Annotated in this window: 113 protein-coding genes and 1 tRNA gene (2 of these 114 cut by a window edge); 45 read left to right on the top strand and 69 right to left on the bottom strand. The window is 63.7% G+C overall.

What is annotated here, in order from left to right; genetic code table 11:
• The 7 genes from AAA969_RS13370 to AAA969_RS13400 form a co-directional block, all read right to left on the bottom strand.
• Positions 1-417: the 5' end (the start) of an ATP-binding protein gene (locus tag AAA969_RS13370; protein ID WP_338246550.1), read on the bottom strand. Its footprint begins 459 nt before the window's first position; only the first 417 of its 876 coding nucleotides appear in the window; the start codon lies at positions 415-417; its stop codon lies off the left edge, out of view.
• Positions 410-1603 carry a fused response regulator/phosphatase gene (locus tag AAA969_RS13375; protein WP_338246551.1) on the bottom strand — a complete coding sequence of 398 codons (1194 nt, stop codon included), beginning with the start codon at positions 1601-1603 and terminating at the stop codon, positions 410-412. Before AAA969_RS13375 ends, AAA969_RS13370 begins: the two co-directional genes overlap by 8 nt.
• A 5-nt stretch (positions 1604-1608) precedes the next feature.
• Positions 1609-1911, bottom strand: a complete 303-nt coding sequence (locus AAA969_RS13380; protein WP_338246552.1) for an STAS domain-containing protein — start codon at positions 1909-1911, stop codon at positions 1609-1611.
• Positions 1912-1971: 60 nt separating this feature from the next.
• Complete coding sequence (locus AAA969_RS13385; RefSeq protein WP_338246553.1) at positions 1972-2301, bottom strand: Hpt domain-containing protein; 330 nt, start codon at positions 2299-2301, stop codon at positions 1972-1974.
• A gap of 91 nt (positions 2302-2392) precedes the next feature.
• Positions 2393-3436: a LacI family DNA-binding transcriptional regulator gene (locus tag AAA969_RS13390; RefSeq protein ID WP_338246554.1), complete on the bottom strand. Its 1044-nt coding sequence runs from the start codon at positions 3434-3436 to the stop codon at positions 2393-2395.
• A gap of 121 nt (positions 3437-3557) precedes the next feature.
• The gene (locus AAA969_RS13395) at positions 3558-4235 is read right to left on the bottom strand and encodes a ChrR family anti-sigma-E factor (protein WP_338246555.1); all 678 of its coding nucleotides are present in this window, start codon (positions 4233-4235) and stop codon (positions 3558-3560) included.
• A complete protein-coding gene (locus AAA969_RS13400; protein WP_338246556.1) occupies positions 4232-4921 on the bottom strand; it encodes a sigma-70 family RNA polymerase sigma factor in 690 nt (229 codons plus the stop codon). The genes AAA969_RS13395 and AAA969_RS13400 overlap by 4 nt, the downstream gene beginning before the upstream one ends.
• Positions 4922-5050: 129 nt before the next feature.
• Here AAA969_RS13400 and AAA969_RS13405 point away from each other — a divergent pair, with 129 nt between their 5' ends.
• The 4 genes from AAA969_RS13405 (at position 5051) to AAA969_RS13420 (ending at position 10709) form a co-directional block, all read left to right on the top strand.
• Entirely contained in the window at positions 5051-6403 is a 1353-nt protein-coding gene (locus tag AAA969_RS13405) for an NAD(P)/FAD-dependent oxidoreductase (RefSeq protein ID WP_338246557.1), read from the top strand.
• Positions 6400-7176 carry a DUF1365 domain-containing protein gene (locus AAA969_RS13410; protein ID WP_338246558.1) on the top strand — a complete coding sequence of 259 codons (777 nt, stop codon included), beginning with the start codon at positions 6400-6402 and terminating at the stop codon, positions 7174-7176. The genes AAA969_RS13405 and AAA969_RS13410 overlap by 4 nt, the downstream gene beginning before the upstream one ends.
• Entirely contained in the window at positions 7176-8417 is a 1242-nt protein-coding gene (locus AAA969_RS13415; RefSeq protein ID WP_338246559.1) for an SAM-dependent methyltransferase, read from the top strand. The genes AAA969_RS13410 and AAA969_RS13415 overlap by 1 nt, the downstream gene beginning before the upstream one ends.
• Positions 8418-8567: 150 nt before the next feature.
• On the top strand, positions 8568-10709 hold the full coding sequence (locus AAA969_RS13420; RefSeq protein ID WP_338246560.1) for a putative bifunctional diguanylate cyclase/phosphodiesterase: 2142 nt from the start codon (positions 8568-8570) through the stop codon (positions 10707-10709).
• A gap of 33 nt (positions 10710-10742) precedes the next feature.
• Here the strand turns inward: AAA969_RS13420 and AAA969_RS13425 are convergent, their stop codons facing one another.
• Positions 10743-12266, bottom strand: coding sequence for an MFS transporter (locus AAA969_RS13425; RefSeq protein ID WP_338246561.1), 1524 nt, complete (start codon positions 12264-12266; stop codon positions 10743-10745).
• A 254-nt stretch (positions 12267-12520) separates the two neighbouring features.
• Between AAA969_RS13425 and AAA969_RS13430 the strand changes: the two genes are divergently transcribed.
• Positions 12521-13306: an enoyl-CoA hydratase/isomerase family protein gene (locus tag AAA969_RS13430; RefSeq protein WP_338246562.1), complete on the top strand. Its 786-nt coding sequence runs from the start codon at positions 12521-12523 to the stop codon at positions 13304-13306.
• 7 nt (positions 13307-13313) lie between these two features.
• On the opposite strand, the gene AAA969_RS13435 is transcribed toward AAA969_RS13430, so the two are convergent.
• The 3 genes from AAA969_RS13435 to AAA969_RS13445 all read right to left on the bottom strand — a co-directional run bounded on the left by AAA969_RS13435 (position 13314) and on the right by AAA969_RS13445 (position 18631).
• Entirely contained in the window at positions 13314-16436 is a 3123-nt protein-coding gene (locus AAA969_RS13435) for an efflux RND transporter permease subunit (protein ID WP_338246563.1), read from the bottom strand.
• Positions 16433-17560, bottom strand: coding sequence for an efflux RND transporter periplasmic adaptor subunit (locus AAA969_RS13440; RefSeq protein ID WP_338246564.1), 1128 nt, complete (start codon positions 17558-17560; stop codon positions 16433-16435). Before AAA969_RS13440 ends, AAA969_RS13435 begins: the two co-directional genes overlap by 4 nt.
• A gap of 168 nt (positions 17561-17728) precedes the next feature.
• Entirely contained in the window at positions 17729-18631 is a 903-nt protein-coding gene (locus AAA969_RS13445; protein WP_338246565.1) for an alpha/beta fold hydrolase, read from the bottom strand.
• 318 nt (positions 18632-18949) lie between these two features.
• Here AAA969_RS13445 and AAA969_RS13450 point away from each other — a divergent pair, with 318 nt between their 5' ends.
• Positions 18950-19804 carry an aldo/keto reductase gene (locus tag AAA969_RS13450; protein ID WP_338246566.1) on the top strand — a complete coding sequence of 285 codons (855 nt, stop codon included), beginning with the start codon at positions 18950-18952 and terminating at the stop codon, positions 19802-19804.
• Between the two features lie 17 nt (positions 19805-19821).
• On the opposite strand, the gene AAA969_RS13455 is transcribed toward AAA969_RS13450, so the two are convergent.
• From AAA969_RS13455 to AAA969_RS13475, 5 genes are all read right to left on the bottom strand, one after another.
• Positions 19822-20949, bottom strand: coding sequence for a THUMP domain-containing class I SAM-dependent RNA methyltransferase (locus AAA969_RS13455; RefSeq protein WP_338246567.1), 1128 nt, complete (start codon positions 20947-20949; stop codon positions 19822-19824).
• 48 nt (positions 20950-20997) lie between these two features.
• Complete coding sequence (modC, locus tag AAA969_RS13460) at positions 20998-22083, bottom strand: molybdenum ABC transporter ATP-binding protein (RefSeq protein ID WP_338246568.1); 1086 nt, start codon at positions 22081-22083, stop codon at positions 20998-21000.
• Complete coding sequence (modB, locus tag AAA969_RS13465; protein WP_338246569.1) at positions 22080-22772, bottom strand: molybdate ABC transporter permease subunit; 693 nt, start codon at positions 22770-22772, stop codon at positions 22080-22082. The genes modC and modB overlap by 4 nt, the downstream gene beginning before the upstream one ends.
• 12 nt (positions 22773-22784) lie before the next feature.
• A complete protein-coding gene (gene modA / locus AAA969_RS13470) occupies positions 22785-23522 on the bottom strand; it encodes a molybdate ABC transporter substrate-binding protein (protein ID WP_425325008.1) in 738 nt (245 codons plus the stop codon).
• A gap of 101 nt (positions 23523-23623) precedes the next feature.
• Positions 23624-24307 carry an SDR family NAD(P)-dependent oxidoreductase gene (locus AAA969_RS13475; RefSeq protein WP_338246573.1) on the bottom strand — a complete coding sequence of 228 codons (684 nt, stop codon included), beginning with the start codon at positions 24305-24307 and terminating at the stop codon, positions 23624-23626.
• A gap of 213 nt (positions 24308-24520) precedes the next feature.
• Between AAA969_RS13475 and AAA969_RS13480 the strand changes: the two genes are divergently transcribed.
• Positions 24521-25498: an oxidoreductase gene (locus AAA969_RS13480; RefSeq protein WP_338246577.1), complete on the top strand. Its 978-nt coding sequence runs from the start codon at positions 24521-24523 to the stop codon at positions 25496-25498.
• A gap of 32 nt (positions 25499-25530) precedes the next feature.
• Here AAA969_RS13480 and AAA969_RS13485 read toward each other — a convergent pair whose 3' ends face one another.
• The 4 genes from AAA969_RS13485 to AAA969_RS13500 all read right to left on the bottom strand — a co-directional run bounded on the left by AAA969_RS13485 (position 25531) and on the right by AAA969_RS13500 (position 29485).
• The gene (locus AAA969_RS13485) at positions 25531-26502 is read right to left on the bottom strand and encodes a formylglycine-generating enzyme family protein (protein WP_338246579.1); all 972 of its coding nucleotides are present in this window, start codon (positions 26500-26502) and stop codon (positions 25531-25533) included.
• A complete protein-coding gene (locus AAA969_RS13490; RefSeq protein WP_338246581.1) occupies positions 26484-27575 on the bottom strand; it encodes an MBL fold metallo-hydrolase in 1092 nt (363 codons plus the stop codon). Before AAA969_RS13490 ends, AAA969_RS13485 begins: the two co-directional genes overlap by 19 nt.
• A gap of 94 nt (positions 27576-27669) precedes the next feature.
• Entirely contained in the window at positions 27670-29316 is a 1647-nt protein-coding gene (locus AAA969_RS13495) for a sulfatase-like hydrolase/transferase (RefSeq protein ID WP_338246583.1), read from the bottom strand.
• Positions 29317-29320: 4 nt separating this feature from the next.
• A complete protein-coding gene (locus tag AAA969_RS13500) occupies positions 29321-29485 on the bottom strand; it encodes a hypothetical protein (protein ID WP_338246585.1) in 165 nt (54 codons plus the stop codon).
• Positions 29486-29604: 119 nt separating this feature from the next.
• On the opposite strand from AAA969_RS13500, the gene AAA969_RS13505 reads away from it, so the two are divergent.
• Both AAA969_RS13505 and AAA969_RS13510 read left to right on the top strand, forming a co-directional pair.
• Positions 29605-29994, top strand: a complete 390-nt coding sequence (locus AAA969_RS13505; RefSeq protein ID WP_338246586.1) for a hypothetical protein — start codon at positions 29605-29607, stop codon at positions 29992-29994.
• A gap of 1 nt (position 29995) precedes the next feature.
• A complete protein-coding gene (locus AAA969_RS13510; RefSeq protein ID WP_338246589.1) occupies positions 29996-30637 on the top strand; it encodes a TetR/AcrR family transcriptional regulator in 642 nt (213 codons plus the stop codon).
• Between the two features lie 118 nt (positions 30638-30755).
• Here AAA969_RS13510 and AAA969_RS13515 read toward each other — a convergent pair whose 3' ends face one another.
• Positions 30756-30896 carry a hypothetical protein gene (locus AAA969_RS13515; RefSeq protein ID WP_338246591.1) on the bottom strand — a complete coding sequence of 47 codons (141 nt, stop codon included), beginning with the start codon at positions 30894-30896 and terminating at the stop codon, positions 30756-30758.
• Between the two features lie 116 nt (positions 30897-31012).
• Positions 31013-31102, bottom strand: a tRNA-Ser gene (locus AAA969_RS13520).
• A 168-nt stretch (positions 31103-31270) separates the two neighbouring features.
• Here AAA969_RS13520 and AAA969_RS13525 point away from each other — a divergent pair.
• The 4 genes from AAA969_RS13525 to AAA969_RS13540 all read left to right on the top strand — a co-directional run bounded on the left by AAA969_RS13525 (position 31271) and on the right by AAA969_RS13540 (position 33371).
• The gene (locus tag AAA969_RS13525; RefSeq protein ID WP_338246592.1) at positions 31271-31582 is read left to right on the top strand and encodes a hypothetical protein; all 312 of its coding nucleotides are present in this window, start codon (positions 31271-31273) and stop codon (positions 31580-31582) included.
• A gap of 205 nt (positions 31583-31787) precedes the next feature.
• Entirely contained in the window at positions 31788-32444 is a 657-nt protein-coding gene (locus AAA969_RS13530) for a 50S ribosomal protein L21 (protein WP_338246593.1), read from the top strand.
• Positions 32445-32459: 15 nt separating this feature from the next.
• Positions 32460-32729 (top strand): 50S ribosomal protein L27, encoded by a 270-nt coding sequence (gene rpmA / locus AAA969_RS13535; protein ID WP_338246595.1) that lies wholly within the window; start codon positions 32460-32462, stop codon positions 32727-32729.
• Positions 32730-32849: 120 nt separating this feature from the next.
• Positions 32850-33371, top strand: coding sequence for a GNAT family N-acetyltransferase (locus AAA969_RS13540; protein WP_338246597.1), 522 nt, complete (start codon positions 32850-32852; stop codon positions 33369-33371).
• 18 nt (positions 33372-33389) lie between these two features.
• Here AAA969_RS13540 and AAA969_RS13545 read toward each other — a convergent pair whose 3' ends face one another.
• Positions 33390-34424 (bottom strand): EF-hand domain-containing protein, encoded by a 1035-nt coding sequence (locus AAA969_RS13545; RefSeq protein ID WP_338246599.1) that lies wholly within the window; start codon positions 34422-34424, stop codon positions 33390-33392.
• 190 nt (positions 34425-34614) lie between these two features.
• On the opposite strand from AAA969_RS13545, the gene obgE reads away from it, so the two are divergent.
• The 11 genes from obgE to AAA969_RS13600 all read left to right on the top strand — a co-directional run bounded on the left by obgE (position 34615) and on the right by AAA969_RS13600 (position 45033).
• Positions 34615-35679: a GTPase ObgE gene (gene obgE, locus AAA969_RS13550; protein ID WP_338246600.1), complete on the top strand. Its 1065-nt coding sequence runs from the start codon at positions 34615-34617 to the stop codon at positions 35677-35679.
• Positions 35676-36803 (top strand): glutamate 5-kinase, encoded by a 1128-nt coding sequence (proB, locus tag AAA969_RS13555; protein ID WP_338246602.1) that lies wholly within the window; start codon positions 35676-35678, stop codon positions 36801-36803. The genes obgE and proB overlap by 4 nt, the downstream gene beginning before the upstream one ends.
• Entirely contained in the window at positions 36800-37402 is a 603-nt protein-coding gene (locus AAA969_RS13560; protein WP_338246604.1) for a nicotinate-nucleotide adenylyltransferase, read from the top strand. The genes proB and AAA969_RS13560 overlap by 4 nt, the downstream gene beginning before the upstream one ends.
• Positions 37403-37432: 30 nt before the next feature.
• The gene (gene egtD, locus AAA969_RS13565; RefSeq protein WP_338246606.1) at positions 37433-38437 is read left to right on the top strand and encodes an L-histidine N(alpha)-methyltransferase; all 1005 of its coding nucleotides are present in this window, start codon (positions 37433-37435) and stop codon (positions 38435-38437) included.
• 21 nt (positions 38438-38458) lie between these two features.
• Positions 38459-38890 carry a ribosome silencing factor gene (rsfS, locus tag AAA969_RS13570; RefSeq protein WP_425325057.1) on the top strand — a complete coding sequence of 144 codons (432 nt, stop codon included), beginning with the start codon at positions 38459-38461 and terminating at the stop codon, positions 38888-38890.
• Positions 38891-39361, top strand: coding sequence for a 23S rRNA (pseudouridine(1915)-N(3))-methyltransferase RlmH (gene rlmH / locus AAA969_RS13575; protein ID WP_338246609.1), 471 nt, complete (start codon positions 38891-38893; stop codon positions 39359-39361).
• A 31-nt stretch (positions 39362-39392) separates the two neighbouring features.
• A complete protein-coding gene (locus tag AAA969_RS13580) occupies positions 39393-40613 on the top strand; it encodes a murein hydrolase activator EnvC family protein (RefSeq protein ID WP_338246611.1) in 1221 nt (406 codons plus the stop codon).
• 30 nt (positions 40614-40643) lie between these two features.
• Positions 40644-41957, top strand: a complete 1314-nt coding sequence (locus tag AAA969_RS13585) for a S41 family peptidase (RefSeq protein WP_338246613.1) — start codon at positions 40644-40646, stop codon at positions 41955-41957.
• Positions 41958-42108: 151 nt separating this feature from the next.
• A complete protein-coding gene (locus tag AAA969_RS13590; protein ID WP_338246615.1) occupies positions 42109-43461 on the top strand; it encodes a divergent polysaccharide deacetylase family protein in 1353 nt (450 codons plus the stop codon).
• Positions 43461-43988 carry an RNA pyrophosphohydrolase gene (locus tag AAA969_RS13595; RefSeq protein ID WP_338246618.1) on the top strand — a complete coding sequence of 176 codons (528 nt, stop codon included), beginning with the start codon at positions 43461-43463 and terminating at the stop codon, positions 43986-43988. Before AAA969_RS13590 ends, AAA969_RS13595 begins: the two co-directional genes overlap by 1 nt.
• A 55-nt stretch (positions 43989-44043) precedes the next feature.
• Positions 44044-45033, top strand: coding sequence for an AraC family transcriptional regulator (locus tag AAA969_RS13600; protein ID WP_338246620.1), 990 nt, complete (start codon positions 44044-44046; stop codon positions 45031-45033).
• Here the strand turns inward: AAA969_RS13600 and AAA969_RS13605 are convergent.
• The 9 genes from AAA969_RS13605 to AAA969_RS13645 form a co-directional block, all read right to left on the bottom strand.
• Positions 45023-46525: an amidohydrolase family protein gene (locus tag AAA969_RS13605; protein ID WP_338246623.1), complete on the bottom strand. Its 1503-nt coding sequence runs from the start codon at positions 46523-46525 to the stop codon at positions 45023-45025. The genes AAA969_RS13600 and AAA969_RS13605 overlap by 11 nt on opposite strands.
• A gap of 139 nt (positions 46526-46664) precedes the next feature.
• A complete protein-coding gene (locus AAA969_RS13610) occupies positions 46665-47066 on the bottom strand; it encodes a F0F1 ATP synthase subunit epsilon (RefSeq protein WP_338246625.1) in 402 nt (133 codons plus the stop codon).
• A gap of 101 nt (positions 47067-47167) precedes the next feature.
• Entirely contained in the window at positions 47168-47947 is a 780-nt protein-coding gene (locus tag AAA969_RS13615; protein ID WP_338246627.1) for a hypothetical protein, read from the bottom strand.
• 107 nt (positions 47948-48054) lie between these two features.
• A complete protein-coding gene (atpD, locus tag AAA969_RS13620) occupies positions 48055-49494 on the bottom strand; it encodes a F0F1 ATP synthase subunit beta (protein ID WP_338246628.1) in 1440 nt (479 codons plus the stop codon).
• Positions 49495-49511: 17 nt separating this feature from the next.
• Positions 49512-50399: a F0F1 ATP synthase subunit gamma gene (locus AAA969_RS13625; protein WP_338246630.1), complete on the bottom strand. Its 888-nt coding sequence runs from the start codon at positions 50397-50399 to the stop codon at positions 49512-49514.
• Positions 50400-50432: 33 nt separating this feature from the next.
• Positions 50433-51965 (bottom strand): F0F1 ATP synthase subunit alpha, encoded by a 1533-nt coding sequence (gene atpA / locus AAA969_RS13630; protein WP_338246633.1) that lies wholly within the window; start codon positions 51963-51965, stop codon positions 50433-50435.
• A gap of 4 nt (positions 51966-51969) precedes the next feature.
• A complete protein-coding gene (locus AAA969_RS13635; RefSeq protein ID WP_338246634.1) occupies positions 51970-52509 on the bottom strand; it encodes a F0F1 ATP synthase subunit delta in 540 nt (179 codons plus the stop codon).
• Positions 52510-52786: 277 nt separating this feature from the next.
• Positions 52787-53581: a TerC family protein gene (locus AAA969_RS13640; protein WP_338246637.1), complete on the bottom strand. Its 795-nt coding sequence runs from the start codon at positions 53579-53581 to the stop codon at positions 52787-52789.
• 24 nt (positions 53582-53605) lie between these two features.
• A complete protein-coding gene (locus AAA969_RS13645; protein ID WP_338246639.1) occupies positions 53606-55771 on the bottom strand; it encodes a primosomal protein N' in 2166 nt (721 codons plus the stop codon).
• A gap of 138 nt (positions 55772-55909) precedes the next feature.
• Between AAA969_RS13645 and AAA969_RS13650 the strand changes: the two genes are divergently transcribed.
• The 4 genes from AAA969_RS13650 (at position 55910) to AAA969_RS13665 (ending at position 58556) form a co-directional block, all read left to right on the top strand.
• Positions 55910-56596 (top strand): DUF484 family protein, encoded by a 687-nt coding sequence (locus AAA969_RS13650; RefSeq protein ID WP_338246641.1) that lies wholly within the window; start codon positions 55910-55912, stop codon positions 56594-56596.
• Positions 56578-57513, top strand: coding sequence for a tyrosine recombinase XerC (locus tag AAA969_RS13655; protein WP_338246643.1), 936 nt, complete (start codon positions 56578-56580; stop codon positions 57511-57513). The genes AAA969_RS13650 and AAA969_RS13655 overlap by 19 nt, the downstream gene beginning before the upstream one ends.
• Positions 57514-57644: 131 nt before the next feature.
• A complete protein-coding gene (locus AAA969_RS13660; RefSeq protein WP_338246645.1) occupies positions 57645-58259 on the top strand; it encodes a hypothetical protein in 615 nt (204 codons plus the stop codon).
• Positions 58260-58556: a winged helix-turn-helix domain-containing protein gene (locus AAA969_RS13665; RefSeq protein ID WP_338246647.1), complete on the top strand. Its 297-nt coding sequence runs from the start codon at positions 58260-58262 to the stop codon at positions 58554-58556. It abuts the gene before it with no gap.
• Between the two features lie 11 nt (positions 58557-58567).
• On the opposite strand, the gene AAA969_RS13670 is transcribed toward AAA969_RS13665, so the two are convergent.
• The 14 genes from AAA969_RS13670 to AAA969_RS13735 all read right to left on the bottom strand — a co-directional run bounded on the left by AAA969_RS13670 (position 58568) and on the right by AAA969_RS13735 (position 74687).
• On the bottom strand, positions 58568-59116 hold the full coding sequence (locus tag AAA969_RS13670; protein ID WP_338246649.1) for a GNAT family N-acetyltransferase: 549 nt from the start codon (positions 59114-59116) through the stop codon (positions 58568-58570).
• A gap of 181 nt (positions 59117-59297) precedes the next feature.
• A complete protein-coding gene (gene lpdA, locus AAA969_RS13675; RefSeq protein ID WP_338246651.1) occupies positions 59298-60701 on the bottom strand; it encodes a dihydrolipoyl dehydrogenase in 1404 nt (467 codons plus the stop codon).
• 99 nt (positions 60702-60800) lie between these two features.
• Positions 60801-61259, bottom strand: a complete 459-nt coding sequence (locus AAA969_RS13680; RefSeq protein WP_338246653.1) for a hypothetical protein — start codon at positions 61257-61259, stop codon at positions 60801-60803.
• Positions 61260-61334: 75 nt separating this feature from the next.
• Positions 61335-61703, bottom strand: a complete 369-nt coding sequence (locus AAA969_RS13685) for a hypothetical protein (protein ID WP_338246655.1) — start codon at positions 61701-61703, stop codon at positions 61335-61337.
• A gap of 89 nt (positions 61704-61792) precedes the next feature.
• Positions 61793-63358, bottom strand: a complete 1566-nt coding sequence (odhB, locus tag AAA969_RS13690; RefSeq protein ID WP_338246657.1) for a 2-oxoglutarate dehydrogenase complex dihydrolipoyllysine-residue succinyltransferase — start codon at positions 63356-63358, stop codon at positions 61793-61795.
• Positions 63359-63393: 35 nt separating this feature from the next.
• Positions 63394-66378, bottom strand: a complete 2985-nt coding sequence (locus AAA969_RS13695; RefSeq protein WP_338246659.1) for a 2-oxoglutarate dehydrogenase E1 component — start codon at positions 66376-66378, stop codon at positions 63394-63396.
• Between the two features lie 250 nt (positions 66379-66628).
• Positions 66629-67537: a succinate--CoA ligase subunit alpha gene (gene sucD / locus AAA969_RS13700; RefSeq protein ID WP_338246661.1), complete on the bottom strand. Its 909-nt coding sequence runs from the start codon at positions 67535-67537 to the stop codon at positions 66629-66631.
• Positions 67537-68736, bottom strand: coding sequence for an ADP-forming succinate--CoA ligase subunit beta (gene sucC / locus AAA969_RS13705; RefSeq protein WP_338246663.1), 1200 nt, complete (start codon positions 68734-68736; stop codon positions 67537-67539). The genes sucD and sucC overlap by 1 nt, the downstream gene beginning before the upstream one ends.
• Positions 68737-68837: 101 nt before the next feature.
• On the bottom strand, positions 68838-70259 hold the full coding sequence (locus tag AAA969_RS13710; RefSeq protein WP_338246665.1) for a hypothetical protein: 1422 nt from the start codon (positions 70257-70259) through the stop codon (positions 68838-68840).
• Between the two features lie 35 nt (positions 70260-70294).
• Positions 70295-71094 (bottom strand): IS5 family transposase gene (locus AAA969_RS13715; protein WP_425325058.1). Its coding sequence is split into 2 segments (ribosomal slippage): positions 70295-70765 and positions 70768-71094, totalling 798 coding nucleotides; the frame shifts between segments, so codons are not numbered across the junction.
• 72 nt (positions 71095-71166) lie between these two features.
• Entirely contained in the window at positions 71167-71595 is a 429-nt protein-coding gene (locus AAA969_RS13720; protein WP_338246667.1) for a TQO small subunit DoxD, read from the bottom strand.
• 180 nt (positions 71596-71775) lie between these two features.
• Complete coding sequence (locus AAA969_RS13725; protein WP_338246669.1) at positions 71776-72630, bottom strand: DUF1036 domain-containing protein; 855 nt, start codon at positions 72628-72630, stop codon at positions 71776-71778.
• 100 nt (positions 72631-72730) lie between these two features.
• Positions 72731-74245, bottom strand: a complete 1515-nt coding sequence (locus AAA969_RS13730; RefSeq protein ID WP_338246671.1) for a carotenoid oxygenase family protein — start codon at positions 74243-74245, stop codon at positions 72731-72733.
• 10 nt (positions 74246-74255) lie between these two features.
• A complete protein-coding gene (locus tag AAA969_RS13735) occupies positions 74256-74687 on the bottom strand; it encodes a DUF2141 domain-containing protein (protein WP_338246673.1) in 432 nt (143 codons plus the stop codon).
• A 157-nt stretch (positions 74688-74844) separates the two neighbouring features.
• Here AAA969_RS13735 and AAA969_RS13740 point away from each other — a divergent pair, with 157 nt between their 5' ends.
• Positions 74845-75585: a LytTR family DNA-binding domain-containing protein gene (locus tag AAA969_RS13740; protein WP_338246675.1), complete on the top strand. Its 741-nt coding sequence runs from the start codon at positions 74845-74847 to the stop codon at positions 75583-75585.
• On the opposite strand, the gene AAA969_RS13745 is transcribed toward AAA969_RS13740, so the two are convergent.
• Entirely contained in the window at positions 75582-76124 is a 543-nt protein-coding gene (locus AAA969_RS13745) for a GNAT family N-acetyltransferase (RefSeq protein WP_338246677.1), read from the bottom strand. The genes AAA969_RS13740 and AAA969_RS13745 overlap by 4 nt on opposite strands.
• Positions 76125-76323: 199 nt before the next feature.
• On the opposite strand from AAA969_RS13745, the gene AAA969_RS13750 reads away from it, so the two are divergent.
• Positions 76324-76839 (top strand): TspO/MBR family protein, encoded by a 516-nt coding sequence (locus AAA969_RS13750; protein ID WP_338246678.1) that lies wholly within the window; start codon positions 76324-76326, stop codon positions 76837-76839.
• 59 nt (positions 76840-76898) lie between these two features.
• On the opposite strand, the gene mdh is transcribed toward AAA969_RS13750, so the two are convergent.
• From mdh to AAA969_RS13780, 6 genes are all read right to left on the bottom strand, one after another.
• The gene (gene mdh / locus AAA969_RS13755; RefSeq protein ID WP_338246680.1) at positions 76899-77861 is read right to left on the bottom strand and encodes a malate dehydrogenase; all 963 of its coding nucleotides are present in this window, start codon (positions 77859-77861) and stop codon (positions 76899-76901) included.
• Between the two features lie 85 nt (positions 77862-77946).
• The gene (locus AAA969_RS13760) at positions 77947-78159 is read right to left on the bottom strand and encodes a helix-turn-helix transcriptional regulator (RefSeq protein WP_338246682.1); all 213 of its coding nucleotides are present in this window, start codon (positions 78157-78159) and stop codon (positions 77947-77949) included.
• Entirely contained in the window at positions 78156-78629 is a 474-nt protein-coding gene (locus tag AAA969_RS13765) for a hypothetical protein (protein WP_338246684.1), read from the bottom strand. Before AAA969_RS13765 ends, AAA969_RS13760 begins: the two co-directional genes overlap by 4 nt.
• Before the next feature lie 128 nt (positions 78630-78757).
• Positions 78758-79897: a cell division protein ZapE gene (gene zapE / locus AAA969_RS13770; RefSeq protein WP_338246686.1), complete on the bottom strand. Its 1140-nt coding sequence runs from the start codon at positions 79895-79897 to the stop codon at positions 78758-78760.
• Positions 79898-80018: 121 nt separating this feature from the next.
• Entirely contained in the window at positions 80019-80447 is a 429-nt protein-coding gene (locus tag AAA969_RS13775) for an acyl-CoA thioesterase (RefSeq protein WP_338246688.1), read from the bottom strand.
• Positions 80444-81586, bottom strand: coding sequence for an iron-containing alcohol dehydrogenase (locus tag AAA969_RS13780; RefSeq protein ID WP_338246690.1), 1143 nt, complete (start codon positions 81584-81586; stop codon positions 80444-80446). Before AAA969_RS13780 ends, AAA969_RS13775 begins: the two co-directional genes overlap by 4 nt.
• Before the next feature lie 263 nt (positions 81587-81849).
• On the opposite strand from AAA969_RS13780, the gene AAA969_RS13785 reads away from it, so the two are divergent.
• On the top strand, positions 81850-82227 hold the full coding sequence (locus AAA969_RS13785; protein WP_047160357.1) for a hypothetical protein: 378 nt from the start codon (positions 81850-81852) through the stop codon (positions 82225-82227).
• Positions 82228-82339: 112 nt separating this feature from the next.
• On the opposite strand, the gene AAA969_RS13790 is transcribed toward AAA969_RS13785, so the two are convergent.
• Entirely contained in the window at positions 82340-83839 is a 1500-nt protein-coding gene (locus AAA969_RS13790) for a CoA-acylating methylmalonate-semialdehyde dehydrogenase (protein WP_338246696.1), read from the bottom strand.
• A 268-nt stretch (positions 83840-84107) separates the two neighbouring features.
• Here AAA969_RS13790 and AAA969_RS13795 point away from each other — a divergent pair, with 268 nt between their 5' ends.
• Together AAA969_RS13795 and AAA969_RS13800 are read left to right on the top strand one after the other, a co-directional pair.
• Entirely contained in the window at positions 84108-87410 is a 3303-nt protein-coding gene (locus AAA969_RS13795; protein ID WP_338246698.1) for an autotransporter domain-containing protein, read from the top strand.
• A 149-nt stretch (positions 87411-87559) separates the two neighbouring features.
• Positions 87560-88261 (top strand): hypothetical protein, encoded by a 702-nt coding sequence (locus AAA969_RS13800; protein WP_338246700.1) that lies wholly within the window; start codon positions 87560-87562, stop codon positions 88259-88261.
• Between the two features lie 3 nt (positions 88262-88264).
• On the opposite strand, the gene AAA969_RS13805 is transcribed toward AAA969_RS13800, so the two are convergent.
• Together AAA969_RS13805 and AAA969_RS13810 are read right to left on the bottom strand one after the other, a co-directional pair.
• Positions 88265-88597, bottom strand: coding sequence for an ArsR/SmtB family transcription factor (locus tag AAA969_RS13805; protein ID WP_338246702.1), 333 nt, complete (start codon positions 88595-88597; stop codon positions 88265-88267).
• A gap of 93 nt (positions 88598-88690) precedes the next feature.
• On the bottom strand, positions 88691-89341 hold the full coding sequence (locus tag AAA969_RS13810) for a hypothetical protein (protein WP_338246704.1): 651 nt from the start codon (positions 89339-89341) through the stop codon (positions 88691-88693).
• A 145-nt stretch (positions 89342-89486) separates the two neighbouring features.
• On the opposite strand from AAA969_RS13810, the gene AAA969_RS13815 reads away from it, so the two are divergent.
• The gene (locus tag AAA969_RS13815; protein WP_338246707.1) at positions 89487-90332 is read left to right on the top strand and encodes a 1-acyl-sn-glycerol-3-phosphate acyltransferase; all 846 of its coding nucleotides are present in this window, start codon (positions 89487-89489) and stop codon (positions 90330-90332) included.
• Here the strand turns inward: AAA969_RS13815 and AAA969_RS13820 are convergent.
• Complete coding sequence (locus tag AAA969_RS13820; protein WP_338246708.1) at positions 90329-91444, bottom strand: FG-GAP repeat domain-containing protein; 1116 nt, start codon at positions 91442-91444, stop codon at positions 90329-90331. The genes AAA969_RS13815 and AAA969_RS13820 overlap by 4 nt on opposite strands.
• 286 nt (positions 91445-91730) lie before the next feature.
• Between AAA969_RS13820 and AAA969_RS13825 the strand changes: the two genes are divergently transcribed.
• A complete protein-coding gene (locus tag AAA969_RS13825) occupies positions 91731-92801 on the top strand; it encodes a serine hydrolase domain-containing protein (protein WP_338246710.1) in 1071 nt (356 codons plus the stop codon).
• A gap of 56 nt (positions 92802-92857) precedes the next feature.
• Here the strand turns inward: AAA969_RS13825 and AAA969_RS13830 are convergent, their stop codons facing one another.
• Genes AAA969_RS13830 through sdhC form a run of 4 tightly spaced genes read right to left on the bottom strand, consistent with a single transcriptional unit; the run spans position 92858 to position 96213 of the window.
• Complete coding sequence (locus tag AAA969_RS13830) at positions 92858-93637, bottom strand: succinate dehydrogenase iron-sulfur subunit (protein ID WP_338246712.1); 780 nt, start codon at positions 93635-93637, stop codon at positions 92858-92860.
• Positions 93638-93647: 10 nt separating this feature from the next.
• A complete protein-coding gene (sdhA, locus tag AAA969_RS13835) occupies positions 93648-95435 on the bottom strand; it encodes a succinate dehydrogenase flavoprotein subunit (RefSeq protein ID WP_338246716.1) in 1788 nt (595 codons plus the stop codon).
• Between the two features lie 12 nt (positions 95436-95447).
• Positions 95448-95819, bottom strand: a complete 372-nt coding sequence (gene sdhD / locus AAA969_RS13840; RefSeq protein WP_338246717.1) for a succinate dehydrogenase, hydrophobic membrane anchor protein — start codon at positions 95817-95819, stop codon at positions 95448-95450.
• 1 nt (position 95820) lies between these two features.
• Positions 95821-96213 carry a succinate dehydrogenase, cytochrome b556 subunit gene (gene sdhC / locus AAA969_RS13845; RefSeq protein WP_338246719.1) on the bottom strand — a complete coding sequence of 131 codons (393 nt, stop codon included), beginning with the start codon at positions 96211-96213 and terminating at the stop codon, positions 95821-95823.
• 222 nt (positions 96214-96435) lie between these two features.
• On the opposite strand from sdhC, the gene AAA969_RS13850 reads away from it, so the two are divergent.
• The 8 genes from AAA969_RS13850 (at position 96436) to AAA969_RS13885 (ending at position 104370) form a co-directional block, all read left to right on the top strand.
• Positions 96436-97305, top strand: coding sequence for an SDR family oxidoreductase (locus AAA969_RS13850; protein WP_338246721.1), 870 nt, complete (start codon positions 96436-96438; stop codon positions 97303-97305).
• 91 nt (positions 97306-97396) lie between these two features.
• A complete protein-coding gene (locus tag AAA969_RS13855) occupies positions 97397-99238 on the top strand; it encodes a DUF885 domain-containing protein (RefSeq protein WP_338246723.1) in 1842 nt (613 codons plus the stop codon).
• A complete protein-coding gene (locus AAA969_RS13860; RefSeq protein WP_338246726.1) occupies positions 99235-99846 on the top strand; it encodes a hypothetical protein in 612 nt (203 codons plus the stop codon). Before AAA969_RS13855 ends, AAA969_RS13860 begins: the two co-directional genes overlap by 4 nt.
• A gap of 52 nt (positions 99847-99898) precedes the next feature.
• Positions 99899-101233 (top strand): tRNA (N(6)-L-threonylcarbamoyladenosine(37)-C(2))-methylthiotransferase MtaB, encoded by a 1335-nt coding sequence (gene mtaB / locus AAA969_RS13865; protein WP_338246728.1) that lies wholly within the window; start codon positions 99899-99901, stop codon positions 101231-101233.
• Positions 101230-102159: a signal recognition particle-docking protein FtsY gene (ftsY, locus tag AAA969_RS13870; protein WP_338246730.1), complete on the top strand. Its 930-nt coding sequence runs from the start codon at positions 101230-101232 to the stop codon at positions 102157-102159. The genes mtaB and ftsY overlap by 4 nt, the downstream gene beginning before the upstream one ends.
• Before the next feature lie 3 nt (positions 102160-102162).
• Positions 102163-103011 carry an EamA family transporter gene (locus tag AAA969_RS13875; protein WP_338246732.1) on the top strand — a complete coding sequence of 283 codons (849 nt, stop codon included), beginning with the start codon at positions 102163-102165 and terminating at the stop codon, positions 103009-103011.
• A 20-nt stretch (positions 103012-103031) separates the two neighbouring features.
• Positions 103032-103679: an inner membrane-spanning protein YciB gene (locus AAA969_RS13880; RefSeq protein WP_338246734.1), complete on the top strand. Its 648-nt coding sequence runs from the start codon at positions 103032-103034 to the stop codon at positions 103677-103679.
• A gap of 85 nt (positions 103680-103764) precedes the next feature.
• Entirely contained in the window at positions 103765-104370 is a 606-nt protein-coding gene (locus AAA969_RS13885) for a MarR family winged helix-turn-helix transcriptional regulator (RefSeq protein WP_338246736.1), read from the top strand.
• Here AAA969_RS13885 and AAA969_RS13890 read toward each other — a convergent pair.
• The 6 genes from AAA969_RS13890 to ccmA form a co-directional block, all read right to left on the bottom strand.
• Positions 104367-104873 (bottom strand): thiol:disulfide interchange protein, encoded by a 507-nt coding sequence (locus AAA969_RS13890; protein WP_338246738.1) that lies wholly within the window; start codon positions 104871-104873, stop codon positions 104367-104369. The genes AAA969_RS13885 and AAA969_RS13890 overlap by 4 nt on opposite strands.
• On the bottom strand, positions 104873-105028 hold the full coding sequence (ccmD, locus tag AAA969_RS13895) for a heme exporter protein CcmD (protein ID WP_338246741.1): 156 nt from the start codon (positions 105026-105028) through the stop codon (positions 104873-104875). The genes AAA969_RS13890 and ccmD overlap by 1 nt, the downstream gene beginning before the upstream one ends.
• Positions 105025-105774, bottom strand: coding sequence for a heme ABC transporter permease CcmC (gene ccmC / locus AAA969_RS13900; protein WP_338246743.1), 750 nt, complete (start codon positions 105772-105774; stop codon positions 105025-105027). Before ccmC ends, ccmD begins: the two co-directional genes overlap by 4 nt.
• Positions 105775-105829: 55 nt before the next feature.
• The gene (locus tag AAA969_RS13905) at positions 105830-106519 is read right to left on the bottom strand and encodes a cupin domain-containing protein (protein WP_338246745.1); all 690 of its coding nucleotides are present in this window, start codon (positions 106517-106519) and stop codon (positions 105830-105832) included.
• A 74-nt stretch (positions 106520-106593) separates the two neighbouring features.
• Complete coding sequence (locus AAA969_RS13910) at positions 106594-107262, bottom strand: heme exporter protein CcmB (protein ID WP_338246747.1); 669 nt, start codon at positions 107260-107262, stop codon at positions 106594-106596.
• Positions 107259-107912: a heme ABC exporter ATP-binding protein CcmA gene (gene ccmA, locus AAA969_RS13915; protein WP_338246749.1), complete on the bottom strand. Its 654-nt coding sequence runs from the start codon at positions 107910-107912 to the stop codon at positions 107259-107261. Before ccmA ends, AAA969_RS13910 begins: the two co-directional genes overlap by 4 nt.
• A gap of 161 nt (positions 107913-108073) precedes the next feature.
• On the opposite strand from ccmA, the gene acnA reads away from it, so the two are divergent.
• Both acnA and AAA969_RS13925 read left to right on the top strand, forming a co-directional pair.
• Positions 108074-110749 carry an aconitate hydratase AcnA gene (gene acnA, locus AAA969_RS13920; RefSeq protein WP_338246751.1) on the top strand — a complete coding sequence of 892 codons (2676 nt, stop codon included), beginning with the start codon at positions 108074-108076 and terminating at the stop codon, positions 110747-110749.
• 77 nt (positions 110750-110826) lie between these two features.
• Positions 110827-111573 carry a DUF1223 domain-containing protein gene (locus tag AAA969_RS13925; protein ID WP_338246752.1) on the top strand — a complete coding sequence of 249 codons (747 nt, stop codon included), beginning with the start codon at positions 110827-110829 and terminating at the stop codon, positions 111571-111573.
• Here AAA969_RS13925 and AAA969_RS13930 read toward each other — a convergent pair.
• Together AAA969_RS13930 and AAA969_RS13935 are read right to left on the bottom strand one after the other, a co-directional pair.
• A complete protein-coding gene (locus tag AAA969_RS13930) occupies positions 111570-112121 on the bottom strand; it encodes an ActR/PrrA/RegA family redox response regulator transcription factor (RefSeq protein WP_338246754.1) in 552 nt (183 codons plus the stop codon). The two genes, AAA969_RS13925 and AAA969_RS13930, sit on opposite strands and share 4 nt — an antisense overlap.
• Before the next feature lie 37 nt (positions 112122-112158).
• On the bottom strand, positions 112159-113423 hold the 3' portion of the coding sequence (locus AAA969_RS13935) for an ActS/PrrB/RegB family redox-sensitive histidine kinase (RefSeq protein ID WP_338246756.1). The gene runs 58 nt beyond the window's last position; the window shows 1265 of its 1323 coding nt (coding positions 59-1323); its start codon lies beyond the right edge, outside the window — the gene reads right to left on this strand; its stop codon occupies positions 112159-112161.

The raw sequence follows: 113423 nt of genomic DNA on the forward strand, positions 1-113423 counted from the left end.
GAACTGGCCGGTCATGATGGTGCCGATCGCCGACTTCCGGCGTGCGACCTCGGCCTTCAGCGTCATGACCTGGTCGTGAAACTCCTTGGCCGCCCGGAGAACGGATCTGACCGACCCGATATCGACATCTGCCGGCAGGACAAAATCAGCCCGCGAGTCGGTCGAGGTGTCAGCGGTAAAATGAATGACCTGCAGGGCGCCGGCATTGTGGGCTGTGGCGCGGACCAGGTGGTCGCGATGTTCATCGTCGACAATGACCAGCCCGAGCGTGGTCTCGTCCGGAAGCGTTGCAGAGGTAACGATGGCGTCCTGAAATGTCTCGGCCAGATAGGCGTGAACAGCCTCGGCCAATGGACCTTTGGCGAGACGGATCCATATCCCGTCCTTGACCACTTTCTGCGGACGCTCGCTAGCCATCTCCGGGCACCTCCAGAAGCATCAGGGTGAGATCATCGCGGCGCTGCGCCGCCTCATCCTCAAACACTCGGTCGACGAGGGCTTGATGGAAAGCGGCCCCGGACACCGATTGCAGGACGGAGCGGGCCAGTTCCGCGAGATCGGACTGCTGCAGGGACTGGGCGGGATCGTCGAAGTTCTCATAGAGCGCGTCGCTGTACAGCAGGATGCGGTCACCCGGAACAATCCCTTTCTGATAGGTCTCGTATTGGATGCCGGCGACGCAGCCGAGCAGCAACCCGCCACCATCGAGGGCGCGCCAGCCACCGTCCGCTTCCAGGACGATCGGAGGCGGCGAGCCTGCGGCGGCGTATTCGACGCGACCATTGGCAATATCGACCACGGCGTAGAAGGCCGTCGCGAAATGCTCGACCGGCAGCATCTGGTAAAGATGGTCATTGAGGGCCGCCAGCCAACGGCCGGGAGCGGATCGATGCTGATCAAGCGTTTCGGCAAGCAGGTGCAGCCGGAAGGCATTGATCGCTGCGGCGACCCCGTGGCCGGACAGATCAACCATGAAGAGGCCGAAGCGGCTCGCATCGATCTCGAAGACCTGCCACAGGTCGCCCCCCAGCTGGTTCGATGCCTGATAGAAGGTTGTCAGGCTCGCGCCCCGCGGCTCGGCAATCTCCGCGACCGCTTCGGGCGATTTGAGAAGCGACATCTGCATCGCCTCGGCGGCCCGCAACTCCTCTTCCATCCGCCGTTGATAGAGTTGCAAACGGTCGATCATGCGCCGTCGTTCGAGGTGCAGGCGCACCCGCGAGACAATCTCGTGCGCATGGATGGGCTTCGAGACGATGTCGGATGCGCCGGCATCGAAGGCCGTGGCCCGCTCATCGGCATCCTCGAGACCGGACTGGATCAGGATCGGGACATCGAGACCCAGCCGGCCGCGGACCTGCCGGCAGACCTCGAACCCGTCCATGCGCGGCATCATGATATCGAGCACGATCATGTCAACCGGGGTCGCCTCGATGAGGGCGATCGCCTCGACCCCGTCAGCGGCAAAGATGATGTTGTGAAAGCCTGCGGCCTTGAGAATGCCGCCGATCAACAGGCGCAGCGCCGCAACGTCATCAACGACCAGGATCGTCGCCGGGTCGATCGCCACGACTTGTCGTGCTTGCGCCGCGAGATCAGTCATCGCGATCAATCAATCTGGATGAGCTGGTCGATCCGTGCCAGCTCCACCACTTTGGCGACATGCCCCTTGAGCCCGGACAAGCGGAGCGTCTTGCCCGCCTTGCCAGCCTTGTCATTGGCGAGCAGGAGCATGCCGATCCCGGCCGAGTCGATCATCTTGGCACCCGTCAGTGACAGCTCGACGGTGTCGGGCGTGCAGGCCACGATCTCGGCGATGACCTGTCGAAAGGCGTCATAGTCGTCGAAAGTGAGCACCCCCCCGATCGTGACCACATAACGGTCGCCCCGCGTCTCGCTGCTGTATTCCATAGGGGTCCTCCTGTCGGATCCTGTCAGCGCCGTTTCAGGCTGCGACCATGCGGTCGCGCCTCATGAAGCGGCCACCAAGTGCGCAATCGACTCGTCGAGGATGATATCGAGATCACGGCCCGGATCTGTCGGGTCTTTTTCAAGCGCTGACGCGATCATGCTGAGCCGGACCAGGCCGATATTGCCGGCCGCGCCCTTGAGGCCATGGGCTGCCGCCCGCGCCTCGTCCGTATCGGACCGGGCGTAAGCAGCCTTGTAGGCCACGACGAGGTTTTTCAGATCATCGACGAATTGTCCGCGCATGCCATCGAACGCATCGACGCCGACCGCGTTCACCAGGGTGCGCACCATGGGCAGGTCGATCGCCGGATGGTCTTGCCAGCTATTCAATTTACATCTCCCCGGTCGCCGACCGTGGTTCAAGACCCGTCCGGACAGCTTTGCTTCAACGCGACTATTTGCGTCTGGCCACTAATTTTCCCTAAACCGCTGGCGCGGCGGATGAGTCCCGGATGATGATCTCGGATCGGATTTCGTGACGGGCCCCGGCCTCGGTATCGCCATCAAGATGGCTGGCCAGCAGGTCGATCGCGGCACTCGACATGTCAGAGATCGGCTGCCTGACGGTGGTCAGTTGCGGCCAGATCGCCGTCGCGGTCTGGGTATCATCAAAGCCGACAACCGTCAGATCACGCGGGACATCGAGCGCATGCTTGTGGGCCAGCGCGATCACCGCCACCGCCATGTCGTCATTGGAAGCAAAGATCGCCGTCGGTCGCGTCGGCAGCGAGAGCAGCGTCTCTGCCGCGTCGAGACCGGACCGGTAGGTAAAGGCACCGGGCACAATGAGGGCCGGATCGGCCGTCAGGCCGTGCGCTTGAAGGCCCTCGAGGAAACCCGCTTGCCGCTCGCGGCTCGCCCCGTGCGCTTCGGGACCGAGAATAAAGCCGATACGGGTATGCCCGAGAGCGATGAGATATTCGGTCATGCGGCGCGCCGCGGCGCGGTCATCGGTCAGGATGCAAGGCGCACGATCCGGATCTGTGTCAGGCGAAATCCGCACATAGGGAATACCTGCCGCCGTGACTGCATCCAGGACCTCGGGAAGGTCGCAGACCGGTGGCGGCATGATGATTCCGTCAAAATTCGAGGTCTGCAGCATCGCGGCGATCTGGCTGGCCCAGTCCTCGCCAGCGGCCCCACAGCTTTCCAGCACCAGATGGTAGCCCGAGGCACGGCACCGGTTCAGCGCCCCGATCAGGAGCTCGCTGATATAGCCGGCGCTCGGATTATCATAGAGCAGCCCGATGAAATAGGCATTCGCCCGGGCCAGGTTTCGGGCCGAGAGATTGGGGCGGTAATTGAGGTCCCGAATGGCGGCCTGTACCCGCTCGCGCGTGGCCGGACGCACATTCGGCTCGGCGTTCAGAACCCGCGAGACCGTCATCGCGGACACGCCAGCTGCGCTGGCAACATCCTTGATCGTTGCACCGGACTGTTTGTTCGCCCGTGTCTTCACACTCATGCTGACGGTCACCCCGGCACCTGCGCAAACCCCGTGATCCGTGATGGTAGCGCAAACGCACTTCGCCCGCACCCGCCTTCGTCATTCAGCGCGTTTCGCGGATGCCCGGGTCAGGACGAGATCAAAGACCGGTGAAGACCTGAAAGGCCCGCAGCAGTGGGTCGTCGAAGCGAAGCTTGCCCTGGGTCAGTGCGAGGCAGACGCAGACGCCATTCTCGCCGATCCGGATATCATGCTCGATATCGGGATGCGCTTCCTCGACATCGCCGCGGCGATATTCCTGGTCGCCATCCCAGAAGCTGCCCTTGAGCACCAAGGTCAGCTCGGATCCCTTGTGACCATGATGCGGAATGGAAACACCCGGCTCGGCCTTGAGCAACCAAAGGCGGGTATCATCCTCGCCACGCCACAGGATCGCCTTGCGCAGTCCCGGGCCGAGAAACTCCCACTTCACCTTGACGCCGGTGCGCATCAGATAGCTCGCGAGGGCTGGTGGCAGGTCGACGCCATCCAGCGCACGGGGCAGCGCCGCCACATCATCGCGGGTTTCGACATCGGCATCGACATCCGTGTCGGCCAGGGCCAGAAGCTCGTCAGCGCTGAACGGCAGCGGCTCACCAACCGGCAGCTGATCCAGCAAGGCACCGCCAATCGTGTCGAGGCGGGCAATCCGGTCCTCGGCTTCCGTGTTCAGTTCAATATGTGAACGTACCAGCACACGCTCAGCCTCGCTCACCAGCGAACCGGCGGCGTAATCCAGATACCAAGCGTCGTCGAGTACGTGACCGCGTTGGGTCATGCCATGTCTCCAAGGGTAGTTTTCAGCTTGCCCATGGCGAGCCGTATGCGTGATTTGACAGTACCGAGCGGCAATTCAAGTCGCTCGGCGATTTCGCTGTGGGAGAGGCCTTCTGTGAAAGCCATATCCACCACCTGACGCTGGTCAGGTGAAAGGGTTTGCAGCGCCAGCCCGACCGTGTCGGCGGCCTCGGCCTGCTCGAACAGATCGTCCGCAGCCGGCGTCGGCACGGGCTGCAGGGACGGATCTGTCTCGTCCATCCGGCTGGCCCGCTGGACCTTGCGGAAATGGTCGATGTGCTGATTGCGCGCAATGGTGTAGATCCATGTCGACGCGCCGGCCTTCGCGGGATCGTAGCCACTTGCCCGACGCCAGATCGCCAGCATGACGTCCTGGGTGAGATCATCGGCCAGCGCCGGTGTGAGCCGGCGGTTCAACAGGAAGGCCCGGATCCGCGGCGCAAAATGGTCGAACAGCACGCGGAACGCCGCGCGGTCACGCGACTGCCCCACCTGCACGAGCAGATCAGACAATTTCCGGCTTTCGACCGAAGCGATCGGCCGGTCAGTCAGATCCGTCATGCGCCCCTTCCCCGGGTGGTTTGCCCGGGCCTGAGCCGGACGAATGGATATCTGGGCTGCAGCGTACATGCTTTGCCATACGAAGACAGGTGGCCAGCGGATCACTTCGCTGTCGAGACCGGCAAACAGGCACCTCTGACTTTATGTACTGCGCGCGTACGTCTGTGATCCGTCGGTGTCTGCGATGCGTACCTGTGTTCACGAGACGCCGGAATTTCAGACGCGAGACCCTGCATGTCCAATGAGACCCATCGCCGCATCGCCATCATCGGTTCCGGCATAGCCGGCCTGAGCGCCGCGTGGCGCCTGTCGCAGAACCATGAAGTGACACTCTTCGAGGCCGCTGACCGTCTCGGTGGTCACGCCAACACGGCCCGGATCACCCTCGAGGGAACGGAATTCGGCGTCGACACGGGTTTCATCGTCTATAACCCGAAAAACTATCCGAACTTCATTGAAATGCTGGACCAGCTAGGCGTCGAGACCGCGGAGAGCGACATGTCGTTCGCGGCCTCCATCGGCAATGGCGGATTCGAATACTCCTCCAACCCGTCCGGCCTGTTCGCACAGCGCCGCAACCTGCTACGCCCGCGCATGTGGCGCATGATCGCCGACATCCTGCGCCTCAACCGCCATGCCCGCGAACCCGACAGCGCCGAGACCACCCTGACGCTCGACGAGTTCCTTCAGCAGAAAGGCTATTCGCGGGCCTTCCGCGAGGACCACATCCTGCCGATGTGCGCAGCCATCTGGTCGTCCCCGGTTGACCAGATGCGCGGCTTCCCGGCCGGTGCCTTTTTCCGCTTCTTCCTCAATCACGGCCTTTTGCAACTCACCGACCGGCCGCTCTGGCGGACCATTGCCGGAGGCAGCCAGTCCTATGTCCGTGCCCTGGCCGACGCGATCAAGGGCACGATCGCGCTGAACGCGCCGGTCCGCGCCATCACCCGAACCGCCGATGGCGTGTCGCTGACACTTGGCGATGGCAGCACGGCGGTTTTCGACGACGTCGTGATGGCCTGTCATTCCGACCAGGCCCTGGCCATGGTCGCCGACGCCGATGCCGAGGAGACGGCGCTGCTATCCGCCATCCGCTACCGGCCCAATACGGCTGTCCTTCATACGGATACCCGGCTTATGCCGCGGCGGCGCTCGGCCTGGGCGAGCTGGAACTATCTCGAGCGTCGTCGTGGCGACACCAATGAGATCAGCCTGACCTACTGGATGAATCGCCTGCAGCCGCTGCCGGTCGAGACCCCGGTCCTGGTCACCCTCAATCCCCAGACCGAAATCGATCCGGAGCGTATCCTGCGTACCGACCAGTATGACCATCCAGTCTTCGACCGGGCCGCGATCGACGCCCAGTCCGCGATCGGTGCCATTCAGGGTCGTGGCGGTTTGTGGTATTGTGGCGCTTGGCTCGGATCAGGCTTCCACGAAGACGGTTTGCAGTCCGGCCTGCTGGTCGCTGAAGCGCTTGGCGCCCCGGCGCGAGGCTGGTCACACGCGGAGATGAATGCCCGCATCGCCTGGCCCGAGCACAAGGGCGCTGGCGCAACGGAACAGGTCGCAGTCGCCGCAGAATGAAACCTTGCCCCGCCTCCCTCCTTGTCGGCCAGGTCGGACACACCCGACGCACGCCCCGGCATCACAGCCTGCGCTATCGAATGGCCTCCGTGCTGCTCGATATCGACGGGCCGGAGGCACCGCCATCACGCGGCTGGGTGTTCGGCTTCAATCGACCGGCCCTGGTAAGCCTGCAAACCCGGGACTACGGGCCGGGCGACAGACCGTTGCGCGAGTGGGTCGAGACGCGCCTCAGGGAGGCCGGCCTGAACGAGCCGGTCGGACGCATCCAGCTCCTGGCGGCACCACGCATTCTCGGCCTGGCCTTCAATCCCGTCTCGGTGTTTTTCGCCCATGCGCCGAGCGGCAAGTTGATCGGCCTCATCTTCGAGGTCAGCAATTTTCACAATGGCCGCTGTGCCTATGCCTTCCCGGTTGGCGCGCAGGGCGACGCAGATGAAGCCGTGCGCTTCCAGACGTCCAAGCGGTTCTTTGTTTCACCCTTCAACCCGGTGGACGGCGAGTACCAGTTCCGTCTGGGCCGGGACCAGGACAGTTATCGACTGGGCATCCAGTTCATCCGCGAGGGCGAGGTCGTCCTGAGTGCCGTTCACACGGCCCGGATGGAGCCGCTCGAGCCCGCCGCCCTGCGGCACGCGGCCGGACTTGTCGCGACCAATACGGCTCGCATTTTTTTTGGTATCCTGTGGGAAGCGCTCAGATTGCGCCTGAAAGGGCTGACGATGTTTGCGCCTCGTCGCGGGACCATTGACACCATGCCGGGGAGGCATTGATGGACGCGTACAGTAACAAGAGTGAGGCCCGAGCGGGTCAACCGTCATACCTGCAGGCCTTTGCGGCGAAGCAGATCACGAACGCGTTGTCCGGCCTGACATCCTTCCGTCTGCGCGTGGAGTTGCCGGGTGGCTATCGCTTCATGGTCGGGCCGGAGCAGGCCGAGACTGCCGCCGACTGGACAATCCATCGCTGGAATGCCTTGCTGCGGATCGCGGCGAGTGGCGTTCTCGGCTTCTCGGAAGGCTTCGTGAATGACGAGTGGCGGACCACCAATCTGCCCGCGCTGCTGACCGCGCTCGCCCAGGAACTCGACAAGGTTTCAGCAGCGCGCGGCAATCGCGGCCCGAGCCGGTTGCTCGCCCGGGTGCAGCACTGGATGAACGCCAATACGCGTCGGGGTAGTCGCCGCAATATTTCCTTCCACTATGATCTTGGTAACGCCTTCTATCAGCAGTGGCTGGATGAAAGCATGACCTACTCCTCGGCGATCTATGAAGCCGATGATGAGAGCCTTGCCGACGCCCAGGCCCGCAAATATCGCCGGATCTGTGAGAGCCTGCAGCTCAAGCCCGGCGACCGGATTCTCGAAATCGGGTGCGGCTGGGGCGGATTTGCCGAGGTCGCCATCCGCGACTTCGGGTGCCACGTCACGGGGCTCACCCTGTCGAAGGAGCAACTCGATTTCGCACAGGCCCGGCTCGAGGCCGCGGGGCTGTCGGACCAGGCTGATCTGCGGCTTCAGGACTACCGGGATGTCGACGAGCACTTCGATGCGATCGCCTCGATCGAGATGTTTGAAGCCGTCGGGGAAGCCCACTGGCCGGTCTATTTCCGCCAGCTTCAGGCCTGTCTCAAGCCGGGAGGCCGCGCCGCGCTGCAGGTCATCACCATCCGCGAGAGCGATTTCGAGGACTACAAGTCATCGGTCGACTTCATCCAGAAATACGTCTTCCCCGGCGGCATGCTGCCACCCGTTCCGCACCTTGAAGCCCTGGCCGTCGAGGCCGGCCTGGCTCCGATCGACAGCAAGATGTTCGCCGACGGCTATGCCCGAACCCTGTCCGCCTGGCATCGGGCCTATCGCGCGAGCTGGCCGGATATCGAGGCGATGGGCTTCGACGACCGCTTTGACCGGATCTGGCAATTCTACCTCGCCTATTGCGAGGCCGGATTCCGGACCGGTCGCATCGATGTCGGGCAATTTGTCTATGCCAAGCCGGAGCATGACGCCGTCTAGAGGCGTCAGAGAAACCGGGATCATGCATGAAATATGATCAATTGCTCGCTCATTAGCTGCAATTTTGCTCAAATTCCGCGACCCGGCTGACGATAGTTTTACCTGTTCCCGCCATCATCCTCCATCCAACACGACCGACAGGTGGACTGGATGGTACGGACACTCGACAGCACTTTGGGGCGCTACATCAATGTGGCGACGCTGGTGAGTCTGATTGCCTCCGTCCTGACGATCTATTTCTTCGTCGGTGCCCTGAACCGCAATGCGGCGCAGAATGACCGCCAGCTGCTGACCGCAGGCATCGAGGCGGCCTCCCGCCAGAACGAGGCGTGGGTCGCTGACTATGGCTGGTGGGGCGAGCTGCGCGACTTCTGGGACGGCGAACGCAAGGACATACTGACCAACAGTCTGGCCTCGGCCTTCTCCGATCACAGCGCCTTTGACTTTGTGGCGATCGTCGGTACCGACGACTTGCGGAGCATGGCCTGGCATCGCGAATCCGGTGAACGGGTCCGGACCGATCTTCTGACCCACGAAGCCGTCAGCGGCCTGCGCACCGACCTTGAGCACGGCTATGACGAGAACCGCTTCATCGCCACCCATTTTCTGAAAGTCGACGGGCAGGCCTACCTCGCCTCGGTGTCGGTCATTGGCGAATTCGATGACCGCACGGCCCTGACAGACCCGGCCCGCGACCCGATCATGATTATCGGCACTGCAATCGACGAGACCTTCCTGGCGGAGCTGGAAGACGTCTTTCTGGTCTCACAGGTCAGCCTCCATGACGCCGCCATGCCCCGAAACGCCAATGGCCTCGAGGTTCGGGATGATAACGGCCATTTGATCGGATGGCTGGATTGGCAAGCCTCCCGCCCCGGGCTGGACACCTTGCGTCTCGCCTTCGTGCCGCTGCTCGCCTACATCCTCGCCTTCTTTGCCGGCGCGCAGCTGATCGCCTTCAAGGCCCGGGCGCTGGCGCGCCATGCCTCCAGCAATGAGAAGCGCGCCATCATCGCGGCCGGTACAGACAATCTGAGCGGACTGCCGAACCGGCTCGGCTTCACCAGTTTCATCGAGAGCGAGGCTGCGACGCGGGCCGCCCAGCGCGGCGATGCCGCGGTAATCTATATTGATCTGAACGGCTTCAAGGCCGTCAATGACAAGGCCGGGCACCGGGCCGGCGATGATGTCATTCGCCGTGTGGCGCACCGCTTCCGCGGAGCCGTGGCTGACGACATTCACATTGCGCGGATCGGGGGCGATGAATTTGCCTGCGCCCTGATTGGTGAAGACAAGGCCGGCGCGGCCCTGGAGATCGCCAGCAGCCTGGGCGACAGTCTCGCCACCCCGTTCGAGATCGACGGTCGGCAGTTCGAGATTGGCGCGGCCATCGGGATTGCCCACTGCGAAGGCGGAGACCCCAAGCCGTTCAGCCAACTCATCCATGACGCCGACCTGGCCATGTATCGCGCGAAATCCGACCAGCTCGACAAGCCGCTGGTCTTCAACGCCAGCCTTGGCCTCGAGGCCGATGCACGGCGGGCCCTTGAAGCGGACATCGAAGCCGGGCTGGATCGCAACGAATTCTTCGTCGTCTATCAACCGATCGCACGCGCCTGCGATGGCAGCACAGCGTCGGTCGAGGCCCTGCTCCGCTGGGAGCATCCGACCCGTGGCGCGGTGCCGCCCGATGTTTTCATCCCGGTGGCCGAGGATTCCAAGCTGATCCGCCGGCTCGGGGATTTCGTCGTCCGCGCGGTCTGCGAGGAGATCGGCCCCGGCGCCCCCTACACCGTCTCGATCAACCTCTCCCCGGCGCAGCTCAATGACAGCCGTCTCTGCGAACGCTACCTGCGTGAACTGCAGGCCCACGGCATGACGTCGGCCAGTGTCGAGTTCGAGCTGACGGAGACGGTTCTGGTTGAGGATTTTGATCAGGCACAGGCGCGGCTCATGGAGCTCCATGACGCCGGTTTCCGGGTCAATCTGGACGACTTCGGCACCGGCTTTGCCTCAATGGGCTATCTCCACATGTTGCCCTTCTCGAAGATCAAGATCGACAAGTCCTTCGTCCAGACCATCGGCCGCGGCGAAGGTCCCAACAAGATGCTGCAGGCCCTCGCTCTGCTCGGCGACGCCCTGTCGCTCGACATGGTCGCCGAAGGGGTCGAGACCGAGGGGCAGGCCGCCATGCTGCGCCTGCTCGGCTTCGAATACCTGCAAGGCTGGCATTTCGGCCATCCACTGCGCGCAGAGCAGCTGAGAACCCGCAAGTCGAGCGCCGCAGCCTGATGGCTGTCGCGGGAGCCCGGTCATCCGGCCCCGTCAGCTGATCGCGTTCTCGGCGGCCGTTGCCCGCGCACGCCGCTGATTGCGCTTGGTCAGGCTGGCGTGCAGACGCGCATGCCGGAAGGGTGTCAGCGGATAACTCCAGATCAGCGGCACCGACAGGGCGTAGAGCGCGATCGGGCCGACGCAATAAACCAGCCGGAGCGACAACACCCCGATATCGGTCGAGGCATCGACACCACCCGAAGCATGATAGCCAAGCAGACCCACGATATTCAGTGCGAGACCGGTAAAGATCGCGGCGGCCAGCTTCTCCGACAGGCCCAGTACGGCAAAATAGGTTCCGGCCCGGCGTCCGCCCGAGCGCGCGCTGTCGATGTCGACGACGTCAGCCAGCATGGCCAATGGCAGGAATTGCAGGCCACCAAAGGCGAAGCCCTTGAGCAGGAAGAGGCAGAAGAAAGCGAAATAATCGCCGCGACCGAGGAGCAGGTTGCAGGCGCTGACAACGCTGACAAATCCCAGCGTCACCATGAAGGCGCGGTGCTTGCCGATCTTCCTGCCCAGCCAGAGCCAGAACGGGATCGCCGCGATCCCCGAGATGAAATACAGGAAATAGGCCGCGCCGATGGTCGGAATGCCGATGATGTCGCGGATGAAGAAGAGCGACACCGCATTGCGCAGGCTCTCGCCGGCGATCACCAGGAAAGCGATGATCAGCACCCGGCGCATCGGACCATTGCGCCAGAGATGGCGGAAACCCTCGATCATCGGAACGCGCTCACGCAGGGCGGGCGGCGGTTCCTTGACGGTGGTCAGGATCAAGAGTGTGAGGATCGGGACCGCAACGATCATCGCATAGGCCAGCCCCATCAGGACGGGGCCGGTCAGGGCGGCCCGGCTGGTCGGCGTCCGGGTCATCAGCTCACCGGTGAAGGCCCCGGTCACGTCACGCCAGATCGCCGCGAAGATCTCGGTCACGGCCCCGCCATCGGCGAAGATCTCGATGATCATGGGGACGGCAGCGGCCAGCAGCAGGCCCGTCAGATAGTAGAATTCCCGCGCCGCCGTGACCTGGCTGCGGACATGGTAATTGCCGGACAGTTCCGCCCCCCAGGCCCGGAAGGGGATCTGGATCATGGTGGCGCTGGCAAAGAACAGGGTCAGCCAGACCAGGAAATAGACGAGGCCGGCCCCCTCCGGCGGGACAAAGAGAAACCAGGTCGAGACCATCAGCGCCGGTGCGCCGAGGGCGATGTAGGGCTTGCGGCGACCGAAGCGTGTCCGGCCGCGGTCAGAGATTTCACCCATCAACGGATCGGTGAACACATCGGTGAAGCGGGCAATCATGATGATCAGGCCGATCACCGACAGGGAGATGCCGAGATGACCGGCATAGTGGGCCGGCAGCCAGATCGCGAGCGGATAGCTGTAGATCGCCAGCGGCAACGCCAAAGACCCATGCAGGAAAATCGTAGAGCGCTTGACCTCGGGCACACCGTTTTCGTCGGTCGCAACAGATGGCGTCGCGGCCGGTTCGGCCGTCGCGTCTGCGCTCATAATTTTCCTCCCAGTACCCTCGGTCGTATTTGTTTTATTGATCAATCAACCGATTTTCCAAATTTGAGTATGCTGAGCCGTCGCTGTCAAATGAATCAGGAAAAAATCCACAGCCTGCGCTTCCGGCACTCATGGGAGGAGCAGCCTGCGCCGACGATTTCCCGCCAAGCGACAGACCGGACAGCTTTGATCCTTGCCGTTTCGGGCCGGGCTGGCGCAGATAGGCACACGCCCTTCGCTGCCCGGACGATGCCGTGACCGACGCCCCGATCTATCTCGACCGCCACGACCACTACGCCGACCTTGTCCTGAACCGGCCCGAGCGCCGCAATGCGCTCAATGCGGCCATGTGGACCGCACTTCCCAAGCTGCTGGATGAGGCGGCGGCCGACCCGGCGATCAAGCTTTTGCTCGTGCGGGGGACGGGCGGTGCCTTCACCGCGGGTGCCGATATCAGCGAATTCGAGACGATCTACGCCACACCCGACAGCGCTCGCGCCAATACGCGCGCCATCGCCGAAGGGCTGGACGCCCTGGCCCATTTCCCCAAGCCGACATTGGCCGTGATCCGGGGTGCCTGTGTCGGCGGCGGCTGCGGGCTCGCCCTGTCCTGCGATCTGCGCTTTGCCGCATCTGATGGACGTTTCGGCATCACCCCGGCCAAGCTGGGGCTCGGCTATACACTCAATGACACCAAGCGCCTGATTGACGCGGTCGGGGTCTCGGTGGCCAAGGACCTGCTGTACTCGGCCCGTCTTGTGGACGCTGCGGAAGCGCTGGATATCGGCCTGATCAATCGCTGCTTCGAGCCGGACGCGCTGGAAGCGGAAGTGCGGGCCTATGTCGATCTGATGCTGTCACGCTCGACCGGGTCGGCACGGATCACCAAGCGCGTAATCCATCTCATCCGGTCCGGCGTCGACCAGGACACCGACGAAACCCGCCAGCTCTTCCTGGATGCGTTCAGCAGTGAGGACTTCCAGGAAGGCTATCGGGCCTTCCTGGAAAAGCGGGCACCGGACTTCACCGGCACGTCCTAGCCAGCGCCTATTCGGCGGGCACTTCGATCATGTCGTCACCAGCTTCGCGGGCTTCCTGTTCAAGCTTGCGGGACACCCAGTTGGGCGTCTTGGTGAACCGCCCCAGCACGCCATAGGCAACCGGGATGACGAAGAGGGTGAAGAGGGTCGCGACCGTCACGCCGGCAAAGATCACAACACCGATGGTGATCCGGCTTTCCGAACCCGGTCCGGACCCGATCACCAGCGGGAAGGCCCCGATCGCGGTCGAGATACCGGTCATCAGGATGGGACGGAAACGGGTTTCCGCGGCATCAAGCGTCGCCGTGCGCAGATCACGACCGGTCTCACGCAGCTGGTTGGCGAACTCGACAATGAGGATGCCGTTCTTGGCGGCCAGGCCAATCAGAATGACCAGACCGATCTGCGAGTAGATATTCAGGCTGGAGCCAACCAGTTCGAGTCCGAACAGGCCACCGGCGACAGCCAGCGGCACGGTCAGCATGATCACCAGCGGCTGGATCAGGCTCTCGAACTGGGCCGCGAGCACCAGGAAGACGATCAACAGGGCCATGCCGAAGGCAAACAGGATGGCCGAGTTGGCATCAAGGAATTCCTTCGCGCCACCCAGATAGGTCGTGCTCATTTCCGGCGGCAGATCGCTCTGGGCCCAGGCATCGAGCCAGCCGACCGCCTCACCCAGCGTGTAGCCTTCGGCCAGGGTGGCTGAAATGGTGATGGCGCGCTGGCGATCCACGCGGTTGCGCGACGAGGCCTCACCGACCTCACGCAAGGAAACAAGGTTGGAGAGCGGGATCAGCTGACCGCCACGACCCGACACATACAGCGTTTCCAGATCCTGGGCGCTTGAGCGTTCCTCGCGCCGGTTCTCCATGATGACGTTATAGGCCTCGCCGCGGTCAATGAACTGACCGACCCGGCGCGAGCCGAGATGGGTTTGCAGGGTCTGGCCAATGTCGGAGACGGAAACACCGAGATCGGCGGCCCGCTCACGATCGATATCGACGATGAGGCGCGGACTGGTCGGCTCGTAATTCTTGCGTGCCCGCAGCAGGCCCGGATTACCGGCCCGTATGGCCGACATCAGACGCTCCGCCTGAAGGTCCAGACCGGCATAATCCGGTCCCTGGAGCACAAACTGGACATCATCGCCACCGCCACCGCCGCCAAGCGAGGAGCGCATGGAGGCGAAAGCCTGGACACCGGTCAACCCGCCAAGCCGGCCGTTGAGCTCACGCATGATCTCGCTGCCCGGACGCCGCTCGTCCCAATCGGTCATCGTGCCGATCACAAAACCCGAATTGAAGCCGCTGCCGCCCCAGCCCGGCGAGATCACCAGAACCCGGCGCAGTTCGCCCGCATTCACATAATCCATGGCGATGGCTTCAACCTGGTCGGCCTGCTCGGACATGTAATCGAAGCTGGCGCCCTCCGGTCCGGCAAAACGCCCGAAGAAGGAGCCGCGGTCTTCCGGCGGGGTCAGCTCGGCCGGGAGACGGTCGAGCAGAAAGGCAGAGCCGCCCATCGCCACCGCGACCAGCGGGATCATGAGGAGCGGCATTTTCAGCGCGACCTCGAGGCTGCTCCGATAGGCAGACCGGGCCGACATCACAAGAGTATTGACCCATTTTGCCAGCCCCTTGGCCTCACCGCTCGGACGCAGGAGTTTGGACGCCATCATGGGCGACAAGGTCAGAGCCACGAAGCTGGACAGGATCACGGCGCCCGCGATGGTCAGGGCCAGTTCGGTGAAGATACGCCCTATGAAGCCGGGCAGGAAGATCAGCGGCACGAAGACAGCGACCAGAACGGCCGTGGTCGCAATAACGGCGAAGAAGACCTGGCGGCCGCCGCGCAGCGACGCCAGGGCCGGCGGCTCCCCCATGTCGACGCGGCGCTGGATATTCTCGAGAACCACAATCGAATCGTCGACCACCAGGCCAATGGCCAGGACGAGCGCCAGCAGGGTCAGGATATTGATCGAGAACCCGGCAATCGCGAGGATGGCGAAGACGCCGATCAAACAAACCGGTACCACGGCCGCCGGGATGACCGCAGCGCGAAGGCTGCCCAGGAAAAGATAGATCACCATAACGACCAGGGTCGCAGCGATTACCAGGGTCCGCCAGACTTCCTTGATCGACTCTTCGATGAAGACGGTATCGTCAGACGCGGAGATCAGCTCCATGCCTTCGGGCAGATTCAGCCGAACGCGCTCGGCCTCGACCTCGATTGCATCGGCAACCTCCACGGAATTCGCCTGGCTTTGACGAACGAAGCCCAGACCAATCATGTTCTGGCCATTGCCCCTGAACAGGGTCCGCGGTTCCTCGGCTGCCAGTTCGACATCGGCGACTTCGGCGAGGCGGACAACATGACCCTCACCCGTTCGGGAAATCGGCAAGCGGGCGAAGGCCTCTGGATCGGCGAACAGGCGCTCGACCCGGACCACGATCTGGGTATCCGGCGTTTCAACCGAGCCGCCGGGCACTTCGACATTCTGGGTCCGCAGGGCGCCGTCAATGTCGGCAACGGTGACACCGCGTGCGGCCATGGCCTGGGGATCCAGCCAGATCCGCATGGAATAACGACGCTGGCCGCCGATGCGCACGCGGGCAACGCCATCAATCACCGAAAACCGGTCGAGAAGCGTGCGCTCGGCATAGTCGGTGAGCTCTTCCGACGTCATCCGGTCGGATAGGAGATTGTACCAGACAAACGGGCGTGCATCGCTGTCCTGCTTGCTCACCTCGACCTGCTCCACGTCCTGCGGCAGGCGATCGATAATCCGCGAGACACTATCGCGGACATCGTTGGCGGCGGCCTCGATATTGCGATCAAGGGCAAAGGTGATCGTGACCCGCGAGGAACTGTCTCGCGAGGACGAAGTGATGGTCTCGACCCCGTCGATACCGGACAGCTGATCCTCGATGATCTGCGTCACGCGGTTCTCGACGACCTCGGCATTGGCGCCGGGATAGTCCGCCGAGACCGAGACCACGGGGCGATCGACATCCGGCAATTCGCGCAGCGGAAGGCCGCGCAGACCCAGTACGCCAAAAACGACGATCAGGGCCGAGAAGACGAAAGCCAGTACCGGTCGACGAACAGCAATATCCGAGAGGGTCATTGGGCCGCACCATTGCCGACAGCGGCTGACCCCGCCATCACACCACTGGCGTTGAGGCGAACCTCGCGGGCAATCTCGATCGCCGCGCCATCGCGGATCCGGTGCACGCCTTCAGAGACGATGCGGTCGCCGGCCTGCAGACCGTCGAGCACTTCCACCATCGTGCCGGCACGACGACCGAGCTGGATCGGGGTTTGCCGGGCGAACACACCGTCTGCGGTTTCCTCGACGACATAAACGAAGGTCTGGTCAAGATAGCGGGTCAGGGCGGCGCCAGGCACGGCCGGGCGGCTGCGCACATCCCGGCGCACTTCGACCGTCATCAACTGACCCGGCAGAAGGCGTCCATCCTCGTTCTCGATCTGGGCGCGGACGATGACGCTTCGGGTCACCGGGTCAACCCGGCTGTCGATCTGTGCGATCGAACCTTCGAAGACTTCATCGGGATAGGCAGACGAATGTGCCGTTATCGCCATGCCCGCCTCCAGCACCGACAGGAAACGTTCCGGGACGGTGAAGTCGAGCTTGATCAGGCTGGTATCATCGAGACGGGCTATCGCGTCGCCGGGACGCACAAGACCCCCCAGGCTCACTTCGCGCAGCCCGACAATTCCGGCGAAGGGCGCGCGGACAATCCGGTCTGCCAGCTGGGCCTCGATCGAGGCTACGCGGGCCCGGGCGCGCTGGACGGCGGCCGTTGCCTCATCGAGACGCGACTGGGGCACCACACCGCGGGTGATCAGGTCGCTGGTCCGGTCAAACTCGCGCTGCGCCTCGCCCAGGGTGGAGCGGGCTTCGGTCAGACCGGCAGCCTCTTCGGTATCGGTCAGCTCGACCAGGATCGCGCCGGCGGCAACCCGCTGCCCGGACTCGAAATTGATCCGCGAGATCGTATCCGTGACGCGGGCCGTGATCGTCACGGTTTCATTGGCCCGCGCCGTACCGAGAGCCTCGACCACATCGGCGAACTCGATATTCGGGACGCTGGCGACCGCGACCGGCATGACGCGCTCCCCGCGCGCGAATTCGGCGTTATCGCCGGGCAGAAAAGCCCGAACAGCCACGATGGCGGTCATCGCCACGAAGGCGATAAGAACGATGATCAAAAAGCTGGCACGACGCATGGCAATCTCCTGACCGCATAAATGGCCTGCGCCCGCACAAAGGCAAGTATTGATATACGTTGCGTTCAGTTCCCGCCGCCCATTGCCGAAAACCGGTCGCGGATAGCCACCACATTCAGGCGCACAACGCCCGGGCCGGGTTCTTGGCGATCCGAAACACGTCGCGTGTCAGACCTCTGCGGCGGCCCGCTCAACGGCGCGGCGGATACCCGCCGCAATGCGGTCGTAGAGACCGGGCGGGATGTCGTGACCCATGCCGTCAATAATTTCCAACCCGGCACCGGGAATGGCACGCGCGGTATCCTCGCCACCCTCGACCGGAACCAGCGGATCATCGCGACCGTGAATGACTTCGACCGGTCGACGGATTGTCGCCAGCTTCTCGCGCCGGTCGCCGGCACACAGAATGGCGGCATACTGACGGGCAAACCCGAGCGGCGTGTAGGCACGCTGGGCATCCGCCGCCGCTTTCTTGCGGACAAGGTCGGGGTCAACCGGATAACCGGGACTCCCGATCACCTGGCTGGACTGGACCGCCCGATCGAGGAAGCCCTCGAGGTCTGTTGCCGGATCGGGTGCAGGCGTCATCAGGACTTTCTGGGCAGCATCGGTGGCCCGGGGTAGCGCCCGATTGCCCGTGGTCGACATGATGGAGGTGAAGGACAGCACCCGGTCCGGATAATCCGCCGTCACCAGCTGGCCGATCATGCCCCCCATCGAGACGCCGACAAGGTGCGCGCGCTCTATGGCCAGCGCATCGAGCAGGCCGACGGCATCGGCCGCCATGTCGTCGAGCGTGTAGGCCAGCTGTGGGGTCTTGCCGGCGCCCAGATCGGCGAGAAGCGCGCCGAAGTTCGGCGCACCGGCATGGTCGAAGCGCGACGACAGGCCGACATCGCGATTGTCGAACCGGATGACCCGGTGCCCGGCCTCGGACAGCAGATCAAGAAAGGGCGCCGGCCAGCGGGTCATTTGCGAGCCAAGGCCCATTATCAGAAGTATCGGCACGCCCGAACCGGGACCTTGCTCGTCATACTCCAGCGTGATGCCGTTGGCTTCGATCTGCGCCATGTCTGCGCCCCTTTGAAACGGAGGATCCCCTTATTGGTTGAGTATGCACAGTCACCCCGTCAGGAAAACCTCTTTTACGACGTGGGGCAGGACAGACTTGCCGCGTCGCCCGCCTGCTACCGCCTGGTCGATCCCGATCCGGTTTTGAGGTCAGGGTACGGTCAGAACCGCGGATCGCGACGCCTGCCACAGGAGTCCCACCGGGCAGAGTAACGCCTTCACCCGCGCGCCCCGGCGGCCTAATCTCCCCGGCGACATTCAGGAGCCCGAAGGACAGACATGCCGGACTTGCAGCACGCCCCCGCTATCTGGGGCACAATGAGAGCGCGGCAGGGGCGCGACACGGCGGACGCAAACGGGTTTGCCCGCATGCTGGAGGCCTGTCTCGATCTCGGCGTTTACTGGATCGACCATGCCGACATCTATGATGACGGGGCGGTCGAGATCCTGCACGGCGAAGCCGCACAGGCGCTGGCCCCCGGAGCCCGCGCGCAGCTGCGCCTGATCACCAAATGCGGGGTCCGCTTCGCGGCACCGCGTCAGCCCGGTGTTCGCCTGCATCATTACCGCTCAGATGCCGCCTACCTGACCCGGCAGGCCGAGACCTCGCTGCAACGCCTCGGGGTCGAGCAGATCGACCTCTACCTCCTGCACCGGCCGGACTATCTCATGCAGGCGGAGGAGACCGCCAAGGCCATGGAAGCCCTGGTCGAGAGCGGCAAGGTCGCCCGCTTCGGCGTCTCGAACTTCTCGACCTTCCAGGTCGATGCGCTGGCGGCGCGGACCGATCTCGCACTCGCCGCCAACCAGGTCGAGCTCTCGCCCTTCCACACGGCACCGCTCGACAATGGCCAGCTCCACCAGGCACGCGCCCGGGACATGGCCCTTCTGGCCTGGTCACCGCTGGGTGGACGGCGCTTTCTGGACGGTGAGGACGAGACCGCCCGGCGCCTGCGCCACACGCTCGAGGCCATGGCGGCCCGCTGCGGCGGCGAGCCCGGCCTCGATTCCCTGGCGCTGGCCTGGCTGCGCACCATTGGGGCCATCCCGATCCTCGGCACGGGCCGGATTGACCGCCTGCAGCGACAGGTCCGCGAGATGACGGCCCTGACCCTGGATGCCCAGGACTGGTACGAGATCCTCGAGGCCGCCCGCGGCGCGCGGGTGCCCTGACACAGGTGCGTCGGCGGCTAGCGCAGCGGCGCTGTGGTGAAGAGGCGCACCTTGATCCCGCCATGGTCGACCGGGCGACCGGGCGGGCCAAACGGCAGACGCGTGGCCCGTGCCAGGGCCGGGTCCGTCGTGACCATCGCGACACGCCAACCCGAGAATCGCAGGCGCATCGCGTCGCCGAAGGCACCATAAACCGGATAGATGCCCTTCTTGTTGCCGATGCGGGCGCCATAAGGAGGATTGACGATCACCAGACCGGGCGGGCCGTCCGGTCGCGCCACGGCCTCGACCGTCGAACCCGCAAATGAGGTGATACTGGCCACACCCGACCGCTCGGCATTGGTCGAACTCATGCGGACAGCCCCCGCATCCCGGTCCGAGCCGATATAGCGCGATGCCGGCTTCATGGTTGCGGCCCGCGCGGCCGCTTGCACTTTCATTGTCGACCAGGCCCCGGCATTGAACCCGGCCAGTTGTTCAAAGGCGAAAGCGCGGGCTCGGCCCGGCGCCAGGCCGGCGGCCATTTCCGCGGCCTCGATCACGAAGGTGCCGGAGCCGCACATCGGATCGAGCACGGGCTCCTCGCCGTCAAAACCGGCCGCACGCAGGAAGAGCGCCGCCAGGGTCTCGCGCATTGGCGCCTTGTTGACCTCAGCCTTGAAACCGCGCCGGTGCAACAACTCCCCGGACGTATCAACGCTCAGCGTGCAAAGATTGTCCTCGATGCGGACCCGTACACAGACCGCCGCATCATCCCTGACCGGCGCGCCCAGACTCGCCTCGATTGCCGTGGCTATTCGCTCCGCCGCCGCGCCGGCATGGTAGATTTTCGAGCGCTTGCAGTTGGCTTCCACACGCACTGGGACGTCGGAACGCAGCACACTGGCCCAGTCGAAGCGCCGCGCGCTCTTGTCGAGCTGCGACAGGTGGACGACCCGGAACGAGCCGATCCGCGCGAGGATGCGGCTGGCCCCGCGGATCTCCAGATTGGCGCGCCAGACATCCGGCCAGCCCCCGACAATCGTCACGCCGCCGGGCTCGGGTCTCGGGTCGGCGAACCCTTTCTCGGCGAGCTCGGCGCACAGCATCGGCTCGAGCCCGGGCGCCACGGCCAGGAAAATGTCGAAATGCGGATCGTCTGTCATGCCGGTGCTCTAGCCGAGAACCGGGCCGGAAGCGACCACGCCGCGCGTTCAGCCCGAGCCGACATCGCCCGCCTCGATCGCGAAGGATTTGACGATCGCATGGCAGGTCGCACCTTCGATCAGATCGAGCGCCGCAATCGAGCGATGCGTAATCCGCGCCAGAAGCACGCCGGCCGGCGTACGGATGCGGACCAGAGCGCCCGCGGGTCCGCCCGCTTCGATACGCACGACCTCACCGGGCAGGATGTTCAGCGCTGACAGCCCGCAAGGCACCTCGCGGGACAGGATCACATCGCTGGCCGCAACACGCAGGCGAACCAGCCCCGCCTCCCGGCTTTCGAGGTCCGCCAGAAAGAGCGGGACACCACCGGCTGACAACTCCGTCAGGCCGTCATCATGGCGGGTCACGATCTGTGCGCTGAGCACCGCGCTGGCGCCGCCTTCACCGGCCGGAACAAGATCCGGATCGGCGAGGATGGCCTCCGGCGGGCCGGACGCTGTCACCCGGCCCTGATCGACCGCCACGACCGTCGTTGCCAGGCGGGCGACTTCGGAGACCGAATGGCTGACATAGAGGATCGGAATCTCGACCTCATCCCGCAGCCGCTCCAGATAGGGCAAAATCTCGGCCTTGCGGCGAACATCAAGCGCGGCCAGGGGCTCGTCGGCCAGGATCATGCGGGGCTTGGACAACAGGGCCCGCCCGATGGCGACACGCTGTTTCTCGCCGCCGGAAAGCGCGCCGATCCGCCGCTCAAGCAGATTGCCAATGCCCAGCAAGTCGACCACGGGATCAAGCTCGCGCATGGCCGATCGGCCGCCGGCAAACCAGTGCCCGTAGAGCAGGTTCTGGCGCACATCGAGATGCGGGAAGAGACGATCGGACTGGAAGACGCAGCCCATGCGGCGGCGGTGCGCGGGCACGAAAATCCGAGCCTCGGTGTCAACCAGGGTGACGTCGTCGACAACAATGCGGGCGTTCTGCGGACGCAGCAGACCCGCCACGGCATGGACAAGGCTCGACTTGCCCGCGCCGGAGGGTCCGAACAGGACAGTGACGCCGGGCGGGGCTTCAAAGCGCGCATCGAGGCTGAAAGCGCCAAAATCATGCTGGATGGCAACAGACAGGCTCATGCGCCGGCCACCCGCCGGGACACCCGCCGCGCCAGCAGCTCGGAGACGACCAGGGCCGAGACCGAGATCACGACCGAAATGACAACCAGCCGCATGGCCGAGGCCTCGCCACCGGGAAGCTGGAGGAAGGCATGGATCGCGGTCGGCAGGGTCTGGGTCTGTCCGGGAATGTTGGCAACGAAGGTGATGGTAGCGCCAAACTCCCCCATCGCCTTGGCGAAGGCGAGAATGATGCCGGCAATGATGCCGGGCAGTGCCAGCGGCAAGGTGACCGTCAGGAAGACCCAGATCGGGCTGGCGCCCAGCGTCGCGCCAGCCTGTTCGAGCCCGGGATCAACCGCCTCGATCGACAGCCGGATTGCGCGCACCATCAGCGGGAAGGCCATCACGGCAGCGGCGAGGACCGCCCCGGTCCAGCGAAAGGCGAGCACCAGGCCCATATCCTCCAGCAGCCCCCCGACCGGGCCTTCCCGGCCGAAGGCGAGCAGCAGAAGATAGCCGGTCACGACCGGCGGCAGGATCAACGGGAGATGGACCACGGCATTGAGGACCGAACGCCCCGGGAACCGGCCGCGCGCCAGAAGATGGGCGACCCAGATCCCGGCCGGGAGGCTCAGCACGGTCGCCCAGGCCGCGACCTTCAGCGACAGGGCCACGGCTTGCCATTCCTGCGGACTTAGCGCGTCCATGCGTGAACACCCCTACGGCACATCGACCAGAAACCCGTTTCTTTCCAGCGCCGCACGGGCGACCGGGCCGCGGAGATAGTCAAGAAAGGCCCGGCTGGCCGGATCCGAACGGCCCGCCAGGATCGCAACCGGATAGCGGATCGGCGCGTGCGTCTCCTCGGGGAACGTATAAAGCACGGAGACCGCCGCAGCCGCCCGCGCTTCGCTCTGATAGACGATGCCCAGTGGCGCTTCACCGAGGACCACCAGAGCCAAGGCCGCGCGGACATTGTCCACCTGTACGATACGGCTGGAAACCGCCTCCCAGAACCCCAGCGATTGCAGCGCGGACCTGCCATAGAGGCCGGCCGGTACGGCGTCGACCAATGCCATCGCAAGCGGCCGATCACCGAGCGCATCAATCAGCACGTCTCGCGACAGCTCAGGCCAGGCCAGGCGTCCGGCGCCGTGGCCGATCAGGACAAGCCGGTTGCCGGCAAGGTCAAAGCGCGTCTCGCGCTCCAGCGCCCCCTGCCCGTCCAGCCAGTCCATCCAGTCCGCATTGGCCGAGATAAACACATCGGCCGGCGCCCCCAGCGTGATCTGCCGGGCAAGCGCCGAGGAGCCACCGTGTGCAAGGGTCAGGCGGTGACCGGTCTCTGCCTCGAACCCGTCACCGATCGCCTCCATAACCGTTCGCAGGCTGGAGGCGGCAAAGACGGTGACATCCTCCGCCTGTGCCGGCCGGGGCCAGATCGCCAACACCAGCATCACCGCCAGGGCGCCGACCAGAGCCGCAGGCCGGAGCCCGGGTGTCGCACGCCTGGCCTGACGGCCTGAACGGCAGGAGGGATCAGGGGCGCGGGTCAGGATCAGACACGGCCCGTCACTGGCAGCAGGGCGCCCGTGATTGCCCGGGCCTCCTCACTGGCGAGGAACAGCATGGCCGCCGCGAGATCGTCCGGCGCCACCCAGTCAGACGGATCGGCATCGGGCATGTCGGCACGATTGGTCGGCGTATCGATGACCGATGGCAGCACGGCATTGACCGTCACCTTGCCAAGAAGTTCGCGCGACAGGCTTTCGGTCAGGCGGGCGACACCGGCCTTGGATGCCGCATAGGCCCCCATGCCCATATCGGACTTGAGCGCACCGGCTGCACCCACATTCACGATCCGGCCGGCATCGCTCTTCATCAGCCAGGGCAGTGCCGCCTTGCTGGCAACCACGGCCGTTCGCAAATTGATCGCGAACATGCGCTCCCAGCTATCGACAGACCCGTCATCGAGGGTCTCCCAGACGAAGCCGCCGGCGATGTTCAGAAGCGCGTCGATGCCGCCACACATTTCGGCGATGCCCGCAAAGGCATCCGCCGCTGACTGCGGGTCGGTCAGGTCGACGTCGCCCACGCGCACATCGCCTGCGAGCTCGATCTGATCGGTGATCGGTGCCCGATCCACCAGGACAACCTGGTCGCCCCGGTCCATGGCCCGACGGGCGACGGCCTGGCCCAGAATGCCTGCGCCGCCTGTAATCACGATGGTCCGCTTGCTCATCATCATCCTCGATTGTGTGCTGTCATGTTCCGGCCCCATGCTCCACGCTCTGGCGATCTCGCACAAGCCGCTGTTCCAGACACCGGGTCAGGGGCCCGCACGCCATCGGGTCTTTTCGCATTGGCTTGAACGGCACGCCAATCCACGACAGCATGCAACACGGGCGGGTCCGCTCCGGGACCGGCAGCACAACCAGAAACCATGGGGGCCCAGATGGCCGTTTCCGACCAAGTCCCGACCCAGTCAGGCTTTCACGCCAAGTCCAGCGGCGCAGAGGTGGTCTCCGCGATCGACCTTGCCGGCAAGACTGCGGTCGTAACGGGCGGCTATAGCGGCATCGGGCTGGAAACCGTGCGCTGCCTTGCCAGCCGCGGCGCCTCTGTCATTGTCCCGGTGCGCTCACCGGAGAAGGCGGCCGACGCCCTCGCCGGGATCAAGGGTGATGTCGTCACCGCCCCGATGGACCTGGCCGATCCCGCCTCGGTGAGGCGCTTTGCGGAGGGCCTGGTTGAACGCCTGACGCGTCTTGACCTCCTGATCAACAATGCGGGGATCATGGCCTGCCCGGAGACCCGGGTCGGACCGGGCTGGGAGTCCCAGTTCGGGGTCAACCATCTGGGGCATTTCGCGCTGGGTCAGGCTTTGATGCCGCTGTTGAAAGCCACGCCCGGAACGCGGGTCGTGGCGCTGTCCTCAACCGCCCACAAGATGTCCGACATCATCTGGGACGACATCCAGTTCGAAAAATCCGGCTACGACAAATGGCGCGCCTATGGCCAGGCCAAGACGGCCAACGCGCTCTATGCCAATGCCCTGTCGAGGCGCCTCAAGGATACCGGCGGCCTGGCCTTTGCCGTGCATCCCGGCGGTATTTTCACACCGCTTCAGCGACACCTGCCGCGGGAGGAAATGGTGGCTCTGGGCTGGATGGATGAGAACGGGGAACCGTCCGAGCTGGCCAGACAGGGTTTCAAGACACCGGAGCAGGGCTGTTCCACGACCCTTTGGGCCGCGACGTCGGCCGCTTTGACCGACACGCCGGGCGTCTATTGCGAGAATTGTGATATCGCCGCCCCGACAGACACGGATGGGGCGATGGCCCGCTATGTCGGTGTTGACGCTCATGCCTGCAGCGATGAGTCCGCCGAACGCCTGTGGGAGGTCAGCGAGACCTTGCTAAAGGCCGCCTAGGGTCGCGAAACCCCGATTGAGCGGACAGCCTGTCAGCCCGCCTCTGCGCTGACCCGCTCGATCGTCCTGAAGCCGATATGCGAGGCCGAGAAGTCCCATTCCTGCGGCTGCCGCGCGGCCGGTCGGAAGCGGGCGCAATAGCTCGGCGCGCACAGATAGGACCCGCCCCGGATCGTGCCGGTATTGCTGCCGGTATCAAAGGGGGTGGAGGTCCACTCCCAGACATTGCCGGCCATGTCATAAAGGCCATAGCCGTTCGGCTCATAGCAGCCCACCGGCGCCAGCCCTTGATGCCCGTCCTCACCGATATCAATCGCCGGGAACGGTCCCTGCCAGGTGTTGGCGCGCCATTCACCGCCGGGCCGGAATTCATCCCCCCAGGTATATTCGGCCCCCTCGAGACCACCGCGCGCCGCGATTTCCCACTCGGTCTCAGTCGGCAGATCGGTCTGCGACCAGTGCGCATAGGCGAGCGCATCCTCATAGGCGACATGGACAACCGGGTGCCGGTCCAGCCCGTCAATCGAGCTGCCGGGCCCGTAGGGCGCCCGCCAGGACGCGCCGGGCACGAAACGCCACCAGAAACCGCCACGCTCGAGGCTGACCCCGAAGACGGCCGAACCCGGCACCAGAAGGGCCGGGTCAATCTCCGGATAGTCAGCCGGGTCGGGAGTTCGCTCCGCCACCGTCACATAGCCGGTATCTGCCACGAAGTCGGCGAACTGGGCGTTGGTAACCTCATGGCTGTCGATCGCAAATCCGTCAGTCGCCACACGGCGAGGCGGACCTTCCTCGCCGCGACGGGCATTGGTACCGACCCGATAGTCACCGGCCGGAACGCTTGACTGCCCGGTCGGGATCGCTGCGCATTCGACTTGGGAGACCGGTTCTCCCGAAACGGCCTGCCGGTCGGCGCTTCCACGGGAAGCGGCACCGTCCTGGCCATCGGGAGAGCAGGCGGTTAGCGCGAGAAGCGCACCCAGTGTCAGCCTCGGAACATCCATGTTTCCACCTTCACGTGGTCAGAGTCCCGCTCAAGCACAACAGCATCCCCGTCGCTGGCGATATGAATCGGTCCGGAGAACCGCTCCGGCGCCCCGCCGAGAAAGGCCGCATGCAGCAGACCGGATGGCAGGGCCGGCACGATATGGGTCAACACCAGCATGTCCGATCCCGCGGCCCGGGCGGCATCGGCGGCTTCCTCCGGAGTCGTGTGATAGTCGAGAATGTCCCGGGCGACCTTGGCCAGGTTTTCGGCACCGATCGCAGCGGCCTGAGCCTCGATCAGCCCGGTCATGGCCGGCTGGAGGGCCTCCACAACCAGCAGGTCGGCGCCGGCCGCCAAGGCCGTAAAGCCCGGCGAGACCTCGGCATCGAGATCACCACTGATGACCAGGGAGCGGCCGCCATAATCGAAACGGTAGGCAAGCGCCGGCGAGACCGGGGTGTGATCAACCGCAACAGCGCGGATCAGCACGCCGCCCTCATCGAGCACGGTGAACGGCTCGCGCGATGCACCGATCGGACGGGCCACAAGCCCGGCACCGCTGGAGGGCAGGACCGCTTCGCCGTGGTGGGCGGTGCGGTAGCCATGGTCCAGACCGTAGGCCAGGTTGAACCCGGCCACGACCTGTTCCACACCGTCCGGCCCGATGACAGGCAGGGGCTCGCGTCGTGCCCCGCCAACCCAGCGCTGCAGGGCCATATCAGCAAGATCGCTGATATGGTCAGAGTGGAAATGCGTCAGGAACAACGCTTCGGCGTCACCGACCGGAACGCCCATCAGGAGGAGGTTGGCGGTCGAACCCGAACCGGCATCGACGATGAAGACACGTTCGCCAGCAATCACCACGGCACAGGACGCAGCCCGTGTCGGGTCCGGCAAGGGTGAGCCGGTTCCGCAAAACCCGATATGGAGGCCATCGGGAAGCTGGTCCCGACGATCAAGCCCGAGGCGCGCCTCGACCTGGTGTCGATACAGACCCATCCCGATCGGGCCAGCGAACAAGCGCAACCCGCCAACCGCCAGCAAGGCCATGACCCCGAGTGTCAGGGCAATCCGCAGCAGCCATTTCATGGCGTCTCTCCTCAGGGGCCGTGGCCCGTCAGCAAACCGAATGCACAAAGGCGCGCGCGACCCTGGCTCGCCCAGGGCCTATCTGGACCAGAGCCTAATTGGACCAGAGAACATAGGTATCGTCCGCGTCCCGCTCCTCGAGGGCGTGGGTATCGACATAGACCGGTGCGGAGACGAGACTCGGCCATAGCGGCGCACTTTGCTCGGCATTGAGGGCGTCGAGGCGGGCCCGCATCTGCGCCAGACGCGCCGGCTCGGTGGCCGCAAGGTCGACCTGCTCGGTCGGGTCCGCGTCGAGATTGAAGAGCCAGCTCCGGTCGGGATATTCGGAGACCTGCAGCTTCCATCCGCCCTCGAGCAGCACGCGATAATGGTCGGAGCGCCAGAACAGGGCGCGTTCCGGGACCGTATCCGGGGAGTCGATCATCGCCATCATGTCGAGCCCGTCCATCACGCGATCGGTCGGCATCTCGCCCCCCGCAGCAGCAGCCGCGGTCGCAAACAGGTCGACGTGAGCCACGGGGTCGTCGATCACGGTGCCCGGCGCGATGCGGGCCGGCCATTCGACCAGCATCGGCACGTGGATGCCGCCCTCGAAGAAATTCGCCTTCCAGCCGCGATAGGGCGCATTGAGGTCATCGAACCCGATATAACTCGGTGCGCCATTATCGCTGGAGAAGACGATCAGCGTGTCATCCGCAATGCCCTGGGCCTCGAGGGCCTCGCGGACGCGTCCGACCGCCCGGTCGACGGCGCGGATCATCGCGGCATAGACCCGTACCCGCTCGTCCTCGATATAGGACAGCGCCTCGACATCCGACCGCAGCGCCTGGATCGGCGTGTGCGGGGCGTTCAGGGACAGATACATGAAGAAGGGTCGATTGGCATTGGCCTCGATGGCGGCCACCGCCTCATCGGCGAAATAATCGGTCATGTAGCCGTCCGGATGGAACCGGTCAGACCCGTTCCAGCGCACCGCATAGGCCAGGTTGGGCCACAGGAAGCGATCAACCGGATCAAATTCCTGCCGGAGATTGACCACGTCCGGATCATTGATCGGCATGAAGAGCGCCGCCCCCGGATAGAAGCCGACCCACTCGTCAAAGCCCTGGTTCTGGGGCTGGAATTGTTCCGACGCACCAAGATGCCACTTGCCCAAAAAGAGGGTCTGGTAGTCCTGCGCCTGAAGCATCTCCGCGATGGTGATCTCCGATGGCGGCAGGCCCTGGTCTTCCAGGGGAATGGTCTGGCTGACGCGGTCCTCATGCCACATCGCTTCATGCGGCCCGTAGTCGAAGGAGCCGAGCAGGCGATGGAAGGCAACCGGCGCGGGGGTGAACTCGAAGCCGAACCGGGTCGCAAACCGGCCCGTCATGATCGCCGCCCGGGACGGCGCACAGGTCGCGTTGCCGGCATAACCGTTGGAGAAAATGGCACCATTGCGGGCGAGGGCGTCAATATTCGGCGTCGGCATCATCCCGCCCGCCACACCGCCCCCGAAGGCGGAGATGTCGTTGATACCCAGATCATCCACCAGGATGATGATCATGTTGGGCAGCCGCTCGCCGGCTGTCATCGGCGCCGCCTCCGGGTCCCGGCTCCAGACCACGTCCCGGTTAGGACCGATCGGGTCCTGGATCCGGTTGATCAGGCCCGGCAGGGCGATGCGGTGGGGCCAGGCGAGCGCCAGCGCGCCCGACAGAACGGCAATGATCGCCCCGATGATGATGAGAATGCGCATCCTGTCAGCCCTCTGCCTTTCCGGTCGTCATGATCATCTGCGCCTGTTCGGCAAGCGCGTCGGCCGTCATCAATTCGATGCTGTGCGTCGTGCAAGGCAAGTCCGGCACGACCGGCATGACCGTGGCTGCCCAGCCATTCGGCGTCGGTGCTGTGTACAGGCCTGTCATCTCCCGCCCTCCCTTTTGCGCACCCGAGGCGCACGTGATTGTTGACCTGACGGTATGTTGTGGCAGTGTCTACGTCAATTGTTCAGATGACGTGGACTCAAGGACGGGATTTGACACCCATGAAACAGCTTGCCCTGCGCGTGATGGCCAGTCTGGCCGCGCTCGGACTGACCACGATCGGGCTCTTTGCCCTGCTGGCTCCCCAGGAACTGATGAGCCAGACCGGCCTGGCCTCGGTCGGTGCACTGGGCTTCAATTTCGTGCGCGGTGACGTCGCGGCCTCCATGCTGGTCGTCGCCTTTCTGGCCGGTCGCGCCGTGATGCGCGGTGATGGCCGGGGACTTGCCATGCCGCTGCTCTGGGCCATCCTCGTAATTGCGGGTCGCGGTTTGGGACTGTTCGCCGATGCCGACGGTTTCAGTGCCGCGCGGGCGCTGGTCCCCGGTCTCGTCCTCGCCCTCCTGCTGGCACCGCCCTTCTTCCTCATGCGGCCGAGCGGCACACGCTGACATGCAAACGGCACCGAATCCTGACGGCCGCACCGCGCGGCGCAATGCCAATCGCGAGAAGATCGTTTCGGCTTTTCTCGAAATGGTTAGGGAAGGCACATACCAGCCCAGCGCGCATCAGGTCGCGCATCAGGCCGGCGTCAGCCCGCGCACCGTGTTCCGCTGCTTCCAGGATATGGAATCGCTCTATCGCGAGCTTGCCATGGCGCTGCAGAAGGAGTTCCTCCCGCGCGTCCTGACCCGGTTCGACACGACAGATCGAAGCCGGCGCCTCAGCCTGCTCATCGAGAACCGGGCATCGGTTTTTGGCGATATGGAGCCGTTTCGTTTCGCTGCCGAAACGCATCGCGCCGCCCACCCCTCACTGGCCGACGAGCATCGCCTGCTGATCCAGGTGGAGCGCCAGCGACTGACCCATGCGATCAACCCCGACGGGGTGCTGGACGCGGATACGTTTGAAGCGCTCAACGCGGTGACCAGCTTCGACTTCTGGCGCCGGCTGCGCGTCGACCAGGCGCTCACACGGTCCGTCGCCGCGCGCACCATGGCGCTCGCAGCGACCGGCATCTACACCGCACGGCCCGACCCCGGTCCGGTTACCGAACCCAAGACCGGCGAACGTCCGAACGTGGCATCCGACTAAAGCGGACAGGTCTCGAAAGTCGGCGCTCGCATGGCTTTAGGCCATAAGCAACTCGCGCCATTCGATGCGAGCGGCATTGCGAAGGCCTCTAAATCAGGAACGGCGTTTGAGGGATCGGTCAGCGGCGCCGACCGATGACGTCATAGCCATAGCTGATGGTCTGGCCGGACTGGACGATCCCGGCAAGACGATTGCGCGTGTCGTGAATGAAGGATCGCGTGCCATCGCCCGACAGATTGTCGGAAGTGTCGTAGCTCAAGGTGTAGTTGGTCGTTGAGCTTCCGGTGGTGGATACCGGACCATACTGGTTTTGCGCATTGAAACGCCGCGGGGATTACACGGCGCACTTTTATCTAATTATTTCAAGAAGATAAATGGCGGAGAGAGAGGGATTCGAACCCTCGGAACGCTTGCGCGCTCAACGGTTTTCGAGACCGCCCCGATCGACCACTCCGGCACCTCTCCGCGGGGAAGCGGGGTTGTGACTGAGCAGGCTGACAAAATCAAGGGGGCGATGCGGTGAAATCGCTGTTTTCGGCGGCGCTCCCTCTCGACCCCGCAAAATCCCTTTGCGCCAGCCACTGCCTTCTACTAGCGTTCCCGCCAAATGTTATCAGGGGTAGTGTGAATATCATGACCATCAAATCGCGCCAGTTTCTCATCGGCCTGCTGGGTGTCGCCAGCCTGGTTTCCGTGGCCGCCTGCGCCACGACCTCGGACGAGGATGCCGCCAATGCGATGCCCGATGAGGGCGTCACCGCCGAGGGCGAGGCCTTTACCTGCCGCTATATCCAGGTCACCGGCACGCGCCAGCGCGAGCGGGTCTGCCTGTCCAATGCGGATCGGGACGCCCAGGCCGAACGTGTTCGTCAGGGCGTCGACTCAACCCGGGACGGCAATCGCGGCGAGGCCCGCCCGGCCGACTTCGGCGGCCCGGGCCGGTAAAGCCCGCCTGTCAGCAGGTTCGACTGATTGACTCTTGAGCGGGCATGCGTATAACGCCCGCTCCTGCTCGCGCGGCCAGCCGTTGCGGGCCCATAAATGATGAACAACGCTCCGGGCATACGGGGTGAAGAAAAAGGAGCCGCCGGGCCTCAAGGATCAAAGAGATCCAGACCCGGACGGATCGCAAAAAAGGATACACACGATCATGTTTGCTGTGATCAAGACCGGCGGTAAGCAATACCGCGTTGCCGCTGGCGACGAAATTCGCATCGAGAAGCTCGAGGGCGCCGCTGGCGACACGCTCGACCTCGGTGACGTCCTGATGCTCGGCTCTGACGCCGGCATCACGGTCGGCTCGCCGACCGTTGATGGTGCCCAGGTGATCGGCGAGCTGCTGGACACCAACCGCGCCCGCAAGATTATCGTCTTCAAGAAGCGCCGCCGTCAGAATTACCGCCGCACGAAGGGCCACCGTCAGTGGGGCACCGTCGTTCGCATCGCGGAAATCGTCGCACCGGGCGAGAAGGCCAAGACCGCGCTGAAGTCGACCACGGCTGCGCCGAAGGCTGCCGAAGCACCGAAGGCGGCTGCCAAGGCTGCCCCGAAAGCCGAGAAGGCTGCGGCCCCCAAGGCTGCCAAGGCTGCGGCTCCCAAGGCCGCAGCGGCTGACGCCCTGACCGAGCTGACCGGTGTCGGTCCGGCCCTTGCCACGAAGCTGAATGAAGCCGGCATCACCACGTTTGCGCAAGTCGCAGCCTGGACCGAAGCCGATCTGGACGCCCTGAGCGAGACCATCACCGGTCTCAAGGCCAAGGCAGAGAAAAACGACTGGATCAACGCCGCCAAGGCGCTGGCCAAGTAATCGGAGGACTGATCAATGGCTCACAAAAAAGCAGGCGGTTCATCCCGTAACGGTCGCGACTCAGCCGGTCGCCGCCTTGGTGTGAAGAAGTTCGGTGGCCAGGAAGTCATTCCGGGCAACATCATCATCCGTCAACGCGGCACCAAGGTGAATCCGGGCGCCAATGTCGGCATGGGCAAGGACCACACCCTGTTCGCGCTTACCGAAGGCCGCGTGGTCTTCGCGAAGAAATCCGGCGGCAAGTCTTTCGTCTCTGTCGAGCCGATTGCCAAAGCAGCGGAATAAGCGGTTCGCACATATTCGGACCGTGTCTTGAACAGGCAGGGTCCGACAGCGCCAGACGCGTAAAGGGGAGACGGACCACCGCCTCCCCTTTTGTTTTGTTCCCCCGCCGAGGAGAGGGTCATGGGCCCGCGGATCGAAACCGAACGCCTGGTGATGCGGCTTCCCGTCCTGGAAGACGCGTCCAATATCGCCACCTATCTGGGTGATTACGACGTCGCCAAGAATACCGCCCGCGTGCCACATCCCTATCCTGAACTGGCGGCGGAGATGTGGGTGCTGATGACACGGGCCGGCTGGCAGCCCGGCGGCAATCTCTCGCTGACCGTGGAGATGGCTGGCGAAGCGATTGGCGGTGGTGGCGTGTTCAAGCGCAAGGCCGATGCCGATTGGGAGATCGGCTACTGGATTGGCAAGCCTTGGTGGGGCCAGGGTCTGGCGACCGAGCTGGGACGCGGCCTGGTGGACTATGCCCGCAACACACTCGGCACCCGCCGCCTGATCGCGGGCTATTACAAGGATAATCCCGCCTCGGGCCGCGTTCTGGAGAAGCTCGGCTTCACCCATATCGGCGAGGGTGTTCGCGCCTTCTCGATGGCCCGCATGGGCCCCGCCGACATGCATGAACTCTCGCTGGCCCTGTAGAGCGGTCAAATGAGACGGCTAGTAGCCGCTGGTTGCAACAAACTCGGCGAAGGAGATTTGACCATTCGCGTCCAGATCCCGGGATGCCACCATTCCCGCTGCTGAATTGGGCCGAAGTCGCCCATCTTCGCGCGTCGCTGCGGAGAAGAAATCATCTGGGGACGTCGGGGCACTTGCCTGGGCCCAAACGCGCTCGGTCGCACATGCAGTCTCAGGTAAGTGAAACGATTGGGAACGCATCGACACATTCCCCTGTCCACCCGTCTCCGAGGCGGCACGATTTGCGTCATCTCGGGCTTGCCATATCGACGGGTCGAAGTCGGCGATTGCAATTGCGCCGTCGCCATCAGCATCCTGGAGCTGAAACGACTGCCGTATTGTCGCCAGCGTCGCGTCCGAGAATTCCCGCGCGGTCACCCGCCCATTCTGATCTGCATCCCAGCTTTCAAAGCGGCGCCGCAATCTTGCATAGCGAACATCATCCATTGCTGCCCAACACCCGTCTGTCACTCGCTCCATATTTTCGCGAAACAGTGCGGGATCGAGATTGGCTGGAATGAAGAGTTGCCCGAAAATGGCGCCGCTGCGCTCACCGATGGTCGTCCGATCCTGTGCGGGGATCGCATCCGGGTCGGTTTGACTCAGCACCATTTGTTCAAAAGTCGACTGAACGGAACCGGAGCGCTCTAGATACTCGGCAAGCGTCAGCTCATGATCGTAGAAATCGGAAACGGCATAGCTGTTGAATAATGACATACCGTAAAGCCGGTCTTGCTCACCGGGTTCGGTACCCTGTACGGCGCTCAAAAGAAGAAGGGCACCAATACTGGCGCCCGCGAATGCGGAAACGATCATTGTGGGACTCCCCGGCAGGCGTGCCATCGGACCAAATTGGCTGTAGCCGCGCATGGCATCTCTCAACACAGCACTCGCCGTCCGGCCCGCCCGCTGACACGCGTCAAGAAAGGCCGACTTTTCCTCTGGAGAGAGCCGGATCTCGAGCGCTTCCGTCTTCTTTGACGGACGTTTGCGTGGGCGGTTGGTCTGGGTCATGCGTTCACCGGTTTTTCCCATCCAGGCGCAGGCTTCCAATCATTTCGTGCCCGGGCACCCCAAAATGTTGTCCGGGCATCTTCCATTTAACATTGCCACACGTCGGATCACCGCAAAAACGCACTGATCTCAAATGGTTTTGCCTGTATAGACGGATTGATACGCCCAAAGAGCCCAGAAAGCCTGATTCATGAAATTCCTCGACCAAGCCAAAGTCTATGTCCGCTCCGGGAATGGTGGCGGCGGCTGCGTGTCGTTCCGACGCGAGGCCTATGTCGAATATGGCGGACCCGATGGCGGTGATGGCGGCAAGGGCGGCGATGTCTGGGTCGAGGCGGTCGACGGGCTGAACACGCTGATCGATTACCGCTACAAGCAGCACTTCAAAGCCGATACCGGGGGCCACGGCATGGGTCGTCAGCGCACCGGGGCCGGCGGCGAGGACTCCGTCCTGCAGGTCCCGGTCGGGACCCAGATCCTCGATGAGGACAAGGAAGAAATCCTCGCCGACCTGACCGAGATCGGCCAGCGCGTCCTGCTGGCGCGTGGCGGTGACGGCGGCAAGGGCAATGTCCACTTCAAGACCTCGACCAACCAGGCGCCGCGCAAGACCATTCCAGGCTGGCCCGGCGAGGAGCGCTGGGTGTGGCTGCGCCTGAAACTGATCGCCGATGTCGGCCTGGTCGGCCTGCCCAATGCGGGCAAGTCGACTTTCCTGTCGGTGGTCAGCCGCGCCAATCCGAAGATCGCCGCATACCCCTTCACCACGCTTTACCCCAATCTCGGCGTTGTCGATCTGGGCCCAAGCTCGCGCTTTATCGTCGCCGACATTCCCGGCCTGATCGAGGGTGCCCATGAGGGCGCCGGCATCGGTGACCGTTTCCTGGGCCATATCGAGCGCTGCGCCTCGCTGATCCATTTGATCGACGGCACGCAGGACGATGTCGTCGGCGCCTACAAGACCGTGCGCGGTGAGCTGGAAGCCTATGGCGACGGCCTGCCGGAGAAGCGGGAAATTCTCGCCCTCAACAAGACCGACGCCATGGATGACGAGATGGTGGCCGAAAAGGTCGCCGCCCTCGAGGCCGCCAGCGGCAAGACCGTGATGACGCTGTCCGGTGTCTCGGGCGACGGCGTCAAGGAGTTGTGCGGCAGCGCCTGGGAAATCGTGCTCGACGCCCGCCGCGCCGAGAAGGATGCCGCCGAAGCGGCGCTCGCGGCCGAGAATGGCGAGGATGGCTGGGCGCCCTCATGATACGGGCTGACTTCGACGCGGCGCGCTGTGTCGTGGTCAAGGCCGGCTCCAGCCTGCTGCAAGCCGGCGACACGGTGATTGCCGCCATCGTTGCCGACATCATGACCCTGCGGGCCCGCGCCGCCCGGGTCATTATCGTATCCTCCGGCGCTGTGGCGCTGGGTCGTGACCGGCTCGGCCTGCCTGTCGGCAGTCTCAGCCTCGAGCAGAAACAGGCCGCCGCTGCGGCGGGCCAGCCTCGCCTGCTGCAGCTCTGGGAGCGCGCTTTCGCCGTGCACGGGGTGGTCACCGCGCAGGCGCTTTTGACCCTCGACGTGACCGAAAGCCGGCGAAGCTGGCTCAATGCCCGGGCGACCCTGTCGACCCTGCTCGATCTCGGGGCCGTCCCGATTGTGAACGAGAATGACACCATCGCCACCGACGAGATTCGCTATGGCGACAATGATCGGCTGGCCGCCCGCGTCGCCCAGCTCGCCGGCGCTGACCTGCTGGTGCTCCTCAGCGACATCGAGGCGCTCCATGATGCCGATCCGCGCCGATCGGCGGACGCCCGGCCCATCCATGACGTCCCCGCGATCACGGCGCAGATCCACGCCATGGCCGGCGAGGCCAATTCCGGGGCCGGCGTCGGCACAGGCGGCATGCGGACCAAAATTCTCGCGGCCGAACTGGCCGGCGCCTCCGGCTGTGCGACCGCCATCGCGCTCGGCACCGCGGCGAACCCGTTGCTCAGCCTGGCCCGACCCGATCATGGCACCTGGTTTCAGCCGTCCGGCACCCCTGCCAGTGCCCGTGAGCGCTGGATATCCGGGGTCGTCAGCCGCCATGGCGCGGTCCGCATCGATGCCGGCGCGGCGCAGGCGCTGAAAGCCGGCAAGTCACTGCTGCCGGTGGGCGTGACCCAGATCGAGGGGCAGTTCGAGCGCGGCGAAACCATCCGCATCCTCGGTCCAGACGGGCACGTGATCGCCCGCGGTGTGACGGCCTATAATGCCGCCGATGCCCGCCGGGTCGCCGGGTGTCGCAGTGACGAGACCGAGACCCGGCTGGGCTATCGCCGGGCCGCCGCCCTGATCCATACCGATGATATTGTCCGGGTCGGGCAGATGGAGCGGGATTCATGAGCCGCAACGGGGCCTTGCGCGGTGACGGGCTGAGCCGGGGCATGCGGGTCGGCCTGTTCGGGGGGAGTTTCGATCCACCGCATGCCGGCCATCTGCACGTCGCGCAGACCGCCATGCGGCGGCTCGGCCTCGATCAGGTCTGGTGGCTGGTCTCCCCCCAGAACCCGCTCAAGGCGACGCCCGCCGGCGATTTTGATCGCCGGTTTGACGCCGTCCGCCAGATTGCGGCCCGGCCAGGCATGCGCATCACCGACATCGAAACCCGGCTCGGCACAACACGCACGATCGACCTGCTCAACCACCTCCGGCAACGCCATCCCGATGTTCATTTCGTCTGGCTGATGGGCGCAGACAATCTGGCCGGCATTCACCGCTGGGCCAATTGGACGCAAATTTTCCAGAGCGTCCCGGTCGCCGTCATCGCACGGCCACAGGATGCGGTGCGGGCCCGGCTGTCACATGCCGCGCGGCAGTATGCGCGTTCACGCATTCGTGAGAGCGAAGCGGTGGCACTGCCCCTCCTGCAGGCACCGGCATGGACCTATCTGACAGAGCGGTTACACTCTCATTCCTCGACTGCGCTGCGCGCGCGCCCCTGATTTTCCAGCCGACGCCGACAGGACAGAGCCATGCACGACCGGATGCCCGGCCGCCCCAGCGCCCATGCTGCGCTTGCCTTCTACGACGATCAGCACCCACCGGCAGGCGACTTCCTTGCCGACGTCCTTGAGGGCTTTTCCCGCACCCCAAAGCAATTGGCGCCTGTCTATTTCTACGATGCGACGGGCTCGGCGATCTTTGATGAGATCACCGATCTGCCCGAGTACTACGTAACGCGGACCGAGCTCGATATCCTTGACCGGATCGGCCCGGAGCTGTCCGGCCTGGCCGGTCCGGGCGCCGTGGTTATCGAGCCCGGCTCGGGCTCCAGTGTGAAAATCCGCAAGCTGCTCGATGCCCTTTCGGAGCCGGCCGCTTATGTTGGTCTGGACATTTCCGGGACCCATCTGGAGGCCGCCTGCCAGGAGATCGCCGCAGACTACCCGGCCCTTCAGGTTGGCGCGATATGCGCCGACTTTACCCAGGGCCTCGATCTCTCCCAGCTGCAGCTGGAAAGCGGACGTCGCATCATCTTTTTTCCTGGCTCAACGATCGGCAATTTCGAACCCGAAGGCGCTCGACAGCTGCTGGCCGGCTTCCGGGATGCTTTGCGTCCGGGCGATGCGGTACTAATCGGTGCCGACCGGGTCAAGAATACCGACACGCTGGTGGCGGCCTATGATGATGCCCAGGGCGTCACGGCGCGGTTCAACCTCAACCTGGTCGACCGGATCAATCGCGAACTCGACGGCACAATTGACCCGTCCGGACTATCACACAAGGCGATCTGGAACGCCGAAAAGGCCCGGATCGAGATGCATCTTGTGGCGGATCATGCGCAACGCTTCCACGTGGCCGGGCGTGAATTCGAACTGCGCGAGGGCGAGAGCATCCATACCGAAAATTCCCACAAGTTCACGCCGGAAAGCTTCACTTCCCTTGCAGAATCAGTGGGTTTTGATGTGCTTCACTCCTGGTCTGACGCGGCTGACCTGTTCTCGCTGCACTGGCTCGAACCCGCCGCAAAAGCGTGATATGATCATCTCTGTATTTGCCTGACAGAGAGGACACAGACCCTGTCTACAGAATTATCCCGCCGCGCTGAGCAGGAAACGGCATCCGCCGTCCGCGTCACCGGCGATGACGGCCCTGTCGAGGCCTTCGAAACCCTGATCCTCGACTCGCTTGATGATGACAAGGCGGAAGACGTCGTTGCCATCGACCTCCGCGGGAAATCATCCATCACCGACATCATGGTCATTGCTTCCGGCCGCTCGGCAAGGCATGTCGCCTCGCTGGCCGACCATCTTGTGCGCAAGCTCAAGGAGACGGGACACGGCAAGGCCCGGATCGAAGGCACCCAGACCAATGACTGGGTCCTGATCGACATGGGCGATATCATTGTTCACATCTTCCGCCCGGAAGTGCGCGAATTCTACAATCTGGAAAAGATGTGGTCGGTAGAGCCGGACGCGTCGGCCTCCTAGGTGAAGCTGCGCATCGCCGCCATCGGTCGGCTGAAGTCCGGCCCTGAACGCACCCTGGTCGATGACTATCTGGAACGCGGCACCGCGACCGGACGAGCCATCGGCCTGGGTCCGCTCGCCGAGACCGAGCTCGATAACCGGAGCCTCAAAAGCGCCAATGATGAAAGCCGGGCCCTTGCGGCCAGTCTTGACCCGGGCGCGCGGCTTGTCCTTCTGGATGAGCGCGGCAAGGCTCTGGGATCACGCCAGCTGGCGAGGCAAGTCGGCCAGTGGCGGGATGAAGGGGTACGGGAAGCGGTTTTCTGCATCGGCGGCGCCGACGGTCATGATCGCTCGCAATTCCCCCAGCCTGACCTGATGCTTGCCTTCGGCCCGGCCGTTTTCCCGCACAAGCTGGTCAGGGTCATGCTTGCCGAGCAGCTTTACCGGGCGGTCTCCATCCTTGCCGGGACGCCCTATCATCGTGATTGAGCGTTAACCGGGAGCCGGATAGCCTTTCCCCATGTTGAGCGTTTTCGCAGCCCTGCTGCTCCTCCAGACCCAGCCTGCCACTCCGCCAGACGCGGACGAGGCGGCACGTCTGGAACAGGAAGAACGTGAAAACGCCGCCCGCGCGGAAGCCGTTGCCCAACAAGCCGAAGCCCTCGCCGACGAAATTGCCCTGATGCAGCGTCAGCTGGTCGATCTGGGACAGCGCGTCGGTGCCAGCGAAAATGCGGCCCTGATCGCGGAGGCGGAACTTGATCGCCTAGCCGGCGAGGAAGCCGAATTGCTCGGCCGCCTCACCGAAGACCGGGAAACCCTGATCGACATCCTCGCGGCCATCCAACGTATCGAAAGCCAGACCCCACCGGCCGTTCTCGCCGCTCCGGAAGATGCCGCCGAGGCGGCCCGGGCCGCCTCGCTGATGTCGGAAGTGGCGCCGGCCTTGCGCGAACGGGCCGACCAAATCGCGGACCAGCTGACACAATTGCGTGAGGTGCGGGCGTCGATTGAGAGCGAACAGACGAGTTTGGGCACGGCCGAGCGCGCCTTGTCCGCGCAGCGATTGGAGCTGGAAGTGCTGATCGCGGAACGCCGGGCCCTGGAGGCACGCCGTCGGAATGAGGCCGTCACCTTGCTCGAGGCGTCGAGCTCGGCCGGTCAGCGGGCCCGCTCGATCCGCTCCCTGATTGGCGAGTTGAGCCGCATGGCGGAAGTCATGCCCACGCTCAATCCGCGCCGTACGCCGCCTGACACCGCTATCCCCGCACCCCGGGTGAGACCGCCCCGCGACCTTGTTGCGGCCCGTGTCCCCACTGCGCCCCTGGAAACCCTGCGCTTTGCCGACGCACGGGGCCGACTGCGTCCACCGGCGACAGGCGCGGTCGTGAGAGGCTATGGTGATCTGGCCGAAGATGGCACAGCATCTGAAGGAATTTTCATTCGGACCCGGCCCCGGGCACAGGTAGTCTCGCCTTTTGACGGTCGGGTCGAGTTTGCCGGACCGTTCAACACCTATGGCGGTCTCTTGATCCTCAATGTCGGCGATGGCTACTATGTTGTTCTGGCAGGCATGTCGGTAACCTATGCCAGTGTCGGCCAGAGCGTCCTCGCCGGAGAGCCCGTTGGCGCTATGTCAGAAGCCGAGCAATCGGCACCAGACTTGTATCTGGAACTGAGACGAAATGACGATGCGATTGATCCGGGACCGTGGTTCCGGACGATATCGCAACCGGGCTAGACCCATCGCGCTCAAAGGACGCGAGATAGCATGCGTATCAATGTGTTCGCTTCAATGGTGGCTTTCGCCGTCGGCGCCGTGGCTATCGCGGTCTCGGCTGAGGGTGCCCAGGAAGACCGGTCGGCCAGTTTCCGCCAGATCGAGCTCTTCGGTGACGTGCTCAGCCGCATCGAGTCGGACTATGTCTCCGACACCGATCAGGCCGAGCTCATCGAGGCCGCCATTGAGGGCATGCTGACCTCGCTCGATCCCCACTCCGCCTATCATAATCCCGATGCCTACGAAGACCTGCGCGTCACGACGCGCGGTGAATATGGCGGGCTTGGCATGGAGGTCGTCCGCCGCGAGCAGTACATCACCATCGTTTCACCGATCGCCGACACACCGGCTGAACGGGCCGGACTTCGGACCAATGACCGCATTATCGCGGTCGATGGCGAAGCGATCGTGGGCATTTCCGTCGATGAGGCTGTCGCCCTCATGCGCGGCGCTGTCGGTGACCCGGTGACCATCACGATTTCGCGTGATCAGGATGATCCGTTCGATGTCACCCTGGTACGCGACACCATCCCGCTGCGGACGGTGGTGACGCGAATCGAGGAAGGCGTACCCTATATGCGGATTGCCGGCTTCAATGAGCGCACGACCGAGATGGTCCAGGAGGGCCTGACCGAGCTGCGCGACGAATTCGGCGCTGACCTGCCGGGCCTGATTGTCGACATGCGCTTCAATCCGGGCGGCCTTCTGGACCAGGCGATCGGCGTGACCGATGTCTTCCTCGATGGCGGCGAGGTGGTGTCCACCCGAACCCGTGATCCGCGCGACACCCAGCGCTATAATGCCCGTCCGGGGGACCGGCTCAACGGGGTCCCGATCGTGATTCTGATCAATGAAGGCACCGCGAGCGCGGCAGAAATTGTCGCCGGGGCTCTGCAGGACCGGGAACGCGCCGAACTGGTCGGCATGACAAGCTTCGGGAAGGGCTCGATCCAGACCATCATCCCGCTGCGGGGCGGACGCGACGGCGCCCTGCGCCTGACCACCGGCCGCTATTACACGCCGGCCGGCCGCTCCATCCAGGCGACCGGCATTGTTCCGGACCAGCAGATCTCGGCCTGGGCGCTTAACGATGACGCGGAAGCCGATGTGCCGCAGATCGGCTCGGAAGCGGATCTCGACGGCGCTCTGGTCAATGAAAACGGCGATGAGCGTGAGACCACGGATCTTGCGGCCGTCGAACAGCCGCCGGCTGACTGGCCGGAGGACGAAGACTACCAGCTGCATCGCGCGGTCGAGATTCTGACCTCGGCCATGGAAACCCAGCAGGCCTCCCTGCGGCCCTGAGCGCCGCGCGGACATCCAGAGACACGCCCCTGACGGCGGCCGGTGAACACCGGCCGCCGTTAACCGTTTCTTACAGCACACACAGGCAGATTGGAGACCAGCGGGAGGTTCCCGACCTCCCTTTCTGCAACCCACAGACCGTGCTGCCGCCATGTCGACCGCCCTTCTTCGCCACGCCCGACCGCTCCTGACCCTGCGCGCGCCGCTTTTTGCGGGCATCGCTGCGGCTGGAGCTCTGAGCCTGATGATTGGTGGCGTTGCCCTTTTCGGCGATGGCGAGATCGCCTTGCCGCGCGCCGTCGGTGGCGTCGAGCCCGCTGCCCTGCCGGAACCGGCCAGCCACGATATGCGGGCTGATACCGCCCCTCATGACGCCGGCATTCGCTTTCTGGAGCCCGAGGGAGACGGCGACGTCACCCTGTCAGGTGTCCGTGAAGGGTTTGAGGCACCGGTCGCGCCATCGACCAGCCCCTCAGAACGCGTTGCTCACGGGTCGGACCCGGCTGATGCCGAAACGCGCCACGCAGCCGAAACCGCAGGCGCGCCGGCAGCCAACCCGAACGCCTTGCCCCGCGCTCCCATTGCCGGTTTGACCGAGCCCGGACCGGGTGGTCCGCTGCCGGTTATCGCGGCCAACGGGACCCGACCTTCACGGGCCTATGCCCGACCCTATCATGGGGATCCTGGGGCACCGACGATCGCCGTTGTCATTGGCGGGATGGGACTGAACTCGGCCGTAACCGAAGCCGCGATCAACGAATTGCCGCCAGAAGTGGCGCTCAGCTTTGCTGTTTACACGCGCGATCTCCAGACCTGGATCGACCGCGCCCGGGCCGCGGGCCATGAAGTGCTGATCGAAGCGCCGATGGAGCCCTTTGACTATCCCAACAACGACCCTGGCCCCCACACCCTGCTGGCGGACGGGACGATCGAGGAAAACAGCCGTCGCCTCGCCTGGGTCCTGAGCCGGGCCACAGGTTATTTCGGCGTGACCAATTATCTCGGCGCCCGCTTCTCGGCCTCACAAGGTGCGATGCGCCAGGTTTTCGGAACGCTGGAGGAGCGCGGCGTCGCCTTCCTGCATGACGGGGCGGGACGACGCTCGACCATCGAAGCGGCCGCCGGGAGCACTGATATCCTGTACGCAGTGGCCGACCGCATCCTTGATGAGGACCTGTCCCCGGAAGCGATCGACGACCGGCTTCTGGCACTGGAAGCATTGGCGATCCAGAACGGGTCGGCGCTCGGCACCGGTTTTGCCTATCCGGCAACCGTGGACCAGGTTCGCGACTGGGCGATCAGCCTTGACATGCGCGGCTACCAGCTGGCTCCGCCCTCGGCTGTCATGGCCCGACGCCGGCTCGAAGCCCGCCTGGCAGCCGAAGCCGCAGCCGCCCTGCCGCATGATGAGGCCGCGGCAACGGATCATCGCTGGGCCCGCGATCCGGACGCAGCCGGGGGGGCAGAGGAAAGCCATGCGGCGCCTGCAGCCAGCGGCCACTGATGGCGGCGCAGCCCGACGATCCCTACCCCCATCACCGGGCCAATGTGGGCATCGCATTGTTCAACCATAGCGGTGCGATCTGGCTCGGTCGGCGTGAAGCCACACCCGGTCCCTGGAACTGGCAATTACCGCAGGGCGGAATCGATGCTGGCGAGGACGCCCAGGCGGCGGCCCTGCGCGAGCTGCAGGAAGAAACCGGCATCCCGGCCGAGGTTGTCGCCTATCTCGGCGAGATCGAGGGATGGCTGGCCTATGACTACCCCGCCGACGTCCGCGAAGACCCCCGGTTTCACAAGAAACGACATCTCGGCCAGAAGCAGCGCTGGTTTGCCTTCCGGTTCAAGGGGGAGGACAGCCAGATCAACCTGTCGGCCCATGCCGAGGTCGAATTCGATGCCTGGCGTTGGGGCCGATTGAGCGAGATCCCGGAGTTGATCATTCCCTGGAAACGGGACGTGTACGAGACGGTGGCCGCCAGCTTCGCGGTGTTTGCCGACGGCAACCCCGCCGGTCACGATACGCGCTGATCGCTGGATCCGGCCGGGTCTTGGCCAATTTGTCCCGACAGCCTATCACTGCGTGATGTCCTCAATCCTGGCGATTGCGATCGCCCTGTCGGCACTGATAGCGGTTTATCTCCTGACCCAGGCGCGGCAGGACAAACCGGCCCACGCCTGGCTCGGCACGGCCTTCGGCCTGATTTCGCTGCAACAGGCGCTGACGCTGATCTCGCTATCCGAGGGCTTTGACTCCGTGAACTGGGGTCGACCCATTATCGCCGCTCTCCTGCCAACGGTTCTATGGCTGCAGGTTCAGGCCAATGCACGGGTGGACTGGCACGTTCACCCGAGACACCTGGCCCTGGTCGTGCCCGCCTGCGGGATTGTGATCCTTCGCCTTACACCTGCATTGTCCGGCTTCCTCGACGGTGCCATGGTCCTGATCTATCTCGGCTTTGCCCTCGCGATTGGTTTGCCGGCCTGGAGCAGGGCCCGGCCGGCGTCCGCGCAATCGACCGGATGGGCGAAACTGGTGAGCGTCTGGCTGGTGGCAATCGCCTTGTCCGACCTCGCGATCGCGCTCGAGCTGGCCGGCGGTACCGATCTGACCCGCTCTCACCTGCTCGCCACGACCCTTGCCAGCCTGGTCGCCTTTCTCGCTTATGCGCTGCTCTCGGGTTTACAGGGCAGTGGCCCCCTGTTCTGGCTGACCCGCCGGCGCCGGTCCGACAGTGAACTCCGCAAAACGCTGGAGACCCATATGGATGTCGCCCGCCCCTGGCTGGACCCCGAGCTGACGACCGCGCGACTGGGGCGACAGCTTGGTCTGCCGCAAAGAGCAGTCTCGGAGACCGTGAACGACAGCCTCGGGATGAGCGTGAGCCGCTGGATCAATACCTACCGCATCGCGGAGGCTCAGCGGCTCATGCAAACCAATCCTGACCGTCCCCTCGTTGACCTGATGCTGGAGTGCGGCTTTCAGACCCGGTCCAATTTCAACAAGGCCTTCAAGGACCTGACCGGCGAGACCCCGAGCGCTTGGCGGCGGGGCCAGGGTCCGGTCAAGGCCTAGCACGAGCCGAGAGGCTGTCACGGTCCAGGGCCGACCCGTCGAGGATCACGGTGCGGATATCCGACATGGCGCTGATATCGACGCGCGGATCGGAGCGGAGCAGGATCAGGTCGGCGCGGAGACCCCGATCAATCCGGCCGAGCTCATCCTGGAGACCCAGGAGGCGGGCATTGACGACAGTCGCAGCGGCGAGGATGTCATGCGGCGCTATGCCGGCCTCGGACCAGTCCAGCATTTCCCAGTAGCCGGCCAGGCCGGGAGGTGACGCCCAGCCGAATCCGCCCACCGCGGTATCGGTGCCGAAGGACAGTTTGCCGCCCTGGCGGTAATAGTCACCGATCAGGGCGCGGTAGCGGGCATTGAAGTTGTCCTGAAGAGCCGGCATGTCGGCATCGGTCGTGCCGTCCGGCAAGAGGCTCCGGAAGCGCCCGAGAAACTGGTCGCGTTGGCGCTGGGCATCGGTGGTGAGATAGGCCAGATAGTCGGCCCCCACGACAGTCTCCCATGCGGGATCCAGGAGGCTCTCCGGATGGAAAAGCGACTGGGTGTTGCGCAAGGTCCGGAATGTCGGCTGGAGATACGCACCGGAGCCCGCCAGCCGGTCGCTGAGAGCCTGCGTCGCCTCCGACGGCCCGGTCGCAGCGAAACCCTCCTCCGGCCATTCCCAAAGCCCATGGGCAAACGCATCGAGGCCAGCCTCCAGACCGGCAGTAAAACCGTCGGGCGTCGTCGCGTGCAGGAAGACCGGCATGGACCGCGCCGCAGCGGCCTCGTGAACGGCCGTCAATGCATCGACGGAAGGCAAGGCGAAGGGAGGCGGGCCACCGGGCCACCAGAGCGCCTCTTCATAATAGAGCTTCACACAGCGACCGCCATCTGCCTCGATCGCGTCCAGCACAGCGTCAGGGGTATGCGCCGCGGGGTCCGCCCCATCGGGGAGGTAATTGCTCCCTTCCGGGTCGTGGAGATAGTTGGGGAAACTGGCCGCGAACTCGTCCGGCCCGAACTCAAGCGACATGAAGCCGTCCGGCAGCACCACACCCTGGCCGCAATGGAACAGGCGCGGATGGACCGGCGATGCCTCGAACCGGGCATTGGCCGAAGCGATCGCGTTCAGCTCCACCACGCTGGTATAGCCATAGTACAGGAAGCTGCGCGGCTGCTGACTCATGAAACCCGCACGCAGGCTCTCATAGTCTGCCGCGAGCCCGGCCCGGAGCCCGGTTGCATGGTAGAGGTGGACATGGGCGTCGATCAGCCCGGGAACCAGATAACCGCCGTCGCCGTCGAGCTCCTGACGGCCGTGGCCGGACAAGTTTGGACCAATCTCCGAGATCCGGCCGTCGATAATCGCGATATCGGCGCGCTCACCATCATGGGGACTTTCCGGCGAGACGATCACGACATCGCGGATGATCAAATCGGGCTGGGCCTGCACGACGGGGGCAAGGGAGACCAGCGCGGCGAGGACGGGTGAATAGAGGCTGTGCATGCGACACTCCTGCATGAAGAACAGGCTTCAACTGTCCGACTTCCGGCCCGGCATGCGACCTCGAACGCGATTTGAGACATGAAAAAGGCCGCTTCCCGAAGGAAGCGGCCCTGTTCTCACAGCGGCAGGGGAACCGACCCTAGTGGGCGACCACCGCCTGCATCGCCTCATACTTGGCAACGAGTGCAGCCGCATGCTCGCGCTCTTCATCGTCCTTGGCCGCAGTCACGTCTTCGCGGGCATTGGACAGGTCCTGCGCCAACTGGTCAGCGTCGATATCAGCCACGGCGATGGCTTCCTCGGCCAGAATGGTGAGACCGGCCGGGGTAACCTCGGCGAACCCGCCATGAATGAAGGTCCGGGTCTCCGCACCACCATCAATCACCGTGATCGCACCGGGGCGGATCACCGACATGAAGGGGGCGTGGTTCGGCAGCACACCGAAATCACCTTCTTCGCCAGGCACGACAACCTGGTCGACATTACCGGCGAACAGGCGGCGCTCCGGAGAGACGAGATCAAAATGGAGTTTGTCAGCCATGAGTATGCCCTTCGATATTCCGCGTCCGTCTAGCAGGTATTCCGCCGCTTGTGGACCCCCAAGATCACCGGCTGACATGGGCTGGCGAAGCGGCGCCTCCGCTAGTCTTCACAGGCTTCGATGCCGGCGGTTATGGTCTGCCAGAGCGTCCATAATTGCGCATTGCGGACATCGTCGATCCGGACATGCACATCAGCACCCCCAAACGCCGTCATCGGGATATCGAGCGTATACCGGATATGGATCGGTATCGGCGGTGTCTGGGGACCCCGCGCATCAGCCCGCTCTCCGTTCAAGGGCAGAGGCGGCATTTCGGCCAGCGGCGCCTGCCACTGCCCGACAGCCGGGCAATCGGTCTCCCGCACCTGTCGCAGCCGGAGCAGAGGCTCGATCAGATCATCGATCTGGGCGCCCGATTCGAAGCGGAAACCCGCATGTCCCGCAAGATCAGACGGCAGAATGCCCCCCGCACGGAGCTCCGCCGCAAGGGCCGTCCCGTCAAAGCGGGATTCTGCCAAATCGGCGTAAACTTGCTGATCCCGTTGCAGGCCCGCGGAACGAAAGATCCACTCACAGGAGCCGTCATCTCGGCGGCAGGCATAGACATAGCCAGCCAGGGAATACTCCGTCCACCTGCCACTGTCTTGCTCGAACGAGGGTCCGTCCCGGTAAACCCACCATCCTTCAGGCGCACCAAGGGCGTCGAAGGCGGCCGTGCGTTGCTCGATCGCGCGCACACGTACCCAGCTTAGCCAAGCGTCCCAGAGCTCCCGACCGGCATACCCGTCGAACTCGCCCTGCGCCACGGCGGGGGCCGGGTTCGGCGGCGGAGGGGGCGAGGCGACATGCCCCAGCAACACCGCGGCTAAAGCAACAAGCATTCCAGATCCCCCGATTGATCGGGCCCCACAGTGAAGGAATGGCCGGCAAAAGAAAAGGCCGGCTCCCTCGGGAACCGGCCTTGTCTCGATCCGGAATACGAAGCCGCTTAAGCGGCTTCAGCAGCCAGTTTCTCGGCCTTCTTCACAGCGTCTTCGATGGTACCGACCATATAGAACGCCGCTTCCGGCAGGTGGTCATACTCACCGTCACAGATGGCTTTGAAACCCTTCACGGTGTCGGCAACCGGCACCTGGATGCCCGGGAAGCCGGTGAAGATTTCAGCCACGTCGAACGGCTGCGACAGGAAACGCTCAACCTTGCGGGCGCGGGCCACGGTCAGCTTGTCCTCTTCCGACAGCTCGTCCATGCCCAGGATCGCGATGATGTCCTGCAGAGCCTTGTAGCGCTGGAGGATTTCCTGAACCCGGCGGGCCGTGGCGTAGTGCTCGTCGCCAACAATGCGCGGCTCGAGGATACGCGACGTGGAGTCGAGCGGATCAACGGCCGGATAGATGCCCTTTTCCGAAATCGCACGGTTGAGAACCGTAGTCGCATCAAGGTGGGCGAAGGTGGTGGCCGGAGCCGGGTCGGTCATGTCATCGGCCGGCACGTAAACAGCCTGCACCGAGGTGATCGAACCCTTGTTGGTCGAGGTAATGCGTTCCTGCAGCGCACCCATGTCGGTGGCCAGCGTCGGCTGGTAACCCACGGCGGACGGGATGCGGCCCAGCAGCGCGGAGAGTTCCGAGCCAGCCTGGGTGAAGCGGAAGATGTTGTCGACGAAGAAGAGAACGTCCTTGCCCTCTTCATCGCGGAAATACTCAGCCTGGGCGAGACCCGACAGCGCCACGCGGGCACGGGCACCCGGAGGCTCGTTCATCTGGCCAAAGACCAGGGCGCAACGCGAACCTTCCGTCGAGCCATCATGCTCCTTGGGGTCCTTGTTCACGCCGGATTCGATCATTTCCCAGTACAGGTCGTTACCTTCGCGGGTCCGCTCGCCGACACCGGCGAAGACCGAGTAACCACCGAACAGCTTGGCGATATTGTTGATCAGTTCCTGGATGAGAACCGTCTTGCCAACGCCGGCGCCGCCGAACAGGCCGATCTTGCCGCCCTTCGCGTAGGGGCAAAGCAGGTCAACAACCTTGATGCCGGTCGGCAGCATTTCCGCTTCCGTTGCCTGCTCGGCAAAGGTCGGGGCAGCCCGGTGGATCGGCGCCGTCATCGTGTGCGGGACATCGCCTGCTTCGTCGATCGGCTGGCCGGTCACATTCATGATGCGGCCGAGCGTGCCCGGACCAACCGGAACCATGATCGGCCGACCGGTGTCAGACACTTCGGTGCCGCGCTGCAGACCTTCAGTGGCGTCCATGGCGATAGTGCGAACGGTGTTCTCGCCGAGGTGCTGGGCAACCTCGAGAGTCAGCGTCTTGCCATCATTGGTGGTTTCAAGAGCGTTGAGGATGTCCGGCAGGATGCCGTCGAATTCAACGTCAACAACAGCGCCGGTAATCTGGACGATGCGGCCTTGGGATGTGCTCATAGCGGGTGTTCCTCTGCCTAGAGGGCCTCGGCGCCGGAGATGATTTCAGTCAACTCCGTGGTGATCTGCGCCTGACGGGTGCGGTTATAAACAAGGTTGAGTTTGTCGATCAGTTCGCCGGCATTGCGCGTGGCGTTGTCCATCGCAGCCATCTTGGCACCCATTTCGCCGGCAACATTTTCCAGCAGGGCAGACAGGATGACCGTGTCGGCGTAACGCGGCAGCAGCACGTTGAGGATGGTTTCCTCATCCGGCTCGGCGTCATAGACGGCACCGCCCAGATCCGGACGCTCAACACCTTCATCAATGGCGTCGATGGCCGGGATGAGGACTTTGGCGCGGGGTTTCTGGGAAATGACCGATACAAATTGGGCGGAGACAAGTTCGCACACGTCGAACTCGCCATTCTCGAACAGGTGGCGGATCTTGTCGCCGATCCGGGCCGCGGTGGCACCGGAAACCGTCTTCTCGCCGGACAATTCCATCTTGTCGACGATCAGCGAGGCAAAATTGCGCTTGAGCTGGTCAGCGCCCTTCTTGCCCACGCAGATGATCTTGACGTCCTTGCCGTCAGCCTTGAGCGCGGTCACGCGCTCGCGGGCCTTCTTCACGATATTCGTGTTGAAGCCACCGCACAGGCCACGGTCGGCGGTCATGACGACCAGCAGATAGGTATCCGACTTGCCGGTCCCGACGAGGAGCGGCGACGCGCCCGGCGTTCCGGACATGGCGGTCGACAGGTTGGCCATCACGGCCGCCATGCGTTCGGCATAGGGGCGCGCGGCTTCCGCAGCGTCCTGCGCACGGCGCAGCTTCGCAGCGGCGACCATTTGCATCGCCTTGGTGATCTTCTGCGTCGACTTGACGCTTCCGATCCGGTTTTTAAGGTCCTTAAGGCTCGCCATCAGGCTCTCCTCAGCGGTTGATCTCGATCAGGCTCACGCGAAATGTTCGGTGAACTTGTCGAGCGCCGCCTTCAGCTTGCCTTCGCTGTCGTCGGTCAGCTTCTTCTCGTCGCGGATCGAGGCCAGCAGCGCAGCATGTTCGCTGTGCAGGTGGCGCAGAAGATCGGCTTCATAGCGCTGGACGTCAGAGGTCGGCAGGTTATCGAGGTAGCCACGGGTACCGGCATAGATCACGCAGACCTGCTCTTCCATCGACAGCGGCGAGAATTGCGGCTGCTTGAGGAGCTCGGTCAGGCGCTGACCCCGGTTCAGGAGCTTCTGGGTCGCGGCATCGAGGTCGGAACCGAACTGGGCGAAGGCCGCCATTTCGCGGTACTGGGCCAGTTCGCCTTTCATCTTGCCGGCAACCTGCTTCATGGCCTTGGTCTGGGCAGCCGAGCCAACGCGCGACACCGACAGACCCACGTTCACGGCCGGGCGGATGCCCTGGTAGAACAGGTCGGTTTCCAGGAAGATCTGACCGTCGGTGATCGAGATCACGTTGGTCGGGATATAGGCCGACACGTCGTTCGCCTGGGTTTCAATGATCGGCAGGGCCGTCATGGAACCGGAGCCATTGGCTTCATTCAGCTTGGCGGCGCGCTCGAGCAGGCGGGAGTGAAGGTAGAAAACATCACCCGGATAGGCTTCGCGGCCCGGCGGGCGGCGCAGCAGCAGGGACATCTGGCGATAGGCTACGGCCTGCTTGGACAGATCATCATAGACGATCAGCGCGTGCATGCCGTTATCGCGGAAATACTCGGCCATCGCACAGGCGGTGAACGGTGCGAGGAACTGCATCGGAGCCGGGTCCGAAGCGGTCGCGGCGACGATGATGGTGTAATCCAGCGCGCCATTTTCCTCGAGCGTCTTCACAATCTGGGCGACCGTGGAACGCTTCTGGCCGACGGCGACGTAGATGCAGTAGAGCTTGGCGCTCTCGTCATCGCCTTCGTTGATGGCTTTCTGGTTCAGGATGGTATCGAGCGCGATCGCGGTCTTGCCGGTCTGGCGGTCACCGATGATCAGCTCGCGCTGGCCGCGGCCAACCGGGATCATGGCGTCGATGGCCTTGATGCCCGTTGCCATCGGCTCGTGCACGGATTTGCGCGGGATGATGCCCGGCGCCTTCACGTCCACGCGGCGACGCTCGGAAATATCCTTCAGCGGGCCCTTGCCGTCGATCGGCTCACCGAGACCATCGACAACGCGGCCGAGCAGGCCCTTGCCGACGGAGGTGTCCACGATCGAGCCGAGACGCTTGACGGTGTCGCCTTCCTTGATACCCCGGTCATCACCGAAGATCACGCAACCGACATTGTCGCGCTCCAGGTTCAGGGCCATGCCCTTGATGCCGCCCGGGAACTCGACGAGCTCGCCGGCCTTGACCTCATCGAGGCCATAGACGCGGGCGATACCGTCACCAACTGACAGCACGCTACCCACGTCCGAAACCTTCGCTTCGGCACCGTAATTCTTGATTTGATCCTTGAGGATCGCAGAAATTTCTGCGGCACGGATGTCCATGGACCTAGGCCTCTTTCATCGCGGTCTTCATCCCATCCAGCTTGGTGCGGAGGGAGGAGTCGAACATGCGGGAACCGACCTTCACGATCAGTCCGCCCATCAATTCAGGCCGCACTTCCGTACGGACCTCGATTTCGCGCCCGAAGGCACCCTTCAGCGAAGCCGCGAGGGCCTCGGTCTGTTTCTTGGTCAGCGCAGCGGCCGTTTGCACGTCTGCGGTGATGACGCCCCGGTCGGCGGCGGCCAGCGCGACATAAACGCGCGCCACATCGTCGAGCTCACCGGCACGACCATTATGGGCGACGACGCCCAACGCATTACCGGTCAGCGGGTTGAACTCGGCCTTCTTCGCCAGAGCGGCCAGAATGCCGGTCTTGGCGTCGGCAGAATGCAACGGCGAGGCAAGAACCCCGGCCAGCTCATCTGACTCGTTGAGCATTGCGCGCAGGGCTGCGAGATCAGCCTCCACAGCCGCCGCAGCACCCTCGGATTTCGCCAGCTCGAACAACGCGGTCGCATAGCGTCCCGCGGCGTTGGCTGTCATGGCGTCTTCGCCGGTCTTCACCGTGACGTCACTCTCTTGCTGGATCAGCACTCATCAGATTGTCGGGACCGACATAAGCGCTTGATGTTCAACGACATAAAAAACGAGGCCTACCGTGTTGCACCGCAAGCCCCTCAGGTTCGGCGCTGCGATAGCACAGGGGGGAGCGGGCAGCAAGCCACTCACACCGGGCGATTCAGCGTGCGGAGCGTTTCTCCACGGACCGCAAAACCGGATAGCGCCTCTGATCAGGCATGCATTTTCGTGGCGGGCTTCGTCAATCCGCCGTTTTACGGCCCTTTCGGGCCATGATGTTGAGCACTTCCACCAACAGCGAGAAGGCAATCGCAAAGTAGAGATAGCCCCGCGGAATATGAAAACCCAGACCATCGGCGATCAGCGCGACCCCCACCAGGAGGATGAAACTGAGTGCCAGCATCTTGGCGGTCGCATGGCGCTCCAGAAAGCCGGCCACTCGCTTGGCCGAAATCACCATGATGACGGTCGAGACCAGAACCGCTGATACCATGACGAAAAGCCGCACGGTCTCGCCGTCGGCCCCTCCCAGATCACGCGTCATGCCAACCGCGGTGAGGACAGAATCGAGCGAGAAGACAACGTTGATCACCGACATCTGGACGATCACCGCGACGAAACCGGAGACCTTGCCGCTGCCGGCCTCATGGGCGTGCCCCTCAATCGTGTCATGGATCTCCGTCGTGCCCTTCCAGAGCAGGAAAAGGCCGCCCAGCAGCAGGATGAGGTCCTCGAGCGTCACGTCGATCAACATGTCCGGATGCTCGGCATCAGCCAGGCCGTGCAGGAACTCGGGGAGCGTGAACAGGGTCGCGTGGGTCAGTCCGGTCAGCCAGACCAGGCCAAACAGCAGGACCACCCTCATCAGCGCGCCGGACCAGATACCGAGATTGCGGCCCCGCTCCTGCTGATCCCGGGCCAGCTTCTGTGATGCCACGGATACGAAAACCACATTGTCGACGCCAAGGACAATCTCGAGGAAAGTGAGTGTCAGAAGCGACATCCACACGGCTGGCGATGTCAGGAATTCAAACATGACGGCTGGGGTCCCGGTCAGCGATCAGATGAAACTATAGGGTTCCACGTCGATTGACACCCGCACCGAGGGCGGCGTCTTCACTCGGTTCGACCAGGCACGCAGATAGGCGGAAATATCGATTTCCTTGTCGGCACGGACGAGAATGCGGCGGCGATGCCAGCCCCGGATCATGGCACGCGGAGGCTCGGCAGGCCCCCAGATCTCGATCCCTTCCGAATTGGGGGCCTTGGCGGCATAGTCATTGGCCACGCGGTCCAGCGTCTCGAGATTCATGGACATGAAGCCGATTGCGGCGAGCCGACCGAACGGCGGCAGGCCCAGCGACTCGCGGACCATGAACTCCATGTCGAGGAAAGCATCGCGATCGCCGGCGATCAGGGCCTGGATTGCGTCGTGTTCGGGCTGATGTGTCTGCAACAGCGCCCGCCCCGGCCGTTCCGCCCGGCCCGCCCGCCCCGCCACTTGGACAAGGGTTTGGAAGGTTCGCTCCCCGGCGCGTGGATCGCCGCCGGCCAGGCCCAGATCGGCATCAATCACACCAACCAGTGTGAGCCCGGGAAAGTTATGGCCCTTGGCGGCGATCTGGGTGCCGACCAGGATATCGATCTCGCCGCGCTCCATGGCCGAAACAATTTCGGCCCCGGCGCGGCTGTCAGACGAGTAGATCTCGACCCGCGCCTCCGGGAAGGTCAGCTTGGCCTCCTCGGCAACCCGTTCGACACCCGGCCCGATCGAAGTCAGGCTGTCTTCGGCGTTGCAGCCCGGGCAATGCTTTGGTTTGGGCATGGAAAACCCGGTCACGTGGCAGACCAGACGCCCTGTATAACGGTGCTCGACCAGATAGGACTGGGTGTCGGGCGAGACCATGCGATGGCCACAGGTCCGGCACAGCACCAGGGGCGCATAGCCCCGACGGTTCAGATAGAGCAGCGACTGCTCGCCACGCTCCAGAGTCTCCCGGACCGCCTCGATCAGCGGCGGCGACATCCAGCGACCCTTCTCCGCCGGGTGTTCGCGCAGGTCGATCGTGTCGATTTCAGGCAGAATGGCGGCACCGGGACGAGCCGCAAGCCGGACATGGACGTAGCGGCCCGCCTGGGCATTGGCGAGGCTTTCAAGTGACGGCGTCGCCGAGGCCAGGATGACCATGGCGCCCTCGATCTTGGCCCGGACGACTGCCAGGTCACGGCCCTGATAAGGCAGCCCTTCATCCTGTTTGTAAGTCGGGTCATGCTCCTCATCGACCACGATCATGCGCAGATTGGGGAAGGGTAGAAACAGCGAGGACCGGGCGCCGACCACGATGCGCGCCCGACCTTCCGCCACTTCACGCCAGGTCCGCCGCCGCGCCTTCGGGCCGGCGCCCGAATGCCAGAGCGCCGGCTCGGCGCCAAAACGCGCCTCGAAGCGTGACAGGACCGCCTCGGTCAGGGCGATCTCGGGCAGCATGATCAGGATCTGGGCATCCGGTTCGAGGCGCAGGATTTCCGCGATCGCCTCGAAATAGACCTCGGTCTTGCCGGAACCGGTCACGCCATCCAGCAGGGCGGCCTGAAAACCGCCTGCACGAGCCAGCCGTCGCAGCACACCGGCTGCTTCTGCCTGCATGACCGTCAGGGTCAGCCCCTCACCGTCCGGATCCGGATCGTCGAACGGCGCATCCACCTGTCGGACCTGCTCAGTCAAGGCCCCGGACCTTACCAGGCCCTTCACCACTGAAGCCGTTACACCGGCTTCGCGAGCGAGATCCGCTGCGCTGGCTTCTCGCAGGGCCATGACCGCATCGATGACACGCTGGCGGGCATCGGTCATGCGGTCCGGTTCACCCGTGCCACGCAGATAGACGGTCTCCGTCGGAGATGGTTTCAAGGCGTCGGTTGAGCGCAGAACAGAGCGCAGGACAATACCGGGGGATTGCACCAGATAGCGGGCCAGCCAATCGACAAAACGGCGAATGCCGGCGGGCAAGGGCGGCCCGCCGGCCGGGCCTTCAACCGGCTTCAGCTTTCGCTCACCGGGACCAGCCTTGACCGCCCAGACAACGCCGCGGGCGGATCGTTTGCCTAGCGGAGCGCGAACATGATCTCCGGGCTGAAGCACCATTTCGGCGGGGACCAGATAGTCAAACGGCTCTGGCAAGGGGAGCGGGAACAGGATGGAGACGCGATACTCACTCGCTTCTGTCACGTGGCACGCCTCCCGGCTTCGTGGTGTATGATGGACGCTGTCGATATAGCGAGCCTCGCGACTCCCTGTCCCGACAGTTTGCATATCGTAAACCGAATACGCCAAGAGTGGGGCCTCATGGCGAGGGAGACAATCAGCATGTCCAATGACGAGACCAATAGCCAAACGGCAATGATGGATCCGGACAGCGTTCGCAGCTTTCTGATTGCCAACCCGGACTTCGTTCGGGAGGACGCTGAGTTGTTTTCCCTGATCGTTGAAACCCCGCGCAGCGATGGCGCTATCGATCTGGGCGCAGCCGCACGCGACAAGCTCCGCGATGAGCTTCGTCAGCTTAGATCCCTCAATGCCTCGATTGTCGAGACCGCCCGCGCCAACCTCGCAACCCAGTCACAAACCCACATGGCCGTTCTGGCCCTGCTGGAAGTGGATTCGCTCAGTGGCCTCGACAAGAAAATGTCCACCCGATTGACCGGCGCGCTCGGGGTGGATGTGTGCCGTGTCCTGATAGAGGGTCACGCTCCGCTCCAGAATGCCGAGTCGATTCTCGGCGCAGCGGAGGGCTTTGTCGGAACCGTGCTTGGCGATCATGTGGAAATGCTGGGGCCGATCGACCCCGCCAATGCCCATGCGCTGTACGGTCAGCAAGGCGCGCGGGTGAGTTCCCAGGCCATTGTGCGGCTGGACTTCAATGGCCATGACGGGCTGATGGCGCTGGCCGCACGCGACGCGCACCTCTTCGAGTCGGGCCAGGGCACGGAATTGCTCAATTTCCTGGCCCGCGCCATCGAACGCATGGTGGTTCAATGGCTGCATCAGACCTGACCACGCCCTGGGCTGTCGCGCTGAACACCTTCCTCAGTCATCTGAGCGGGGAACGGCGCTTGTCGCCGCGAACCCTGGATGCCTATCAGCGGGACCTGGGCGGGTTCGGCGATTTCCTGCTCGACCATCTCGGGGCGGCCCCCGACCTGTCTGATCTAGCAGCCCTCTCTCCACGAGACTTCCGGGCCTTCATGGCGGCCCGGAGGCGCGACGGGCTGTCACCACGCTCGCTGGCCCGGGCGCTGTCGGCGATCCGCACCTTCTTTGCCTATGGCAAACGGCGATGGGGGCTCGACAATCCGGCCCTGTCCCTGGTGGAAAGCCCGAAACTCGGACGCGCCGCTCCGAAGCCGGTGAGCGAGGGAGCTGCCCGCCAATTGCTGGCAGAGACCGGCGCCCGCGGAGAGCCGGACTGGATCGCGGCGCGCGATAGCGCGGTACTGCTGCTGCTTTATGGCTGTGGTCTGCGGATTTCCGAAGCGCTCGCCCTCGCCGGCCGGGACGCGCCACTGGGTGACACGCTCCGCATCGCGGGCAAGGGCAACAAGATGCGGATTGTCCCCGTGCTTCCTGCCGTGCGCGAAGCCGTCGAGCGCTATGTGGCGCTATGTCCGGTCCCGATCGCGCCGGAGGCGGCCCTGTTTCGCGGCATTCGCGGCGGGGCGCTGGGCGCGCGCAGCGTGCAGTCATTGATGCAGACGCTGCGAGGGCGCCTGGGTCTGGCCGAGACGGCCACCCCACACGCCCTGCGGCATGCATTCGCAACCCACCTTCTGGCTCACGGCGGAGACTTGCGCGCAATCCAGGAATTGCTGGGCCATGCCAGCCTGTCGACCACGCAGATTTATGCCGATGTCGAGAGCCAACGCCTGATGGCGATCTATGACGGTGCCCATCCGCGCGCGCGCCGACGCTGAGCGAACGGGTCCGACCCTGCCTCCGGAGGCCCGCCACACCTCGCACCTTGGCGGGACTTTGCTTTGGCCAATCCACTTGCATCCGACGCGGGTTTGTGTACTTTATAAATTAAAGTACTTGGGAGATAGCCATGAACAACCAATCCGATCTCGCCTTCCTGCGCGATGTTGCCACCAGCGGACAACATGCCCCCTCACTGAGTGGCCGCCACTTTCTGTGGTGGGGCGGGCTCGCAACGCCGGCGCTGGTGGGCCATTGGGCAATCATCAGCGGTTTGGCCGGCATTCCGGGATCCTTCGTCGGTTTCGTCTGGATGGCCTACGGGATCATCGGCCTGATCGGATCAGGCCTGCTTGCGAAAAGCCTGCACGGCAAGCCGGGTAGCGGGGCCGTGAACAACAGGGCCGAGGCCGCTGCCTGGCGCAGCGTGACCTGGACCGTCACAGCCTACGCGCTTGGCGCTGTGCTCGCCATGGCCCTGGGCCGTGGCGACGCCATCCTGTTTGACACCATACCGCTGGTTGCCTTCGGAGCCTACGGCCTGTCCTTCAGCGTCACCGCGCAACTTGGTGGCGCCCGCTGGATGCATGCCATGGCGATCCTGTCATGGCTGGCGAGCGGGATCGGCCTGACATTGGTCGGAACACCCGGGCTCTATCTGTTCGCAGCGGCGGCTGTCGGCTTGCTGGCGATCATCCCGGGCGTGGTCCTGCTGCGCCAGGAGCCGGCGACGGAGGCAGGCTGAATGGCTGACAGCTTTGACGCCAACGCCCTCGACGACGTGATCCACGGCAAGCTGAGGCTGGCCATCATGGCCTTTCTCTCGGCCGTCAAGGATGCCAGTTTTGGTGAACTCAAGACCCGAACATCGGCGTCGGATGGCAATCTGTCGGTCCATTTGCGCAAGCTGGAGGACGCCGGCTATGTCGCGATTGAAAAGTCCTTCGTCGCTCGCAAGCCGCAAACGAGGGCCGCGCTGACCGAAGCGGGTCGCGCCGCCTGGATCGCTTATCTCGACCAACTCAAAACACTGCTGGACTGATCCGACTGACCTCAGGCCGCGCGACGATCCGGGGCATGGTGCCATTCGACGACATCGAAACCCTGATCGGCATCATGACGGGTGGCGCCTTGCACGAAACCGGCCTTTTCGAGCACCCGGTGCGAGGCGTCGCGGTCGTCCCGGGTATGGGCGATAACCGATTTGACCTCATCATGCGTGTAGGCCCAGTCCAGCAGGGCGACAACGCCCTCGGTCGCAAGTCCCTGTTCGCGATAGGAGAGCAACATCGAGTAACCGATCTCGACCGCACCCTGCGCATCCGGCGCCCCCTTGAACCCGCCGGTTCCCAGCAAGCGGTTCATGACCGGGGAGATATAGATCCAGCCATACCACCCGGTCGCCTCCGGCGTGGCGGCGAGCTGGTCGCGCGTCCACTCCATGGCTGCCTGGTCCATCAATTCGGGCGGCCAGGACGGCTCAGGGTCGACGCCAAGTGCCCGGAAAAACGCAAGCCGGTCATCAAGCTGCAGACTTGCCAGCTCGGCATTGAGCGCGACCAACCGCAAGCGTGGAGAAGCAATTTCTATCGGCTTCGGCATCAGCGTTTATCCATGACCCTAAATTCAACGAACCCGATTGTGGACATTTTCACGGGGCCAGTCCCTGACCCGGCGGTCCGTACCCTGCCCCGACTCAATTGAACACACGGTGTCAGTATCATGAAGTTCGCCCGGCAAGGCGACAGAGATATGACACGCTGCGCGGCGACCACAGAGCCGGTCAGGATTGCATGGTCCAGCCTTCAACGCCCATCGCCGCCTGGCGGATCGCCTCGGTCAGCGTCGGATGCGGATGACAGGTTCTGGCCACATCTTCGGACGAGGCACGGAATTCCATGGCCAGGCAGAGTTCGCTGATCATCTCACCAACATTGGCGCCGATCATGTGGGCGCCGAGAATCTCGTCCGTCTCCGCGTCTGCAAGGATTTTCACGAACCCATCCGTGGCATGATTGGTCCGGGCGCGGGAATTGGCCTGGAAGGGAAATTTGCCCTTCTTGTACTTGCGGCCTTCGGACTTGAGCTCGTCTTCGGTCTTGCCGACGCTGGCGATCTCGGGCGCTGTGTAGACGACACCCGGGATAACGCCGTAATTCACATGCCCAGCCTTGCCGGCAATCCGCTCGGCGCAGGCAACGCCCTCGTCCTCAGCCTTGTGGGCCAGCATCGGTCCATGCGTGCAATCGCCCACGACCCACACATTCTCAGCGGAGGTCCGGAAATGATCATTGGCAATGAAGCCGCGCTTGTCGGTCTCGATGCCGACGGTCTCCAGACCAAGGCCCTCCGTGAACGGGCGCCGCCCAATGCAGACCAGGACCGTATCGGCCTCGATCGTCGTGGCCTCACCGCCTTCAGCGGGCTCCAGCGTCACCGCCAGCGTGTCACCGGATGTATCAACGCCGGTCACCTTGGTACCCAGCTTGAAATCCATGCCCTGCTTGGCGAATATCCGCTGCGCGGTCTTCGCCAACTCGCTGTCCATGCCCGGCAGGATGCGATCCAGATACTCGACGACCGTAACCTCTGATCCAAGACGGCGCCAGACCGAGCCGAGCTCGAGACCAATCACGCCGGCGCCAATCAGGACAAGCTTTCCTGGAACCTTGTCCAGCGACAGGGCTCCTGTCGACGACACAACCCGCTTCTCGTCAATCTCGACACCGGGCAGGGGCGTCACTTCGGAGCCCGTGGCGATGACGATATTGCGGGTCTCGAGCGTCGATGTTTCACCGCTCTCGGCCTCGACCTCCACCTTGCCGGACCCGGCGATGCGGCCCTTGCCCCGGATATAGTCGACACCGTTCTTCTTGAAGAGAAACTCGATGCCCTTGGTCAGGCCATCGACCGCCTCGTCCTTCTGACCGATCATGGTATCGAGATCGAGCTCGAGCGAACCGGTCTTGATGCCCAGAGCGGCAAATTCGGTGTTTGCCGCTTCGAACATCTCGGACGCATGCAGCAGCGCCTTCGACGGAATGCAGCCGACATTCAGACAGGTCCCGCCCAAGGTTCCGCGCATTTCCACACAGGCAGTTTTCAAGCCCAGCTGGCCCGCACGGATTGCGCAGTTATAGCCACCGGGACCACCACCAATAATGACGAGATCATAGGTTTCCGACATGCTTGCCTCATTGTGTTTGCCGCGTGGGCGACCATTTCGCCCTGTATGCCTCCGCCTTCGGCATAAGGTAAGGGGTAAATTGCCTGCAGGCGCAGCTGCTCAGCGGGCCTTTCGGAAGCTTTTGGGAAGCGCTCCGGACTGACGCAAGACGATCACGCCGATCAGACAGACGAGCAGCAGGCCGTTCGCCACCCAATCTGCGATTTCATGATTGCTCGCCGCCCAGAAATCATAAATAGAATCAGAAGAGTAGATAACCCACCCAACCAGATCAAAAAACAAGGCGGCGGCGTAGACCGGCAGTGCCAGCGAGGCCCGCAGGACGAGAAGTGCCACGGTCAGCGTGTAACAGACGGCGTTGGCGAGCGTAAGGGCAACCGCAAACGCGCTCATATTGTTGACGATCACGATGAAAGTCGGATCAATCTCCGCCGCAGCAGGGTCGCCGAGCATTACCACCAGAACCTGAAAAGCCGAACGCAGCTGGTTCAGCGCCCAGGCGCCAATCAGGAAAACCAGAACCCAGCGGGTTATCGTCAGGCCAGTCCGGCCGCTCACATTACCGCCCCCGTGCGCATTCCTTGCCAAAGGCAACATGAGCCAGCCCGCGCAAACGGTCAAACTCGGAACCAATCAAGTCCGGCGCGGGCGATAGCGCAAACCGAGCGCGATCACCGCAGCCACGATCAGAGTCTCCGCGGTGAACATGATCCAGTCAATGACGTCCGGGTCGAAACCACCACTCAGCCGCGATTGCTGATGGAGCGCAAAATCTTCCGGACGCAGGCTGAACCCGATCCACACCGCCTGGTCTGCGAGGTAGACAGCCGCTCCCAGCCAGATCAGCCACGGCGCCCTGCGCCAGATCGCCCAGGCAATCACGAAGTAACCCAGCTGGATAATCGCCGACGCGCTTGCCAGTTCCCATCCGGTCGCGGCCAGCTCCCGGGTCACCACCGGACTGTAGCCCAGCTGTCCCTCAAACCCGAAACGATCGAGCAAGCCAGCCAACACAGAGCGCAAACCATACAAGCCACGAAGAGCGGAAAGAATGATCGCGATTTGTGCCGCTACGGACATGCGGGCACCGCCTAGAGGTCGAACAGCATGCGCTGCGGGTCCTCGAGGTTTTCCTTGACGCGCACCAGGTAGGTCACCGCTTCCTTGCCGTCGACGATCCGGTGATCATAGGACAGGGCGAGATACATCATCGGTTTGATGACGACCTGGCCATTCTCGGCCATCGGCCGCTCCTGGATCTTGTGCATACCGAGAATACCCGATTGCGGGGCATTCAGGATCGGCATCGACATCAAGGAGCCGTACACGCCACCATTCGAAATGGTGAAGGTCGCGCCCTGCATCTCGTCAATCGTCAGCTTGCCGTCGCGGGCCCGCTTGCCCAGCCGGATGATCTCTTTTTCGATCTCGGCGAGCGACATCTGGTCGGCATCACGCACAACCGGGACCACAAGTCCCCGGTCCGTGCCGACTGCGACGCCCATATCGTAGTAATTCTTGTAGATGATATCCGTGCCATCGATCTCGGCATTGACGGCGGGCACTTCCTTCAGCGCATGGCAACAAGCCTTCACGAAGAAGCTCATGAAGCCCAGCTTGACGCCGTGCTTGGCGACGAAGGCCTCCTGGTGCGCCTTGCGCGCGGCCATGATGGCCGACATGTCGGCTTCGTTATAGGTCGTCAGGATGGCGGCCGAGTTCTGGGCATCCTTGAGACGTTTGGCGATGGTCTGACGCAAGCGTGTCATCCGGACGCGCTCTTCACGCGGACCGGTTTCTCGCGGAGCCGAAGGGGTCGGCGCCGCAGCCGGGGCGGGAGCTGGCGCCGGGGTCGCCTTGGGCGCGGCCGGTGCCTGTGCCGCTTTCGGGGCGTCGGCAGCCTTCAGGGCATCACCCTTGGTGATCCGTCCATCCCGGCCAGAACCGTCAATGGCACTGGCATCCAGCTTGTTTTCCTCGATGACCCGGGCCGCCGAGGGCATGACCTTGGTCTCGTCACTCGACGCGCTGCTTGATGCGGCCGGCTTGGCAGCCGGCGCCGAGCCGCCTTCGCTGATCCGGGCCACGGCATCGCCAGGGGCAACCGTGTCACCCTCTCCGACCAGCAGCTCCGATACCACACCGGCAACCGGCGACGGCACTTCAACGGCGACCTTGTCGGTTTCGATCTCGACCAGGGCCTGATCGATCTCGACCGTGTCACCGGCCTTGACCAGCCACGAGCCGATCGTGCCCTCGGTCACGCTCTCACCCATCTGGGGAACAGTCGCATCAACGCTGGAACCTGAACCGGTCTCCGGCTTTGCTTCATCCTCGGCAGGCGCGCTTTCAGCCGGGGCCGCTTCCTTGGCAGGGGCCTCATCGTCCGTCGACGTGTCGTCAGCCGCCGGGGCAGCAGCGCCAGCGGCCTCGATCACTGCCAGCTTGGCGCCGATTTCGACGTTCTCGCCTTCGGCGGCGAAGATCTCGCCCATCACGCCATCGGCCTCGGCGCGAACTTCGACGGCAACCTTGTCGGTTTCCAGCTCGACCAGGACATCATCCCGGGAGACGGCATCGCCGGTCTTGACCATCCAGCTGCCAACGGTGGCTTCGGTGACGCTCTCGCCGAGCTGCGGCACGGTGATATCGGTCATGTCTCTCGTCTTTCCTTCAAAGAATCCGGCCGGCCCTAGGACAGGGCTTCATCGACCAGGGCTTCCTGTTGCTGCTTGTGCTTGGAGGCGATACCGGTCGCCGTTGAGGCGGTCGGCGCGCGCCCCACATAACGCGGACGCTGAGCCGTGCCACCAACCTTGCCGAGCACGTACTCGATATTGGGCTCGACGAACGTCCAGTAGCCCATATTGCGCGGCTCTTCCTGGCACCAAACCACTTCGGCGTTGGGGAAGCGCGCAAGCTCCGCAATCAAGGCCTTGTAGGGGAAGGGATAGAGCTGTTCGACGCGCATCAGGTAAACATCATCCGTGCCGCGCTTCTCGCGTTCCTCGAGCAGATCGTAATAGACCTTGCCGGTGCAAAGCACGACGCGGCGGATGTCGCCATCCGCCTTGAGATTGAGCGTGGTCTGGCGGACCTCGCCCTCGGGACGCGCGGCCTCGTCGGCATCATCCCAGAGCACCCGGTGGAACGAGGATCCAGGACCCATCGCGGCCAGCTGCGAGACGCAGCGCTTGTGACGCAGAAGACTCTTCGGCGTCATGATGATGAGCGGCGTGCGGAAATTGCGGTGAATCTGGCGACGCAGGATGTGGAAATAATTGGCCGGCGTCGAGCAGTTCGCGACCTGCATATTGTCTTCCGCACACATCTGCAGGAAACGCTCCGGGCGCGCCGAGGAGTGTTCAGGGCCCTGCCCCTCATAGCCATGTGGCAGCAGCATCGTCAGGCCCGACATGCGGAGCCATTTGCGTTCACCCGAGGAGATGAACTGGTCGATGATGACCTGGGCGCCGTTCACGAAATCGCCGAACTGCGCTTCCCACATGACGAGGGTGTTCGGAGCCGAAAGCGAATAGCCATACTCAAAGCCGAGCACCGCCTCTTCCGACAGCATGGAGTCGATGACCTCATACTTCTTCTGGTCGTCGGACAGATTGTTGAGCGGCGTGTAACGCTCAGCCGTTTCCTGGTCGATGATGTGCGAGTGACGCTGCGAGAAAGTTCCGCGCCCGCAGTCCTGACCGGACAGGCGAACCGGGAAACCCTCGGTCAACAAAGTCCCGAAGGCGAGGTGTTCCGCTGTCGCCCAATCAATACCGGCGCCGCTCTCGATCGCGTCGCGGCGCGCGCCGATCACCCGGCTGAGCGTGCGGTGGATATTGACCCCTTCAGGCACCTCGGTCATGGCCATTCCGACCGCCTTGAGGCTTTCCATCGTCGCCGATGTCTCGCCGCGACGGTCATCGCCTTCCGGCAGACCGAGACCCGACCAGCGCCCGTCCAGCCAATCGGCTTTCTTGGGTTCGAATTCCTTACCGGCGTTGAACTCGCTTTCCAGGAAGCTGTCGAACTCGTTCTCGATCGCCTCGGCTTCCGCAGCGCTGAGAACGCCTTCGGCCAGCAAGCGATCTTCATACTTCTTCTTGACCGGCGGCATGTCCTTGATGATGCGGTACATGATCGGCTGGGTGAAAGTCGGGTCGTCGCCTTCATTGTGGCCGTAGCGCCGGTAGCAGATCATGTCGATCACCACGTCCTTGCCGAACAGCTGGCGATATTCGGTCGCGATCCGGGTCGCGTGGACCACGGCTTCGGGATCATCGCCATTGACGTGGAAAATCGGCGCCTGGACCATCAGCGCCACGTCGGACGGATAGGGGCTGGAGCGGCTGTCCTTGGGGTCGGTGGTGAAGCCGATCTGGTTGTTGACGATGAAGTGAATCGCCCCGCCCGTCCGGTGACCGCGAAGACCCGACAGACCGAGACACTCGGCAACCATGCCCTGACCGGCAAAGGCGGCATCGCCGTGCAGCAGAAGCGGCAGGACGCTCGAGCGCGGCGTACCGGCTTTCTTGCGGCAATTCTCTTCCTGCTTGGCGCGGGCCTTGCCGAGCACGACCGGGTCGACCGCCTCGAGGTGGGACGGGTTCGCCGTCAATGACAGGTGAACCTTGTTGCCGTCGAATTCACGATCGGACGATGCCCCAAGGTGATATTTCACATCGCCGGACCCGAACTCGTCCTCGCCCTGGGTGTTGCCGCCTTGGAATTCGTGGAAAATCTGGTGGTATGGCTTGCCCATGACTGCCGCGAGAACATTGAGGCGACCGCGGTGCGGCATGCCGACAATGATGTCCTCGACGCCCATCGAGCCGCCGCGCTTGATGATCTGCTCGAGCGCCGGAACCATGCTCTCGCCGCCATCAACGCCAAAACGCTTGGTGCCCGGATAGCGCTTGTGCAGGAATTGCTCGAAGCGTTCCGTCTCGATCAGCTTCGAGAGGATTGCGATCTTGCCTTCCTTGGTGAAGGTGATGTCCTTGTCCGGGCCCTCGAAACGTTCCTGCAGCCAGGCTTTCTCTTCCGGGTTCGAGATGTGCATGAACTCGACACCGACCGGCCCGCAATAGGTCCGCTTGAGGATATCGAGCATGACCCGCGGTGTTGCGGTCTCGAGACCGAGATAGCCGTCGATGAAAATCTCGTCGTCCAGCGCCGCGCCGGTAAATCCGTAGGTGCCCGGATCGAGCTCGGCCTGGTAGCCGAAGTCCGTCAGCCCCAGCGGATCCAGATCGGCTGCCAGGTGCCCACGCATGCGATAGGCGCGGATCATCATGATAGCGCGGATGGAGGCCTGGGTCGCCGCGCGCACATCGTCGGCGCTGGCACCGGGCCGGGTCGCCGCGACATGGTCCGCGACCTTGTCGACCATGGCCGCTTCGTCCGGACCGATATCACCAAGCGCCGAGACCATGTCGCCATTGGCACGGCGCGGCCAGTCGGCCCGCTTCCAGGACGGCCCGCGAGCCGCATGGGAGCTTTCCGACGGGGCATCCCCCATGGCCGCGAAAAAAGCCTTCCAGCTCGGCGGCACGGAATTGGGATCCGAGGCGTAAGCGGCGGCCATCTGCTCAAGATAGACGGCATTGGCGCCCTGGAGGAAAGACGTGTCCAGGAAGTTCTGGTTTTCTTGGGAACGGTTATGGTCAGACATGGGGGGGAGGGCCTGAGTCAGGAGGGTGTCTGGATGGGATTAAACCGAGTGGGTTAATCAACCATCTATGCCCAATCAGGTCGTCACGAAAGGGTTCGGCGCGGGTCTGCTGACAAGAGGGTGACAGTTGCAGCTCCGGTGGCAGACCTGTCTGCGCACCCGCGGTCGGCACCTTGATCAAGCGGCCAGACAAAACCGCGCCCCGGAGACCCGGAGCGCGGCTTGTACCGTTGTCGTGTTCGGGCTCGGACTAGCCCTTGAGCAGTTCGGCCAAAGTGGTGCCGAGACGGGCCGGAGAGGGAGAGACCTTGATGCCGGCCGCTTCCATGGCCGCGATCTTGTCTTCCGCGCCGCCCTTGCCGCCGGAGACGATGGCGCCGGCATGGCCCATCGTACGACCCGGAGGCGCCGTGCGGCCAGCGATGAAGCCGACGGTTGGCTTCTTGCGGCCTTTCTTGGCTTCATCGGCCAGGAATTGCGCGGCGTCTTCCTCGGCAGATCCACCGATCTCGCCGATCATGATGATCGACTTGGTTTCGTCGTCGGCGAGGAATTTCTCGAGCACGTCGATGAATTCCGTGCCCTTGACCGGGTCACCACCGATGCCGACGGCCGTGGTCTGGCCGAGGCCGACCTGCGAGGTCTGGAAGACGGCTTCATAGGTCAGCGTGCCCGAACGCGAGACGACGCCGACGGAGCCCTTTTTGAAGATCGAGCCCGGCATGATGCCGATCTTGCACTCTTCCGGGGTCAGGATGCCCGGGCAGTTCGGGCCCAGCAGCATCGAGTTCGACTTGTCGAGACGGTCCTTGACCTTGACCATGTCCATCACCGGAATGCCTTCGGTGATGCAGACGATGAAGGGGATCTCGGCATCAATGGCCTCGATGATCGCTGCACCGGCACCCGCCGGCGGAACATAGATCACGGAGGCATCAGCGCCGGTCGCTTCCTTGGCTTCGCCGACGGTGGCGAAGATCGGCAACTGCTTGCCCGCATCGGTGCTGGAGGTCCAGCTCTCGCCGCCCTTTTTCGGGTGCACACCGGCAACCATCTGGGTGCCGTAATATTCCAGCGCCTGCTCGGTGTGGAAGGTCCCCGTCTTGCCGGTCAGGCCCTGGACGATGACCTTGGTGTTCTTGTTGACGATGATCGACATCAGTTGGCCTCCTTCACGGCGGCGACAATTTTCTGGGCGGCGTCGTCGAGATCATCGGCGGCGATCACATTGAGACCGCTTTCATTGATGATCGACTTGCCCTTCTCGACATTCGTGCCTTCCAGGCGCACGACCAGCGGCACCTTGAGACCGACATCCTTGACTGCGGTGACCACGCCCTCGGCGATCACATCGCAGCGCATGATGCCGCCGAAGATGTTGACCAGGATACCTTTGACGTTCGGGTCCGCGGTGATGATCTTGAAGGCGGCAGTGACCTTCTCGGTCGTGGCGCCGCCACCGACATCGAGGAAGTTGGCCGGCTCGGCACCATAGAGCTTGATGATGTCCATGGTCGCCATGGCGAGGCCGGCACCATTGACCATGCAGCCGATATCGCCGTCGAGGGCGACATAGGCGAGGTCATACTTGGAGGCCTCGATTTCCTTCTCGTCTTCCTCGGTCGTGTCACGGAGTTCCATGATGTCCGGGTGACGGAAGAGCGCATTGCCGTCGAAGGAGACCTTGGCGTCCAGCACGCGGACATGGCCGTTTTCCATGACGATGAGCGGATTGATCTCCAGCATCGACATGTCCTTCTCGCAGAAGGCGGTATAGAGGATCTTGGCCAGACCCATCATGTCGTCGCGCGCCTGGCCTTCCAGCTTCAGCGCGTCGCAGACGGCCGCTGCAGAAGCGTCGGTGACGCCCGTCGACGGGTCGATATCGATGGTCTGGATCTTCTCCGGAGTTGCATGAGCAACCTCCTCGATGTCCATGCCGCCTTCGGTCGACACCACAAAGGCGACCTGACCAGTTTCGCGGTTCACGAGGAGCGAGCAATAAAGCTCGGTGGCGATGTCGGCACCATCCTCGATATAGAGGCGATTGACCTGCTTGCCGGCCGGACCGGTCTGGTGGGTGACCAGCGTGTTGCCCAGCATTTCCCTGGCGTTCTTGACCACGTCGTCCTTCGAGAAGGCGAGACGGACGCCGCCCTTGGCGTCGGGACCAAGTTCCTTGAACTTGCCCTTGCCGCGACCACCAGCGTGGATCTGCGACTTCACCACCCAGAGCGGACCGGGCAGCTGATCGGCTGCCGCAGCGGCTTCATCGGCAGAGAAAATGGCGACACCTTCGGCGACCGGGGCGCCAAAGGATTTCAGGACGGCTTTCGCCTGATGTTCGTGGATATTCATGAAGGGGCCTCGCGGGAGGAAGGAAGCGACAAAACGGCCGGAATGGACTCGCCTTATAGCACTGGGCCGACGCGGTGCAACGCATTGGCAGGGTGGAATTGTCAGTCGATCTCGAATGTGTCGTCAACGCCGTCGCTTTCAACCGGCGGGGTCAGGATATCAGCCAAGGCGAGACGGCGAACCGGTTCGGGCTTTTCGGTTTCCTCGGCGATCGCCGGTCCGGAGAAGTATCGGACACCCGCCGATATGGCCGCCTCGATCAGGCCGGTATTATCGACCTGCGTGAGATAGGTCTCGGCGCTCAGCGCCCGCGCCGCGCTGACCCAGTCGACGCAGGTCAGCAGGTCTTTTTCGTCAACATCGCCGCTATTGAGGCGCTTGGGCGTTTCCGCGCTGAAAATGCCGATGCCACAACTCTCGAACCGGTCCAGCCCGGTCAGGCCGAACCGGTTATGCGCCAGGACATAGGCGCCAAAATGCTTCATCGAGCGAAAGACTTCCTGCATCTGCGCCACGGGCGCACCCTCGGGAATACCGTCAACGCGCAGCAGGAAGAAACGACGCGCGGGTTCCGGGATGGGCTGGAGGATGCTGAAATACTCCATCCGCCGTGAAACAGAGGACAGGCTGTCATAGTGGACGGGAACAATGATCATCGAGACCTGGCCCGCCGCTCGCATGCGCTGAAAACCACGCTGCGCCGCGAGAGCAACAGCCCGATCCAGCTGCCGGTGCTGCTCTCTGTCGGGCGTCCCGGACAAGGTCTCACGGCCATAATAGGCAAAGCCTCGAACGATTTTTCTGGCGACGCAGATATTGTGGCTGATCGCAGACTTTCGACTATCCCAGCACGGCTTGAAGACGATGTCGTCCCAGCTTGGACGCGGCCCGCTTTGAGGCCCCTCCGCCGCGGAAACAATCGCCGGACGGTCCCGCGCCTCGGGCTTGGGCGCTTCGACCCAGCGCGTCCGCCCGTCATCATCCCGCTCCGCGCGCGGGGAGGCGCGCCAGGACGGCGTCGCCGACCGGTCGCCGGTCAGACCGGTGCGCGCGGCAGCAGACGGCAGCGCCTCGGCATCATGAGGTTGCGAGCGGGCGACGATCTCGAGCAGTTCAGTCGTCGGCACGTCGCGCGCTTCGCCTTCGGCGCGGACATCTTCCAGACCGGCTTCGCCAAGAAAAAACGCATTCAACTCGCCGGAAATCGCCTGGATCATGTCTTCCGACGCCTCGACATCGGCGATGCTGAAAATGATCAGGAATCCACCCTGGACGCGGATCATCACATCGTCGGGGGCGAGCCGGCTTTCGATGAACTGGGTCGAGGTTTCATAGACTTTTTCCCGCAAGCGCGGCCAGTCAGCACCGGCACGGACCCTCACCCGTTCGAGATTCAGGAACTGAAACTGACCCATATCGACGGACTGGCGTCCGGCGAGGGCCTTCTTCAGTTTCTGGCGCAGCTCTGGCGACATGGCAGACCATCCATCCCGGGCGATCCCGATCCGGTCCAGTCTGCCCATGGACTTCTTGCTAATCTGTAAGCCGCTGTGCCGGTCTAGGTCACCGACTCATAAAATCGAAGCCAGATTTGGATGGCGGCGAGTTTGACGGCGGCGAGATAGTTCTCGGCGTGTTTTTCGAAGCGCGTGGCGATGGCCCGGAAGTGTTTGATCTTGCTGAAGAAGCGCTCGACGAGATTGCGCTGCCGGTAAAGGAAGGCGCTGAAGCTGGGGATGTTCTTGCGGTTCGGCATCGGCTTGATGCATCCCCATGCGCCACGGGCCTTGAGCGAGACGCGCAACGCGTCGGAATCATAGGCCCGATCGGCCAGCAGGATCTGGCCTTCGCCGATGCCGTCGAGCATGTCGGTGGCGCTGCGTCCGTCATGAGCCTGGCCGGGGGTGAGCTTGAGGGCGACGGGTAGGCCGTTGGCATCCACAAGCGCATGGATTTTCGTGGTCAGCCCGCCTCGCGAGCGCCCCATGCATCGGGTGTCAGGGGTGTCTCTCGCGGCGGCGTGCGGACCCCCTTTTTTGCGTTCGCCCCATGCTGGTGAACGCGGATCGAAGAGCTGTCGATCATCTGGATGTCGCCGTCGTAAGCGGCTGTAACCGCGTCGAATATCCGATCCCAGACACCCAGCTTGCGCCATCGGACGAACCGGTTGTAGCAGGTCGTCGCCGGACCGTAGCGCTCGGGGATCTCCGCCCAGGGCGAGCCGGTGCGCAGGCGCCAGTAAATCCCGTTGATCACCTTGCGGTCGTCCACGCGCGGCACCCCGCGTGGCTTGTTCGGCAGCAAGGGTTCGATGATCGACCACTCGAAATCGGTCAGTTCGTAACGACGACGGCCCATGATCCAAATCCTCCTCAAGGAGGTTGAATCAGGCTTCGGCAAAAAACGGAATCCCGTTTATGAGTTTATGACCTAGCGCAAAGTGGCGACGATCGCGCCGTCAATCGACAGGGCACCGCCGCCCCGCGCAAACAGGTAGAAGCTGATCGCGGCGAAAAGCACGACCGAGGTCCACGCCTCCGGCAGCACCCAGAAACCATAGATCGCGCAGGCCGTCAGAAGCACAAATCCGACAAGACGGGTGAGAAAGCCGACCATCAGGAGGAAGGCGACAAGCTGGGCGCCCCAGACCGCGATCTGAGCCGTGTGAGCGGCAGACACAAGCGGGATGTTCCAGATGGATGCGGCGACGATCGTGTCAGGCATGACACCGGGCCAGACATCAGCATTCGCGCGACCCCAGGACCACAAGCCCGGTACCAGCGACAAACGGATCACGCCACCGACAATCCAGTCGGGCAGAAAGCGCTCGGCTCGCGCCGGCGTCTCGCTCGTGTCCATATCACCCCCCGGCGTTGCTGGCGCCAGCCTTGCAAAGCGCCGCCGAGGACCATGCCGCAGCGCCCGTGCGGGGGCAACGCCGCGCACCTGACGCGCGAAAAACCGGGCAGGTCATGAACTGATGATAGCCGTCACACGCTACTCCGCTGCGAGACCAGACGGAGACCGATCAGGAACCGGCTACTGGAGATAAGCGGTGAAGCGAGAGACATTGGCACGGAATGCATGCATTTCCGCCCCCACCCGCTGTCCGGCCTCACAGCCGCCATTCATCGGGCTGACCGGCCCGTCGGCGTCGTCCGGCAGGCAGAATTCGACAGCTACGTCCTCATTGCCTCGCCCGACTGCTCCGACCAGAACGAGATTGCCCTGCGGGAAGCCGCGATAGAGGTCCTCGCAATCGCCGCGGGACAGGGTCTGCCGGGCGACAATATCAAACGCGCCATCCGCCCGCGGCGCGAACACCACGGTGTCCGCCTCGCCGCGGCCGGTGTAGCAAACCTCCAGCGTGCGAACCAATTGCGCCATGCCGCGCTCATCACGCGGCGCGCCGACACACATTGAGGCATCGGCACCGGACAAGGCTTCACATCGCACCCGGTAGTCCACCTGTCCCAGGCCGCGATAACGGCTCGAGGAGATCGGCAGGCGGACAAAGTCGCGCGGCTGTCGACTTTCCCGACAGGGCTCCGTCGTCGCCAGGGCGAAGGTCGAGTCGGCCGGGGTGCAATAGACCGTGTCGGCGGCCCGCGCCGGCCACCGCCACTCGCCCGACATGACATGCAGATCCAGATCGCCGCCGACGACATTGTTGACGGCGCCCTCCAGGCAGCGCCCGGGCTCGATCATGAACCAGCTCCGCAAGGTGCGATCGTCTGTTGGCGACGTCCGGTAAGCCGCGGCGACCGCCACACTGAAGCCCGCATCGTTGCAAACATTGAGCAGGACATCGCGCTGCCCGAAGGCCTGACCCGGCAAGAGAACAACGATGAAGCCGACGAAAAGGGCAGAGAGACGCAGGCGGGAAGCAAGCATGGGACGACTCCGTGACGTATCACCAGAGGTGGCAAACTCGTCCCACGCCGTCAATTGCCTAACCGCCCTCCTCGCGACCGCCTATCGACTCGGGGTGGCATCAAGCCGACCGCCAGCAACCATGGAAGCCGAAGGGGCAGGCATAGGGCAGTCGCCAGCTGGCAACCGGTCCGTCTGCCAGTTGCTGGGCATTGAACAGATGCAGTTCGGTGCGCTGCGCCAAGGCGTTCAGCGCCGTGTGCACGATCCAACCCTCACCTTCAGCGGCGTCTTCGGCAGCCGGAACGAAGAGCGGCTCCTCGACATAGACATGCGCACCATGATCAAACCCGTCGCGGGCGCCCGTATGCAGATTACGTCGCTCAATCCGGTTTGCCCCACGGGGCTGGTCAGCGTCCCACGCCACATGCCACGTCTCGCGGCGACGCAATCCGGTCTGGCGCGGATCGATCTGCGGGAACTCGATATAGGCATCACCGAGCGCTTCGATCCGACTGCGCCCGCCTGGTGACAGGGTCACTTGCATGTGGCGGCTTTGTGCATCCGTATCCGTTTCCGCATGACCCCGCATGACGTCATAGGCGCCGGCCATGGCGAAACGCGCGTCCTGGGACAGGGCCGCATCAAGCCTTATCGTCCCGTCTGTCTCTTCCCAGGCTCCGCCGAAGTGGAACAGGAATCCCGGCGGCAGATCCCAGCTGCGGCGAACACTCCAGTCATCCTTGTCGACCGCAATCGCACGCATCGGCGCTTCCGGATCAAACTGGAAGCTCTCGATGAAGGGCAGGCGCATTTGCTGAAAACGATAACTGCCAACAAGAAAGACGAGGGAACGTTCGGTGATCACGAAATCATGGATCATGCCGCCCGGCACATCATTGACCAGTCCGGCATTCAGCAGTGTGCCGTCGGGCGCGATTTTCCACAGGACCAGCCGCTCCGAAGACGCGTCCTGACCGAAGTTCCAGATGATCCCGCTGCCCGGCTCGCGCTTTGGATGAGCGGAGAAGGGAACGCCGTCGAGGCCCTGGCCCCAGCGTCGTGCACCGCGGCTGTCGAGGGTGTCAGGGTCAATGGACCAGGCCGAACCGCCCTCCCAGAGTGCCAGCAATTCGTCACCAAGAAGCAGAACCGAGGTGTTCGCGACATTCATGTCGTCCGGACCGCTGAGCCCGCCCGGATTGGGGGGTACCGAACCAAGAGCGGGCAGGATAAAACGTCCGGCCGCCTCTTCCGTCTGCCACTTGTCCGTCTGGATGAAGCGACCGCGGTGGTTGATCCCGTCCTGACCGATTTGCCAGGACTGCAGGAAGCCATCACCGTCGAACCAGTGGCGGTAGCGCCAGTCCTGGCGTGAGAATCGACCCGGGCCGTTGCGGTAGAGCGTTCCGGCAAACCCGTCAGGCAGGCGACCATTGATCAGCTCGACCTGGCCATCAAAGCCCTGCGAGGGCGCGTCCCGGACGATGAGGGTCCAGGGGTCATCGGCGCTGGCGGCAGCATAGTCCAGAAAGACCGGGTCAGCCGCGCGAGCAAACGCGGCCGGGGTCAGGGCCGCGACACCGCCGGCGGCCGCGAACAGTTTGAGCGCCTCGCGCCTTGAGGTCGTTGTCATGGCCCTCTCCCTATTCGAAACGGATGGTGTGGACAGTGCCGTCAGCGCTGAGTTCGAAGACCGCGGCTTCCCAGCTCGGCGGACCGAACCGGCCGCGTGCATTGTTGGAGAAGGCGAAAGGTTCGCTGGGAATACCCATCAGATTGGTGTCCATCTCGCCGTTGGCGTTGATGTCGTGATACATCTTGACGCCATAGGTGCCGGCCGGGAGGTCGGCGAAGACGGCCGTCACATGGTCACCATCGACCTCGGCCCGAGCGCCGGTAACAGCCGAGCCGGAGGTCCAGCCGGCCTCGCTATCGTAAAGACCGATCATCACGACGCCCCGGGACGGCGCGACGCCGCCGATTTCCAGTGTCAGGGTGGTGCCGGCATCTTCGGCAATCGCCTGGCTGGCGGCAGCGGCCATCAGTGCGGCGGCGACAAGGGTTGAGGTCATCATTTTCACAAGCATCACTCCTGTTGCATCCGGCCTGTCCGGATTGGATGAATGGAGTGATGACGGGAGAGCACGGGATATGCGACCGCATTTGCGTAAACCGGCTGTCAGGGTTCGCGAATTGCGCTAGGTGTTCATTCGCGCTTCGTGAATGACGGTGATGATGACACGCGACCGGCTTAAATCCCTGATCACTGACGCGGTGACCATCGTGGCGATCGGGACTTTTCTGGCGATCCTCGGTCCCTACAATTCCCATCAGTTCGGGATCCCGTGGGTCTGGTTCTACTGGACCGGTCTCATGACGCTGGGATGGGCGGCCGGCATCGGCTTCAAATATGTGTTCGACCGCTTCCTGCCCGACTGGCCACCCATCGCGACCGGCGTGGCGATGTCGTTTCTCGTCAGCCTTCCTGTGTTCATTGGCGTCGCAACGATCCAAGCGCTGGTCGGGAAGGCCTTTCGGCTCGACGTGATGCCCGTCGTATTCATTTTGGTCTGGGTGATCTCGGCGGCCGTTGTCACGGTGTCCATGCTCGCCGAGCAACGCAAGAGCCAGGCGACCGAGCCGACGCCGCCCGGCGCCAGCCGCGCTCTGACCGACAAACTGCCGCCCCGATTTCGCCGGGCCCGTCTGATCGCCCTGGAAGCGGAAGATCACTATCTCCGGGTTCACACCGACAAGGGGGACGCCCTGATCCTGATGCGGCTCAGCGACGCGCTCGCGGCCGTGGAAACCCTCGATGGCGCGCGGACGCACCGGTCATGGTGGGTCGCACGGGACGCCGTGGAGACCGTCGAACGCGGCGACGGTCGGGCCCGTCTGATCCTGGCGGGAGAGCTGGCGGCTCCGGTCAGCCGCACCTATGCGCCCAAGCTTCGTGAAGCCGGCTGGTACTAGCGCAGCGTCCTGCGTAGAGCGCGCCACTCGGCGGCGCTTTGGCCCCAGACGTCCACAATCATGCCGAAACCGGCCACTTCAGCGTCATGGCCCAGATCGCGGGAGCCGATCTTGCGCGCCACGCCCTGGCTGGGCGTATTGTCGGCATGGATGAGGTGGACGACATCGGGCCATCCCAATTCATCAACCACATAGTCCATGCACGCGACCGCGGCTTCGCTCGCATAGCCCTTGCGCCAGGTTGACCGGTTGAGCGACCAGCCGATCTCCGGCTGCGGCCAGCCATGCGGATACCAGGGCCCAACGCGGCCAAGCCAGTTGCCGCTTTCCTTTTCGATCACCGAGAAGAAGCCGTAGCCCCTCAGGGCCCAGTGCCCGACAATGCCGCACAGGCCGCGCCAGACAAGCGCAGGCTCCTGCACGCCCCCAATGAAACGGGTGGTGTCCTCATCTCCCATCAGCTCGCAGAGCGGCTCGAAGTCGGACAGGTCGGGTTGGCGCAAAATGAGACGGTCAGTCTCGAGAACAGGCTGGGTCATGGCCTCAGTCGACGCACACTTTGCCCTGTGGTCAAGCATAATGCCGCCACGATTGTCCCGCATTCCCATGACCGCATACGGCAGCACAGGGACCCCGGGTTGGGATCGCGTGTCAGCTGTGAGGCGTTGAAACCGGCACTTCGAGTGGTTCGAAACTTGCACCGCTTGGCGGGCACACACTATGGGAGCTGTACAATCCATGGCCGAGAAGCGTCACGGTCCGGGCGTCATAACCCTGCTGGTCTACATGATCGGCGCGGCATCGCTGGCCGGCGGTTTGTCGGGATGGCTTCACGCCACCGGTGCCATGGATTGGGCCAAGACCCTTGAGGCCCCCGACTGGGCGCCGAGCTTCGAGCTGATGAACCTGATCGGTTTGCTGATCCCGGTGTTCGCGGTTATCGCCCTCTGGATTGTTCAACGGACCGGCAAGAACGGCATGCGCCTTCTGGGCACACTCCTGATTGCCCTTCTGTTGGCCGGTATGAGCGCCCAGGTTTGTATCTTCTTCGGCCTGCGTGACCCCTCGCTCGGCTTCCTCGCGGCGATGATCATGTGGGTCTACACGCTCTTCGCCACGGGTCTTGTCGGTCGCGCCTCGACCCCGGCGGGCGTGTTGCTCTGGATACCGTTCGCCTGGGTCACCGCCCTGCTTGTGATGGGCTTCGAGTTCATGCGACTGAATGCAGCCGGGACATTTGCCGGCGGGCTCTAGACAAGAAAAAGCCGCCAAACCCAAGGGGCCGGCGGCTTGTTCCATTGACGACCGGTGACCTAGCCGAGCGACGGCTCGAGACCCTTGCAGGCCGCGACGAGACCCTTCACGGACTCAACCGAATTGTCGAACATGGATTGCTCCTCGGCATTGAGCTCGATCTCAACGACCTTTTCCACGCCACCCGCGCCGATGACCACCGGCACGCCAACATAGAGATCGTCCTGACCGAACTGGCCGGAGAGATAAGCGGCACACGGCAGGATGCGCTTCTTGTCGCGCAGGTAGGAAACCGCCATCTCGATCGCGCTCTCGGCCGGAGCATAATAGGCCGAGCCGGTCCCGAGAAGGGCCACGATCTCGCCACCACCGCTGCGGGTGCGCTGGACAATGGCGTCCATCTTGTCGTCGGTCGACCAACCCATCTTGATCATGTCCGGGACCGGGATGCCGGCAATCGTCGAGTAGCGCAGCAGCGGCACCATGGTGTCGCCATGGCCACCCATCACGAAAGCCGTAACGTCCTGGACCGAAACCTCGAACTCGTCGGCGAGGAAGTGGCGGAAGCGAGCCGAATCGAGCACGCCGGCCATGCCGACGACCTTGTTGTGCGGCAGGCCAGAGAATTCACGCAGTGCCCAGACCATCGCGTCGAGCGGGTTGGTGATGCAGATCACGAAGGCGTCGGGTGCATGCTTGGCGATGCCCTCGCCGACCGCTTTCATGACCTTCAGGTTGATGCCCAGCAGGTCATCACGGCTCATCCCCGGCTTGCGCGGCACGCCTGCGGTCACGATGCAGACATCAGCTCCGGCAATGGCAGCATAGTCGTCGGCGCCGGCCAGCTTGGAATCCTTGCCGAAAACCGGGCTCGCTTCGGCGATGTCGAGGGCCTTTCCCTTGGCCACACCTTCGGCAATGTCGAACAGGACGACATCGCCCAGTTCTTCGCGGGCTGCGATGTGAGCCAGCGTGCCACCGATCATACCGGATCCGATGAGCGCAATCTTGTTACGGGCCATGGAGGAGCTCCTCTTGTGGGGATGTTCAAGCGATTGGGCAGCGGTCTAGCGCTGCTTGGCGATTTCGGCAAGGCGGTGTGATCGCTCAGCCTTCCAGCTGGAAGAGGTCCTCGACCGAAACGTCGAGCGCACGCGCCAGTTTCAGGGCCAGGATGGTGGAGGGAACAAACACCCGGTTCTCGACCGTATTGACGGTTTTTCGGGTCACACCAACGCGGGTGGCGAGCTCCGCCTGGGTGAGGCCATGACGGGCCCTGAGCTCCCGAAGCCGGTTCGCCAACTCTCCCGAACCGCTCACAGGTCTGCTCCACTCTCGTCCTGGGCATCATCTTCGTCACCGGACCCCCGATCGAAGGCCAGGAAGGCAAAGATCGGAACCGCGACCCCGACCATCATCAGCATCCGGAAGGTCAGCTCGCTTGGCAGTTCGACGAAATCCGAGGCCACGAAACCAGCGATGACAAAGCCCATCAGCGCGATAAACCCGATCCGGAGCGCTTTCGCCTGATTGAAGGCGAAGAGTTCATCCTGGATCACGGCCTGGGTCTGGGTCTTCGTCACCCGTCCGGCATAGATCAGGAACATAATCATTGCGCCCATGAAACCGGCCAGCCCGACAAAACCCGCCACGCCAATTACCGCAAATGCGCCGGTTGAAGTCGGCAAGACACTTTCAAGCAAATGCATGAATTGCCAGAGAAGAAATGACGTTGCCGTTAGCGCGAGAAAGCGGTTGCGCATGCGGATCAGTCCGGAAATGTCGGTCATCAGATTCTCCGTGTAACCTAGAAGTTACAAATTACCTACAGGTGACATTGTGGAACGTCAAGGTTACTTTTTGGCAGACGGGCAGTGGTCCGCGCTGAGCCGCATCAAGGCGCGGGATATCGGGCTGCCTAATTGGCCTGATCCTGCTCGCGACGCTCGGCTGCCAGGTAATCACGAGTGCGCATTTCCATCAGCCGCGACGCGGTCCGTTCGAACTCGAACGCGCCATCACCGGCTGGATAGAGATCGACCGGCTCGGCATCCGCACTCATCACCAGCTTGGTGCGGGCCTCGTAGAGCGCGTCGATCAGTGTAACGAACCTCTTGGCCTCGTTGCGCTTTTCAGGCGAAAGCTTCGGTACGAACTCCAACAGGACCGTATGAAAGCGCTCGGCAATGGCGAGATAGTCAGCCGCGCCCAAAGGCCGGGCACAGAGCTCGGAAAAGGAGAAGCGGGCGACCCCGGCCGCTTCGCGATGAACCTCGAGGTCACGGCCTTTCACATCGATCACGCAGTGCTGGGGCACCGCGCCGGACGTCAGGCGTTCCCAGGCCTTGTCCATCGACAGCTCGGCATCCGCTGTCAGCGGGGCGTAGTAGACCGGCGCCGCCTCGAGCTGACGCAGCCGAAAATCGGTACCGCCATCCAGCTCCATGACATCGAGCCGCGCCTTCAGCATCTCGATGACCGGCAGAAAACGCTGCCTGTTGAGTCCGTTCCGGTACAGATCGTCGGGGTGACGGTTCGACGTCGCAACCACGACAACCCCGCGCAGAAAGAACTGCTCAAACAGGCGCCCGAGGATCGAGGCGTCGGCGATATCGCTGACCTGGAACTCGTCAAAAGCCAGGAGACGGGCCTTGGCGGCGATCGCCTTGGCAACCGGCGGGATGGGATCATCATCGGCGCCGCGCACATGCTCGGGGCGCTTGCGGCGCTCGGCCGGCGTCAGCTTGCGCCACTCCGTTATACGGGCGTGCACATCCTGCATGAACTCATGAAAGTGAGCGCGGCGCTTTGGTTCGATCGGCGCATGTTCGACGAACAGGTCCATCAACATGGACTTTCCGCGCCCCACGCCGCCCCAGAGATAAAGCCCGCGTGGCGCCGGATCGGCCTTGCCGAACAGCTTTTTTCGGTCGGGTCGCCAGGCATCCAGACGCGCCGCCAGATCGGTCAGCGTCTGTGCCGCCCGCGCCTGCTCGGGATCCGGGCTCAGCGCGCCCGCTTCGATGCGCTGACGCAGGACGGAAAGGGGGGTGGTCATGGCGCAGAGGGTTGGCGGTTGCGGCCGCCCACGTCAATGGACCGACTGCGGAGCACGACGCCCTTGTCCGGGGCCGGCAACATCTCAAGCCCAAGCACACGATCGGCCCGAACTGGGGACCTCACGCAGAGATCGCTTCCAGCGCTGCCCGCATGCCGTCCGGCAAGCGCACCGGTCGGCGGGTGTCACGGTCGACATAGACATGCACGAAATGCCCTTGGGCGGCGGGTTGATCCTCGCCCTGCTTGAACAGGCCGATCTCGTAACTGACCGAGGAATTACCCAACCGGGCAACGCGCACGCCGGCCTCGACGGTCTCCGGAAAGGCAAGTGGCGCAAAATAGTTACAGCCGGTCTCGACCACCAGGCCGATGACCGCGCCGGCATGGATGTCCAGCCCGGCTTCCTCGATCAGGAAGCAGTTCACGGCCGTGTCGAAGAAGCCATAATAGGCAGCATTGTTGATGTGGCCGTAGATGTCGTTGTCAGCCCAGCGTGTCGGCAGGGCGCGAAAGCGGCGATAGGCCGCGCGGGGTTGCTTGTCGATCACAGGACGGCCTCATAGCAGGCATGGGCCGCTTCAAGCGTCATCGCGCGCGGATTATTCTTGAGCAGCCGCTCGACCTTCATCGCATCCTCGGCGAGGCGCGGCAGGTCATTGTGCGAGACCCCGACCTGGGTCAGGCGCGTTTCGATGCCGACCACATCAGCAATCCGCTCCATTTCCGTCACCAGCGCATCGGTCGACGCCTGAGCCAGCCCGAGATGCGCGGCCAGCTCGGTATAGAGCGGCTCGGCCGCACTGGCATTGTAGCGCAGAACGGGCGGCAGCATCAGCGAGTTCGAGAGCCCGTGCGGAACATGGAAAATGCCGCCGAGCGGATAAGCCAGCGCGTGGACCGCGCCGACCGGTGCGTTGGCGAAGGCCTGACCGGTAAGCAGCGCGCCGAGCAACATGTCCTCGCGGGCCTCGATGTCCGATCCGTCCCGGCACGCGCGCTCGATCGCGCCGTGCAGCTTCTTGAGGCCGGCCAGCGCCAGGGCGTCTGAGACCGGGTTCTTCTCGATGGCCGACGTATAAGCCTCGATGCCATGAACCATGGCGTCGATCCCGGTCGCCGCAGTGACATGGCGCGGAAGCCCCAGCGTCAGTTCGGCATCCAGAACAGCCATGTCGCCATAGAGCGCCGGGTCGTTGACCCCCATTTTCGACGTTTCCCCGACCGTCACGACGGAGATCGGCGTCACTTCCGAGCCGGTTCCGGCGGTGGTCGGGACGAGTATAAGCGGCAGGCGGTCACCGCGAACCTGGTTGACGCCATACATTGCCGAGAGTGGTTGATCGCTACCCAGCAGGAGTGCGACCAGCTTGGCCGTATCCATCGAGGAGCCGCCCCCGAAACCAATCACCAGCTGACTGCCAAAGCCGCGCGCACGCTCGGTCGCGGCAAGAACCATGTCCTCGGGCGGATCGGCGACGACGTCGTCGATGACAAGCACCGACAGACCCGCCGTCTCCAGCCCCACTAGAGCGGCGTCGATCAACCCGACCTTCCGCACACCCTTGTCAGTGACAAGGACAACCCGCTCGACCCCGGCCATCAGCGGGGCGCCAATCTTGGCAAGCTGGCGGGCCGCGCCGCGGCCCGCATGAATATGAGGAACGGTTCGGAACTGGAATGTGGCCATTTTGGGCTCGCAATGCCGGTTTACAGTTAACGGTATGTTTTCCATGTCCTACCGGGCCGATCTTGGCAAGGGGAGCACCGAATGCAGTCCGGCGGCTTTTCGGATACCCATTTGAATTGATTGAGCCGGGGTGGTTAATTTGCCGAAATACCTTGTACAGACAGGCGATCCCGGCCCCTCAGCTCATTTTGAAATACTGGCGAACGACGTTCGAAAAACATAGCCTGCACCGGTCGCAGAAGATGTTTGTGTAGGTGTTGAGTATGACGGTGAGGGTTGACCTTGTCGGCGGAGGAAGCGTCGTGGAGATCCGGGCCAGCGGCCAGGCGACACGCCAGGAAGCGGGCTGGGCCACGGAACGGGCCCGCGAGCTGAGCCAGAACCCGTCGGTTCGCGCGATCCTCGCGGATTGCAGCGAGGCGGAGCCGCAAATGTCGCCGCAATTGTCGGCCGAAATGATCGAGAACTTCCTGTTCGCGCTCGAACGACCGCTGCCGAGTGCCTATGTCATGCCGCGCGGGTGGACCGACATCTATCTGACGGCGGTTCAACGCGAAATCGTCGACCTGCCGCCTAATGCCCGATTCTTTGCGGACCGGGACAGCGCCCTTGCCTGGCTGAGCGCCTATGAGCCCGCCTGACATACGCATGTGTGATGGAGTGGCGAGCCCCGCCCGGTCAACCGGCACCTGAAACGAAACGGGCCTCCGCGGGTAAACCGGGAGGCCCGTTCGATATGCGTGCCGGACGCGATCAGTTCATCGTCGGAATGACAAAGGCCTGGTCACCGATATCACCGGTCGGCCAGCGCTGGGTCACCGTCTTGATCTTGGTGAAGAAGCGGATGCCGTCGGTGCCATACTGATTGGTATCGGTGAAGGCCGACCGCTTCCAGCCACCGAAGGAGTGGTAGGCAACCGGAACCGGGATCGGCACATTGATGCCGACCATGCCGACCTGGACCTTGGAGGCAAACTCGCGGGCGGCAAGACCGTTGCGGGTGAAGATCGCGACACCATTGCCATACTGGTGCTCGGACGGCAGGTGTGCCGCCTCATCGAGGCTATCGGCCCGAACGACCTGCAGGACCGGCCCGAAGATCTCTTCCTGATAGGAGGACATGGTCGGCTTCACATTGTCGAACAGGCTTGGACCGATAAAGAAGCCCTTCTCATGGCCCTGCAGCTCGAACCCGCGGCCGTCGAGGAGAAGATCGGCACCCTCATCAACACCCGTCTGGATCCATTTCTCGATCGAGGTGCGGTGGGCCGACGAGACGACCGGTCCGTAGTGGGCGTCTGCATCCGTGGAGACGCCGACGCGAAGCTTGGCGGCTTCCTCGAGAATTCGGCCAACAAACTCGTCAGCCGTGCCCTTGCCGACAGGAACAGCGACCGGCAGCGCCATGCAGCGCTCGCCGGCTGAGCCGAAGGCGGCACCGAGGAAGTCATTGACGACCTGGTCCATATCAGCGTCCGGCATGATGATGCCGTGGTTCTTGGCCCCGCCCATGGCCTGGAAGCGTTTGCCCTGCTGGGCGCAGGTCTGGGCGATATATTGCGCGATCGCCGAGGACCCGACAAAGGACACCGCCTTGATGTCGTCATTATGGAGCAGCGCGTCGACGGCCGTCTTGTCGCCATGCACGATCTGCAGGACGCCTTCCGGCAGGCCCGCCTCGATCATCAGCTCGGCCAGACGTACCGGCACTGACGGGTCTTTCTCGGACGGCTTGAGGATCATTGCGTTACCCGTCGCCAGCGCCATCCCCATGAACCACATCGGGATCATGGCCGGGAAGTTGAACGGCGAGATTCCGGCGACAACACCGAGCGGCTGGCGCATCGAGTAGACATCAATCCCCGGACCGGCGCTTTCGGTATACTCGCCTTTCATGAGGTGCGGCACACCACAGGCGAATTCAACCACTTCCAGGCCACGGACCAGATCGCCCTTGGCATCGGCGATGACCTTGCCGTGCTCGGAAGACAAAAGCTCTGCGAGGCTTTCCATCTCGGCCTCGACCAGGGATTTGTAGGTCATCAGGACCCGCGCGCGGCGCTGCGGATTCATCGCCGCCCACTTGATCTGCGCTGCCTTGGCATCGTCGACGGCCTTGGCGACTTCGTCCGGTGTCGCGAACTGGACTCGTGCCTGAACCTGCCCGGTGTTCGGATTGTAAACGTCGCCGAACTGGCCTGACGTACCGACGGCGGTCTTGCCATTGATGAAATGGTGGATTTCGCGTGTCATCACTGCGCTCCCGGGCACTCGTGTGGATCCGGCCCTCGTCGGGACCGTTTGCTTGGCGGTGATTTAGTATGCCCTCCCCCTGATGTCGAGCCGCGCGACAGGAGAGGTCGTGACACAAGCGCGTGACCACTCCTCGTTGAAACTATGAGAAACACCACCGTTTTTGCTTGCTATCCGGACGGCACCAAAGGACACTTGAGCCCTGATTTTCGACCGTCAAGCGAACGCATATCGCGCAGTATCGCCGGTCCGTCCCTGAGGAAAGTCCATGGCCCATTCGCGCTCATTCAAATCGCTCCTGATCGCAACCTCGTCTCTTGTCGGCCTCGCTGCCGCTCCCGTCCTTGCACAGGACACCGAGCCACAGATCGTCACCGTTGACGGGGTGACCCCGGCAGATTCGGTCGACACGGCGGTCGATATCACGGGCATCGGGATGTTTTTCCGGAATGACGGCTTTGTCTGCTCGGGAACGCTGGTCAATCCGCGCATGGTCCTGTTCGCGGCACACTGCGTCAACGACCGTGCGGCGACTGAGTATGGCGATGGCGGGGTCCAGGCGGCCTGGTCATTCGGCGCCGATGCGCTGCCGGGCTTCATCGACTGGCTCAATAACGGCTTCGGCTCCAATGCGGACCTGGCGGTCTACAATGTCGCCCAGATCCTCTATAATCAGGATTCCCTCGCGCGGCCGGAAGGCTTCGGCTTCCTGGAAGGTGATGTTGCGTTGTCGGTACTCGACACGCCGGCCGGGAATATTCCGACCTGGGCCCTGCTCTTCTCGGCCCTGCCGGCACCAACCAGCTACACCCAGGAAACCGGCTCCGGCTATCATGTCGACCTGATCGGCTATGGCAGATCGGGCGAAGGATCCCTGGGCGCGACCAACGGGATCGACTGGCGCCGCCGCGCAGCAGAGAATTTCATCGGTGCGCTGGCCTCGCTTGATGACCGCAATCGCATCATTTTCGGGTCCAGTTTCGGCGACCCGAACCCGCAAAACCTGTATCAGATCGACTTCGACGACCCGACCCGGACCAACCCCTTCGATTTCGATCTTTTCCGCGGGGATGCGGCTCCCAATGAAGGGACGACCGCCGGCGGCGACAGCGGTGGCCCGCTGATCCTGGACGCAGCTGGAAACGCCGGCATCGACGAAGATCTTGTGATTGGTGTGCTGTCGGGCGGATCGCGCTTCTTTGGTCCACAAGCTTTCAGCACCTACGGGACATCCAGCTTCTACCAGCCGCTCTACCTGTTCTGGGACTGGATCGTAGAGAACAATCCCTATCGCTACGTCACTGCAGCCGGTGGCGATGGCAATTGGGAAGACCCCAATCACTGGGTGACGCAACTCGACCCGGCCTTCCGGGTGATCGACGAAAACGGAAACATTGTGAACGGCCTGCCGGGAGCGCCAGGCGAGGGCATCTCGGACACCTCCGATCCGTGGGGCGAAATCTGCTTCGCACCTGTGGAGTGCACAACGCTCGAGACCGGGGTCACCGCGCCTTACAGTGGCAATGGCAATTCTGTCGGCGCCGCCAGTCTCGCCGCCGACGGGACCTCGAATACGCTCGGCACCATCGCTCCGGGCAACGGGCTCACCGCGACCCGACTGCCGGTTTCCGAAGCCAACCCGGCATACGCGACCGCAACATCGGAACCGGGACCTCTGGGCATCCTTCCGACAGCGACGCTGGACAACGGCCTGCCGGGCGCCTCCGGCTTCGTCGCTGACAATATCAACGCCACATCAACATCGATCGGACGCTATTTTGACGTCACACTTTCGGCTGCAGGCACAACACGCCTGTCCAGCACGATCGAGATCGATCGCCTGACGCTTGCCGGTTCACAGGCCGGCCTCAATATCGCCAGCAATGGCAATCTGACCAGCCTGATCGAGATCATGCACCAGGCCGGCACGATGAATGTGGACGGCACCCTGAGCAGCTGGGGCGATTACCTCCTGATGTCCGGCCTGCTGACCGGTACCGGAACCATCAACACGCCCTATCTGACCAATATCATGGGACTGATCGGCCCGGGCGGGCTGGGCGAGATCGGTAATCTGACCATCAATGGCAACCTCATCCTGGCCTCGGCCAGTGGTCTGGCCATTGACATCGCTCCTGGCGGCTCGGACACGCTGACGGTGAACGGCAACGTCTTACTTGGAGGGACGCTGATGCTCAATCCGGTCAATGGCTACCTGCCGCGCTATGGCGACAGCAGCAGCTTCCTGATCGCGACCGGTGCAACGGGCAGCTTCACCGACATCATGGACCTGCCCGGCGCACTGCGTCCGACCGTCAGCCTGTCAAACGGCACACTGTCCTACGCGATCGAAGCCGACAGCCTTCTGAGCCAGGCGGAATTCAGCAACTTCTTCCAGTACAATCTCGCGACCGCGCTCGATAACGGCCGGGCGGCGAACTATGGCGACCTGGCCGACGTCTATGGTCTGATTGACCTGCTCGAGAATGGCAATCTGACCGCGGCCCTCGACAGCTTCTCGCCCTATGAAACGGTCATGTTCGACAGGTCCGCCCGGGTTCAGACCAACGCCCTGAATGCCGCACTGCGCGACCAGATCGGCGGACGGTTCAGCCAAGCCGACGCGATGGCCGAAGTGCTGGCCAGCGCCGAGCTGCATGCCAATGGCATGGGCAGCGCGATCAATGCCAGCGGAGCGAAGTCCCTCTTCCGCCAACCCGCCCCGATGATGGATGCCAGCCACGAGACCGGGTGGCGCGCTTTCGGTCAGATCGGCCTCATTCAGGGTGACGGCGGCCTGATCGCCGGCACCGGGCGCTTTGATGTCGACGGTGGATTCACGCTGCTCGGCATCGAGGGACAGGGCAATAACGGTTGGTCCGCCGGTGCCGCCATTGGTCTGGCACAGTCTGACGGTGAGGCGCAGGGTACGATCGGCTACGTCACCTCAGACACCTCGACCACACAGCTCAGCGTGTTCGCGGGCTACCAGGCGCAAAGCTGGACGCTGGCCGGGCACGTCAATCACAGTGATTTCGACTCGGACGGGATGCGGCAGCTGGCAATCGGCGGCATGTCGCGTCTGCAGCAAGGCGGCTCGGCCACCGGCGGCGGCGCCGAACTGACGCTCAACAGCTGGTCGGGCGAGGCTTTTGCGATCTACCCGACAGCCAGTCTTGAATACACGGACTTCAGCTTCGATGCGGCGACAAGCTCGGCCGGCGCGGCGAGCCTGGCGATCGCCAGCCGCTCCGTTACCAGCCTGCAGGCGCGGGTCGGCGCGTCGATGGAATGGAGCGCCTTCGGCGTGGAACCCCGTGTCTACCTGGGAATGGCACGTGACTACGGGGATGGTGACGAGGTCTATTCGGCCGCCTTCACCACCGCGCCGGCAGTCGCCTTCTCGACACCGGGCAGCCTGACCCTCGATGGAACCTGGTACGAAGCGGCTGTTGGCTTCGAGAAGACCCTGTCCAACGGGGCCGTCTTCTCCTTCACGCACCAGCGCGAGATCAGCCGCAATTATCTCAACCCGACCGTGACGACCATCGCCCTGTCACTGCCGTTTTGATCCCGGCGCCTCCGTTTTTAGACGGATGAACGAACGCAAGACACCCGGCCCCTTTCGTGGTCCGGGTGTTTTTGTTTTGCTGCATGCTTGGCGACGGATCACGATGGCTGACCCGTTGGACAACCAATGGAAGTCGAAGGGTTGATGTCATGAATCGAGTGCTCTACGGGCTGGGTGCCCTGCTTTGTCTGGCAGGTTGCGCTGGCGGACCCGATGCTGACCGGGAACGACCGCCATCCGGGTTTGACGCTGCCGCGCGCCTTGTCGACCGGGGCCAGTACGCCGAGGCCCTGCCGATCCTGCGCTGTGTGGCGATGCAGGGGGAAGGTTTCGAAATCGCCCAATACCTCGCCGGACACAGCGCCCTTGCCCTGTCACGGGCGGGGACCACACCGTCCATCCTGCGTGAGGACATGCGCGTCGAGGGCTTTGATCGCCTGATCGCTGCCGGAGAAGCCGGTTGGCCCGCCGCGCAGGCGGAACTGGCTGAAACCTTCGCCGCGATCAATACCGACGAAGCAAACAGCAATGCCGCCTATTGGGCTGCCGTCTATCGGGCCAATGTCCGCGAACGCGCCTACGGTCTGGACAGGCTCGACAATGATGTCGAAGCCCGCCTCGCTACCCGTATCGGAGAGGCCGGTCTGGCCGACGCGGCAGCGCGTGCCGCCGGCTTCACGATCACGCCGCTGGAGCGCAGTGCACCAACGCCGGAATGCGCGCCCTACCTGCGCCGCGGGCCAGGCGCCGGGCGGGGAGAACAGGCGCGGCAACGTCCGAATGGGGGTCAACGCGGTGACGGAGCCGGTGGCCCTGGCGGCAGTGGACGCGGAGGCCGCCCGGGCGGCTAGCCGTCAGGATGCTTCCGCGAGAGCGTCCGCGAGCTTGCCGACCAGTTCCGACCGATTGTGGCAGCAATCCTCGACAAGGAATTTGACCAGTTCACGCGTACCGACGGTATTCAGCGAGTAGAGCATGAAGCGCGAGCGACGCTCGGCCTTGATAAGCCCGGCCCGCTCAAGCGCCTGCAGATGACCTGTCATCGTTGAGGGTGGAATGTCGAATCCCTGGGCGAGATCGCCCGCGGATACCCGTTCGGGCGCCTGGTCGCAGAGGGTGCGAAACAGGGCAAGGCGCACGGGATGTGCGAGAGCAGCGAAGCCGGCGAGTGCATTGCGAGCGGTCATGCATTCCCGATTACGGGCGAAGCATGACCGCTCAATACAATTTCGGTGAAAGTTTTGCGACAGACCGTTGTTATCGCTCGCTGTCAGTCCGGATCAGGCAGCCGGGCGACGCGGCGGAAAGACATGGTCCATGACACGGCGGACGAGACCATAGCGGATACCGCGCGGTCGCCGCGCCGGATCGCTGACCCGGGCGAGACCGGCCAGGGCCGTCTCATCGCTGACCTGACCGGTTTTACGGAAAACCACTGCCGCGCCGGCAATTCTCGTTTCGAGGCTCCAGACGGGATCCTGAGCCAGGGCATCTGCAAGACGCGCGCAGGCGCCGTGATCAGCACCGATCAGCAACAGCACGCCGCCTTCGCGAAGACGCCCCGAAACATGGCGCCAGTTCGCGGCCATGGCCGGGAATCCGGTCTCGGCGCCAAAGATCGCCAGATCAAAGCCCGGTGCATCATCGGTTGAGCGGGCGGCAAGGCCACCACTCAACGCGTCTGTGGGAATGGAGCGACGGTCGCATGCGGCTTGCAGGGCCTCTATCGCGCCCATGGTTCCGACGACCTGATGATGCGCACCCCGCTTCAGGCAGACCGCGCCAAGATCGCCCGCGCCGATCTGGATCGTACGCTGCCCCGGCTTCACCACGGTTGCGAGGTAGTCGGCAACAAGGTCGTCCTGAATACGGGCACGCTTGACCGGCAGGCGGCGGACTTCTCCGGCAGGCAGTGTTTGCGTCAGGGTCATGGCGTGTTCCATTCGTGAACAAGGCGTTAACGTCTGACTGCGCTGTCGCAAGGCGCGGGCCATTTCGTCAATCTTCCGGTAACCCTGTTGGCCGTCAGCATGCACAGCCATTGCCTCACGAACGTGCCGGGAGTTTGCTGCGACCATGACCGAGTCTGATTCTCTGCCGATCCCGGCAAAGCCCCACATTGTCGACGAACTGATCGAGGATCGCGCGCCGCGTCTCATCCACACGCCGCTCTGGCCGCTGGTGAAAACGATCGGTTACCCGCTGCTCGGCTACAAGCGCGCGGTCGCCATGGCTGATGCCATCGCCGACCTTTCCGGCACCGGCTGTTTTGAATGGGCGTCCGACTATCTCCATCTCGACACGCGTGTTGAGGGTCTCGACCATGTTCCAGAGAGCGGTCCCTGCGTCATCGTGGCCAATCATCCGGGCGGCATTGCTGACGGGATTGCCCTGTGGGACAGCCTGAAAGCCAAACGCCCCGACCTGCTCTACTTTGCCAATCGTGATGCCTTGAAAGTCTGCCCGGGTCTTGAGGAGCGGATCATTCCGGTCGAATGGCGCGATCACGCCCGCAACCGCAATCAGAGCCGGGAAGTCCTGAGGCGGGCCATCGATGCCTTCAAGGCCGGCCAGTGCATCGTGCTGTTCCCGTCCGGGCGGATGTCAGAATGGAGCTGGAAGCATTGGGGCCTGCGCGAGCGACCGTGGCAGCCGACGGCAATCAGCCTCGCCCGCAAGTTTGACGCGCCGATCATCCCGCTTGCCGTGCGCCAGCGCATGCCCTTCCTCTACTACGCCCTTGCGCAGATCAATGAGGAGCTCAAGGACATGACGATCTTCCACGGCTTCATGGGCAAGGCCGGCACCCGCTACAAGCTGGCCTATGGCCGCCCGATGATGGTGAGCAAGGAAGATGGTACGGACAGCCAGGTCACCGAGATGTTCCGGGATATTTGCGAGCGGATGGCGTGGGGGCGCTAATCGCGTTCAGGATTCATCCGGTTGATCAGCGTGTAGTTCGACCCCTCGGACACCGCGAAAACCAGATCGGGGCGTCCATCGGCGTTCAGGTCCCCGACGCTGAGATTATACGTATCTGACGGCGCATCGCCGACCTCAAGCGGTACGAAGCCGTCCGCAGAGCCGAGATAGACCCGGTTGCGGACCCCGGAATTGGCAACAGCAATGTCCGTTCGCCCATCCTGGTTGAAGTCGGCGAGGGCGAGGCCAAACACCACGTCAGTCGCGTCGCCGAAGCGCTCGATCTGGGTGAACCTCCCGGTGCCATCATTGACCAGAATGACGCTTTGCGCCTGCATGCCGCCGGCGAGGATGTCGGGGTGGCCGTCCCCCGTGACATCGCCCAGCGCGACCGCCCTTATCTCCATGGAGAGCTCCCCCGCCAGCAGGACCGGTTCGGAGAATCCGCCCGCGACCAGGCCCCGATACAAGACCACCCCTTCACCGCCGCGATTGGAGAAAACCAGATCGATCAGGCCATCGGCATCCACATCGCCCGTCGCAAGCTGGATCGTCTGCCAAGCGCCCGGCAGTTCGATATCATCGCCAAAATGGCCTGTACCGTCGTTGAGAAAGTAGCGGTTTGCCTCGCCCCGCTGGACGAGGACGAGATCCTGATCGCCGTCGCCATCAAGGTCCGAGGCGGCAATGCTGCGGGCCTGGGCGACCGGGCCAAGCTCGCGCGCCTCGTCAAAATGGGCGGCGCCATCATTGAAGAGGAGGAGAACCGGCAAAAGGTCTCGCGCGACGGCCGCGTCGAGATCGCCATCCCCATCAAAATCAGCCAGCGCCGCCTCATAGCCGGTGGCCCGGTCCGGGCCTGCATTCCGCGCCGAACGGAAGAACCCCATCCCGTTATTCAGGAAAACCTCATCCTGCTGGATCCAGTGACGACCATTGACGGCGAACCCGTCGAGATCCCCATCGCCATCGAGATCACCGAGATTGACCGAGGCTGTCAGGCCGGTCTCCTCGCCGAAGAAATTATAGGGATGGAGCCAGAACGGGTCCTGCGCTGCGGCTAGACCCGGCATACCGAGAGCCACCGCCAGCCCTGTCAGCAGGCGTTTCATGATCGTTCTCCCCATCGATTTGAAAGAACGCTAACCGGTCGAGTTTCCGACCGCCAGTTAAGCTTTGTTCGTGAAGCCCCGCCCACCAGGAAGCGCAACACCCATTTTGGCCGAGACGACTCACGATTTGGCCAACCGGGCCCTGGCGAGTACCTCAGCGGGAAAACCACTCGCTGCATCCGATCACCCTGCAGGAAGCATCCCAATGCAGTGAGCGCCAGAATTGACCGGCGGCGGATAGTTAGGAATCAGGATGTTACGGGTTTTCTCAACTGGACTTGCCCTTTTGGCAGCGACTGCGGGCGTCCAGGCCCAGGATCTCCAGACGCAGGTGGAAAGCTGGCGCGCACGGACCGATGTGCTGGGTATCTCCGTTGCTGTATGGGACGGACGAAGTCTCGACACGGCAGTCGCCGGGCATCGCAGCGAAAACGGAGAGGCGATCACCCCTAGCGACCGCTTTGCCATTGCCAGCGTGTCCAAGACATTCACGGCGGCGGCCATTCTCGCTCTGAACGCAGACCATCTTGTCTCGCTTGATGACGCGGCTGCGACGGCATCCGGACTGAATTTTGGGGCCAATCTGACTGTCAGATCCCTGCTTTACCATACCGCTGGCATCCCGGAATACATCGGCGGGGCTCTCAGCTTTCAGACATTTCTGGCCGAGCATTCGAACGGACGGTCGTCCTGGTTGAGCGAAACGGTCGTCGGGTTCGCGACTGCCGCCCCCGGGACCGCCAATTCGGATTTTGCCTACTCGAATTCCCACTACGCGGTCCTGGGACGGGTAATCGAGCACCAGACCGGCCTCGACTTGGCCGATGCGCTGGACAACCTCGTCTTCCAGCCTGCCGGCCTTTCCAGTGCCAGCCTTGTAACCGACAGTTCTGACGCCCCCGACGCGCTCGGTTACTCAGCCATGCTCGGCGGTGTGTTGGGAACACCCCAATTTGACGACCGCCTCGCACGCGAACTGGCCAGCCTTGGCTATGCTGCGGGCGGGGTGATGATCAATGCTGGAGACTTGGCGCGATGGGGGGCGATCTGGCTGGCCGATGACACTGGCGCTACTGGCCAGGCATACCAGTTACCGGCGGGCGGCGAGGCTTTCGGTCTGGATGCCAGGCGGGTGTCGGTGGGAGCCGGCGCGTTTGAGGTCCTCTACGGCGACCATCGCTACCGCCTCCACGGCGGTGATGGTCTCGGCGCGACAGCGCTGGTCTTCTATGACCCTGAAACCGGGATCTCGGTCGCCATCCTGCAGAATGATGATACCGTGCGGTCTCTCGGCTTCGGCGCCCCCGGCTTCCTCGATGAGCTCGCCCTGGAAATACTTGCCAGTCGCGCCCGATAGAAAAAAGCCCCGCCGAAACCGGCGGGGCTTGATCCTGTGAGCCGGACGAAAGCGACCTAGCTTTCGCGTTCGACCATCATCTGCTTGATCTCGCCAATCGCCTGGGCCGGATTCAGCCCCTTCGGGCAGACCTGGGCGCAATTCATGATGGTGTGGCAGCGATAGAGCTTGAACGGATCATTGAGCTCGTCGAGACGCTCGCCGGTGGCTTCGTCGCGGCTGTCCGCAAGCCAGCGATAGGCCTGCAGCAGCGCCGCCGGACCCATGTATTTGTCGCCATTCCACCAGTAGGACGGGCAGGCCGTCGAGCAGGAGGCGCACATGATGCACTCGTAGAGGCCGTCCAGCTTCTCGCGCTGTTCCGGGCTCTGCTTCCACTCTTTTTCCGGCGCCGGCGTATCGGTCTTGAGATAGGGCTTCACAGCGGCGTGCTGGGCGTAGAATTGCGTCAGATCCGGGATCAGGTCGCGGACCACAGGCTGGTGCGGCAGCGGCGAGATGGTGATCTCGCCCTTGTACTCGTCAATGCCGGACGTGCAGGCGATCGTGTTGCGGCCGCCGATATTCATCGAACAAGAGCCGCAGACGCCTTCGCGACAGGAGCGTCGGAAAGCCAGTGTAGAGTCAACGTTGTTCTTGATCCACAACAGGGCGTCGAGGACCATCGGCCCGCAATCATCCATGTCGACCTTGTAGGTATCCCAGCTCGGGCCCTGTCCGGATTCCGGATTGTAGCGGTAGACCTTGAAGGTGCGCGTATTCTTGGCCCCTTCCGGCTTCGGGTGGGTCTTGCCCTTGGTGGGGGCGGAACCTTTGGGAAGTGTCAGCTGAACCATGTCGTTTCCCCTAGTAGACCCGTGCTTTCGGCTCGATGTACGCGATGTCGTTCGACATCGTGTAGGTGTGAACCGGGCGGTAGTCGATCTTCACATTGCCCGCTTCGTCGCACCAGGCGAGCGTGTGCTTCATCCAGTTTTCATCGTCACGATCGGAGAAGTCCTCCCGGGCGTGAGCGCCGCGGCTTTCCTCGCGATTGGCCGCGCCATTCACGGTGACGGCGGCCTGGCAGAGCAGGTTGTCCATCTCCAGCGTTTCCATGAGATCCGTGTTCCAGATCATGGTGCGGTCGGTGACACCGATATCGGCCATGCCGGTATAGACTTGGCGGATGGCCTCGACGCCTTCGTCGAGCACGTCACCGGTCCGGAAGACGGCGCAGTTATTCTGCATCGAGCGCTGCATTTCGAGGCGCAGCTTGGCGGTCGGCGTTCCGCCGGACGCATTGCGGTACTTGTCGAGACGGTCGAGCGAGTTCTGCCCGTCGGTCGCCTTGATCTCAGGCTGGCTGGCGCCAGCCTTGACCGTTTCACCCAGGCGCAGGCCGGCCGCACGGCCGAACACCACAAGATCGATCAGCGAGTTGGATCCGAGGCGGTTGGCACCATGGACCGAGACGCAGGCCGCTTCGCCGACCGCCATCAGGCCCGGCACGACCGTGTCGGCATCGCCACCAACCTTGGTCAGGACTTCGCCATGATAATTGGTCGGGATGCCGCCCATATTGTAGTGGACCGTCGGCAGGACAGGGATCGGCTCCTTGGTCACATCGACGCCGGCAAAGACGCGGGCGCTCTCGGAGATACCCGGCAGGCGCTCGTGCAGAACGGCCGGATCCAGGTGATCGAGGTGGAGGTGGATATGGTCACCATTCGGGCCGACACCGCGGCCTTCCCGGATCTCCATCGTCATCGAGCGCGAGACCACATCGCGCGAGGCGAGGTCTTTCGCGGACGGGGCATAGCGCTCCATGAAGCGCTCGCCGTTGGAATTGGTCAGGTAACCACCCTCACCGCGGGCACCTTCGGTGATCAGGCAGCCGGCGCCATAAATGCCGGTCGGGTGGAATTGCACGAATTCCATGTCCTGAAGCGGCAGACCGGCGCGCAGCACCATCGCATTGCCGTCACCAGTGCAGGTGTGGGCCGAGGTGGCGGAGAAATAGGCGCGGCCATAGCCGCCGGTCGCCAGGACAACCGTCTGGGCGCGGAAGCGATGCAGCGTGCCGTCATCGAGCTTCCAGGCCGTGATGCCGCGGCAAACACCGTCGTCATCCATGATCAGGTCGAGCGCGAAATACTCGATGAAGAATTCGGTCTCATTGCGAACCGACTGGCCATACAGCGTGTGCAGGATGGCGTGACCGGTGCGGTCGGCGGCGGCGCAGGTCCGCTGCACCGGGCCTTCGCCGTAATTCTTGGTCATGCCACCAAAGGCACGCTGGTAGATCTTGCCGTCCTCGGTACGGGAGAAGGGCACGCCCCAGTGTTCCAGCTCGTAAACAGCGTCCGGCGCATTGCGGCACAGATACTCGATCGCGTCCTGGTCGCCGAGCCAGTCCGACCCCTTCACGGTGTCATACATGTGCCAGCGCCAGTCATCCTCGCCCATGTTTCCGAGCGAGGCGGAGATGCCGCCCTGCGCCGCAACCGTGTGCGAGCGGGTCGGGAAAACCTTGGAGATACAGGCAGTCTTCAGACCGGCCTGGGAAGCTCCGAGCGCGGCGCGGAGGCCAGAGCCGCCGGCGCCCACGACGACCACGTCATAGGTGTGATCGATCCAATTGTATTCGGCCATGAGGTGCGTCCGTTAAAGCGCGAGTTTGAGCAGGGCGAAAGCTGTCACCAGCCACAGCCCCAGCGTCAGGAAGGTATTGCCCAGAAGCAGGACCGTTTTGGTTCCATGCTTGTGGATATAGTCCTCGATGATCACCTGCATACCCAAACGCATGTGGGAGAGGCCCGCGGTCAGCGTCAGGAGCGTGATGATCGCCCCGACCGGGCTGGCGAAGAATTCGGCGGCATTGTCCGGCGCGCCGGACTTGGCCAGCATCCATACAAAGGCGGGCGCCAGGAAAAACAGGGCAATGGAGGTAACCCGGTGAGTAATCCAGTGGCTGGCGGCGTGCCCGGAGGCACCAAGGCCGCGAACTTTTGCCGCAGGGGTACGATAATCACTCATCTCAGATCCCCAGTTCGAGCCAGACCAGCGCCGTCGGGACGACCGCACCGAAAATGATCAGGATGGAGCGCAGGTTGGAGCCCTTGGGGTCATAGCCCTTGCCGGCATCCCAGAGCAGATGCCGCAAACCATTGAGCCAGTGATAGCTCACCGAGTAGGTCAAAGCGATCAGGCCGAAGCGCGTCACCCAAGCCATCCAGCCCTCGAACAGGAAGCCGATCGAGCCTTCCGCGCCGAAAGCCAGGAGGATGACCCAGATGCTGATCGCAACCGCGCCGAAATAATTGGCCACGCCCGTGACCCTGTGAAGAATGGACGATGCCATCGTCGCGTGCCAGCGCCAGACCTGAAGGTGTGGCGACATCGGACGCGGATCAGACCAGTCGGAAGCCATGAGGCAGCCTTTCGCTCTTTTGTCCGGAACCCGCGCGGCAGCCCCGCCGACGCGGAAAGTAGTGTCGAGGCAGCACAATAGGCCGCAATGTGTCAGGGTCAACGCGACAGGACGCGCACCGCTGACAACATCCCGACATTATTTACGGTATCCGGTCTGCAAACGGATTGGCGTTCCCGCGGGACGGCCCTAGGTTAGCGAGAGTGCACGAAGGAAGTCATCATGAGCCAGACCCAACCGTCCGCCGTCGTAACCGGCGCCTCAACCGGCATCGGTGCCGCTTGCGCGAAGCGCTTCGTCGATGAGGGCTGGCGGGTGTTCGCCGGTGTTCGCAAAACCGAGGACGGCGAACGCCTCAAGGCCGAACTTGGCGCCAATCTGGTCCCCGTCATCATCGACGTGACCGACATGGCCAGCGTCCAGGCCGCGGCGGACATCGTCCGTGAGGCGCTTGACGGGCACACACTGAAAGGCCTCGTGAACAATGCCGGCATCGCGGTCGCTGCCCCGATGCTTGAACTCCCGATCGAGGAGTTCCAGTACCAGATGGACGTCAATGTAACCGGCGTCGTTCGTGTCACCCAGGCTTTCGGTCCGCTGCTCGGTGTCGATGAAAGCCTGACGGGCGAGCCGGGCCGCATCGCGATGATGTCGTCGGTGGCCGGCGAGATGGGCGCCCCCTTCCTTGGTCCCTATTCGGCGTCCAAGCACGCGGTCGAGGGGATCAGCAAGTCATTGCGCCGCGAACTGATGCTCTATGGCATTGAGGTCATCGTGATCGGCCCGGGTGCCGTCGCGACGCCGATCTGGGCGAAGGCGGAAGAGATCGACACCACGCCCTACAAGGACAGCCCCTTCTTCGAGGCCATGACCCGGATCCAGGGCTGGATGGCCAAGAATGGTCCATCCGGCTTCCCGCCGTCCAAGATCGCCGATCGCGTCTATCGGGCTTTCATCGACGCCAAGCCGAACTTCCGCTACGCCATCGTGCCGGATCGCCTGACCAACTGGTCACTGCCGAAAATCCTGCCCGAGCGCCTGGTCAACAACATGGTCGCCAAGCGGGTCGGGCTGCAGCGCAAGAAGCGCTAGCATGACGCCAGGCGTAGCCGGCACCCGGTGACGGCCCGGCTTGCGGCCCGTCACCGGGCAGGCCATCCTCTCGCCAACAGGGGAGAGAACCATGTCTTTTCAACGTCCCGTCTACCGGCTCGCGGGCGCCTCGCTGCTCGCCTTGAGCCTTGCCGTGCCGGCCGCGGCAATCGCCGCGCCGGCTGATTTCGCGCACAAGTCCGCGGCCCAATCCACCACCGAAGCGGCCAGCGAAGCCTTCAATCAGCTGGTTCAGGACTTCGAAGCCTTCGAATATGAAAACAGCCCCGGCGCGCGTGCCCGCGATGGCGATCTGGACGCCGCGGGACAGTGGGCCGATATCAGCGAAGCGACACTGATGGCCCAGGCTGAGGCGGAAGCCGGCTTCCTCGAACGACTTGAGGCGATTGATTCCGCGGCGCTCGAGGTCGGCGATCAGACCTCCTACGCGGTGCTGGACTATATCCTGCGCTTCCGGGTAGAGCTGTCGCCCTTCAATGAGGCCCGCCGCCCCTTCATGAATGATAGCGGCTTCTTCACCGCACCCTCCTACGCGTCCTCGTCAACACGGCCGCGGACGATCGAACGGGCCGAAGCCTGGGTCGCCCGCATCAATGCCATTCCGGGGTTCTTTGACGCCAATATCGACTGGATGCGACGCGGCCTCGCCGACGGCTTTACGCAGCCACGCCTGATCGCCGAGCTCGCCGCCTCGCAGATCGAGGCGCTGAGCGATCCGGAGACGCTCCAGGACTTGCTGATTGCGCCAATCGACCGCCTGCCGGAAGGCCTGCCGGCCGATCAGCGGGCCCACGTCAGAGCCGAGGCCGAAGCCGCCATTCGTGACGCCGCCATCCCGGCCTATCAGAACCTGCTCGCCTTCTTCCGCGACGAATATATCCCGCAGACCCGGACCAGCCTCGGCATCTCCGACGTGCCGGACGGACGCGAATATTACCAGACCCTGGTGCGCTACCACACCACGCTGGACACCTCGCCGGAGGAAGTTCACCAGCGCGGCCTGAACGAAGTTGCCCGGATCCGGGCGGAGATGGACGAGGTCATTGAGCGGACGGGCTTCGAGGGCACATTCGCGGAGTTCCTGAACTTCCTGCGCACCGATCCGCAATTCTATGCCGAGACGCCCGAAGAGCTGTTGATGCATGCCGCCTGGATCGCCAAGCGGGCCGATGACGCCATGCCGCGTTTCTTCGGTCGACTGCCGCGCCTGCCTTATGGCGTCCGTCCGGTACCCGACACCATGGCCCCGACCTATACCACCGGCCGCTACTGGCCCGGCGACCTCGAGAACGGGGTCGCGGGTGGCTATATGGTCAACACCTATGACCTGACCCAGCGCCCGCTCTACACCCTGCCGGCCCTGACCGTGCACGAAGCGGTGCCGGGTCATCACCACCAGATCTCGATTGCCGCCGAGCTGGAAGACGTGCCGGACTTCCGCCGCAACAGCTATATCACCGCCTTTGGCGAGGGCTGGGGTCTCTATACCGAAACGCTCGCAACCGACATGGGCCTGTATACAACGCCTTATGAGGAATTCGGTCGCCTGACCTACGAGATGTGGCGCGCCTGCCGTCTCGTTGTCGATACCGGCATCCATTACATGGGCTGGACCCAGGCCGAGGCCGAGGCCTGCTTCCTCGATAACTCCGCGCTCGCGCCTCACAATGTGCGCACCGAGGTCCAACGATATATCGCCTGGCCTGGTCAGGCGCTGGCCTACAAGTCCGGCGAACTTCTGATGCGGGACCTGCGGGCCCGAGCCGAAGAGCGTCTGGGTGCCGATTTCGATATCCGCGCCTTCCACGATCGCCTGCTTGAGGATGGCGCCATGCCCCTTTCGGCGCTGGAAACCAAGATGCTCTCCTGGATCGATGAACAGGTCGAAGCCCTGGCGGAGGACGCCGAATGATTGCCTTTGCCATCACCGACGCCCTCGTAACCGTCGGCGCCATTCTCGGCATTTATCTGCTGTGGCCGCACCGGCGGGACGGCAAGGTTCGGATGATCCGCTTCGGACTGGGCTTCATGGGGTTTGCCGCCCTGATCGGGGTCATCCGCTTTGCCTCCGGACAGGTCGACGAGATGGCTGTTGCGCATAGTCAGGCCAGCGAGTTCGCCGGCGCCGCCGGACTGATGCTGATCGCGGTCGCTCTGTTGCTGAAAACCAATGCGGCGAAAGTCGATGTTGGCGTGATCCGCTATGTTCGCTACGGCATTCCGGCCGTGGTCGCCTTCCTGATGTTCTTTCCGGGCACGGGGACGATTGTCGGCTTCCTGCCGATGCTGGCCTTCATCATCGGGCTCATCGCCAGCGGCCTGCTTGTCCTGCACGGGCAGCGCTCCGCCGGGCTGGCCTGGCTGGCCGGCTTCTTCGTCATTGCCTTCGCCTCGATCGTGGTCGGCGCAAGCCGGACCGAGAGCACTCTCGGGATCACGGACTGGCACATTTATCATGCCCTGGTTGGTGTCTGGGCGGTGATGGTCGGCGAGGCGACGAAACGGCTCTGGGACCGCTGATTGCCCGCGCCGCTTGACGATAGGTCGCCACTCCACCACTTATCCGCTCTCCATGAGCGCGCACGATGACAATCCGGCCGCTTCCGGTGCCGACACGCCGCCCACGCGGCCGGTCGATGCCGAAGCCGGGCTCGAAATCCTGACCTTTGGCTGCCGGCTGAATGCCTGGGAGAGCGAGGTCATGCGCAAGCATGCGCGCGACCAGGGCCTGACCAATACAATCCTGGTCAATACCTGCGCCGTGACCAATGAGGCCGTGCGCCAGGCCCGACAGCACATTCGCCGGGCCCGCCGCGACAATCCCGACGCGCAAATCATCGTCACCGGCTGCGCCGCCCAGGTCGATCCGGACATGTTCGGCAAGATGCCGGAAGTGAACCGCGTGATCGGCAATGACGACAAGCTCAAGGCCGAGACCTTCAAGCCCGCCGACCTGCTCGGCGGCACCGAGAGGGTCCGCGTCAACGACATCATGAGCGTGACCGAGACTGCCGGCCATCTCGTCGAGGGGATGGAGGGCCGCGCCCGGGCCTATGTTCAGGTCCAGAATGGCTGCGACCACCGCTGCACTTTCTGCATCATCCCTTATGGGCGGGGCAATTCGCGCTCGGTCGGGGCCGGCGAGGTGGTCGACCAGATCAAGACGCTGGTCGATAGCGGTCATAGCGAGGTTGTGCTGACCGGGGTCGACCTGACCTCCTGGGGCGGCGACCTGCCGGGTACCCCGGCGCTGGGCCGGCTGGTCCAGTCCATCCTCAAGCATGTGCCGGACCTGCAACGCCTGCGCCTGTCCTCCATCGACGCCATCGAGATCGACGAGGCCCTGTTCGAGGCGGTCACGGGCGAGACCCGCATCGCGCCTTATCTGCACCTGTCCTTGCAGGCTGGCGATGACATGATCCTCAAGCGCATGAAGCGTCGGCATTTACGCGATGACGCCATCGCCCTGTGCGAACGGCTCAAGGCGGCGCGGCCCGAGATGGCCTTCGGGGCGGATATGATTGCCGGCTTCCCGACCGAGACCGAAGCAATGTTCGAGAACTCGATCCGGCTCGTCGACGAGTGCCAGCTTGCCTATCTGCACGTCTTCCCATACTCGCCGCGTCCGGGTACCCCGGCCGCGCGCATGCCGCAGCTAGACCGCGCCATCATCAAGGACCGCGCGACGCGTCTGCGGGCCAAGGCGGACGCGGCCCTGAGCCATCATCTCGACGGGATGATCGGTATCGAGAAGGCCGCGCTGATCGAGAAGCCGGGCTTTGCCCGGGCCGGAAATTTTGCAGGCATCCGCATTGCCGAAGCCGACTTCCCCCGTCCCGGTGCGCTTGTCGATATCGCGATATCCGGGCATGACGGGCGTGAATTGAAGGGGGTCATCACCGGATGAGCGACAAGAAACCGGGCTTCTTTTCCCGTCTGGCGCAAGGCCTGAAACGCTCCTCGTCCAAGCTGGGCGAGAGCGTCACCGCGATCTTCACCAAGCGCAAGCTGGACCGCGAGGCGCTCGACGAGCTGGAAGATGTTCTGATCGCGGCCGATCTCGGTTCTGCCGCCGCCCTGCGCGTCACCGAACGACTGGCCCGCGACCGGTTCGACAAGGAAGTGTCGGACGAGGAGGTCCGCGAAGCCCTGGCCGAGGTTGTCGCCGAAACCCTGCAGCCGCTGGAGCGTCCGCTCGACCTCTCGGGGCCAACGCCACAAGTGGTGCTTTTCGTGGGCGTCAACGGATCCGGCAAGACCACCACGCTGGGCAAGATCGCCGTCAAGCTGAAGCGCGACGGCCGCAATCCGATCCTGGCCGCCGGCGATACCTTCCGGGCCGCCGCCATCGAGCAGGTCTCGATATGGGGCGAGCGCGCCAAGGCGCCGGTGATCAAGCGGGAGATCGGCGCCGACGCCGCCGGCCTGGCTTTCGATGCCATCGACCAAGCCGCCCGCGACGGCCATGACGTGGTCCTGATCGACACCGCCGGCCGACTGCAGAACAAAGCCGAACTGATGGACGAGCTGCGCAAGGTCGTGCGGGTCATCAAAAAACGCATGCCGGATGCGCCGCATCACGTCGTCCTGGTTCTCGACGGGACCGTCGGTTCGAACGCCGTGTCCCAAGCCCAGGCGTTTCTGGAGTCCTCTGCGGTGACCGGGGTTGTCATGACCAAGCTGGACGGGACCGCCAAGGGCGGCGCCCTGGTCCAGGTCGCCGAGAAATTCCAGCTGCCGATCCACTATATCGGCATTGGCGAAGGTGAGGCTGACCTCCAGCCCTTCTCGGCCCGTGACTTCTCGCGCGCACTTGCCGGGCTGGACAGCTAGCACGTGGAGACGACGCTCGGCCTTGCCACGCTGGCCATGCTGGGCTCGGCCCTGGCGCATGCCATCATGACCCTCTTGACCAAGAAGGCCAACGACAAGCTGGTCTTCCGCGGTTTGACGCAAGGGTTTCTGGCCGTTCTGATCCTGCCCTGGCTGGCCTTCCAGCCCATCCCGCCCTGGGAGGTCTGGCGCTTCCTGCTGGCCGGCGCTGTGGTGATCTGGGCCTTCAACATGCTCTTGGTCGCCGCCTTCAACGAAGGCGAGATGAACCTGGCCTATCCGGTCATGCGCGGTGCCGCACCTGCGCTGGCAGCGATTGCGGCCTTTGTCTTCCTGCATGAGACCGTCTCGCTGGGGCAGATAGCCGGACTGGGTGTCGCCACGGCGGCGCTGATCGGATTCGCTTGGCCGGAGCGCGATGGTCGGCCCAAGCTCAAACTCATGCTGCTGGCCCTCGCCGCCGCCAGCATGACCGCCAGCTATACGGTGATCGACGCGGCCGGCGTCCGCACCTCGGGACAACTTTTCATCTATCTCGGCTGGTTCTTCGTGCTTTCCGGCGTGACCATATTGCCAACGGCAATCCTTCGGCGCGGCAAGAAATTTATGGTGATCGCCCGCCAGGAAACACGCCCCGCCCTGATGTGTATGGGCTTCAATCTGACCACCTATGGCCTTGCCCTCTACGCCTACGCCAACGCACCGGTGGCACCGATGGCCGCCTTGCGGGAACTCTCCATCGTCCTCGGCGCCATCCTCGCCGCACTGGTTTTGAAAGAGCCGTTCGGAGCCCGCCGGACCGGGCTGGCAATCTGTCTTGCTGCCGGGCTCGTATTGCTTCAGGTGATGTAGACCCAACCGAGGAGGCGCCCGTGGCCCAGACCCAGAACACGTCAGAGCAGAGCTCACGCCTTCTTATTGATGCCGGCCCGATCGGCGTCTGGATCGTGGTCTACAATGTCGCGCGGATGTTTGCGGGTGATCAGGCCATCTATATCGGAACCGGCGCCTACATGCTCGCCGCAACGGTGGCGCTGGTCCTGTCGATCCGGATCGAGAAGCGCATCCCGCCGATGCTGGTCTTCACGACGATCATCGTGCTCGCCTTCGGCGCACTGGGGATCTTTCTTCAGGATCCGATCTTCATCTACGCCAAGCCCACGATCATCAATCTCTTCCTGTCCTATCTGATCCTGGTCAGCCTCGCCCTTGGCCAGAATGTCTGGAAGGTCTTCTTCAGCCATATCTTCGAGCTGACGGACCGCGCCTGGACCTTGCTGGCCATTCGCTGGGCCCTGTGGTTCCAGTTCCTGGCCTTTCTCAACGAGGTGATGTGGCGTCACATCACCGACAGCGTCGTGCCGGTGTCGGCGCGCTGGTTTGCGGAGCTGGAACTGAGCGAAGCCTTCTGGTCCAACGCCAAGCTCGGCGTGATGGTCTTGTCGGTTCTCTTCGCCGCTTCGCAAATGCCGCTTGTCCTGAAAAACCAGCCCAAGTCGCCGGACCCAGCGGACAGCTGATCCCGGCATTCCGTGCTCGGACATTTGTCATTCTCGCGTTATAAATCCGCCCTAGGATGAATTCCCGAATGGGACGGGGGGCGTCATGCCGCACGACAAGCACGACACCAAGAACTTCCATCTGACGGAATCGCCCGGTCACCTCCTGCACAGGGCACAGCAGTTCGCGGCCGAGCGCTTCACCAAGGCGATGGCCGGCGCCAAGCTGACGCAGCGTCAGTTCGCCGTCCTGCATGCGACAGCCCAGGAAGAGGGGCTGACCCAGACCCAGCTCGTCAAGACAACCGGGATCGACCGTTCCACGCTCGCCGAGCTGGTCGCCCGCATGGTCAAGAACGGGCTTCTGGAGCGCGAGAAGCTGGCCGACGACGCCCGCGCCAATGCGGTCAAGCTGACCGAGAGCGGTCGCGCCCTGCACGAAACCGCAACCCGCGGCGCCATGGATGCCGACAAGGCCATCCTGTCGGCCTTGCCGAAAAACAAACGCGCCAGCTTCATCGAAACGCTCCGGCGCATCGCCGAGACGCTGGAAAAAGGTGAGGAAGCCGCCAAACAGGCCAAGCTGGTTGCCAAGGAGAAGAAGAAGAAGGCCAAGAAGAAGGCGAAGGACAAAGCCAAGGCGAAGGCCAAGAAGGGCGAGAAAAAGTCCAAGAAAGCCGGCAAGGACACCCGGGAAAACACGGCGGCCTAGCGGCGGTCGGCCCGCTCCAGCGCGGGATAGATGGTCTGACGCAAGACATCCACTGTCAGCGGACCCGGCCAGCGAGCCAGGATCTGCCCGTCGCTGACCACCAGCGTCTCCGGTGCCCCACTGATCCCCAGCGCCATCACGGACTGGTTGTCGACATCCTGCATGACCGCGACGAACGGGTCACCGAGCTCGTCAAGAAACTGCTCCGCATCCTCCGGCGTGTCGCGCCAGTTCAGGCCGTAGATCGCGATGCCTTCGCTGCGCAAGGCCATCAAGGTGGAATGCTCGGCATGACAGGGGGCACACCAGCTGCCCCAGACATTCAGCAGCCATGGACCCTCGATGGAGCCGGGATCGAAGCGATCGCGGTTTTCCAGTTCGGCCATGGTCAGGACAGGCAGCGGCTCGCGGACTTCCACTGGCCGGTCTCCCGCGAAACGCACGGCCAACACGCCAGCCAGCCCGATAACGACCAGCCAGGCGGCAAGCCGGAGCCACCTCATCAGGCCTCGTCCGTTTCAAGACGCCGCAGAGCCTCGCGAGCGGCGCGGCGCTCGAGCAGGGCATGGACGACCAGGGCAACCAGAACAGCCGCCGACACCGCCCAGGTTGGCCAGACATAGGCGGCATAGCCACCCATCGCGAAGAACTCGGTCATGAGACGGCATCCTCATTGCGGCGCGCCGCCTGTTCCCGCTGGCGCTGAAGCGTCCGGGCACGCCGTCGCAGCGCCTGGCTGCGCAAGCGGTACAGCACCAGCCAGCCGGCGAGGAAGGTGTAGGCCAGCGCCATGATGGCCAGCGGCCACAACTGGCTGGGGTGAATGGTCGGCCCGTCGAAGCGGATCACCGAGGCCGGCTGATGCAGGCTCGACCACCAGTCGACAGAAAATTTCACGATGACCAGATTGATGATGCCGGCCATGCCGAGGATGGCCGCGGTCCGGGCCGCCTGCTGGGCATCCTCGATCGCCGCGCGCAGCGCCATATAGCCGAGATAGACCAGCAGCAGGACGAGAACGGAGGTCATCCGCGCGTCCCATTCCCACCAGGTCCCCCACATCGGCTTGCCCCAGAGCGAACCGGTGAACAAGGCCAGCACGGTAAAGGCGGCGCCGATCGGCGCGATGACCTCGGCCGCGGTATCGGCCAGGGCATGCCGCCACACGAAATAGACAAAGCTCGCCACCGCCAGCGCCGCATACAGCGCCATCGCCATGTATGCCGCAGGCACGTGGACATACATGATCCGGACCGTCTCACCCTGCTGGTAGTCCGGCGGAGACCCGAAGAAGGCCAGCCAAATTCCGACAGCCAGCAAGCCGAGCGTCAGCACACCAAAGATCGGGATCAAGGTGCGGGCCAGCTGGTCGAAGCGCTGCGGATTTGAAAAATAAGACAGCATGGAAACGGGACTTAGCTTGATGGCTCGCGCCCCGCAACTGCCGGATAGTCGCAGCCTATTGCGGCAAATGCCCGGTCTTGACCCAGATCAGGCAGCCTTCGGTCGAAAACGGCGTGTGCTGGCTCATGTGGGGGCTGCGGAGCCAGCTCCCGGCCGGATAGCGGCCATGCTCGTCCTCGAACACGCCTTCGATCACGAAGATCTCCTCACCGCCCCAGTGGCGATGCCGGTTGAACCGGGTCCCCGGCTGCCAGCGGACCAGCGCCACATGCTCGGTTCCAGCTTCATGGAGCGGAAGCACCGATAGACCGTCCACAAGGCCGGGCCGGAACGGGGCGGATCTCGTGTCGATGACTTTGCTGACCAGGTCCATCGGATCGAACTGCCGCAACTTGACCAGGATGGTGCAGCCCGGATCGGTATGCGGCTGGTGGCGGCTACCAGGCGGATTGCGGACATAGCTGCCGGCGGGATAGTCCCCGCTCTCATCCGAGAAGACCCCCTCCAGAACCAGAAACTCCTCGCCGAGCGGATGGTCGTGCGGGTCGAAGCGCGAGTTCGGGGCGAAACGCACGATGGTGGTGGCCCGGGCGACTTCACCGCCGATCCGATCCAGCATCATCCGCTCGACTCCGCTCGCGGGCGACCTCACCCACTCATAGTCTTCCGGGCGCACAACGGCGCGTTCGCTGAAATCGGCATTCAGGCGGATCTCGTTCGCAGGGTCAGTGGTTTGCAGCGCCATGGCTGGGTCTCTTCTGGTAACGGCAGTCCGGGCCCGGAGATAAGGCCGTGTCACGCGTGTTCAAGAAGGCAGGGTCACCCAAGCCGGCTGCGCAGGGCAGCAGCAATGCCAAACGGGGCCAGCGCCGTAGTTGCCAGTGAAACGGCCAGCGTCAGCAGAAGATTGGCCAGCGCGCGCTCGTCACCCTCGAAGGCAGAACGCCCGGCGCCGGCGGCGAAGATCAGGACAGGCACCATCATCGGCGTCGCGATGAGCGCAATCAGAAGACCGCTGCGCCGAATGCCCGCCGCTAGGGCGCCCGCGAAACCGGCTATCAGGGACAGCGCCGGGATCGCGGCCAACAGCGCCAGAGCGCCGACCAGTGCGGGCAGGATTGTGACGCCGTACATCAGCGCTCCCAACAATCCGATCACGGGTAACGGCCAAAGGGTAGCAGCCGCTTGCCCCATCACCTTGGCCAGAACCAGCCAGGACGGTGTCACGCCACTGAGCAGGTAAAGCTCGGCGGTGCCGTCACCATGATCATCGCCGAACAGACGATCAGCGGATTGCAACACCGAGAGCAGGGCCGCAAAGCCCATGATCCCCGGACCAACTGCCGCCAGAAGATCAGCCGCCGGCCCGATGGCGAGGGGGGCGAGGGTGATGGCTGCAAGGAAGAAGGCCGCCGGCCCGGCGGCGCCACCGCCGCCGGCCCAGGCCAGACGCGCTTCGCGGGCAAAAATGGCAGACAGCGCACTCATCGGTGGGCCCCCAGATCGATCCGTCTGGCGTTGGGCCAGTCGAGGGTCTGGTGCGTCGCCGCTATAACACTGCCGCCGCGGGCGCGGTGCCAGGAAACGAGGTCGGCCAGCCGCGCCCGACCGCCGCCATCAAGCGGACCGGCGGGCTCGTCCAGCAGCCAGATCGGCCGGTTGGACAAGGCAACCCGGACCAGGGCCGTCCGTCTTTGCTGGCCCCGGGAGAGGCGGCCCGCGGGTCGGTCGATCAGGCTTTCGATGGCCATCGCCCGCATCAGCGGCAGGATTGGCTGGCGGCCCTGCCCGGCCATGTCGGACCAGAACCGCAAGGCCTGACGAGGCGTTTCACCCGGCTTGAGCCCGTCCGCATGCCCGAGCCAGCCGAGCGTGTCGGCGGCCGCGACGGCTGGCGCCTGGTCACCGATGCGGATGTTTCCGGCGTCGGGCCGGATAAAACCGGCGATTGCTCGCATCAGCGTTGTCTTGCCGGTTCCGTTCGGACCACTCATCAGCACCGCGTCGCCCGGCACCAGATCGAGGCTGAAATCACGCACCAGCACCAGACCGCCGCGCGACAGCGTCAGCCCGGCAACAGCGAGCCGTTCCGGTGCAAAAGCGGGCATGGCGGGGAATTTTGCGGCTTCAGTCGGCATGGCTCAGCATGTCGCCCGACAGGGGCCTATCCGTCAACGCACGTAACGCCGCATTGCAGCAGACCGAATGTCCGGCTAAAACCCGCCAAAACATGTGGCCGCAAAACGTGGCCGACCTCCCCACCGGGTATTTTACCCCTGACCCCATGAGGACGACGCATATGGCCTCTCTCGACAGTTTTTCCTGTAAACGTACGCTCACCGCTGCCGGTGAAACGTATGCCTATTATGATCTGAAGGTCGCCGAGGCGAACGGGCTGGCCGGGGTTTCCCGGCTTCCGGGCTCGCTGAAAGTGCTGCTGGAAAACCTGCTGCGCTTTGAAGACGGCAAGACCGTCACCAAAGCCGACATCGAAGCGATGGCCGAATGGCTGACGACCCGCAAGTCGACCCACGAAATCGCCTATCGTCCGGCTCGTGTGGTCATGCAGGACTTTACCGGTGTGCCGGCCGTGGTCGACCTCGCTGCCATGCGCGACGCCGCCACCAAGCTGGGCGCCGACCCGGATCGTATCAATCCGCAGGTCCCGGTCGATCTCGTGATCGACCACTCGGTGATGGTCGACAATTTCGGACACGCCGACAGCTTCGCCAAGAATGTCGAGCGCGAGTACGAGCGCAATGGCGAGCGCTACAAATTCCTGAAATGGGGCGCCAAGGCGTTTGACAATTTCCGCGTGGTCCCGCCGGGCACCGGTATCATCCACCAGGTCAATCTGGAAAACCTCGCCCAGGCTGTTTGGACCAAGGAAGAAGACGGCGAGACCATCGCCTATCCGGACACCTGCGTGGGCACCGACAGCCACACCACCATGATCAACGGCCTCGCCGTTCTCGGCTGGGGCGTCGGCGGCATCGAGGCCGAAGCCGCCATGCTGGGCCAGCCGGTCTCCATGCTTATCCCGGAAGTCGTCGGCTTCGAGCTGACCGGCAAGATGCCCGAGGGCGCAACCGCAACCGACCTCGTGCTGAAAGTCGTGGAAATGCTCCGCAAGCGCGGCGTGGTCGGCAAGTTCGTGGAATTCTACGGCTCGGGCCTCGATCACCTGTCGCTCGAAGACGAAGCCACCATCGCCAACATGGCACCGGAATACGGCGCCACCTGCGGCTTCTTCCCGGTCGACAACGAAACGCTCGCCTACCTCAAGGCCACCGGCCGCGACGACAAGCGCGTGGCTCTGGTTGAAGCCTATTCCAAGGCCCAGGGCATGTTCCGCCCGGACTACGATGCCGACCCGGTCTTCACCGACACGCTCCACCTCGACATGTCGGAAGTCGTTCCGGCCGTCTCGGGTCCGAAACGTCCGCAGGACTGGATCGAACTGTCCAACGCGGCTGCCGGTTTCGCCCGCATCATGGAAAGCGAATACGGCAAGGGTGACGAGCTCAACAAGTCGGCGCCGGTCGCCGGTGAGGACTACGCTTTCACCAATGGTGACGTCGCCATCGCGGCCATCACCTCCTGCACCAACACCTCCAACCCGTCAGTCATGCTCGGCGCCGGCCTGCTGGCCCGCAATGCCGTGGCCAAGGGCCTGAAGACCAAGCCCTGGGTGAAGACCTCGCTGGCCCCGGGCTCCCAGGTCGTGACCGATTACCTGCTGCGGGCCGGCCTGAACGACGATCTCGACGCCCTTGGCTTCGACCTGGTCGGCTATGGCTGCACCACCTGTATCGGCAATTCCGGTCCGCTGCCGCCGGCGATCTCGAAGACGATCAACGAAAACGACCTTGTCGCGACCTCGGTTCTGTCCGGCAACCGCAACTTTGAAGGCCGGATCTCGCCGGACGTGCGAGCCAACTATCTCGCCTCGCCGCCGCTGGTTGTCGCCTATGCGCTGGCCGGCTCGATGAAGGTCAATCTGGTCACCGACCCGCTGGGCCAGGACCAGGACGGCAATGACGTCTACCTGAAGGACATCTGGCCGAGCTCGGCCGAGATCGCCGAAGTGGTTCGCACCTCGGTGACCCCGGACATGTTTGCCAAGCGCTATGCCAACGTCTTCAAGGGTGATGACGCCTGGGGTGGCATCGAAGTGCCGGGCGGCCTGACCTATGCCTGGGACCACACCTCGACCTATGTCCAGAACCCGCCCTACTTCGAAGGCATGACCATGGACCCGGAAAGCCCGGGCGATGTCGTCAATGCCAAGATCATGGGCCTGTTCGGCGACTCGATCACCACCGACCACATCTCGCCGGCCGGTTCGATCAAGGCCGACAGCCCGGCCGGTCGCTACCTGCAGGAACGCCAGGTTCCGGTTCTGGAGTTCAACTCCTACGGTTCGCGGCGCGGCAATCACGAAGTGATGATGCGCGGCACGTTCGCCAATATCCGCATCAAGAACAAGATGCTCGATGGCGTCGAAGGCGGCTACACGCTGAAGGACGGCCAGCAGGTCGACATCTACGACGCCTGCATGGCGCACCAGGCCGAAGGCACCCCGCTCGTGGTGTTCGGTGGCAAGGAATACGGCACAGGCTCCTCGCGCGACTGGGCCGCCAAGGGCACCCGTCTTCTGGGCGTCAAGGCGGTGATCGCCGAGAGCTTCGAGCGTATCCACCGCTCCAACCTGATCGGCATGGGCGTGCTGCCCCTGCAGTTCGAGGATGGTGGCAGCTGGGAAGCCCTGGGCATGACCGGCGACGAGATCGTCACCATTCGCGGCATCGAAAGCCTCGAGCCGCGTGGCATGATGACGATCGAGATCGCCTTCCCGGACGGCACGGTCAAGACTGCTCCGGCCCGCGCCCGGATCGATACCGAGAATGAGCTGGAATACTTCCGCCACGGCGGCATCCTGCACTACGTCCTGCGCAATCTCGCAGCGGCCTAGTCAGCCAGCCTCAAGCTCCCGCCCGCGTCACGGCCATTTGATTGGATGATGCGGGCGGGTATGCTTATCTGGACGCCATGAAATGGCTCTCCCCCCTTCTGGCGCTGGCCTTCAGCGTGACCACCCTGCCGGCTGCCTCAGCCGGCGAAGCGTCGACCGGCGCGGACGAACGCCCGGTCCTGGTCGAGCTCTTCACCAGCCAGGGCTGCGGCCTGTGCCCGGAAGCCAATCGGTATCTGGGCGAACTGGACCAGCGCGAGAACGTCTTCGTGCTCGCCTATGCGGTGTCCTATTGGGACATGTATGGCTGGACCGACACCTATGCCCGGCCAGAATATGTCCAGCGCCAGCGCACTTATCTGCCGCGCCTCGGCGTGCCGCGTCTCTACACACCACATTTTGTCGTTGATGGCGTCACCGATGCGCCGGGTTGGGAGCAGGACGCAGTCGCCCATGCGGTCGAGGATCGCCTGACCGCGATGCCGGACAGCCCGGTCATTACCATCAGCGATGGTCCGTTCGGATCCTTCCGCGTCGGCCTCGATGGCGAAGCGCCGGAGGCCGAACTCGATGTCTGGCTGGTGGCCTATGCTCCGGGCTGGGCAACGGTCCAGGTCCGGGCCGGCGAGAATAGCGGCCTCGACATGCTCCAGTACAACATGGTCAAGAGCCTGACCTATCTCGGCAACTGGGCCGGCGGACCGGCCAGCTTCACCGGCGAGAGCTTCCGCCGATACGCCACAGTCGCGATTGTTCAGGGCGCCAATGGCGGCCCGGTCTATGGCTATGCCCGTGTGGCCCCCAGCGAGACCCCCGGTCGCTAGCGCGGCGCGCGCTTGGCCAGAATGCGTTGCAGGGTACGGCGGTGCATGTTCAGCCGGCGCGCCGTCTCCGAGACATTGTGATCGCACAGCTCGAACACGCGCTGGATATGCTCCCAGCGGACGCGATCTGCCGACATCGGGTTTTCCGGCGGTTCCGGCTTGTCCTCGGGATGGGCCAGCAAGGCCTTGATGATGTCGTCCGCGTCAGCAGGTTTGGACATGTAATCCACAGCCCCGGCCTTCACGGCGGCAACCGCTGTCGCGATGTTGCCATAGCCCGTCAGCATGACGACCCGGCAATCTGCGCGCGAGGCGTGCAGGGCCTTGACCACATCAAGCCCGTCACCGTCCTGCAGCCGAAGGTCAAGCACGGCAAAGGCCGGCGGATTGGCCTTGGCCACTTCCTTGGCCTCTTCAACGGTGGCCACTGCAGACACAATGAAACCCCGGCTGGTCATCGCCCGTCCGAGACGCGTCCGGAAGGGCGCATCATCGTCCAGGATGAGCAGCGACTTGTCCTCGGGAAGTTCGTATTCGATCTCACTCACGCGTCGGTCCTCGCGAATTCTTGGTCTCGTTCAGTATCTAGCTCACGGAGGGCGGGGCCTCCACCCGTTTGCGCGGCCAGCGGATCGACACGATCGCCCCACCCGGTGCCGGGGCATTGTCAAACCGGACCACGCCGCCGGTCTTCTCGATCATTGTCTTGGCGATAAAGACACCCAGCCCGAGCCCGCCCTGACCCGGCGTTCCCGACCGCGAGGTGACGTAGGGCTCGCCGATCTTCGAGAGGATGTCCGAGCTGAATCCCGGACCATCATCGATCACCCGGATATAGATATTGCTGCGATCCCATCGTCCTTCCACCACAACACGGGTGACCGCGAAATCGACGGAGTTCTCGACGAAATTTCCGATCCCGTAGATCAGCTCCGGAATACGCCGAAGCACCGGCTGGTCATCGTCTGCCGGGTCGGCCAGTTCCACATTCACCAGCGGCCCCAAACCCCGCAGCGGCGCGCTCGCTTCCTCGAGGGCGGCCAGGAACTCGATCCGGTCGTGACGGACATCAGAGGCCTCCTGGACCTCACCCAGCCGCTTCAGTATGTCGCGGCACCGACGCGCCTGGGTCACCAGAAGTTCGGCATCCTCGCTCAGGGGCGTACCGGCCTCGATTTCGCGGAGCATTTCCTTGGCCGTGAGCTGGATCGTCGCCAGCGGTGTTCCGAGCTCGTGGGCGGCGGCGGCCGACAAGGCGCCAAGAGCTGACAAGCGCTGCTCGCGCGACAGCACGCTCTGGGTCGCCGCCAGGGCCGTCGCCATCCGCTTGCCCTCTTGACTGACCCGCCAGGAATAGACGGCGGTGAAGGCGACAGCGATGAAGATCGCAACCAGCAGGCCGAAGACATACATGCCCGGCAGATCGAGTGTGACCCCGCCATACCAGGGCAGCGGCAGGCTCCATAGCCACATGGCACCGGTTCCGGCGATCGCAATGATCGCCACGCCTCCGGCCCAGCGCGGCGGCAGGGCGGCAACGGCGATAATGATCGGCGCCGCCAGCATCACCACGAACGGGTTCTGCAAGCCGCCGGTGAGCATCAGCAGGGCGCACATCTGCAGGACATCGAAGCCGAGCTGGGCAAACGCCTCCCAGTCCCTGGCAAATTTCTGCGGCGGCACCGCCAGGGTCAGCCAGGTATTCACCAGGGCGCTCATCGCGATCAGGCCGAGGCAGAATCCGATCGGCAGCTCGAAACCGGCGAGGAAGTGGACAATCAGAATGGTCACGGTCTGACCACCCACCGCCAGCCATCGCAGCATGACCAGCGTTCGCAAGCGCAAGCGTC

The sequence above is a fragment of the Maricaulis maris genome, from assembly GCF_036322705.1.
GTDB classification, from domain to species: domain Bacteria; phylum Pseudomonadota; class Alphaproteobacteria; order Caulobacterales; family Maricaulaceae; genus Maricaulis; species Maricaulis maris_B.

Coding starts and splice junctions, on each gene's coding strand:
- AAA969_RS13785 (WP_047160357.1), top strand. CDS start 81,850: ATGACGGTGAGGGTTGACCTTGTCGGCGGAGGAAGCGTCGTGGAGATC.
- AAA969_RS13510 (WP_338246589.1), top strand. CDS start 29,996: ATGCAAACGGCACCGAATCCTGACGGCCGCACCGCGCGGCGCAATGCC.
- AAA969_RS13530 (WP_338246593.1), top strand. CDS start 31,788: ATGTTTGCTGTGATCAAGACCGGCGGTAAGCAATACCGCGTTGCCGCT.
- AAA969_RS13695 (WP_338246659.1), bottom strand. CDS start 66,378: ATGTCTGACCATAACCGTTCCCAAGAAAACCAGAACTTCCTGGACACG.
- AAA969_RS13595 (WP_338246618.1), top strand. CDS start 43,461: ATGGCGGCGCAGCCCGACGATCCCTACCCCCATCACCGGGCCAATGTG.
- AAA969_RS13500 (WP_338246585.1), bottom strand. CDS start 29,485: ATGACAGGCCTGTACACAGCACCGACGCCGAATGGCTGGGCAGCCACG.
- AAA969_RS13625 (WP_338246630.1), bottom strand. CDS start 50,399: ATGGCGAGCCTTAAGGACCTTAAAAACCGGATCGGAAGCGTCAAGTCG.
- AAA969_RS13490 (WP_338246581.1), bottom strand. CDS start 27,575: ATGAAATGGCTGCTGCGGATTGCCCTGACACTCGGGGTCATGGCCTTG.
- AAA969_RS13795 (WP_338246698.1), top strand. CDS start 84,108: ATGGCCCATTCGCGCTCATTCAAATCGCTCCTGATCGCAACCTCGTCT.
- AAA969_RS13615 (WP_338246627.1), bottom strand. CDS start 47,947: ATGCTTGTTGCTTTAGCCGCGGTGTTGCTGGGGCATGTCGCCTCGCCC.
- AAA969_RS13790 (WP_338246696.1), bottom strand. CDS start 83,839: ATGACACGCGAAATCCACCATTTCATCAATGGCAAGACCGCCGTCGGT.
- AAA969_RS13735 (WP_338246673.1), bottom strand. CDS start 74,687: ATGATGACCTCAACCCTTGTCGCCGCCGCACTGATGGCCGCTGCCGCC.
- AAA969_RS13395 (WP_338246555.1), bottom strand. CDS start 4,235: ATGACCCAACGCGGTCACGTACTCGACGACGCTTGGTATCTGGATTAC.
- AAA969_RS13475 (WP_338246573.1), bottom strand. CDS start 24,307: ATGAGCAAGCGGACCATCGTGATTACAGGCGGCGCAGGCATTCTGGGC.
- AAA969_RS13750 (WP_338246678.1), top strand. CDS start 76,324: ATGGCCGAGAAGCGTCACGGTCCGGGCGTCATAACCCTGCTGGTCTAC.
- AAA969_RS13910 (WP_338246747.1), bottom strand. CDS start 107,262: ATGAGTGCGCTGTCTGCCATTTTTGCCCGCGAAGCGCGTCTGGCCTGG.
- AAA969_RS13830 (WP_338246712.1), bottom strand. CDS start 93,637: ATGGTTCAGCTGACACTTCCCAAAGGTTCCGCCCCCACCAAGGGCAAG.
- AAA969_RS13745 (WP_338246677.1), bottom strand. CDS start 76,124: ATGACCCAGCCTGTTCTCGAGACTGACCGTCTCATTTTGCGCCAACCC.
- atpD (WP_338246628.1), bottom strand. CDS start 49,494: ATGAGCACATCCCAAGGCCGCATCGTCCAGATTACCGGCGCTGTTGTT.
- obgE (WP_338246600.1), top strand. CDS start 34,615: ATGAAATTCCTCGACCAAGCCAAAGTCTATGTCCGCTCCGGGAATGGT.
- AAA969_RS13380 (WP_338246552.1), bottom strand. CDS start 1,911: ATGGAATACAGCAGCGAGACGCGGGGCGACCGTTATGTGGTCACGATC.
- ccmA (WP_338246749.1), bottom strand. CDS start 107,912: ATGCCGACTGAAGCCGCAAAATTCCCCGCCATGCCCGCTTTTGCACCG.
- AAA969_RS13440 (WP_338246564.1), bottom strand. CDS start 17,560: ATGCGTCGTGCCAGCTTTTTGATCATCGTTCTTATCGCCTTCGTGGCG.
- AAA969_RS13455 (WP_338246567.1), bottom strand. CDS start 20,949: ATGACAGACGATCCGCATTTCGACATTTTCCTGGCCGTGGCGCCCGGG.
- AAA969_RS13560 (WP_338246604.1), top strand. CDS start 36,800: ATGAGCCGCAACGGGGCCTTGCGCGGTGACGGGCTGAGCCGGGGCATG.
- AAA969_RS13495 (WP_338246583.1), bottom strand. CDS start 29,316: ATGCGCATTCTCATCATCATCGGGGCGATCATTGCCGTTCTGTCGGGC.
- egtD (WP_338246606.1), top strand. CDS start 37,433: ATGCACGACCGGATGCCCGGCCGCCCCAGCGCCCATGCTGCGCTTGCC.
- AAA969_RS13610 (WP_338246625.1), bottom strand. CDS start 47,066: ATGGCTGACAAACTCCATTTTGATCTCGTCTCTCCGGAGCGCCGCCTG.
- AAA969_RS13720 (WP_338246667.1), bottom strand. CDS start 71,595: ATGGACACGAGCGAGACGCCGGCGCGAGCCGAGCGCTTTCTGCCCGAC.
- AAA969_RS13425 (WP_338246561.1), bottom strand. CDS start 12,266: ATGAGCGCAGACGCGACGGCCGAACCGGCCGCGACGCCATCTGTTGCG.
- modA (WP_425325008.1), bottom strand. CDS start 23,522: ATGCTGGTGTTGGCGATCTGGCCCCGGCCGGCACAGGCGGAGGATGTC.
- zapE (WP_338246686.1), bottom strand. CDS start 79,897: ATGACCACCCCCCTTTCCGTCCTGCGTCAGCGCATCGAAGCGGGCGCG.
- acnA (WP_338246751.1), top strand. CDS start 108,074: ATGGCCTCTCTCGACAGTTTTTCCTGTAAACGTACGCTCACCGCTGCC.
- AAA969_RS13445 (WP_338246565.1), bottom strand. CDS start 18,631: ATGGCGCAGATCGAAGCCAACGGCATCACGCTGGAGTATGACGAGCAA.
- AAA969_RS13670 (WP_338246649.1), bottom strand. CDS start 59,116: ATGCCGAAGCCGATAGAAATTGCTTCTCCACGCTTGCGGTTGGTCGCG.
- AAA969_RS13405 (WP_338246557.1), top strand. CDS start 5,051: ATGTCCAATGAGACCCATCGCCGCATCGCCATCATCGGTTCCGGCATA.
- AAA969_RS13660 (WP_338246645.1), top strand. CDS start 57,645: ATGAACAACCAATCCGATCTCGCCTTCCTGCGCGATGTTGCCACCAGC.
- AAA969_RS13725 (WP_338246669.1), bottom strand. CDS start 72,630: ATGCTTGCTTCCCGCCTGCGTCTCTCTGCCCTTTTCGTCGGCTTCATC.
- AAA969_RS13925 (WP_338246752.1), top strand. CDS start 110,827: ATGAAATGGCTCTCCCCCCTTCTGGCGCTGGCCTTCAGCGTGACCACC.
- AAA969_RS13740 (WP_338246675.1), top strand. CDS start 74,845: ATGATGACACGCGACCGGCTTAAATCCCTGATCACTGACGCGGTGACC.
- AAA969_RS13765 (WP_338246684.1), bottom strand. CDS start 78,629: ATGACCGACATTTCCGGACTGATCCGCATGCGCAACCGCTTTCTCGCG.
- AAA969_RS13885 (WP_338246736.1), top strand. CDS start 103,765: ATGCCGCACGACAAGCACGACACCAAGAACTTCCATCTGACGGAATCG.
- AAA969_RS13820 (WP_338246708.1), bottom strand. CDS start 91,444: ATGAAACGCCTGCTGACAGGGCTGGCGGTGGCTCTCGGTATGCCGGGT.
- AAA969_RS13805 (WP_338246702.1), bottom strand. CDS start 88,597: ATGACCGCTCGCAATGCACTCGCCGGCTTCGCTGCTCTCGCACATCCC.
- AAA969_RS13410 (WP_338246558.1), top strand. CDS start 6,400: ATGAAACCTTGCCCCGCCTCCCTCCTTGTCGGCCAGGTCGGACACACC.
- AAA969_RS13525 (WP_338246592.1), top strand. CDS start 31,271: ATGACCATCAAATCGCGCCAGTTTCTCATCGGCCTGCTGGGTGTCGCC.
- AAA969_RS13585 (WP_338246613.1), top strand. CDS start 40,644: ATGCGTATCAATGTGTTCGCTTCAATGGTGGCTTTCGCCGTCGGCGCC.
- AAA969_RS13710 (WP_338246665.1), bottom strand. CDS start 70,259: ATGGGCAGACTGGACCGGATCGGGATCGCCCGGGATGGATGGTCTGCC.
- modC (WP_338246568.1), bottom strand. CDS start 22,083: ATGAGCCTGTCTGTTGCCATCCAGCATGATTTTGGCGCTTTCAGCCTC.
- AAA969_RS13505 (WP_338246586.1), top strand. CDS start 29,605: ATGAAACAGCTTGCCCTGCGCGTGATGGCCAGTCTGGCCGCGCTCGGA.
- AAA969_RS13415 (WP_338246559.1), top strand. CDS start 7,176: ATGGACGCGTACAGTAACAAGAGTGAGGCCCGAGCGGGTCAACCGTCA.
- sdhC (WP_338246719.1), bottom strand. CDS start 96,213: ATGGCTTCCGACTGGTCTGATCCGCGTCCGATGTCGCCACACCTTCAG.
- rpmA (WP_338246595.1), top strand. CDS start 32,460: ATGGCTCACAAAAAAGCAGGCGGTTCATCCCGTAACGGTCGCGACTCA.
- AAA969_RS13540 (WP_338246597.1), top strand. CDS start 32,850: ATGGGCCCGCGGATCGAAACCGAACGCCTGGTGATGCGGCTTCCCGTC.
- AAA969_RS13650 (WP_338246641.1), top strand. CDS start 55,910: ATGTCCAATGACGAGACCAATAGCCAAACGGCAATGATGGATCCGGAC.
- AAA969_RS13640 (WP_338246637.1), bottom strand. CDS start 53,581: ATGTTTGAATTCCTGACATCGCCAGCCGTGTGGATGTCGCTTCTGACA.
- AAA969_RS13635 (WP_338246634.1), bottom strand. CDS start 52,509: ATGACAGCCAACGCCGCGGGACGCTATGCGACCGCGTTGTTCGAGCTG.
- AAA969_RS13390 (WP_338246554.1), bottom strand. CDS start 3,436: ATGAGTGTGAAGACACGGGCGAACAAACAGTCCGGTGCAACGATCAAG.
- AAA969_RS13860 (WP_338246726.1), top strand. CDS start 99,235: ATGATTGCCTTTGCCATCACCGACGCCCTCGTAACCGTCGGCGCCATT.
- odhB (WP_338246657.1), bottom strand. CDS start 63,358: ATGACCGATATCACCGTGCCGCAGCTCGGCGAGAGCGTCACCGAAGCC.
- AAA969_RS13435 (WP_338246563.1), bottom strand. CDS start 16,436: ATGACCCTCTCGGATATTGCTGTTCGTCGACCGGTACTGGCTTTCGTC.
- sdhA (WP_338246716.1), bottom strand. CDS start 95,435: ATGGCCGAATACAATTGGATCGATCACACCTATGACGTGGTCGTCGTG.
- proB (WP_338246602.1), top strand. CDS start 35,676: ATGATACGGGCTGACTTCGACGCGGCGCGCTGTGTCGTGGTCAAGGCC.
- AAA969_RS13890 (WP_338246738.1), bottom strand. CDS start 104,873: ATGAGGTGGCTCCGGCTTGCCGCCTGGCTGGTCGTTATCGGGCTGGCT.
- lpdA (WP_338246651.1), bottom strand. CDS start 60,701: ATGTCGGAAACCTATGATCTCGTCATTATTGGTGGTGGTCCCGGTGGC.
- ccmD (WP_338246741.1), bottom strand. CDS start 105,028: ATGACCGAGTTCTTCGCGATGGGTGGCTATGCCGCCTATGTCTGGCCA.
- AAA969_RS13450 (WP_338246566.1), top strand. CDS start 18,950: ATGAGAGCGCGGCAGGGGCGCGACACGGCGGACGCAAACGGGTTTGCC.
- AAA969_RS13850 (WP_338246721.1), top strand. CDS start 96,436: ATGAGCCAGACCCAACCGTCCGCCGTCGTAACCGGCGCCTCAACCGGC.
- AAA969_RS13600 (WP_338246620.1), top strand. CDS start 44,044: ATGTCCTCAATCCTGGCGATTGCGATCGCCCTGTCGGCACTGATAGCG.
- modB (WP_338246569.1), bottom strand. CDS start 22,772: ATGGACGCGCTAAGTCCGCAGGAATGGCAAGCCGTGGCCCTGTCGCTG.
- AAA969_RS13855 (WP_338246723.1), top strand. CDS start 97,397: ATGTCTTTTCAACGTCCCGTCTACCGGCTCGCGGGCGCCTCGCTGCTC.
- ccmC (WP_338246743.1), bottom strand. CDS start 105,774: ATGCTGTCTTATTTTTCAAATCCGCAGCGCTTCGACCAGCTGGCCCGC.
- AAA969_RS13580 (WP_338246611.1), top strand. CDS start 39,393: ATGTTGAGCGTTTTCGCAGCCCTGCTGCTCCTCCAGACCCAGCCTGCC.
- AAA969_RS13905 (WP_338246745.1), bottom strand. CDS start 106,519: ATGGCGCTGCAAACCACTGACCCTGCGAACGAGATCCGCCTGAATGCC.
- AAA969_RS13780 (WP_338246690.1), bottom strand. CDS start 81,586: ATGGCCACATTCCAGTTCCGAACCGTTCCTCATATTCATGCGGGCCGC.
- sucC (WP_338246663.1), bottom strand. CDS start 68,736: ATGAATATCCACGAACATCAGGCGAAAGCCGTCCTGAAATCCTTTGGC.
- sdhD (WP_338246717.1), bottom strand. CDS start 95,819: ATGAGTGATTATCGTACCCCTGCGGCAAAAGTTCGCGGCCTTGGTGCC.
- AAA969_RS13800 (WP_338246700.1), top strand. CDS start 87,560: ATGAATCGAGTGCTCTACGGGCTGGGTGCCCTGCTTTGTCTGGCAGGT.
- AAA969_RS13810 (WP_338246704.1), bottom strand. CDS start 89,341: ATGACCCTGACGCAAACACTGCCTGCCGGAGAAGTCCGCCGCCTGCCG.
- AAA969_RS13605 (WP_338246623.1), bottom strand. CDS start 46,525: ATGCACAGCCTCTATTCACCCGTCCTCGCCGCGCTGGTCTCCCTTGCC.
- AAA969_RS13730 (WP_338246671.1), bottom strand. CDS start 74,245: ATGACAACGACCTCAAGGCGCGAGGCGCTCAAACTGTTCGCGGCCGCC.
- AAA969_RS13815 (WP_338246707.1), top strand. CDS start 89,487: ATGACCGAGTCTGATTCTCTGCCGATCCCGGCAAAGCCCCACATTGTC.
- AAA969_RS13480 (WP_338246577.1), top strand. CDS start 24,521: ATGGCCGTTTCCGACCAAGTCCCGACCCAGTCAGGCTTTCACGCCAAG.
- mtaB (WP_338246728.1), top strand. CDS start 99,899: ATGAGCGCGCACGATGACAATCCGGCCGCTTCCGGTGCCGACACGCCG.
- AAA969_RS13545 (WP_338246599.1), bottom strand. CDS start 34,424: ATGACCCAGACCAACCGCCCACGCAAACGTCCGTCAAAGAAGACGGAA.
- AAA969_RS13655 (WP_338246643.1), top strand. CDS start 56,578: ATGGCTGCATCAGACCTGACCACGCCCTGGGCTGTCGCGCTGAACACC.
- sucD (WP_338246661.1), bottom strand. CDS start 67,537: ATGTCGATCATCGTCAACAAGAACACCAAGGTCATCGTCCAGGGCCTG.
- AAA969_RS13590 (WP_338246615.1), top strand. CDS start 42,109: ATGTCGACCGCCCTTCTTCGCCACGCCCGACCGCTCCTGACCCTGCGC.
- AAA969_RS13375 (WP_338246551.1), bottom strand. CDS start 1,603: ATGACTGATCTCGCGGCGCAAGCACGACAAGTCGTGGCGATCGACCCG.
- AAA969_RS13485 (WP_338246579.1), bottom strand. CDS start 26,502: ATGGATGTTCCGAGGCTGACACTGGGTGCGCTTCTCGCGCTAACCGCC.
- atpA (WP_338246633.1), bottom strand. CDS start 51,965: ATGGACATCCGTGCCGCAGAAATTTCTGCGATCCTCAAGGATCAAATC.
- ftsY (WP_338246730.1), top strand. CDS start 101,230: ATGAGCGACAAGAAACCGGGCTTCTTTTCCCGTCTGGCGCAAGGCCTG.
- AAA969_RS13420 (WP_338246560.1), top strand. CDS start 8,568: ATGGTACGGACACTCGACAGCACTTTGGGGCGCTACATCAATGTGGCG.
- AAA969_RS13665 (WP_338246647.1), top strand. CDS start 58,260: ATGGCTGACAGCTTTGACGCCAACGCCCTCGACGACGTGATCCACGGC.
- mdh (WP_338246680.1), bottom strand. CDS start 77,861: ATGGCCCGTAACAAGATTGCGCTCATCGGATCCGGTATGATCGGTGGC.